General features: G+C 72.1%; 78 protein-coding genes, 1 other RNA gene, 3 pseudogenes and 1 riboswitch. Of the genes and pseudogenes, 39 read left to right on the top strand and 43 right to left on the bottom strand.

The window, feature by feature from the left end:
- Positions 1-51: 51 nt before the first annotated feature.
- The gene (locus ACGF2V_RS24070; RefSeq protein ID WP_362620442.1) at positions 52-183 is read right to left on the bottom strand and encodes a hypothetical protein; all 132 of its coding nucleotides are present in this window, start codon (positions 181-183) and stop codon (positions 52-54) included.
- Positions 184-385: 202 nt separating this feature from the next.
- On the opposite strand from ACGF2V_RS24070, the gene ACGF2V_RS24065 reads away from it, so the two are divergent.
- Positions 386-2,428: a bifunctional glycosyltransferase 87/phosphatase PAP2 family protein gene (locus ACGF2V_RS24065; protein WP_392913046.1), complete on the top strand. Its 2,043-nt coding sequence runs from the start codon at positions 386-388 to the stop codon at positions 2,426-2,428.
- A 291-nt stretch (positions 2,429-2,719) separates the two neighbouring features.
- On the opposite strand, the gene ACGF2V_RS24060 is transcribed toward ACGF2V_RS24065, so the two are convergent.
- Positions 2,720-4,048 (bottom strand): cytochrome P450, encoded by a 1,329-nt coding sequence (locus ACGF2V_RS24060; RefSeq protein WP_362620439.1) that lies wholly within the window; start codon positions 4,046-4,048, stop codon positions 2,720-2,722.
- Positions 4,049-4,327: 279 nt separating this feature from the next.
- Between ACGF2V_RS24060 and ACGF2V_RS24055 the strand changes: the two genes are divergently transcribed.
- Positions 4,328-5,497: a steroid 3-ketoacyl-CoA thiolase gene (locus tag ACGF2V_RS24055; RefSeq protein WP_362620438.1), complete on the top strand. Its 1,170-nt coding sequence runs from the start codon at positions 4,328-4,330 to the stop codon at positions 5,495-5,497.
- 300 nt (positions 5,498-5,797) lie between these two features.
- Here ACGF2V_RS24055 and ACGF2V_RS24050 read toward each other — a convergent pair whose 3' ends face one another.
- The 7 genes from ACGF2V_RS24050 to ACGF2V_RS24020 all read right to left on the bottom strand — a co-directional run bounded on the left by ACGF2V_RS24050 (position 5,798) and on the right by ACGF2V_RS24020 (position 14,322).
- Positions 5,798-6,520: a hypothetical protein gene (locus ACGF2V_RS24050; protein WP_362704118.1), complete on the bottom strand. Its 723-nt coding sequence runs from the start codon at positions 6,518-6,520 to the stop codon at positions 5,798-5,800.
- A 278-nt stretch (positions 6,521-6,798) separates the two neighbouring features.
- On the bottom strand, positions 6,799-7,593 hold the full coding sequence (locus ACGF2V_RS24045; RefSeq protein WP_362620455.1) for an ECF transporter S component: 795 nt from the start codon (positions 7,591-7,593) through the stop codon (positions 6,799-6,801).
- A gap of 110 nt (positions 7,594-7,703) precedes the next feature.
- Positions 7,704-9,422: an ATP-binding cassette domain-containing protein gene (locus ACGF2V_RS24040; RefSeq protein ID WP_362704115.1), complete on the bottom strand. Its 1,719-nt coding sequence runs from the start codon at positions 9,420-9,422 to the stop codon at positions 7,704-7,706.
- Positions 9,419-10,771, bottom strand: coding sequence for an energy-coupling factor transporter transmembrane protein EcfT (locus ACGF2V_RS24035; RefSeq protein ID WP_362704111.1), 1,353 nt, complete (start codon positions 10,769-10,771; stop codon positions 9,419-9,421). The genes ACGF2V_RS24040 and ACGF2V_RS24035 overlap by 4 nt, the downstream gene beginning before the upstream one ends.
- Entirely contained in the window at positions 10,768-11,394 is a 627-nt protein-coding gene (locus ACGF2V_RS24030; RefSeq protein ID WP_362620453.1) for an SCO2322 family protein, read from the bottom strand. The genes ACGF2V_RS24035 and ACGF2V_RS24030 overlap by 4 nt, the downstream gene beginning before the upstream one ends.
- A 56-nt stretch (positions 11,395-11,450) precedes the next feature.
- Positions 11,451-12,734: a prenyltransferase/squalene oxidase repeat-containing protein gene (locus ACGF2V_RS24025; protein WP_362704109.1), complete on the bottom strand. Its 1,284-nt coding sequence runs from the start codon at positions 12,732-12,734 to the stop codon at positions 11,451-11,453.
- A gap of 114 nt (positions 12,735-12,848) precedes the next feature.
- Positions 12,849-12,976: riboswitch (cobalamin riboswitch) on the bottom strand.
- Positions 12,977-13,281: 305 nt separating this feature from the next.
- A complete protein-coding gene (locus ACGF2V_RS24020) occupies positions 13,282-14,322 on the bottom strand; it encodes an MBL fold metallo-hydrolase (protein WP_362704107.1) in 1,041 nt (346 codons plus the stop codon).
- A 265-nt stretch (positions 14,323-14,587) separates the two neighbouring features.
- Here ACGF2V_RS24020 and ACGF2V_RS24015 point away from each other — a divergent pair, with 265 nt between their 5' ends.
- The 3 genes from ACGF2V_RS24015 (at position 14,588) to ACGF2V_RS24005 (ending at position 16,590) form a co-directional block, all read left to right on the top strand.
- Positions 14,588-15,061 carry a hypothetical protein gene (locus tag ACGF2V_RS24015; protein ID WP_389047028.1) on the top strand — a complete coding sequence of 158 codons (474 nt, stop codon included), beginning with the start codon at positions 14,588-14,590 and terminating at the stop codon, positions 15,059-15,061.
- A 330-nt stretch (positions 15,062-15,391) separates the two neighbouring features.
- Positions 15,392-15,901, top strand: coding sequence for a sigma-70 family RNA polymerase sigma factor (locus tag ACGF2V_RS24010; RefSeq protein WP_362620427.1), 510 nt, complete (start codon positions 15,392-15,394; stop codon positions 15,899-15,901).
- Positions 15,898-16,590 (top strand): hypothetical protein, encoded by a 693-nt coding sequence (locus ACGF2V_RS24005; protein WP_362704101.1) that lies wholly within the window; start codon positions 15,898-15,900, stop codon positions 16,588-16,590. Before ACGF2V_RS24010 ends, ACGF2V_RS24005 begins: the two co-directional genes overlap by 4 nt.
- Positions 16,591-16,672: 82 nt before the next feature.
- Here ACGF2V_RS24005 and ACGF2V_RS24000 read toward each other — a convergent pair whose 3' ends face one another.
- Positions 16,673-17,314, bottom strand: coding sequence for a hypothetical protein (locus tag ACGF2V_RS24000; protein ID WP_362620423.1), 642 nt, complete (start codon positions 17,312-17,314; stop codon positions 16,673-16,675).
- Positions 17,314-17,859, bottom strand: coding sequence for a hypothetical protein (locus ACGF2V_RS23995; protein WP_362620421.1), 546 nt, complete (start codon positions 17,857-17,859; stop codon positions 17,314-17,316). The genes ACGF2V_RS24000 and ACGF2V_RS23995 overlap by 1 nt, the downstream gene beginning before the upstream one ends.
- 474 nt (positions 17,860-18,333) lie before the next feature.
- Here ACGF2V_RS23995 and ACGF2V_RS23990 point away from each other — a divergent pair, with 474 nt between their 5' ends.
- Positions 18,334-19,815 (top strand): aldehyde dehydrogenase, encoded by a 1,482-nt coding sequence (locus ACGF2V_RS23990; RefSeq protein ID WP_362704098.1) that lies wholly within the window; start codon positions 18,334-18,336, stop codon positions 19,813-19,815.
- Complete coding sequence (locus ACGF2V_RS23985) at positions 19,815-20,048, top strand: ferredoxin (protein WP_362620418.1); 234 nt, start codon at positions 19,815-19,817, stop codon at positions 20,046-20,048. The genes ACGF2V_RS23990 and ACGF2V_RS23985 overlap by 1 nt, the downstream gene beginning before the upstream one ends.
- Before the next feature lie 245 nt (positions 20,049-20,293).
- Here ACGF2V_RS23985 and ACGF2V_RS23980 read toward each other — a convergent pair whose 3' ends face one another.
- Positions 20,294-21,784 carry a PHB depolymerase family esterase gene (locus tag ACGF2V_RS23980; RefSeq protein ID WP_362704095.1) on the bottom strand — a complete coding sequence of 497 codons (1,491 nt, stop codon included), beginning with the start codon at positions 21,782-21,784 and terminating at the stop codon, positions 20,294-20,296.
- A gap of 357 nt (positions 21,785-22,141) precedes the next feature.
- On the opposite strand from ACGF2V_RS23980, the gene ACGF2V_RS23975 reads away from it, so the two are divergent.
- Both ACGF2V_RS23975 and ACGF2V_RS23970 read left to right on the top strand, forming a co-directional pair.
- Positions 22,142-23,017 (top strand): 3-hydroxybutyrate dehydrogenase, encoded by an 876-nt coding sequence (locus ACGF2V_RS23975; protein WP_362620414.1) that lies wholly within the window; start codon positions 22,142-22,144, stop codon positions 23,015-23,017.
- A 29-nt stretch (positions 23,018-23,046) separates the two neighbouring features.
- A complete protein-coding gene (locus tag ACGF2V_RS23970) occupies positions 23,047-25,131 on the top strand; it encodes a GAF domain-containing protein (RefSeq protein ID WP_362620412.1) in 2,085 nt (694 codons plus the stop codon).
- A gap of 79 nt (positions 25,132-25,210) precedes the next feature.
- Here ACGF2V_RS23970 and ACGF2V_RS23965 read toward each other — a convergent pair whose 3' ends face one another.
- The 7 genes from ACGF2V_RS23965 to ACGF2V_RS23935 all read right to left on the bottom strand — a co-directional run bounded on the left by ACGF2V_RS23965 (position 25,211) and on the right by ACGF2V_RS23935 (position 31,938).
- Positions 25,211-26,098: an alpha/beta hydrolase gene (locus ACGF2V_RS23965; protein ID WP_362620410.1), complete on the bottom strand. Its 888-nt coding sequence runs from the start codon at positions 26,096-26,098 to the stop codon at positions 25,211-25,213.
- Complete coding sequence (locus tag ACGF2V_RS23960; RefSeq protein WP_362620408.1) at positions 26,095-27,246, bottom strand: branched-chain amino acid ABC transporter permease; 1,152 nt, start codon at positions 27,244-27,246, stop codon at positions 26,095-26,097. The genes ACGF2V_RS23965 and ACGF2V_RS23960 overlap by 4 nt, the downstream gene beginning before the upstream one ends.
- Positions 27,243-28,130, bottom strand: coding sequence for a branched-chain amino acid ABC transporter permease (locus tag ACGF2V_RS23955; RefSeq protein ID WP_362620406.1), 888 nt, complete (start codon positions 28,128-28,130; stop codon positions 27,243-27,245). The genes ACGF2V_RS23960 and ACGF2V_RS23955 overlap by 4 nt, the downstream gene beginning before the upstream one ends.
- Positions 28,130-28,939, bottom strand: a complete 810-nt coding sequence (locus tag ACGF2V_RS23950) for an ABC transporter ATP-binding protein (RefSeq protein ID WP_362620404.1) — start codon at positions 28,937-28,939, stop codon at positions 28,130-28,132. Before ACGF2V_RS23950 ends, ACGF2V_RS23955 begins: the two co-directional genes overlap by 1 nt.
- Positions 28,936-29,727, bottom strand: a complete 792-nt coding sequence (locus ACGF2V_RS23945; protein ID WP_362620402.1) for an ABC transporter ATP-binding protein — start codon at positions 29,725-29,727, stop codon at positions 28,936-28,938. Before ACGF2V_RS23945 ends, ACGF2V_RS23950 begins: the two co-directional genes overlap by 4 nt.
- 3 nt (positions 29,728-29,730) lie before the next feature.
- Entirely contained in the window at positions 29,731-30,981 is a 1,251-nt protein-coding gene (locus ACGF2V_RS23940) for a substrate-binding domain-containing protein (RefSeq protein WP_362620400.1), read from the bottom strand.
- A gap of 333 nt (positions 30,982-31,314) precedes the next feature.
- Positions 31,315-31,938 carry a TetR family transcriptional regulator gene (locus ACGF2V_RS23935; RefSeq protein ID WP_362620398.1) on the bottom strand — a complete coding sequence of 208 codons (624 nt, stop codon included), beginning with the start codon at positions 31,936-31,938 and terminating at the stop codon, positions 31,315-31,317.
- A 237-nt stretch (positions 31,939-32,175) separates the two neighbouring features.
- Here ACGF2V_RS23935 and ACGF2V_RS23930 point away from each other — a divergent pair, with 237 nt between their 5' ends.
- From ACGF2V_RS23930 to ACGF2V_RS23920, 3 genes are all read left to right on the top strand, one after another.
- Positions 32,176-33,510, top strand: a complete 1,335-nt coding sequence (locus ACGF2V_RS23930; RefSeq protein ID WP_362704092.1) for a glycosyltransferase family 4 protein — start codon at positions 32,176-32,178, stop codon at positions 33,508-33,510.
- 124 nt (positions 33,511-33,634) lie between these two features.
- The gene (locus ACGF2V_RS23925) at positions 33,635-34,438 is read left to right on the top strand and encodes a class I SAM-dependent methyltransferase (RefSeq protein WP_362620396.1); all 804 of its coding nucleotides are present in this window, start codon (positions 33,635-33,637) and stop codon (positions 34,436-34,438) included.
- Entirely contained in the window at positions 34,435-35,520 is a 1,086-nt protein-coding gene (locus ACGF2V_RS23920; protein ID WP_362620395.1) for a prenyltransferase, read from the top strand. Before ACGF2V_RS23925 ends, ACGF2V_RS23920 begins: the two co-directional genes overlap by 4 nt.
- A gap of 116 nt (positions 35,521-35,636) precedes the next feature.
- Here ACGF2V_RS23920 and ACGF2V_RS23915 read toward each other — a convergent pair whose 3' ends face one another.
- A complete protein-coding gene (locus tag ACGF2V_RS23915) occupies positions 35,637-35,834 on the bottom strand; it encodes a hypothetical protein (protein ID WP_362620394.1) in 198 nt (65 codons plus the stop codon).
- Positions 35,835-36,217: 383 nt separating this feature from the next.
- Here ACGF2V_RS23915 and ACGF2V_RS23910 point away from each other — a divergent pair, with 383 nt between their 5' ends.
- From ACGF2V_RS23910 to ACGF2V_RS23895, 4 genes and pseudogenes are all read left to right on the top strand, one after another.
- Entirely contained in the window at positions 36,218-39,229 is a 3,012-nt protein-coding gene (locus ACGF2V_RS23910; protein WP_362704089.1) for a BTAD domain-containing putative transcriptional regulator, read from the top strand.
- Between the two features lie 174 nt (positions 39,230-39,403).
- The gene (locus ACGF2V_RS23905; protein ID WP_362620391.1) at positions 39,404-40,183 is read left to right on the top strand and encodes a maleylpyruvate isomerase family mycothiol-dependent enzyme; all 780 of its coding nucleotides are present in this window, start codon (positions 39,404-39,406) and stop codon (positions 40,181-40,183) included.
- Between the two features lie 189 nt (positions 40,184-40,372).
- Positions 40,373-41,380, top strand: a pseudogene (locus ACGF2V_RS23900) (PHP domain-containing protein); the annotation flags it as partial.
- Positions 41,381-41,646: 266 nt separating this feature from the next.
- On the top strand, positions 41,647-42,354 hold the full coding sequence (locus tag ACGF2V_RS23895; RefSeq protein ID WP_389047041.1) for a VOC family protein: 708 nt from the start codon (positions 41,647-41,649) through the stop codon (positions 42,352-42,354).
- Here the strand turns inward: ACGF2V_RS23895 and ACGF2V_RS23890 are convergent.
- From ACGF2V_RS23890 to ACGF2V_RS23875, 4 genes are all read right to left on the bottom strand, one after another.
- Positions 42,347-43,354, bottom strand: coding sequence for an LLM class F420-dependent oxidoreductase (locus ACGF2V_RS23890; RefSeq protein WP_362620389.1), 1,008 nt, complete (start codon positions 43,352-43,354; stop codon positions 42,347-42,349). The genes ACGF2V_RS23895 and ACGF2V_RS23890 overlap by 8 nt on opposite strands.
- A 112-nt stretch (positions 43,355-43,466) precedes the next feature.
- A complete protein-coding gene (locus ACGF2V_RS23885) occupies positions 43,467-44,366 on the bottom strand; it encodes a hypothetical protein (RefSeq protein WP_362704086.1) in 900 nt (299 codons plus the stop codon).
- Between the two features lie 184 nt (positions 44,367-44,550).
- The gene (locus ACGF2V_RS23880; RefSeq protein ID WP_362704083.1) at positions 44,551-45,492 is read right to left on the bottom strand and encodes an N-acetylmuramoyl-L-alanine amidase; all 942 of its coding nucleotides are present in this window, start codon (positions 45,490-45,492) and stop codon (positions 44,551-44,553) included.
- A 184-nt stretch (positions 45,493-45,676) separates the two neighbouring features.
- Positions 45,677-46,333, bottom strand: a complete 657-nt coding sequence (locus ACGF2V_RS23875; RefSeq protein WP_362704081.1) for a class I SAM-dependent methyltransferase — start codon at positions 46,331-46,333, stop codon at positions 45,677-45,679.
- A gap of 507 nt (positions 46,334-46,840) precedes the next feature.
- Between ACGF2V_RS23875 and ACGF2V_RS23870 the strand changes: the two genes are divergently transcribed.
- On the top strand, positions 46,841-46,984 hold the full coding sequence (locus ACGF2V_RS23870; protein WP_362704146.1) for a hypothetical protein: 144 nt from the start codon (positions 46,841-46,843) through the stop codon (positions 46,982-46,984).
- Between the two features lie 41 nt (positions 46,985-47,025).
- On the opposite strand, the gene ACGF2V_RS23865 is transcribed toward ACGF2V_RS23870, so the two are convergent.
- The 5 genes from ACGF2V_RS23865 to ACGF2V_RS23845 form a co-directional block, all read right to left on the bottom strand.
- Entirely contained in the window at positions 47,026-47,484 is a 459-nt protein-coding gene (locus ACGF2V_RS23865) for a type II toxin-antitoxin system VapC family toxin (RefSeq protein ID WP_362620381.1), read from the bottom strand.
- Positions 47,474-47,743: a type II toxin-antitoxin system prevent-host-death family antitoxin gene (locus ACGF2V_RS23860; RefSeq protein WP_362620379.1), complete on the bottom strand. Its 270-nt coding sequence runs from the start codon at positions 47,741-47,743 to the stop codon at positions 47,474-47,476. Before ACGF2V_RS23860 ends, ACGF2V_RS23865 begins: the two co-directional genes overlap by 11 nt.
- Before the next feature lie 144 nt (positions 47,744-47,887).
- Positions 47,888-49,216: a M20/M25/M40 family metallo-hydrolase gene (locus ACGF2V_RS23855; protein ID WP_362704133.1), complete on the bottom strand. Its 1,329-nt coding sequence runs from the start codon at positions 49,214-49,216 to the stop codon at positions 47,888-47,890.
- A 131-nt stretch (positions 49,217-49,347) separates the two neighbouring features.
- Positions 49,348-50,778 carry a cytosine permease gene (locus tag ACGF2V_RS23850; RefSeq protein ID WP_362620378.1) on the bottom strand — a complete coding sequence of 477 codons (1,431 nt, stop codon included), beginning with the start codon at positions 50,776-50,778 and terminating at the stop codon, positions 49,348-49,350.
- Positions 50,778-51,731, bottom strand: coding sequence for a DUF1177 domain-containing protein (locus tag ACGF2V_RS23845; protein ID WP_362620376.1), 954 nt, complete (start codon positions 51,729-51,731; stop codon positions 50,778-50,780). The genes ACGF2V_RS23850 and ACGF2V_RS23845 overlap by 1 nt, the downstream gene beginning before the upstream one ends.
- Positions 51,732-51,947: 216 nt before the next feature.
- Here ACGF2V_RS23845 and ACGF2V_RS23840 point away from each other — a divergent pair, with 216 nt between their 5' ends.
- Both ACGF2V_RS23840 and pepE read left to right on the top strand, forming a co-directional pair.
- Positions 51,948-52,784 (top strand): IclR family transcriptional regulator, encoded by an 837-nt coding sequence (locus tag ACGF2V_RS23840; RefSeq protein WP_362620375.1) that lies wholly within the window; start codon positions 51,948-51,950, stop codon positions 52,782-52,784.
- A 253-nt stretch (positions 52,785-53,037) separates the two neighbouring features.
- Positions 53,038-53,766 (top strand): dipeptidase PepE, encoded by a 729-nt coding sequence (gene pepE, locus ACGF2V_RS23835; protein ID WP_362704078.1) that lies wholly within the window; start codon positions 53,038-53,040, stop codon positions 53,764-53,766.
- 102 nt (positions 53,767-53,868) lie between these two features.
- Here pepE and ACGF2V_RS23830 read toward each other — a convergent pair whose 3' ends face one another.
- Positions 53,869-55,710 (bottom strand): MFS transporter, encoded by a 1,842-nt coding sequence (locus ACGF2V_RS23830; RefSeq protein WP_362704075.1) that lies wholly within the window; start codon positions 55,708-55,710, stop codon positions 53,869-53,871.
- 325 nt (positions 55,711-56,035) lie between these two features.
- On the opposite strand from ACGF2V_RS23830, the gene ACGF2V_RS23825 reads away from it, so the two are divergent.
- The 3 genes from ACGF2V_RS23825 to ACGF2V_RS23815 all read left to right on the top strand — a co-directional run bounded on the left by ACGF2V_RS23825 (position 56,036) and on the right by ACGF2V_RS23815 (position 61,481).
- The gene (locus ACGF2V_RS23825; RefSeq protein WP_362704073.1) at positions 56,036-58,348 is read left to right on the top strand and encodes an acyl-CoA dehydrogenase; all 2,313 of its coding nucleotides are present in this window, start codon (positions 56,036-56,038) and stop codon (positions 58,346-58,348) included.
- 12 nt (positions 58,349-58,360) lie between these two features.
- Positions 58,361-59,554, top strand: a complete 1,194-nt coding sequence (locus ACGF2V_RS23820; protein WP_362704071.1) for a lipid-transfer protein — start codon at positions 58,361-58,363, stop codon at positions 59,552-59,554.
- Positions 59,555-60,062: 508 nt separating this feature from the next.
- Positions 60,063-61,481: a hypothetical protein gene (locus ACGF2V_RS23815; RefSeq protein ID WP_362704068.1), complete on the top strand. Its 1,419-nt coding sequence runs from the start codon at positions 60,063-60,065 to the stop codon at positions 61,479-61,481.
- Between the two features lie 130 nt (positions 61,482-61,611).
- Here the strand turns inward: ACGF2V_RS23815 and ACGF2V_RS23810 are convergent, their stop codons facing one another.
- Positions 61,612-62,964, bottom strand: coding sequence for an MFS transporter (locus ACGF2V_RS23810; protein ID WP_362620363.1), 1,353 nt, complete (start codon positions 62,962-62,964; stop codon positions 61,612-61,614).
- Positions 62,965-63,385: 421 nt separating this feature from the next.
- Here ACGF2V_RS23810 and ACGF2V_RS23805 point away from each other — a divergent pair, with 421 nt between their 5' ends.
- The 4 genes from ACGF2V_RS23805 (at position 63,386) to ACGF2V_RS23790 (ending at position 67,649) form a co-directional block, all read left to right on the top strand.
- The gene (locus tag ACGF2V_RS23805; protein WP_362704066.1) at positions 63,386-64,192 is read left to right on the top strand and encodes a hypothetical protein; all 807 of its coding nucleotides are present in this window, start codon (positions 63,386-63,388) and stop codon (positions 64,190-64,192) included.
- 274 nt (positions 64,193-64,466) lie between these two features.
- Positions 64,467-65,339: a MaoC/PaaZ C-terminal domain-containing protein gene (locus ACGF2V_RS23800; RefSeq protein WP_362704063.1), complete on the top strand. Its 873-nt coding sequence runs from the start codon at positions 64,467-64,469 to the stop codon at positions 65,337-65,339.
- Positions 65,340-65,422: 83 nt separating this feature from the next.
- On the top strand, positions 65,423-66,499 hold the full coding sequence (locus ACGF2V_RS23795) for a Zn-dependent alcohol dehydrogenase (protein ID WP_362704061.1): 1,077 nt from the start codon (positions 65,423-65,425) through the stop codon (positions 66,497-66,499).
- Positions 66,500-66,695: 196 nt separating this feature from the next.
- Entirely contained in the window at positions 66,696-67,649 is a 954-nt protein-coding gene (locus ACGF2V_RS23790) for a 3-oxoacyl-ACP reductase (RefSeq protein WP_362620355.1), read from the top strand.
- A gap of 528 nt (positions 67,650-68,177) precedes the next feature.
- Here the strand turns inward: ACGF2V_RS23790 and ACGF2V_RS23785 are convergent.
- Positions 68,178-69,458 (bottom strand): hypothetical protein, encoded by a 1,281-nt coding sequence (locus tag ACGF2V_RS23785; RefSeq protein WP_362704058.1) that lies wholly within the window; start codon positions 69,456-69,458, stop codon positions 68,178-68,180.
- A 209-nt stretch (positions 69,459-69,667) separates the two neighbouring features.
- Between ACGF2V_RS23785 and ACGF2V_RS23780 the strand changes: the two genes are divergently transcribed.
- The 4 genes from ACGF2V_RS23780 (at position 69,668) to ACGF2V_RS23765 (ending at position 74,125) form a co-directional block, all read left to right on the top strand.
- Positions 69,668-70,711, top strand: a complete 1,044-nt coding sequence (locus tag ACGF2V_RS23780) for an iron-siderophore ABC transporter substrate-binding protein (protein WP_362620351.1) — start codon at positions 69,668-69,670, stop codon at positions 70,709-70,711.
- Between the two features lie 440 nt (positions 70,712-71,151).
- Complete coding sequence (locus ACGF2V_RS23775) at positions 71,152-71,994, top strand: Nif3-like dinuclear metal center hexameric protein (RefSeq protein ID WP_362620350.1); 843 nt, start codon at positions 71,152-71,154, stop codon at positions 71,992-71,994.
- A complete protein-coding gene (locus ACGF2V_RS23770) occupies positions 71,991-72,734 on the top strand; it encodes a C4-type zinc ribbon domain-containing protein (RefSeq protein WP_362704131.1) in 744 nt (247 codons plus the stop codon). Before ACGF2V_RS23775 ends, ACGF2V_RS23770 begins: the two co-directional genes overlap by 4 nt.
- The gene (locus ACGF2V_RS23765; protein ID WP_362704055.1) at positions 72,734-74,125 is read left to right on the top strand and encodes a bifunctional RNase H/acid phosphatase; all 1,392 of its coding nucleotides are present in this window, start codon (positions 72,734-72,736) and stop codon (positions 74,123-74,125) included. The genes ACGF2V_RS23770 and ACGF2V_RS23765 overlap by 1 nt, the downstream gene beginning before the upstream one ends.
- Before the next feature lie 115 nt (positions 74,126-74,240).
- On the opposite strand, the gene eda is transcribed toward ACGF2V_RS23765, so the two are convergent.
- From eda to ACGF2V_RS23745, 4 genes and pseudogenes are all read right to left on the bottom strand, one after another.
- Positions 74,241-74,861, bottom strand: a complete 621-nt coding sequence (gene eda, locus ACGF2V_RS23760; RefSeq protein WP_362620346.1) for a bifunctional 4-hydroxy-2-oxoglutarate aldolase/2-dehydro-3-deoxy-phosphogluconate aldolase — start codon at positions 74,859-74,861, stop codon at positions 74,241-74,243.
- A 91-nt stretch (positions 74,862-74,952) separates the two neighbouring features.
- Positions 74,953-75,753, bottom strand: coding sequence for a peroxide stress protein YaaA (yaaA, locus tag ACGF2V_RS23755; protein WP_362620344.1), 801 nt, complete (start codon positions 75,751-75,753; stop codon positions 74,953-74,955).
- Positions 75,754-75,811: 58 nt separating this feature from the next.
- Positions 75,812-76,072, bottom strand: coding sequence for a hypothetical protein (locus ACGF2V_RS23750; RefSeq protein WP_362620457.1), 261 nt, complete (start codon positions 76,070-76,072; stop codon positions 75,812-75,814).
- A gap of 29 nt (positions 76,073-76,101) precedes the next feature.
- Positions 76,102-76,194: pseudogene (locus ACGF2V_RS23745) on the bottom strand (MerR family DNA-binding transcriptional regulator); the annotation flags it as partial.
- Between the two features lie 116 nt (positions 76,195-76,310).
- Here ACGF2V_RS23745 and rnpB point away from each other — a divergent pair.
- Together rnpB and ACGF2V_RS23735 are read left to right on the top strand one after the other, a co-directional pair.
- Positions 76,311-76,712: RNase P RNA component class A (gene rnpB, locus ACGF2V_RS23740), an RNA gene on the top strand.
- Positions 76,713-77,097: 385 nt separating this feature from the next.
- The gene (locus ACGF2V_RS23735; protein ID WP_362620341.1) at positions 77,098-77,967 is read left to right on the top strand and encodes a metallophosphoesterase; all 870 of its coding nucleotides are present in this window, start codon (positions 77,098-77,100) and stop codon (positions 77,965-77,967) included.
- A gap of 310 nt (positions 77,968-78,277) precedes the next feature.
- Here ACGF2V_RS23735 and ACGF2V_RS23730 read toward each other — a convergent pair whose 3' ends face one another.
- The gene (locus tag ACGF2V_RS23730) at positions 78,278-78,937 is read right to left on the bottom strand and encodes a ScbR family autoregulator-binding transcription factor (protein ID WP_362620339.1); all 660 of its coding nucleotides are present in this window, start codon (positions 78,935-78,937) and stop codon (positions 78,278-78,280) included.
- A gap of 129 nt (positions 78,938-79,066) precedes the next feature.
- Between ACGF2V_RS23730 and ACGF2V_RS23725 the strand changes: the two genes are divergently transcribed.
- From ACGF2V_RS23725 to ACGF2V_RS23710, 4 genes are all read left to right on the top strand, one after another.
- Positions 79,067-80,101, top strand: coding sequence for a ScbA/BarX family gamma-butyrolactone biosynthesis protein (locus tag ACGF2V_RS23725; RefSeq protein ID WP_362704052.1), 1,035 nt, complete (start codon positions 79,067-79,069; stop codon positions 80,099-80,101).
- Positions 80,098-81,105 (top strand): NAD-dependent epimerase/dehydratase family protein, encoded by a 1,008-nt coding sequence (locus tag ACGF2V_RS23720; RefSeq protein WP_362704049.1) that lies wholly within the window; start codon positions 80,098-80,100, stop codon positions 81,103-81,105. The genes ACGF2V_RS23725 and ACGF2V_RS23720 overlap by 4 nt, the downstream gene beginning before the upstream one ends.
- A gap of 484 nt (positions 81,106-81,589) precedes the next feature.
- Positions 81,590-83,218, top strand: coding sequence for an alkaline phosphatase D family protein (locus ACGF2V_RS23715; RefSeq protein ID WP_362620332.1), 1,629 nt, complete (start codon positions 81,590-81,592; stop codon positions 83,216-83,218).
- A gap of 323 nt (positions 83,219-83,541) precedes the next feature.
- Positions 83,542-84,852, top strand: coding sequence for a multidrug effflux MFS transporter (locus ACGF2V_RS23710; RefSeq protein WP_362704046.1), 1,311 nt, complete (start codon positions 83,542-83,544; stop codon positions 84,850-84,852).
- A gap of 177 nt (positions 84,853-85,029) precedes the next feature.
- Here ACGF2V_RS23710 and ACGF2V_RS23705 read toward each other — a convergent pair whose 3' ends face one another.
- The gene (locus ACGF2V_RS23705; RefSeq protein ID WP_362704043.1) at positions 85,030-86,337 is read right to left on the bottom strand and encodes a hypothetical protein; all 1,308 of its coding nucleotides are present in this window, start codon (positions 86,335-86,337) and stop codon (positions 85,030-85,032) included.
- Positions 86,338-86,691: 354 nt separating this feature from the next.
- Between ACGF2V_RS23705 and ACGF2V_RS23700 the strand changes: the two genes are divergently transcribed.
- Complete coding sequence (locus tag ACGF2V_RS23700) at positions 86,692-87,705, top strand: small ribosomal subunit Rsm22 family protein (RefSeq protein ID WP_362704040.1); 1,014 nt, start codon at positions 86,692-86,694, stop codon at positions 87,703-87,705.
- A 130-nt stretch (positions 87,706-87,835) separates the two neighbouring features.
- Here the strand turns inward: ACGF2V_RS23700 and ddaH are convergent, their stop codons facing one another.
- Positions 87,836-88,708, bottom strand: coding sequence for a dimethylargininase (gene ddaH, locus ACGF2V_RS23695; protein WP_362620326.1), 873 nt, complete (start codon positions 88,706-88,708; stop codon positions 87,836-87,838).
- A gap of 181 nt (positions 88,709-88,889) precedes the next feature.
- On the opposite strand from ddaH, the pseudogene ACGF2V_RS23690 reads away from it, so the two are divergent.
- Both ACGF2V_RS23690 and ACGF2V_RS23685 read left to right on the top strand, forming a co-directional pair.
- Positions 88,890-89,034 (top strand): annotated as a pseudogene (locus tag ACGF2V_RS23690) (TetR family transcriptional regulator); the annotation flags it as partial.
- Positions 89,035-89,242: 208 nt separating this feature from the next.
- Positions 89,243-89,989, top strand: coding sequence for a bifunctional DNA primase/polymerase (locus tag ACGF2V_RS23685; protein ID WP_362620325.1), 747 nt, complete (start codon positions 89,243-89,245; stop codon positions 89,987-89,989).
- A gap of 169 nt (positions 89,990-90,158) precedes the next feature.
- Here the strand turns inward: ACGF2V_RS23685 and ACGF2V_RS23680 are convergent, their stop codons facing one another.
- The 4 genes from ACGF2V_RS23680 to efeO all read right to left on the bottom strand — a co-directional run bounded on the left by ACGF2V_RS23680 (position 90,159) and on the right by efeO (position 94,541).
- Positions 90,159-91,091 (bottom strand): hypothetical protein, encoded by a 933-nt coding sequence (locus ACGF2V_RS23680; RefSeq protein ID WP_362704037.1) that lies wholly within the window; start codon positions 91,089-91,091, stop codon positions 90,159-90,161.
- Positions 91,024-91,998, bottom strand: a complete 975-nt coding sequence (gene efeU, locus ACGF2V_RS23675) for an iron uptake transporter permease EfeU (RefSeq protein WP_362620321.1) — start codon at positions 91,996-91,998, stop codon at positions 91,024-91,026. Before efeU ends, ACGF2V_RS23680 begins: the two co-directional genes overlap by 68 nt.
- 88 nt (positions 91,999-92,086) lie before the next feature.
- Positions 92,087-93,367, bottom strand: coding sequence for an iron uptake transporter deferrochelatase/peroxidase subunit (gene efeB, locus ACGF2V_RS23670; protein ID WP_362704034.1), 1,281 nt, complete (start codon positions 93,365-93,367; stop codon positions 92,087-92,089).
- 37 nt (positions 93,368-93,404) lie between these two features.
- Entirely contained in the window at positions 93,405-94,541 is a 1,137-nt protein-coding gene (efeO, locus tag ACGF2V_RS23665; RefSeq protein ID WP_362620316.1) for an iron uptake system protein EfeO, read from the bottom strand.
- Positions 94,542-94,664 lie beyond the last annotated feature (123 nt).

The raw sequence follows: 94,664 nt of genomic DNA, 5'->3' as shown, positions 1-94,664 counted from the left end.
GCTGAGGCCAACAGTGCAGACCCATGCACACAGCTGAGCTCAGAACAGTTCTCAGATTCGCTTCACCACCGGACTGAAGCCCGGTGCACTGCGAATAAACCCGGTAGCGCGGCCGTAGTAGCCGCGACGCAGCAGCGACGCGTCCGGGGAGCCGACGGGTTCGTGGGCCATGGTCCAGGTCATGCCGGTCATGGTGGCCGCGGCCGGGCGGGCGACCGAACGGATTCGTGACGAGCGGTCATTCGGTCGTTCTTTCGGACAAAGACAGGGCGGCAGTCGGGCGAAGAGGGCGTTGATCGGGTCTTCCCCATGGTGCAATGCGAAGGTTTCACAGCGCGCCCATGTCGAGGGAGGGGCGCGAAAACGGCGGGAGGGTCGGCGCGGCGTGGCGAACGCGGAACACGGTGTGCGCTCGGACGCGGCGACGGGGGCGGGAGCTGGGGCCGCCCGGGCTCTGCTCTGGCTGGTCGTGGCCGCATTGGCCGTGCGCCAGACGGCGGTGGTGCTACGGCGTCCGCCGGGTGAGCGGCTCACCGATCTGGAGACGTGGATCGGCGAGTACGGTGCCCTGCACATGACGGGCTCGCTGTACGACAGCGACCGGTTCACCGGCACCCCGTTCGCCGGGCTGGTCCTGAAACCACTGGCCCGGACGGCGGAGCAGAGCCTGGGGGTCGTCTGGACCCTCGGCTCGCTGCTGCTCGTCGTCGCCCTGGGGGTCGTGGCCGCGCGTGCGCTGCCGGACCCGGTCGCGCGCCGCACCTCGCTGCTGGGCGTGCCGGTGGCGATCAGCCTGCTGATGCTGTCCCTGCCGGTCCGCAACGCGTTCCACCTGGGGCAGACGAGCATCATCCCGGTGCTCCTGGTACTGCTGGCCTGCTTCGTGGTCCGCGGGGAACGTGCCCCGGGCCTCCTGATCGCAGTCGCGGCCGCGCTTCAGCCCACCGTCCTGCTCTTCGCGGTCCTGCTCCTGCTCACCGGACGCCGGAGGGCGGCGGTGACCGGCGGGGCCACGTTCGTCGCCTGCACGGCGCTGACCTGGGCCGCGATGCCGCGCGACTCGTGGACGTACTGGGTGCACCATGTCGCGGGCGCCGGACTCGGCGAGACCCCGGACAGCCTGGCCAACCAGTCCCTGCACGGCGCGCTCCTCAGGTTCGGCCTGACCGGTCCGCTGGAGATCGCGCTGTTCGTGGTGCTGTCGGCCGTCGTGTGCCGGCTCGGACTGCGCCGCGCCGTACGGTACGCGCACGACGGGCAGCTGCTGCTCGCCGTCGCCGTGACCGGCTGCGTCGCCGTCGCGGTCTCGCCGACCGCCTGGCAGCACCAGCTGCTGTGGGTGCTGCTCGCGGTCGTCGGCCGGGTCGGCAAGCGGGCCTCCGACCGGCTGATGTGGCCGACGGTCGTGGTGCTCGCGCTCACGCTGCCCGCGAAGATGCTGCTGCCGAACATGGCGGTGGTCATCCCGGTGCGTGACAACGTGCTGCTGATCACGGCGCTCTGTGCGGCCTGCGTCGTACCGTTCCTGCCGCGGACCTCGCCCTACTGGCGCGACCCGATCCCCACCGACTACACGACCCCGGCCGCCGCCCGCTGGAGCCGAATTCCGCTTCTGCCGTTCTGGCGCCGGGTGCTCAGCCGCCCCAACCTGTTGCTGGAACTGCTCCTGATCCGGGTCGTGTACTCCGCGTACTCGCAGGTCAGGCTGGCCGCCACGGCCGGGCGCGGCACGGCCGAACGCCATGGCGCGCAGATCCACTCCTTCGAACGGTTGCTGCACATCGACATCGAGCACCGGGTCAACCATGCCGTCGTCGAGATCGGCTGGCTGCGTGGCTTCTTCGACTTCTACTACACGACGTTCCATTTCATCGTGCCGCTGACGATCCTCGGTGTGCTGTACGTGCGGCGCCCCGCGGATTACCGCTGGGTGCGCAGCTCCATCGGCTTCGCCACGATTCTCGCGCTGGTCGGCTTCTGGCTGTACCCGCTGGCGCCGCCCCGGCTGATGCCGGGACTCGGCTTCATCGACACCGTCAACGGCGTCCAGGACTTCGCGAAGCCGGACTACGGAACGCTGACGTCGATGACCAACCAGTACGCGGCGATGCCCTCGCTGCACTTCGGGTGGTCGCTCTGGTGCGGTGTGGTCGTCGTGATGCTGGCCCCGAAGCCATGGATGAAGGCGCTGGGGCTGCTGCATCCGCTGTTCACGGTCTCCGCGATCATCGCCACGGCCAACCACTGGGTGTTGGACGCGGTGGGCGGTGCGACCGTCGTCGCGCTCGGCTTCGGCCTGACGTACGTGCTGGCGGGGCCCCGTGAGCTGCGGGCGCCGGCCGTACCCGCCGCGGCGAAACCGCTGGACGACCTGGCGGACGGGGCGCCGTCGAGACGGGTCGGCGACGGGGCTGCCCATCGTGGGTGAGGCCGTTGGGCCGTGTCTCCATACGGCCCAGTGGCTCCCGGGCGCCCGCCGCTCAAAGGTGCCGAAGGGGTGCCGGGACGAACGCCTCGTCCCGGCACCCCTTCGGCCTGGATCGCCGCTCGACCAGCATCCGCCCATCGGCTCCGGTCCGCCACTCGAACGGATCAGGAAGCCGTGCCCAGGGCCCACGCGGCGAGCGGCAGCGTGGCCGCCGACGCGACGGTCCGGAGCCCGCTGTGTCGGGCAGTCGGCATCTGCCCGACCCGCCGCCGGAACCGATCGGACGGGCCGTCAATGCCCTTCCGGGCCAGTACTCTCGATGCCTCGATCGGGGGCAGCCGTGCTGACCTGGAGCTGTTTGATCCCGTTGAGCCAGGCCGAGCGCAGCCGTCGCGGTTCACCGATCAGCCGCAGGTCCGGCATCATGTCGGCGACCGCGTTGAAGATCAGGTCGATCTCCATCACGGCGAGGGACTTGCCGAGGCAGAAGTGCGGGCCACCGCCCCCGAAGCCCAGGTGTGGATTGGGGTCGCGGGTGATGTCGAAGGTCTCCGGGTTCTCGAAGACCTCGGGATCGTTGTTGGCCGACGAGTAGAACATCCCGACCCGGTCGCCCTTCCTGATCCGCTGTCCGCCCAGTTCGACGTCCTGGGTGGCGGTCCGCTGGAAGGAGACCACCGGAGTGGCCCAGCGCACGATCTCCTCGGCGGTCGTCTTCGGGCGCTCGCGCTTGTAGAGCTCCCACTGGTCGGGATGGGTGAGGAAGGCGTGCATCCCGTGGCTGATGGCGTTGCGGGTGGTCTCGTTCCCGGCGACGGCCAGCAGGATCACGAAGAAGCCGAACTCGTCGGAAGAGAGGTTCCCCTGACCCTCCGCGGCGACCAGCTGACTCACGATGTCCTTCGCCGGGCACTCCTTGCGGGTCGCGGCGAGATTCATCGCGTACGAGATCAGTTCCATGGCCGCCTCGGTGCCGACCTCCTCGGTGATCGCGTACTCCGGATCGTCGTACGCGGCCATCTTGTTGGACCAGTCGAAGATCTTGGACCGGTCCTCCTGCGGTACGCCGATGAGTTCGGCGATGGCCTGGAGCGGCAGTTCGACGGCGACCCGGGTGACGAAGTCGAACGAACCATCGGCACCGGAGCCCCCGCCGGAGTCCGCATCGGAGTCGGTGCCGGGGTCGGCGGTGGCGAGCGCGGATTCGACGATCGATCGGGCCCGGCTGCGCAGGGCCTGTTCCAGGGAGCGCACGGCCCGGGGAGTGAAACCGCGCTGGACGATCTGGCGGACCCGGGTGTGCTCGGGCGGGTCCATGTTCAGCATGATCAGCTTCTGGACGTCGATCTGGTCCCGGCCGATGGACTCGTTGAAGCGGATGATCGCCGTGTTGGTGTGGGACGAGAACAGTTCCGGGTGGGTGGAGACGTACTTGACGTCCGCGTGCCGGGTGACGACCCAGTAACCCTCGTCGTCGAAACCGGAGATGCCGGCCGGCTGGGAACACCACCAGACCGGTGCGGTCTGCCGCATCTCGGCGAACTCCGGGTGCGGGACGCGGGCTTGGAGCAGGTCGGGATCGGTGAAGTCGAAGCCTTCGGGCAGATGGGGGCAGGACATCGGCGTCTCCAGGTCGGTCCGAGTGCCGTCCGACTGTCTGACGGCCCATCAGAAGTTGTGCGCAAGGTAGTAACGGGTTCTACAACTGGCAAGAGGGGTGGTCGGTTCTGTTGCGTGGAGAGTGGGTGGGACGTGCATGAAGTGGGCGCAAGGTACGTGCAGCAGTCTTGCGCACCGGCGGCGGGTCTCATAAGACTGCCCAAAGAACTAGAACGCGTACTAGTTTGCTTCCGTGGGCGCCGGGACGCCTCTGCGGAGGCGCGAGGAGAGGACGAGCTCATGGCCGCGGAACCCGTCATCGTCGAAGCCGTACGCACCCCCATCGGCAAGCGCGGAGGCGCGCTCGCCAATCTGCACCCCGCCTATCTGCTGGGCGAGACCTACCGGGAACTCCTCGGGCGCACCGGGATCCACGCCGACTGCGTCGAGCAGATCGTCGGCGGCACGGTCACCCACGCCGGCGAACAGTCCATGAACCCGGCCCGCAACGCATGGCTCGCCGTGGGTCTTCCGTACGAGACGGCCGCCACCACCGTGGACTGTCAGTGCGGCTCCTCGCAGCAGGCGTCCCACATGGTCGCCAACATGGTCGCGGCCGGGGTGATCGACATCGGGATCAGCTGCGGCGTCGAGGCGATGTCGCGGGTGCCGCTGGGCAGCGGTTCCAAGCACGGGCCGGGGAAGCCCTGGCCCGACGAGTGGAACGTCGACCTGCCCAACCAGTTCGAGGCGGCCGAACGCATCGCCCGCAAGCGCGGCCTGACCAGGGAGGACGTCGACCGGTTAGGGGTGCTTTCGCAGGAGCGGGCGGCCGTCGCGTGGGCCGAGGAGAGGTTCAAGCGCGAGACCTACGCGGTGCAGGTGCCGACCACCGAGGAGGAGCAGGCCGCCGGGCAGGGCATGTGGCGCCTGGTGGACCGCGACGAGGGGCTGCGGGACACCGGCATGGAGGCGCTGGCGGGCCTCAAACCGGTCATGCCCACCGCGATCCACACCGCGGGCAACTCCTCGCAGATCTCCGACGGAGCCTGCGCGATCATGTGGGCGTCCAAGCGCATGGCGCGCGCGCTCAAGCTCAGGCCGCGCGCCCGGATCGTCGCGCAGGCGCTCGCGGGCGCCGACCCGCACTACCACCTCGACGGGCCGGTCGACGCGACGCGCGCGGTGCTCGGCAAGGCCGGGATGTCGCTCAAGGACATCGACGTCGTGGAGATCAACGAGGCGTTCGCGTCCGTGGTGTTGAGCTGGGCCCAGGTCTTCGAACAGGACCTGGACAAGGTCAACGTCAACGGCGGGGCCATCGCGCTCGGCCACCCGGTCGGCGCCACCGGGGCCCGGCTGATCACCACCGCACTGCACGAACTGGAGCGCCGGGACAAGGAGTTCGCCCTGATCACCATGTGCGCGGGCGGCGCCCTGGCGACCGGCACGATCATCCAGCGGCTGTGACATCGGGCCATACGTCCATGGGGCGGGCCCCGGGTCGCAGTCGCATCCGACGGCGCCCCCGGCCGGGAACGCGCTCAGGTGTGTTCCCGGCCGGCCGGTCGGCCGTACAGCGTCGGAGGAATGAAGGCGAACAGCCGTACGGGCAAGGTGGCTTGGGAGCGCCTTCGCCTTCGCCGCACCGCCCGGCGCGACGGGGTACACGTTGCCGGGAGGGGCACTCGCCGGCCGCGCTCGGCACCGCCCCTGCCGGGCCGGGGGAACCGACCGGCTCCCGTCCGCCGCCGCCCCGGTGGTGGACGCTCAGTACGACAGGTGTGTGGGGAAGGTGGCGGTGGGGCTGAACAGTGCGGCGTACGCCTGCTCGTCGAAGTTCTGGCGGCGGTGGCGGCCCGACCGGGGGACCTCCGGGATGACCGGGCCGGCGAGCGTGAGCATCCCGTCGTCGGCGAGCTCCTGCACGCGCGTGAGCAACGCCCGTACGTCCAGGCCGAGTTCGGCCGCCACCGTCTGTACGTCGAGCCCGGACTCCCAGCTCCACAACAGCACGGAATCCATGCTGGGCGACCAGACGGCCGTGCTGTTCGCCTCGGCCGCAGACACTGTGGGTGCCAAAGACGCCGGGGGAGGAGTGGAGGGCGGCGGGGGTACGACCGGGGGCGTGTCCGGGACCGGCGGTACGGCCGGGGAAGGCGCGTTCATGCGTGCGTCGCCCGTGGTCCGCACCGTCATCTCCTGGCGCGGATGCGGCAGAGAGATCTCGGGAGCGGGAGCGGCGCCGGAAACGGGTGCGGCTTCGTCGGGCGCCGCCGCCTCGGGCGTCCGCTGCTTCCGCCTCAGCAACTCCTGGGCGAGCGAGCGCGCGTCACTGCGGCCCACCGTGCGTCGTGCCAATCGCACTTCGCGTTCGTTCAGGCCCATCAGATCCGCGATGGATCCGTCGTCGCCGACCGTGACGGCGAACGCGGCCAGCGTCCGGCTCCGTTCCGCCTGCGCCTCGTCCAACAAAGCCTGCGCTCGGCGCATACGTTCGTCACTGGCGCAGAAAGCTTCCGCCAAGACGGTGTTCCGATCCCAGAAATCACGAGGTTCCACGTAGGGGACAACGCTCTGGCCGCTGACGGGAACGGAGGATAGAGCAAAAAGCGCCTATATGGACCAACGGGTAATTAAGTCGTCCAAGTAAGAAGAAAGCGGGCCTTCATCGGGTGTTGACGCGGTGCGGGGCGTGCTGAAGGCCCTGAAATTCAAGGGAGACATCAGTCACCGTACTCGGCCGTGGGCGTCAAGGCGATGAGTGGACCTCACTCGTCGGGGGCGTCGAACGTGCCCCGCGCATCGAAGGCCGCGCGGCGTGTGGCCCGGCGCAGTGCCTTCAGCAGGGCCGAGCCGAGGACCAGGGTCAGCACCACGGTGAGGACGGCCCGGCCCAGGTCCCAGCCGAGCGAGGTCGCCGCGCAGTAGGCCAGGAAGCGGACCAGGTTCTCGGACAGGGGATCACCCGCCTGGTACGAGATCCCCGAACCGGCGCCCGGCACGATCGTCCATCCGTACAGGTTCATCACCGTGCCGTACGCGAACGCCGCCAGGAACCCGTACCCGGCGAGCATCAGCAGCTCGGCCCGCCCGCGCAGTCGGTCCGGGCCCGGCAGCAGGCCGGCGCCCATGGTGAACCAGCCCATCGCCAGCATCTGGAACGGCATCCACGGCCCCACCCCGCCGGTCAGCAGCGCCGACGCGAACATGGTCACCGAGCCGAGCACGAATCCGAAACCGGGACCGAGCACCCGGCCGCTCAGCACCATCAGGAAGAACATCGGCTCCAGCCCCGCCGTGCCCGCGCCGAGCGGGCGCAGCGCGGCGCCGACCGCGGCCAGCACCCCCAGCATCGCAACTGCCTTCGCGTCCAGTCCGGAGTCGGCGATCATCGCGACGACCACGCCGACCAGCAGCGGCAGCAGCGCGGCGAACAACCACGGCGCGTCCTGGGAGTGCGCGAGACCGGAGCCCGCGTCGGCCAGCAGCGGCCAGCCGAACGCGACCACGCCGATCGCGCTGATCAGCGCCAGCGCGGCGATCGCGCGCGGCCCCAGACGCACCGGCCGTGCCGGGTGCCCCGTGCGGGCCGGGCTGTCCGCTCGCGCCGCAGGGGCCGTGGAGGCGCCACGTCCGTCCGTCACCTTCACCGCCCGACCCTCGTGCCCGCTCGTCACCGGCCCTCCAGCGCATCACGGACCTGGGCCACGGTCAGCCACTCCTGCGGGGCGAGGATCTTCGCGGTCTGCGGGGCGAACGCCGGGGAGGAGACCACCACCTGCCGGGTCTCCCCGTCCGCGACGACCTCCCCGTCGGCGAGGATCACCACCCGGTGCGCGAGGTCGGCGGCGAGTTCCACGTCGTGCGTCGCCAGGACGATCGCGTGCCCGCCGGCGGCGAGTGCGCGCAGCACCCCGGTCAGCCGGGCCTTCGCCGCGTAGTCCAGACCGCGGGTCGGCTCGTCCAGGAGCAGCAGCGGCGGACGGGCGGTGAGCACCACCGCCAGGGCGAGCGCGAGCCGCTGGCCCTCGGAGAGATCGCGGGGGTGGGTGTCGTCCGGCACACCGGGCAGCAGTTCCGAGACCAGCGCCCGGCAACTGCCCGCGGCGGCGCCCGCGTCGGCGTCGGCGGCGGCGCACTCGGCGGCGACCGTGTCCGCGTACAGCAGATCGCGTGGTTCCTGCGGTACGAGCCCGACCCGGCGCACCATCTCGCGCGGCGGCGTGCCGTGCGGGGCCAGGCCACCGACGAGGACGGTGCCCGCGGTGGGTTCGACCATGCCGACGAGCGCGCCGAGCAGGGTGGACTTGCCCGCGCCGTTGCGCCCCATCAGGGCGACCGTCTCGCCCGGGGCGACGCCGAGCGTGACCCTGCGCAGCGCCTCGACGCGCCCGCGCCGCACGCCGAGGCCCTCGACCCGGGCCGGCACGTCGACGACGGGCCCGGGAGCGGCGGCGGCCGGGTGCGCGCCGCGCCCCAGCAGCCGGGCCAGGACGCCGCGCCGTACGGGGGCGGGCGCGGCGGACAGCGGGGTCACGGAGGCGCGGACCGGGGCGGGCGCGGTGGGCGGTCGCCGGTCCGCGAGCCGTTCGCGCAGGCCGGCCGCCCGGCGCCGGGCGTCACGGACCGACAGCGGCAGCGGCTCCCACCCCGCCAGCCGGCCCAGCCCGACGACCGGCGGATGGACCGGGGAGACGGCCATGACATCGGCGGGGGCGCCCATGACGGGAGCGGCGCCCGGCGACGGCAGCAGGACGACCTGGTCCGCGTACTGCACCACCCGTTCCAGCCGGTGCTCCGCCATCAGGACCGTCGTGCCCAGGTCGTGCACCAGCCGCTGCAGCACGGCCAGGACCTCTTCGGCCGCCGCCGGGTCCAGCGCGGACGTCGGCTCGTCGAGGACCAGGACCTTCGGATGCGGGGTGAGCACCGAACCGATCGCGACCCGCTGCTGCTGCCCTCCCGAGAGCGTGGCGATCGGCCGGTCCCGCAGCCCGGCCAGACCCAGCAGGTCCAGGGTCTCCTCGACCCGCCGCCGCATCACGTCCGGGGCGAGCCCCAGCGACTCCATCCCGTACGCCAGCTCGTCCTCGACCGTGTCGGTGACGAAGTGGGAGAGCGGGTCCTGGCCCACCGTGCCGACCACGTCGGCGAGTTCGCGCGGCTTGTGGGTACGGGTGTCGCGGCCCGCGACCGTGACCCGGCCGCTCAGCCTGCCACCGGTGAAGTGCGGCACGAGACCGGAGACGGCCCCCAGCAGTGTCGACTTGCCGACCCCGGACGGACCGACCAGCAGCACCAACTCGCCCTCGGGAACGGTCAGATCGACCCCGGACAGGGTGGGGCGCTCGGCCCCCTCGTACCGCACCGACACCTGCTCGAACCGGATCACTGGCCCTCCTCGGGACTCGGCCGCGTCTTCGAACCGGCGCCCACCGGCGGCGGAACGGGCGCCACCAGCGCGGGCAGCAGCCCCACCAGCACCGCCGCCGCGGGCCACAACGGAAGCACCGGCGCGGTCAGCGGTACGACCCCGGGGTGCAGCGCCTCCGGGTCCACACGGCCCGCCCAGATCATCGCCACCGCCACCACGATCCCCGAACCCGCCACCAGCCAGGCCCGCGCGCCCCACCGGTCGGGCCGGTAGCGGGTACGGACCGACCGGGCGCCGCCCAGGCGCAGCCCGGCCGCCGCCGCGACGAGCCCGGCGACCAGCAGCGGCAGCCCGTACACCGCGCCCTGCGCGGCCAGCAGCCCGTACGTGCCCGCGCACATCCCGAGCAGCCCGCCGAGCGTGAGCGCGTTCGTGGTGCGCCGGACGGCGGGCGGGACCTCGGCGCTGCGCCCGTACCCCCGCGCGTCCATCGACGCCGCCACCGCGACCGACCGCTCCAACGCGCCCTCCAGGACCGGCAGTCCGATCTGGAGGACCGCCCCGACACCGCCGGTCGGGCGGCCCCGCAGCCGCCGCGCGGTGCGCAGCCGCGCCACGTCGGCGACCATGTTCGGCGCGAACGTCATCGCGACGACGACGGCGACCCCCGCCTCGTACAGCGCGCCCGGCAGCGACTTCAGCAGCCGGGCCGGGTTCGCGAGCGAGTTGGCCGCGCCGACGCAGATCAGCAGGGCGGCCAGCTTCGCCCCGTCGTACAGCGAGAAGACCAACTGCTCGGCGGTGACCCGGCCACCGATCCGGACGCCCTGCGCCCAGTCGGGCAGCGGCACCTCGGGGAGCGTGAACAGCGGGTGCGCGCCGGGGATCGGTGAGCCGAGGAGGACGGAGAAGACCAGCCGCACGCCGATGACGAACAGCCCGATCCTGATGAACGCCCCGTACGAACGGGCCCAGGGCGCGTCCGTGCGGCGAGCGGCGACCACATAGCCCGCCACCCCGACCAGGAGTCCGAGCAGCAGCGGGTTGGTGGTGCGGGACGCGGCGGTGGCGAGGCCGAGCGCCCACAGCCACCACGCCCCGGCGGGCAGGGCGTTGCTCCGGTTCGCCTCCGGTGCACGCAGGGCGCGCAGCGCGCGGAGCGGCCGGGCGGCGGTGCGGGGAGCGCGAGTGGTACGGGTGCCACCCTCGGTGCGGGCGACACCTGTGGTACGGGTGACGCCAGCGGTGCGGGCGACACCGGTGGTGCGGGTCGTTCCGGTCGTGAGGCGGTCGATCGTCGGGCGGCCGGTCGTCGGGCCGTCGGGCGTCCCGTCCCCAGCCGTCGGGCCGCTGGTCGGAGCGGTCATCCTCGGCGGCGGCGGGCCTGCACGACCCCGGCTGCGCCGAGGGCGAGAACGGCGCCGGCCCCGACGAGCATCCCCGCAGACGGTCCGCCGCCGTCGGAACCGCCGCCGGACGTGGCGGACGTGGCGGAGGCGGACGCGTCAGGCTTCTTGTGCCCGTCGCCCGACACCTGCTCGCCGCAGCCGGAGGCCGGGTAGCCGGAGATGGCGCACAGCAGCGCGTTGCCGTCGTAACGCAGCGGCTTGGCCACCGAGGCGAGGGCCTCGGCGGTGCTCGCGTCCGGGGCGACCAGGGCGCACGCGGTCCGCAGCGGGGGCGGGGTCCGCCCGTCCGGGGCGTCCGCCGCCGTGCCCGGGTCGATGACGAGCGCGACCCGCTTGGATCCCTTCTCGGCCGGGGTGTCCGCGCAGATCTTCGCGAAGCCGGGCGCGTGGCGCGGCCGGGCCGCGTCCTGGGAGTCCTCGCTCACCGAAAACCGGAAGCCCTGCACGGAACCGTCGTCCGGCCGGACCAGGGCGGGGCCCTGGGTGGCGTACGTCCAGCTCTCGCCGGAGCCCTCCCAGAACGACCAGTACCGGTAGCCGGCCGCCTGGGCCTCTCCCGCGCCCAGCACGGCCAGCAGCATGGCCGTCACCACCGTGCCCAGGACCGTCAGCACCGCGGCGGCACCTCCCGTCCGCCTCACAGCTGCTGGTTCTTCCGGCGGCCGCTGATCAGGAAGCCGACGCCCGCACCGACGACGAGGCCGATGCCGACGAACCACCACACGCCGCCGATCACGTCGTCGCCGCTGTGGACCCGGTCCTTCTCCGTGGCCTCGTACCCGGTGTCGGCGGACGGATCGGGGGTCGTGATCGCCGCGGGCTTGGGACCGGTCGCGTTCAGCTTGTCGACCAGGTTCACGCCGCCGAAGTCCCGGGCGTCGTTCCCGGTCGCGTGCGCGGCCAGGATCAGCTGCGCGTAGGCGGCGGGGCCGTTCTGCTCGGCCCAGGCACCGGAGTTCTTCTTCAGCCAGGCCACGGCCTTGGCCGCCTTGTCCTGGTGGCCCGAGGCGGACAGCGCGACGACCGCGTCCGCGGTGTTGCCTATGTCGGGCTGCGGGCCGGAGTCCTCGGCGCCCGGCATCGGGGCCAGGTCGAGGTGGCCCTTCGCGGCGAGGGCACCGGCGAGGAAGTGGGCGCCGTTCTGGGCGGCCTGCTCGGGGGTGAGGGCGGAACCGGAGGCCGCGGGGCGGCAGTTCGTCCCCTTGGCGGCGGCGTTGTCGCCGGTGGCCAGGCCCTTGCCCATGCTGCCCAGCACGGCGGCGGCGGTGGCGTCCGCGTTGGCCACGAGCTTCCCCGCCTTGTCCGGCTGGTACGCGAACGCGCCGCCGTCCTTCTCACCGCACGGGATCGAGAGCGCGAGCAGCGGATCGTACGGGGACTTGCCCTTGGGCGTGACGATGTCCGCGAGCCGCTGGCCCTGCCGGGCGAGGGCGCCGATCACGAGGGAGGTGGAGTTGGCGTCGCTGGGCGCGCCGGCCACGTATCCCCAGCCGCCGTCCTCGTTCTGCACGGACTTCAGCCAGCGGACCGAGTCGTTCACGGTCTCCCCGTGTCCTCCGACCTCGGCGAGGGCCTGCACGGCGATCGCCGTGGCGTTGGTGTCCAGCACCGTCTTCTCGTCGCACGGCTTCGAGACGTCGGGCCGGTACGCGGCGTAGGCGCCGTTGGCGCACTGCTGGCCGATCAGCCAGTCCACGGACTTCGCGGCGGGCGTCACGCCTTCGACCCGCTGCGCGAGGAAGGCCAGCGACTGCCGCCAGACACCGTCGTAAGTGGGGTCCTTCGTGCCGTACAGCCCGGCGGGCAGGGCGACGGACGGCGTGGGCGACGGGGACGGCGCCGCGACCGCGACCGGGGCGGCCGCGCAAAGCACGGCGGCCGTGGTCGCGGCGAGCGTTGCCGCGCTGCGGCGTACGGTCATGGCGGGCGGGGCCTCTCCTGTGCGGGAAACCGAACCGGGCACAGGCACGCTCACGCACCAGGCTCCGACTCCGTATACCTCGACGGTGCCGACCACCGGGGTTCCGGTGGTCCGAGCCGGTCACAACCGCGTCCAGGGCATTCCGACTCACCGCCCACGGGACGGCTCACGGCTGCGTGGTCAGTGCCGGATTCGCACCGGCTTCCCCCTGTACGGGCATGATGACGACCCATTCACTCTACCGGGCGTACCGGAAGGGCCCCGGGGCGGGCGTTCCGGTCGGACGCGGGGTGCCCACGCGCGCTCGTACGGCGACGAGGACGAGGCGGTGCGCCATCGCGACGCAGGCCACCGTGAGGTGCATCACCGCGCGACGTACGCCACCGTGAGGTGCATCACCGCGCGACGTACGCCACCGTGACGTGCATCACCGCGACGCGGGCCGCCGCGACGCCCGCTGCCCCCACGCGACTCGTACGACGGTCGACGCCGCCCCCGCCGCCCACACGCGGCTCGTACGTACCACGGTGAACGCCACTCGCACCGCTCATACCGCGATGTACGTCACGGGATCGCTTCCCGCCACGGCTTCCGCGCGGCCCAGCTTCACCAGCCGCCGCAGATGCGCCTCGGCCTCCGAGACCGCGATGTTGCGCGAGCCGTGCGGAATCCGGTCCCACGGCCGGTTCCACTCCATGCGCTCGGCCAGCTCCCACGGGGTCAGCGGGGTGGACAGCAGCCCGAGGAGCCCAGCCAGCCGCTCCTCGTGGTGGTCGAGGAGCTCCCGTACGCGTCCGGCCGCGTCCGCGAACGCGTACTGGTGGGCGGGCAGCACCTCCGCCACCCCGAGCCGGCCCACGCGCTCCAGGGAACCGAGGTAGTCGCCGAGGGGATCGGTGACCGTGTCTGCGTCCGGGTCCTCGTAGAGCCCGATGTGCGGGCTGATCCCCGGCAGCAGATGGTCCCCGGAGAACAGCCGTCCCCGGCCGGGCAGACCGGTCGGGTGGTTCTCCTCCAGATGCAGGCAGACATGACCGGGGGTGTGGCCGGGCGTCCAGACCGCCCGCAGCCGCCGCCCCGCCAGGTCCAACAGCTCACCGGGCACGATCTCCCGGTCCGGCAGCGCGGCCCGCTCCCCGGGCAGGGTCCGCATACGCCCTCGGTCGGCCGCCGCGGCCCGCAACGGCGCGAGGTGCGCCTCGGGCGCACCGACCGCGGTGAGCTTGGCGACGAGGTAGTTCAGCCAGGTGCCGGGTTCCGCCTCCCGAGTGCGGCGCACGATCTCCGTGTCCGCCGCGTGCATGGCGATCCACGCACCGGACGCCTCGCGCACCTGGCCGGAGAGGCCGTGGTGATCGGGGTGGTGGTGGGTGATGACGATGCCGTGGATGTCGGCGACGGCTACGCCGACGGCGGTCAGCCCGGCGGTGAGCGTGTCCCACGCCTCCGGATCGTCCCACCCGGTGTCGATCAGGACCGGTCCGCGGTCGGTGTCGAGGACGTGAACGAGGGTGTGGCCGAGCGGGTTGTCCGGGATGGGCACCTCGATGCTGTGCACGCCCCCGCCGTGATCGGTCACCTGCGTCATGGGCTCCCCTTTTCCCCACTGCCCGGTCAGCTCACCGGACGTACGGCCGTGCGGCGCGGCACGGTGCGGTGTGCGCTGCGCGCCGCCACCTGACCACCCGACCACTTTAACGAGAACTTGTTCCAGTGGTAGCCCTGGTCGACCATCTCCCGGGCGTAGTTGACGCACACTCCCGAGGTCGGGGTCGGCTACGTTCTGGCCGTGCCGAAGTCCCAGCACATTCACGCGATGGGCCGCATCGACTTCGCCTTCTCCCGAGCCCCGGATGACGCCTGGGAGCGTCAGTCGTGCGGGGCCGGAGCGAAGGGGACCACGCGTCTACGACTGGGCCGCCGCGAGGCTCCCGCCGATCGACGACTTCGACGGTCCTGAACCTACCCACGGCCGGTGGGTGCTGGCCCGTCGCAGCCTGGCTCGCCCGGACGAGATCGCCTACTACCTCGCCTACGCACCAACCCGCACCACCGTCACGGAACTTGTGCGTGTCGCCGGGACGCGGTGGGCGATCGAGGAAGCCTTCCAAGCGGCAAAGAACGAGTGCGGCCTGGACCAGTACGAGGTACGCCGGTATCCGGGCTGGTACCGGCACATCACCCTGGCCATGCTCGCCCATGCCTTCCTCGCCGCCATGGCCGCCGCGGCAGCGCAAAAGGGGGCAGCAGAAACGGTTCCGGCGCGCTGGTCCCGCTCACCGTGGCAGAAATACGGCGGCTCCTGGCAGCTGGCCGCCCCGCAATGACGCGCCGTCGGCGCATCGACCACATACTGCACTGGTCCCGCTGGCGGCGCCGACACCAAGCAGTAGCCCGCCGCTGCCACTACCGCCGCCGTACCCGAGGTCACGAACTCACCCAACCTGACAACACGTCAGCCGAGCACGCTCAGATACATGCTCCTGACCAGCAGGAATAGCGAACTGCGACTGGAGTACTAGGCGTGCTCGGCCATGAGGTTGGGTACTTGCGTCGGTAGGCCGGGAAGGACGCGCGCGGATCGGGCCGGGGAAGAAAGGCGCGGAAAATCTTCTGGGCTCTGTAAGGATGCGCCCCGCGCATGACATGTACGGGGTGTGGAGAGCAACCAGACCGTGAGGGATTCGGGCCGGAGTGCGGGGTTCACCGCGTTGTACGCGCGGGAGTACCCCCGGGTGCGCGCCTTCGCGCACCGCAGAACGGGGGACCGGAGCGCGGCCGAGGAGATCGCCGCCGAGGTGTTCCGGATCGCGTGGGAGCACGTGCTCAAGGACGGTGAGGCGACGCCCGGGTGGCTGTTCGTCACCGCCCGGAACGTGCTCGGCAACCACTACCGGGCCACCGCCCGGCTGACCGAGCTGCACCGGCGGATCGGTGAGGAGATCGGCCGCGCCCCCGCGTGCGCGGAGGACTCGGCGGTCCTGGACACCCTCGACCGACTGGCCGACCACCACCGCGAGGTGCTGCTGCTCAGCTACTGGGACGGCCTCTCCGCGGCGGAGGCGGGCCGCCTGCTCGGCTGCGGTGCTCCCGCCGTCTGGGTCCGTCTGCACCGGGCGCGCAAGGCGTTCCGTGAGCTCTATATCTCGTCCCGGGAGTCGGTATGAAGCGTTCGCAGTCCAAGCAGGTCAAGAAGTCGGCGATGTCCGCCCAGGGCGTCGCCTCGCTGATCCGGCACGCCGATCCGCTGCCGACCGGCGCGTCGGAGGAGGGTCTGTCGTCGCGTGCCAGGGGAGAGTTGGGCGTCCTGGTGGGCGAGGCCCAGCCCGTCCCGCTCACTCGGCGCCCGCGTCGGCGCGGGGTGCTGATCGGGGCCGTCGCCTGCGGCGCGTCCGCGGTGGTGGCGGCCGTCGCCGTGCTCGCGGTCTCCGGTCCCGACGAGCCGAGCGGCGGACTCGTCGTCGACGAGCCCCACTACCCCTCGACGGCCCGGCTCGAGGGCGCGGCCGACCTCATCGTCCGGGCGAAGCTGGGCGAGGGCACGGAGCGGACCGTGGACGACATCACGTCCACGGAGGCGCCCGCCGAGGTGCTGGCGACGGCCAAGGGCACCGCGCCGGGCGGGCGGGTCACCGTCTCGTACACCCCGCCCGGTTCGGGCGGGCCCGAGACGGCCGCGCTCGAGGCAGGGGAGGAGTACGTGTTCTTGCTGGAGCGACAGGACGACGGCCGGTTCACGCTGGTGAACTCGGCCCAGGGATCCTACGGCGTCAGAGGCGACAGGGCCGTCCCGACCGGGGACAACGCGGTGAAGCTGAGCCCGGGGGTCCTGAAGGCGCTCCGGCTGACCGGCTGACCGGGGGCCTGGTAGCGCTCCGGCCAGTCGAGTCGGGCGCGGGCCGAAGGGGGCGCCGCCCGTTGGACGGCACCCCGTTCGGTCACTTGGCGTGGGCCGCGCGGTCCTTGAGACGCGGGACGGTGCCCGCGTCCCCGAAGCCGCCGTCCCCGGTGGGCTTGATCTGCCCGCCCGCGTCGACGGTGTACAGCGCCTGCTCGGGGTTGAGCAGGTCGTACGGCGCGGCGGCGTCGTGCTTGGCGAGCATCAGCACGTACTGCGTGCCGTTGTTCGCCAGGGTGGTGGTGTGCTTCTCCTTGTAGGTGACGTCGCCCAGCGTGCCGCCGAGCTGGCTCACCTCGACGGTGTCGCCAGGCTTCACGTCGCCGGACAGCACCTCGGAGACCTTGACCTTGGAGATGGTGACGACCACCGGCTCGGCTTTGGACGCCTCGTCCTCGCTGAGGCCGGCCTGCGGGTTGGTCAGCGGGTCGCCCTCGGTGGAGACCTCAGGCATCAGCTCCTTGACGGAGGAACCGATGACCGTGCCCCTCACGACGACATCGGCCTTCTCGACGACCGCGTCGAGCGAGTCGTAGGCCGGGTAGTCCGCTTCGTAGGTGATCACCTGAGGCTGTTCGGCGGCCTTGCTCCCGGTTCCTTCCCCGCCGCTGGAGCAGCCCGCGGCGGTGAGGGCGACGAGGAGGGCGGAACCGCCCGTGACGGCGTGGCGCAGTTTCATCATCAGTAGATCCTCTTGACTTCGGAGACGTCGTACGCCAGCGGCTTCTGCACGGTGGCCCTGTTCCTGCTGTGCTTCATCAGGGACGCCTTTTTGGTCTTGGGGTTGTCGTCGAGGCTCAGGGCGTGGCCCAGCTCGTGCGTGGTGGTGCTGCGGGACCACTCGGTCATCTTCGATCCGGCGTCCCGGGACAGGGTCCGGGCGTTCACTTTGATCGAGAAGATGCGGTTGATGGGACGCAGGCCGGACGGCGAGTAGAGGCCGTACCAGCTCTGGCTGTAGCGCCCGGCCGTGAAGGTGGCCTTGGCGCTGGACTTGCGGCCGATGCTGGCGCCCGCCTTGGCGTTGTTCCAGTTCTTGCGGCCGGTGTCGAGGAACCCGACCCAAGTCGGGTTGATGCCCACGTCCTTCACGTTGAACTTGGGGCTCGGCATGCCGCCGCTGTAGTAGTCGGCGTGGGCGTTGGAAGCCCCGCCGACTCCCGCGGCCAGTACGAGCGCGGTGACGGACGTGATCCTCGCGGTGGTGCGTATACGGGTACGCCTCAAGGAAATTCCCCCTGTTGTGCCCGCGGCGGTCGGAACCGTCGCGGACGGCGGCCAGTGAAGGCCGGGCAGGGGAGAGGTGCCCGAGATGCGAGAGCATGCAGGAGAAAGGTGGGAATCCCCCGTGTTTCGCCCGCGTCGCATCGACGGACCGTTCGGCCTCGTCCCCCGTGGATCGGCCTTCGGTCTGGCTTGATCCTAAGAATGTTGGCGGCGCCATTACAGAGGTTTTTCGTTGTTCAAGTTTGGTGTGGTGACGGAGCGTCAGATCTGGGGGTGTGGTGGTTGTTCCACGGGGCGTGGTCGAGCGCCCCGGATCCTCCGGGGCTCCCGGAGTGTTGCCGAGGCTTCCGGAACGGCTACGGCCGTGGACTCCTGGAACTGGAACTGGTATCAGTTTCGACGGTCCATCAGTCCTTGCCAGAAGATCCGTCCGTCAGAAGGTCTCTTAACGCCGGTTCGCGGGAGGCAGCAGCCATGACCGAGCTTGTCGAACACGGAAAACTGTTCATCGGCGGTGAGTTGGTCGATCCGCTGGGCCGGGAGGTCATCGAGGTCGTATCGCCCCACACCGAACAGGTCATCGGCCGGGTGCCGCACGCCTGCGAGGCGGACGTGGACCGGGCCGTCGCCGCCGCGCGGCGGGCGTTCGACGAGGGGCCCTGGCCGCGTATGAGCCTGGACGAGCGGATCGCGGTCGTGACCAGGGTCAAGGACGCGTTCGCCGCCCGGTACGAGGAGGTGGCCCGGGTCATCAGCTCGGAGAACGGCACCCCGTACACGTCCAGCGTGATGGTGCAGGCGCTCTCCGCGATGATGGTGTGGGACGCGGCGATCACCGTCGCCCGTACCTTCCCGTACGAGGAGCGGCGCGACGGGGCGCTCGGGCCGCTGCTGGTGCGCCGCGAGCCGGTGGGGGTGGTCGCGGCCGTGGTGCCGTGGAACGTCCCGCAGTTCACCGCCGCCGCCAAGCTCGCGCCCGCGCTTCTGGCCGGCTGCTCCGCCATCCTCAAGACGTCGCCCGAATCCCCGCTGGACGCCTACATCCTGGCCGAGATCGCCACCGAAGCCGGGCTTCCCGAGGGCGTGTTGTCGATCCTGCCGGCCGACCGCGAGGTCAGCGAGTACCTGGTCGGGCACCCCGGCGTCGACAAGGTGTCGTTCACCGGGTCGGTGGCCGCGGGGCGCCGGGTGATGGAGGTCGCCTCCCGCAACCTCACCCGGGTCACGCTCGAACTCGGCGGGAAGTCCGCGGCCGTGATCCTCCCGGACGCCGACCTGGACACGGCCGTCGCCGGGATCGTCCCGTTCGCCTGGATGATCAACGGCCAGGCATGCGTGGCCCAGACCCGCATCCTCGTGCCGCGTTCCCGTTACGGGGAGACCGCCGAGGCGTTCGCCGCCGCGGCGGCCGCGCTGAAGGTCGGCGACCCGCTCGACCCCGCCACCGAACTCGGCCCCCTGGTCGCCGAGCGCCAGCGGCGGCGTTCGCTCGACTACATCCGGATCGGCCAGGACGAGGGCGCGAAGATCCTCACCGGCGGCGGCCGTCCGGCCTCCCAGGAACGCGGTTGGTACGTCGAGCCGACGCTCTTCGGGGACGTCGACAACTCCATGCGCATCGCCCGTGAGGAGATCTTCGGCCCCGTCATCTGCCTGATCCCGTACGGCGACGAGGACGAGGCGGTGCGCATCGCCAACGACTCCGACTACGGCCTCAGCGGCAGCGTCTGGACCGCCGACACCGAGCACGGCATCGACATCGCCCGCCGAGTCAGGACGGGCACGTACAGTGTGAACACCTTCAGCCTGGACATGCTCGGCCCGTTCGGCGGTTACAAGAACTCCGGCCTGGGACGGGAGTTCGGGCCCGAGGGGTACGGCGAGTACTTCGAGCACAAGATGATCCACCTGCCGGCCGGCTACCGGGCCCGTGCCGCTGACGAGGGAGGCGCGTGATGGGGGACCGCTGGGCCGTGGAGGTCGACCGGAGGCTGTGCATCGGCTCCGCGCTGTGCGTGAACCACGCCCCGGGCGCCTTCGCGCTGGACTCCGCCCGCCAGTCGCGGCCCGCCTCCCCGGAGTCCGACGCGGACGAGCGGGTCCTCGCGGCGGCCGAGGGATGCCCGGTCGAGGCCATCCTGATCACGCTCGCAGGTTCGGGGGAAGTGGTGTTCCCGCCGGAGGAGTAGCCGGCCCGCTTCCCGTGTTCGCCACGAACCCGGATCGAGGGACGGTTCCGTCCGCACCGTCACGCCGAGGGCGCCCACCAGGACCTCGTTGGTACCGGATCACGGAAGCCGCGTCGCCGGGCCGCCCGCGGCCGACAGCGCCGGCCGAGCCGACGCCCGGGGCCGTTGGCGCGGACGGACGGCGGGGACCCGGGGTGGTCGTGCGGGGCTCGCACGGCCAACCCCGGTAGAGCGAAGGGCGCTGCTCAGGGCGTGCAGCCCGTGTCCGCGAGCACGAAGTGGCCCGCCGGTGACTCGCGCAGGGTGTGGGCGATGAAGATGTTGTACAGGCCCATGCTCTGGTTCGATCCGTTCGCGTAGACGAAGCCGAGCATGGTGTGGGCCCTTCCGGCCGCCACGTGCGCGTAGTTGCTCGCCGTGAAGCAGCGGGCGGGCGCGGAACCGGTCGTCGTCGCCGTCACCTGGGGCGAGGCCGTGCCGGGGGTGCCCGAAGCGTCGGCGGCGGTCACCGTGTAGCGGTAGGTCGTACCGGCGGTGAGGCCCCGGTCCGTGTACGTCGTCGAGGTGGTGGAGGCGACCTTCGCGCCGTCGCGGCGGACCGTGTACGAGTCGGCGCCCTCGACCGCGTTCCAGGAGAGCGAGACGCTGTCGGCCGTGACGCCGGTGACGCGCAGACCGGACGGGGCGGGGAGGTGGTCGCCGCCGCCGGGGGTGCCCTGGTCGAGGCCCCAGAAGACGCCCGTGTGGTACGTGGAGCAGATGGCGTTCAGGAAGTACGTGGCCGTCGAGCCGCACTGCTCCGTGCCGGAGCCGGGGTTCACCGCCAGGCCGTGGCCCATGCCGGAGACCGAGTACGTCTGGACGGCAGGCCGGCCGGAGGCGTCGTCGTAGGTGCTGCGCGTCGTGTTGCCGGGCAGGGTGTCCGTCGATGACGGGGTCTGGCCGATGCCCCAGACGTCGGTCCACTGGTCGCGCAGGGCGGTGGCGTTGGCCGGGTTGACCGTGTAGTCGGCCGTTCCCTGCCAGATCGCCACCCGGGGCCAGGGTCCCGAGTAGCCGGGGCGGGAGGCGCGGACCTTGTCGCCCCACTGCGCGGGCGTCAGCTTCACCGTGCCCGTCTGACAGGCGGACGCGCCCACCTGGCTCGTCGCGCACTGGGCGGGGAGGCCCGAGGCCACGGAGCCGCCCGCGAACACGTCCGGGTACGCGGCCAGGAGGTCGGCCGTCATGCCGCCGCCCGCCGACAGGCCGGTCACGTACACCCGCTGCCCGTCCGAGCCGTACTGCTGCTTCGCGTACGCCACCATCTGCGCGATGGACGCGGCCTCGCCCCTGCCCCGGCCGCTGTCGGCCTGGTCGAACCAGTTGAAGCAGGACAGTGCGTTGTTGGCGGCCGAGGTCTGCGGGAACACCACGGCGAAGCCCCACAGGTCGGCGTACTTCGGCCAGCCCGAGTTGGTGTAGTAGGCGTCGGCGCTCTGCGCGCAGCCGTGCAGGGCCACCACCAGGGGAGCGTTCGCGGGCAGGCCGTCCGGGACGTACGCGAACATCTGGAGGTTGCCGGGGTTGGTGCCGAAACCGGTGACCTGTTGCAGGCCGCCCGCGACCGCGGCCGTCGCGGGGGCGGCGCTCGCCGGTGGGGCGGTCGCCGCGGTGCTCAGCGTCGCCGCGACGAGGGCGAGCGCGGCGGTGGAGGCGACGCGCCGGAGCAGGCGTCGCAGGATCGATGGGCGCACGGATGCCTCCCTGTGCTCGGGGGTCCGGGGTCTTCTGGCCGTTCGGACGGTGCGAGTACGTCGTCTTGAATGAGTCGGGTGCGGGGCGGACGCTATGAGCCGGTGTCCGCCCCGCCCATGGGCCGGGCGGACATTCCCGGGTCCCGGCTGTGTGCGCGGGAGCTCTTGCGTCCGCTGTCACGGGGCGCGCTTCGGCGCGTGAAACCGTCTCCGGAGCGCGGATGCGATGTGCCCTGGGGTGAGGAGGGAGGAGCCGCCTGCGGCGCCGCGCCATGTACGCCGTCACCATGCCGGTGCACGAGGGTGTGTGTACCGGCCCCGTGTGACCCGGGCCCCGGTCTCCTTACGGTGACGGCCATGGAGACTCCTCAGAACCAGGACCGCGGGTCCGCAGGGAGCGCGGCCCCGCACGCCGCCCCGAACGTCGTTTTGCCCACCGTCCCGACCGGCGCGCCGTCCGCCGCGGACACGCCCCGGTCGGGGGACCGGCCGCCGCTCGCCGGGCGCACCGCTCTGGTGACGGGTGCCGCGAGCGGGATCGGGCGGGCCTGCGCCCAGGCCCTGGCCGCCGCGGGGGCCCACGTACACGTGGTGGACAGGGCCGCCGACGCCGCCCGGGACCTGGCCGAGGAGATCGGCGGGACGGTGTGGGTGGCCGACCTCTCCGTCCCGGACGAGGTGGACGCGCTGCCCGCCGACGCGGACATCGTCGTCAACAACGCCGGGCTCCAGCACGTCGCGCCCGTGCACGCGTTCCCGCCGGAGCGGTTCGCGCTGATCCAGCGCGTCATGGTGGAGGCGCCGTTCCGCATCTTGCGCCGCACCCTGCCGGGCATGTACGAACGCGGTTGGGGGCGCGTGGTCAACATCTCGTCCGTGCACGGTCTGCGGGCCAGCCCCTACAAGTCGGCCTATGTGGCGGCGAAGCACGCACTGGAGGGGCTCAGCAAGGTGGTGGCGCTCGAAGCGGCGGAGCACGGGGTGACGAGCAACTGCGTCAACCCCGGTTACGTACGCACACCGCTGGTCGAGAACCAGATCGCGGACCAGGCCCGTACACATGGCATCTCGGAGGAGGAAGTGGTGGGCCGGGTGATGCTGGAACGCAGCGCGATCAAGCGGCTGATCGAACCCGAGGACGTCGCCGAGGCCGTGCTGTGGCTCTGCGGACCGCGCACCGGGCACATCACCGGCACCTCGCTCCCCATGGACGGCGGCTGGACCGCCAACTGACCCACCGACCCCGATGAATTCCGGCCGCCATGTCTGATCCGTCCCAGCCCGCCGACTCCGCCGACTCCGCCGACTCCGCTGTCGGCACCCCCGCCGCCTCCGACGCCTCCGCCGCACCCCATCTGCGGCGCCTGCTCGACCTGCTGGCCGACAACGCCCCCGCCGAGGCGCTGGGGGCCGTCTCCTCGCAGGCACGGGCCGCCGGGGTGCGGGCCGGCGATCTGGCGGAGGTGGAACGGGCCACCGCCACCGCCCTGCGGATCAGGGGCGCGCTGCGCCAGCACCGCCGCCGTGAACTCCAGCTCACCGCGCTCTTCGACACGGCGGGCGACCTGGCGGCCTCCCGCGAACTGGACGACGTCCTCAAGGCGATCGTCCGCCGGGCGAGGATGCTGCTCGGCACGGACACCGCGTACCTCACACTCCCCGACGAGGAGGCGGGGGACACGTACATGCGGGTGACCGACGGTTCGGTGTCGGTGCTCTTCCAGCAACTGCGGCTGGAACTGGGCGAAGGGCTCGGCGGTCTGGTGGCGCAGACCGCCCGCCCGTACGCCACCCACGACTACCGCACCGACGACCGCTTCCGCCACACCCGCAACATCAACGCCGGGGTGCTGGACGAGGGGCTCGTCGCCATCCTGGGCGTCCCCCTGCTCCTTGGTTCCAGCCGCGGCGGCACGGGCAAGGTCATCGGCGTGCTGTTCGCCGCCGACCGCGCGCCCCGGGTGTTCAGCCCCGACGAGGTCGCCCTGCTGTGCTCGCTCGCCGCGCACGCCGCGATCGCCATCGACACCGCTCGCGCGCTCGCCGACACCCGTTCCGCCCTCGACGAACTGGCCGAGACGAACGCGGAGCTGGCCGAGGCCAACGCCGCCGTACGAGCGCACTCCGCGGCCATGCGGCGGGCCGAGGAGGCCCACGACCGGCTGACGGACCTGGTGCTGCGCGGCCGGGACGTCAAGGACGTCGCCGCCGCCGTCGCGGCGCTGCTCGACTCCCCGCTCACCATCCACGACCCGGGCGGCCGGCCCCTCGCGGCCGTCCGGCCCGGCGGCGAGGACTTCGCCGCCGACAGCATGGACGCCGGATGGCTGACCGAGACCGCGGAGGAGTCCCGTACGGGGGCCCGCGCCGTGCACCGGGACGGACGGTGGATCTGCGCCGTTCTCGCGGGGCGGGAGCGCATGGCCGGACTGGTCCTGCACCGGCGCGCTCCGCTCGACGACTCGGACCGGCGGCTGTTCGAGCGGGCCTCGGTCGTCACCGGGCTGCTCCTGCTGCTGCGGCGCACGGTGGCCGAGACCGAGAACCGGGTGCGCGGGGAACTGATCACCGACCTGCTGACGGACGCGGACCGCGACCCGGCCGGACTCGTCGAGCGCGGCCGGCGCCTCGGCATCGACCTCGACCGGCCGCATCTGCTGCTGCTGGCGGACGGAGGCGCGCGGGGGCGGCTGGCCCCGGCCGCGGTGCGCTGTCTCTTCGGCGGCGACATGCGCGGGGTGAGCGCCGAACACCACGGGCAGGTCGTGCTGTTGACCGCCGTCGACGACCTCGGGGCGGGCGCCGGCGACGGCCCGGGGGCGCGCGTGGGCGACGGTCCCGGGGCGGGTGCCGGCGACGCGGCACGGGCGGCGGCGGTCCAGCTCGGGCAACTGGTCCAGGCCCCGGTCACCGTGGCCGCCGCCGGGCCCGCCCGCGGGGTGCGGGAGCTGGTCGCCGCGTACGAGGAGGCCGCCCGCTGTCTGCGCGCCATGCGAGTCCTGGGGCGCACCGGCGAGGGCGCGTGCGTCGATGAACTCGGCTTTCTGGGCGTGGTATTGGGGAACGGTCAGAACGTCGACGGCTTCGTGGCGGCGACGTTGGGACCGCTGCTGGAGTACGACGAGCGGCGCGGCACCCACCTCGTGCGGACCCTGCGGGCCTACTTCGGGTCCGGGGGCAGCCTCGTCCGCGCCAAGGACGAACTCCACGTGCACGTCAATACGGTGGTTCAGCGACTGGACCGGGTGCAGGCGCTGCTGGGGCACGACTGGAACGAGCCCGGACGGGCCCTGGAAATACAACTCGCCCTCAGACTCCATGAGCTGACGAGCACCCGGGAGCGGTGACTCCGCCCCGGAGATCCGGCGCGGGCGGAGGCCGGCCGGTGGCGTGCGCCGCCCCGGCCGGACCCGCCCTCGTCCCGCGTCAGCGGGCCCCGCACAGCTCCAGCAGATGCCGCACGACCTCCCGTCCGCCCTTCTCACCGGTCAGCACCGTGTAGTGGTTGACGTCCGGGACCCGCACCGGCGTCACGCCCGTGCCGCCGAGATCGGCCGTCGCCAGGCGGGTCTCGTCGTACAGGCCCTGCTCCTCGTTCATCAGCCCGCGCGGTGCCCACAGCAGGGTCGCCGGGGCGGGCAGCCTCCGGACCGCCGTCAGCACCTCCTCGTCGAAGAGGCCGATGCCGTCGGTGCGTACCGCCTCGATCCGGCAGGTGGAACGCAGGGCCGGTTCCTCGCCGGTCAGATCGCGCTGGATGTACGCGTCCACCTCGTCCGACCAGTCGTCGGCGAACGCCGGGTGCGCCTGCCAGAACGCGCGGTACGCCGCCCGGTCCGGGAACGTCATCGACAACCGGTCCATGGCCGGGCCGATCACCGCGGTCATCAGCTCGTCCGGGGACAGATGCGTGGGCGCCGGGAAGCCGATCCCGCCGTCGACCAGCAGCAGCGGCCCGAACCGGTCCGGGTGCCGCACGGCTGCCAGCGCCGTCACGAACGCCCCCATCGAATGGCCCGCCAGCACCACCCGGTCCAGGCCGAGTGCCTCCGCCAGGGCCGCGACATCGTCGGCGTGCGTGGCGATGCCGTACGGCCCCGGCAGTCCGCAACTGGCGGCCCGGCCCCGCAGGTCCGGGGCGATCAGGGTGGCGCGCCCGTCCAGCAGCCGGGCCACCGCGGCCCAGGACAGGGCGTTGGAGGTGATGCCGTGCAGGGCGACGACGACCGGGGCGTCCGGTTCCCGGGCCGGCCACCGCAGGACCGCCAACTCGCCCCCGCTCACGGGGACTTGTATCTCTTCGTACGGCTTCACGACTGTCCGTTGTCCTTCCGGGCAGGGGTCGGGGACGGGGTTTTGGCCGGTTTGCGGCGCGCGGCGCCGAGCCGGGCGGGCAGCCGGGCCAGGCCGCCCGGCAGCAGGTGTACCACGGCGACGAACAGCGCACCGAGCAGGAACAGCGGCTGGGACAGCGGCACCCGCAGCACCGCGGGCAGGTCCGCGACCGCGCCCGATCCGGCCAGATCACCGAGCCGGTGATCGGCCCAGGTGTACAGGATGCCGCCGACCATCGGGCCCCAGCGGGTGCCCGATCCGCCGAGCACCACCATCACCAGGAGCGAGAGGGTGAAGTCGGAGGTGGTCGTCTGCGGGGTCGAGCCGCCGGTGAGCAGCAGATGCACCAGGCCGCCCAGCGCGGCCAGGGCCCCGGCCAGGACGAACGCCGTCAGCTTGAACCCGTACGGCTTCAGCCCCAGCACCTCCACCCGGCGCTCGTTCTCCTTGATGCCCTCCCAGACCCGTCCGGTGGGGGAGCGGACCGCCCAGTGGACGACGGCCAGGGTGAGGACGAGATAGCCGAGCGCCACCCAGTACAGGTTCGCGGTGTGGTCGATGCCCACCAGCCAGGACGGGAGCAGTTCGGCCGGGGCGGCCCGCCCCTCCTCGCCGCCCGTGAGACCGCCGGGGTTGCGGGAGACCAGGATCGAGCCCGCCTGGGCGAACGCCAGCGTCACCATCGAGAAACCGATGCCGGTGACCCGCAGGCTCACCGACCCCAGGACCAGCGCGAGCACGATTCCGGTGCAGAGGCCGAGCAGCGCGGAGACCGCGAACGGCAGACCCGCCTCCAGCAGGAACATGTTGGTGGCGTAGCTGCCCGTGGCGAAGTACAGCGCATGCCCGAAGGAGAGCAGCCCGGTGCGGCCGAGCAACAGGTCGTAGCCGGTCGCCAGGGCGCCGAACAGCAGGCAGGTCGCGAGGAGTTGGAGACTTCCCGGACTGCCCACCGGCCCGTCCAGGAGCCCCGGCAGCGGCAGCGCGCTGAACGGTGCGACGAGCAGCACCAGCAGCGCGGCGGCGGGCCACCAGCGGCGCAGCACCCGGGCCGTGTTCCCCGCCCCGGCCGGTGCGGCGGGGCGTCTGTCGGCGGTGCGGTCGTGTGTCTCGGTGACGGCGCTCACGCGAGCCTCCCGGTCAGTCCGCGCGGCCGGACGAGCAGCAGCGCGGCGAGCAGGACGACGACGGCCAGGTCGCCGAGGCCCGCTGCGGTGTAGTAGTTGGCGAACTGCTGGACCAGGCCGATGACGACGGACGCCACCGCGGCACCGGTCACCGAGCCCATGCCGCCGGTGACCACCACGACGAACGCGAAGATCAGCAGCGAGGTCCCCTGACGGGGGTCGACCGAGCCGAAGTACAGGCCGCCGAGCGCCCCGCCGAGCGCGGCGGCACAGCCGCCGATCGCGAAGACGAGGGTGAACGCCTTCCGGACGTCGATGCCGAGCGCGGTGACCATCGCCCGGTCCTCGACCCCGGCCCGCACCACCAGGCCGTGCCGGGTACGGCCGAGGAAGAGCCGCAGCGCCACCAGCACCACGACCGCCGCCGCGACCAGCACCAGCCGGTTGACCGGTATGTGGGCGCCGAGCAGTTCGAAGGTGCCCGACAGCGCCTTCGGCCCGGGAAAGGTCAGGGCGTCCGAGCCCCAGATCCCCGACAGCAGCGCGGGGATGGCGAGTCCCACCCCGACCGTGGCGAGCACCTGCTCGCGGGGCCGGGTGTAGAGCGGGCGGACGACGGCGAGTTCCAGCAGCACGGCGGCCGCGGTGCCCATCGCCGTACCGAACAGCACGGCGAGGACGAAGCCCGCTCCCTCGGGCCCGGCGCCGGGCAGGTTCCCGGACGCCGCCCACCAGGTGCCGTACGCGCCGACGGAGAGCAGCGCCCCGTGCGCGAAGTTGAGCACGTCCATCAGGCCGAAGATCAGCGAGAGGCCCGACGCGACGAGGAAGTAGAGCGCCCCCAGACCGAGTCCGGTCATGGTGAGCAGAACGACGGTGGACATCAGGAATCCGCCTCCACGGAAGGTGAATCCGCCTTCACGGACGGTGAATCGGCCCCCGCGGACGGTGAATCCGTCCTCGCGCAGGACGTGTGGGGGGCCGGACCGTGTCCCACGCCCAGCAGACGCCGCGCCGCCTCCGCGTCGGCGAGCAGTTCGGCCGCCGGGCCCTGGTGGGCCGTGCGGCCGTCGGCGAGCACCGCGCAGTGCGCGGCCAGACGCCGTACGACGGCGAGGTTCTGCTCCACCAGCAGCACCGGCACCGCCTCGGCGGCGCGCTCCAGCACCTCGGCGACCTCGGTCACCACCTTGGGCGCCAGGCCCTTGGTGGGCTCGTCGGCGATGATCAGCCGGTTGCCGTTCAGGAGCGTGCGCCCGATCGCCACCATCTGCTGCTGGCCTCCGGACAGCGTCCCGGCCAACTGCCGCTCCCGGAGCTTCAGTTCGGGGAACAGCTCATGGACGAGCGGGTACGCGGGCTCGCCCGCGCCGGGCCGCTCGGCCAGCCGCAGGTTCTCCGCCACGGTCAGCCCGGCGAAGATGCCCCGGTCCTCGGGGGCGTAGCCGATGCCCAGCCGCACCACGGTGTGGGTGGGCATCGACACCGTCTCCGTCCCGTCCAGCCGCACACTGCCGGTGCGCGGGACGAGACCGAGGACGCCGCGCACGGTCGTGGTCTTCCCGGCGCCGTTGCGGCCGAGGAGCGCGGTCACGCCGTGCCGGGCGACGTCCAGGTCCACGCCGTGCAGGATGTGCCGGCCGCCGATCAGAACCCGCAGGTCCCGTACGGCGAGCAGGGGTCCGGTCGTCACAGTCCCTCCCCGAGGTAGGCCCGCTGCACGGTCGGGTCGGCGGTCACGGCCTCGGGGGTGTCCAGGGCCAGCAGACTGCCGTGGTGCATCACGGCGAGCCGGTCGGCCAGGCCCAGCAGGACGTCCATGTGGTGCTCCACCATCAGGACGGTGCGGCCCTCGTCCCGGTGCAGGGTGCGGATGAGTTCGGTGAGCGGGGGGACCTCCTCCGCGCTCACCCCCGCCATCGGCTCGTCCAGCAGCATCAGCCGCGGTTCGCCGACCAGCAGCACCGCCAGCTCCAGCTTCCGCTTCTCGCCGTGCGACAACTCGGACGCCAGCGCCCGTGCCCGGTGGCCGAGACCGGTGCGCTCCAGCACGTCGGCCACCTCGGCGGTGTACGCGCAGGCGCGCCGCCACAGCCGGTACGAGCCGCCGCGGGCCGCCTGCGCGGCCAGCCGCACATGGTCGGCGACGGACATCCCCGGCCAGAGGCTCGACGTCTGGAAGGTGCGGCCGATGCCGCGCCTCGCCCGTTCGTGCGCGGGACGGCCCGTCACGTCCGCGCCGTCCAGCTCGATGGTGCCCGCGGTGGCCGCGGTCAGCCCGCTGATCAGGTTGAACAGGGAGGTCTTGCCCGCCCCGTTGGGACCGATGAAGGCCAGGAACTCGCCCTCGCGGACGTCCAGGGAGACGTCCTCGACGATCGTCGCCCCGCCGACGCGCCAGCCGAGGCCGCTCAGCCGGAGCACGGGGGCGCAGGCCGCGGCCTCGCCCGGGCGCTGCGCGGTGGTGTGGGGTACGGGCATCGGTCAGCCCGCCGACGGCTTCGCGGGCGGAGCCACCTCGTCCATCGGCTCGGTGGTCACCAGCCGCGGCTTCGCGGCGGCGCCCTTCCCGTCGAGCTTCGCGACGAACATCGGCTGGAGCAGGGCGTGGTCCTCGGCACGGACCCGCACCTTCCCCTTCACCCCGTCGAAGGTCCAGTCCTCCAGGGCCTTCACCATGGCGGCGGTGTCGGTGGCGCCACCCTTCTCGACGGCCCGCACCACCATCTGCGCGGCGGTGAACCCGTCGGGGGTGAACAGGTCCGGGGTGCCGCCCGCCTTGCCGACCGCGTCGAGCATGGCCTTCTCCACGGCGTTGCCGCCGCCCGCGCCGGGGAAGTAGTGCGCCAGGAACGACACCTTGGTGCCGGCGTCACCGAAGACCGGGTACGAGGCGGTCCCGGCGAGGCCCGTCACGACCTTGCTCGCTTCCGGTACGCCCTGCTGGTCCAGCGCGGTCCACAGCGCCGGTGCCGTGGAGCCCGCCCAGGCGACGAAGACCAGGTCGGGCGAGCCCGCCTTCACCTGCCGGGCGAACGGGGTCAGGTCGGTGGCGCTGGGCGGGGCCAGCACGGATCCCACCTTCGCGCCCCGGGCGCCGAGGACGGCCTTCACGGCGGCCACGTTGGCCTGCCCGAAGGTGGAGTCCTGGGCCAGCACCGTGACCTTCTTGCCCTTGGCCCCGCCGAGCATCTCCCCGGCGGTGAGGATGTCCTGGTAGGACTGCCGGCCCGAGCGGAAGGTGTAGTCGTTGACCCCGGTCAGGGCGTCGGTGGCCGCCGGTCCGTTGATGTAGAGCACCTTGTTCTGGGCGGCGAGCGGCGCCATCTGGAGGGCCACCCCGGAATCGGTGGTGCCGGCCAGCACCTTGTGGCCCTTGCCGATCAGGTTCTTGGCCGCCGAGACCGCCTTGCCGGGGTCGCCCGCGTCGTCCTGCTCGGTGACCTCGATCTTGTGCCCGGCGACCTTCCCGGTGCCCTTGGTCGCGTAGTCCAGGCCCGCCATGAACCCGTCGCGGTACTGCTTCCCGTAGTCGGCGAGCAGCCCGGTACGGGAGTACACCAGACCGACCTTCACGCTCTGGTCCTTCGCGTCCCCGCCGGAACCGTCCTCACCCGCCTTCCCCGCGGCGGTGCACCCGGCCAGCAGGAGACCGGCCGAGGCCAGTACGGCGACGGTGGACAGGGATCTGGGACGGCGGTGGACGGTGTCCGTGCCTGTGGCTCTGCGACGCATGGTGACCGGCTCCTCGGGGGGTTTCGGGGGATGTCGCCGAACCGTATGAACACCGCGCCGCCGTCGACATGGTGCAGGGCACCCCACCTGACGCGGCGCACATGTGGCAGCCGCACATGGGGTGGCCCGCGGCCCGCCCACGCCCCGGCGCGCCGCCGCGCTGCGGTACCACCGGTCCTCGGACTGTCGGACGGTCGGGGCGTCTGCTCCCGGCCACGCACGCCTGTCGGGTCGCCGGGCTTCAGGACCGCCGGGCCGTCAGGCGTCGCGCCCGCGCTCCGGTGCCGTTTCGGGTCCTGTCCCCGTCGGCCCCATGCCCGCACTCCGGTGCCGTCAGACCCCGTCCCCGCGCCCGCGCTCCGGTGCCGTCAGCTCGATCAGCCGGCACACCGTCTCGATGTCTATCTTCACCTGGGCGATCGACGCCCGCCCCGACAGCCACGTGATCAGCGCCGAGTGCCAGGTGTGCTCGATGACCCGGACCGCGGACAGCTGCTCCGGCGTCGGGTCCTTCAGTCCCATGGCGTCCAGGATGATCGCCGTCGTGATCCGCGAGACGGTGTCCACCTCCGGGCTGACGCTGCGGTCCGCGAAGGTCAGCGCCCGCACCATGGCATCCGCCAGGTGCGGTTCGCGCTGGAGCGCACGGAAGGCCCGCATCAGGGTGTCGGCCACCCGCTGCGCGGGATCGTCCCCGGACGGCGGGCGTTTGTGCAGCGTCGTGTGCATCTGCTGGAGTTGGTCCTGCATCGTGGCGACCAGCAGGTGGATCTTGGAGGGGAAGTAGCGGTACAGCGTGCCGAGGGCGACCTCGGCGGCCTCCGCGACCTCGCGCATCTGCACCGCCTCGAACCCGCCCCGGACGGCGAGCCGGGCACTGGCGTCCAGGATGCGGCGGCGGCGTGCCTCCTGGCGCTCGGTCAGGGGCGGCGATGCCGGTCTGGCTTCGGCTGTCATGTGTTCCCCATCCATGGCTTTCGTTCAGCGCCGGAAAGAGGTGCTCGGTCTCCCGGCGGCGCACAGCATGCACACGGCCCTGGGCCGGTCGTGGCGCGAATCACCCGGTCCGGCCGTTGCACCGACGCTACCTGCCGGTAGATTCGTAGCTCATTGAACGTTCCAGTCTGAAACTTGTTCTAGATTAACGCGAGCGGTTACGCTCCGGCGAAAACGCAGTGAGAAGAGGGGGGCCGAGTGACCGCCGAGGCCATAGACACCGGCCCCCGCGCCAGCGGCGACCCGTCGGGCAGTACCGACGAACGGCCGTTGCGCATCGCACTCCTCACCTACAAGGGCAATCCTTTCTGCGGCGGCCAGGGCGTCTACGTGCGCCACCTCAGCCGCGAACTCGCCCGCCTCGGCCACAGCGTCGAAGTGATCGGCGCGCAGCCGTACCCCGTGCTCGACGAGGGTGTACCGCTCACCGAACTGCCGAGCCTCGACCTCTACCGCCAGCCCGACCCGTTCCGCACCCCGAAGCGCGACGAGTACCGGGACTGGATCGACGCCGCCGAGGTCGCCACCATGTGGACCGGCGGCTTCCCGGAGCCGCTCACCTTCAGCCTGCGTGCCCGCCGCCATCTCGCGGCAAGGCGCGGCGCGTTCGACGTCATCCACGACAACCAGACCCTGGGCTATGGGCTGTTGGCCGACCTCGGCGCCCCGCTCGTCACGACGATCCATCACCCCATAACCGTCGACCGCCAGTTGGAGCTGGACGCCGCCGAGACCCGCCGTCGGCGCGCCTCCGTACGCCGCTGGTACGGCTTCACCCGCATGCAGAAGCGGGTCGCGCGCCGGCTGCCGTCCGTCCTCACCGTCTCCGGCTCCTCCAAGCAGGAGATCGTCGACCACCTCGGGGTGCGCGAGAACCGCATCCACGTCGTCCACATCGGCGCGGACACCGACCTGTGGTCGCCCGACCCGTCCGTCCCCGAGGTCCCCGGCCGGATCGTCACCACCTCCAGCGCCGACGTCCCCCTGAAGGGCCTCGTCCACCTCGTCGAGGCGCTCGCCAAGGTCCGCACCGGGAACCCGGCGGCGCATCTCGTGGTCGTCGGCAGGCGGGCCGAGGACGGGCCGGTCGCGCAGGCCATCGAACGGCACGGGCTCCGGAGCGCCGTGGAGTTCGTCAAGGGCGTCAGCGACGCCGAACTCGTCGACCTGGTGCGCGGCGCCCAGGTGGCCTGTGTTCCCTCGCTGTACGAAGGCTTCTCGCTGCCGGCCGCCGAGGCCATGGCCACCGGCACGCCCCTCGTCGCCACCACCGGCGGCGCGATCCCCGAGGTCGCCGGGCCGGACGGAGAGACCTGTCTGGCCGTTGCGCCCGCCGACGCGGGGGCACTGGCCGACGCGCTCGTCCGGCTGCTCGGCGACCCGGAACTGCGGGCCCGGCTCGGCGCGGCGGGCCGTGCCCGGGTGCTGTCCCGGTTCACGTGGAAGCAGGCCGCCATCGGCACCGCGGCCCGCTACCGCGAGGCGATCGCGGCGGCCCGTGCCGGTACCGCGCGTACCGGCGGCGGCCGTTGACCCCGCCGCCCCCACACGCGGCCGTCCCGGCCCCCTGCCCCGTGGCGCCGCCCGCTGATCCCGGGAACCTCCCGACCCCTCCGAACGCCACCCGACCGTCCCCCGACCGCGAAAGCAGGCATCCGTGCTGACCGTGGACTTCACCCGCTTCCCGCTCGCCGCAGGTGATCGAGTGCTCGACCTGGGCTGCGGCGCCGGACGCCACGCCTTCGAGTGCTACCGGCGCGGCGCCCGGGTCGTGGCCCTCGACCGGAACGGTGAGGAGATCCGCGAGGTCGCGAAGTGGTTCGCCGCGATGAAGGAGGCGGGGGAGGCCCCCGAGGGAGCCACCGCCGCCGCGATGGAGGGCGACGCGCTCCACCTGCCCTTCCCCGACGAGTCGTTCGACGTCGTGATCATCTCCGAGGTCATGGAGCACATCCCCGACGACAAGGGCGTGCTCGCCGAGATGGTCCGGGTCCTCAAGCCGGGCGGCCGGATCGCGGTCACCGTTCCGCGCTACGGCCCCGAGAAGGTCTGCTGGGCGCTCTCCGACGCCTACCACGAGGTCGAGGGCGGCCACATCCGCATCTACAAGGCCGACGAACTGCTCGCCAGGATGCGCGGCGCCGGTCTCAAGCCGTACGGCACCCACCACGCCCACGCCCTGCACGCCCCGTACTGGTGGCTCAAGTGCGCGTTCGGTGTCGACAACGACAAGGCGCTGCCGGTCCGCGCGTACCACAAGCTGCTGGTCTGGGACATCATGAAGAAGCCCGCCCTCACCCGGGTCACCGAGCAACTGCTCAACCCGGTGGTCGGCAAGAGCTTCGTGGCGTACGCGACCAAGCCGCACCTGCCCGCGGCCGGGAACGCCGCCGACGCCGGCCCGGTCGCCGCGACCGGCTCCGCCGTCGCCGCCGAGGATCTGTCCAGGGCCGAGCCGTGACCATACCCGAGCGGACCGAACACCTCGTCCTGCCCGGGGTCCTCACCACCGAGCAGGCCGCCGAGACCGTCGCCGCCCTGCTCGCCGTGCAGCGCGAGGACGGCGCGCTGCCCTGGTTCCGGGGGCACCACCTCGACCCGTGGGACCACGTCGAGGCCGCCATGGCCCTCGACGCCGCGGGCGAGCACGCCGCCGCGGAACGCGCGTACACCTGGCTGGCCCGGCACCAGAACGGTGACGGCTCCTGGTACGCCGCCTACCACGACGGGGACCCGGCGCGGCCGACCGACCGCGGCCTGGAGACCAACTTCTGCGCGTACGTGGCCGTCGGCGTCTGGCACCACTACCTGGCCACCGGCGACGACGCGTTCGTCGACCGGATGTGGCCGACCGTCCACGCCGCCGTCGAGTTCGTGCTGCGGCTGCAGCGGCCCGGCGGCCAGATCGGCTGGAAGCGCGAGGCCGACGGAACGCCCGTCCACGACGCGCTGCTGACCGGCTGCTCCTCCATCCACCAGGCCCTGCGCTGCGCGCTCGCCATCGCCGAACGGCGCGAGGAGCCGCAGCCCGACTGGGAGTTGGCGGCCGGGGCCCTCGGCCACGCGATCCGCGAGCACCCCGAGCGCTTCCTGGACAAGAGCCGCTACTCGATGGACTGGTACTACCCGGTCCTCGGCGGGGCGGTCGCCGGGGCGGCGGCCAGGGAACGGATCGAGGAGGGCTGGGACCGTTTCGTCGTGCCCGGCCTCGGGGTGCGCTGTGTGCTCCCCAACCCGTGGGTGACCGGCGGCGAGAGCTGCGAACTCGCCCTGGCGCTCTGGGTGATGGGCGAGTCGGACCGGGCGCTGGAGATCCTCCAGTCCATCGGACACCTGCGCGCCGACGGCGGCCTGTACTGGACGGGGTACGTCTTCGAGGGCAACCGGGCGTTCTGGCCGCAGGAACTCACCACCTGGACCGCCGGTTCGCTGCTGCTCGCGGTCGCCGCGCTCGGTGGCGACGAGGCCACCACCGCCGTGTTCGGCGGCGAACGCCTGCCGCACGGGCTGGAACCGGACTGCTGCCGCGCCCCTTCGGCGTAGTGGCGCCCGGTCCCGCCCGTGTCGCGGCGCCCGAGCCTGCGCCCGAGCCGCGAAGCGTGCGCATCGCCCGTGTCGCGGCGCCGCGCGGGCCGCTCCGCGATACGGGCGGGTGCCTGCTACATCAACGTGCCGAGCGCGGAATACAGGGCGTAGAGCACCATGGGAAGCGCGCCCACGAGCCCCGTCACGGCCGCTATCACCGTGGGCAGCCGCTTGTTGGACTTCAACGACCTGACGACATACCCGACGAGGAGGAAATAGGCCAGGGTCACCACGACCCCGGCCAGCAGCACGGGTGGACTGATTGATTGCATGACGACGCTCGTTCTCCCTATGACTTTTGCCCAGTCCGGATCTGCGGCGCGCACCGGCAGGCGGGACCGTCAGCGGCCCTTGGCAGGGGCCTGGTCCGCCAGCGGCACGGCGCATTGGCATGACGGTAGCTCAAAGGGCCATGAGTGAGCCAGACTTGGGAAAAGCGAGGAAGCCCCCCGCGGATCCCGGCCGAACGGCCGGTGAACGAATGAGCGGGCGAGCGGCCGGGGGCCCGGGATGCCACTCCCGGGGGCCCCGACTCGGCGCAGCCCCGGACTGGGCAAGTCACAGAGTGCGGTTGGTCAATGGTCGCAGGCCGCGATAAATGATCGATATACGTCCGCTAAACGAGTTGCTACGCTGGCGGAAGGGGAGGGCGGTCATGGGCGGCGCATCACGGGAACCGGAGCGGCGGTCCGTCACGTCTCCCGACGGGGCGGTGGCCTTGCGGTTCAGCGTACTCGGTCCGGTGCGGGCCTGGCGCGGGGACGCGCTTCTTCCGCTCGGATCGCCCCAGCAGCGCGGCCTGTTGGCCGCTCTGCTGCTGCGCGAGGGCCGCACGGCGACCGCCGCCGAGCTGATCGACGCGCTGTGGGGCGACGATCCCCCCTCGCAGGGGCTGGCCGCGGTCCGGACGTACGCCTCCCGCCTGCGCAAGGTCCTCGACCCGGGCGTCCTGGTGAGCGAGTCGGGCGGCTACGCGATCCGGGGCCTGGGTGACGGAGCCCTGGACCTGACCGGGGCGCGGGACCTGGCGCGACGGGCGGAGACGGCCAGGCGCGACGGGGACCTGGGCCGCGCGCGGGACCTGGTCGGCAGGGCGCTGGCCCTGTGGGAGGGCGAGTCGCTGTCCGGGGTGCCGGGGCCCTTCGCGGACAACCAGCGCATGCGCATCGAGGAGTGGCGCCTCCAACTGCTGGAAACCCGCCTGGAGATGGCGCTGGAGCAGGGGCACCACGCGGAGACCGTCTCGGAGCTCACGGCCCTGACGGCGGCGCATCCGCTACGGGAGCGGCTGAGGGAACTGCTGATGCTGGCGCTGTACCGCAGCGGACGCCAGGCGGAGGCCCTGGCGGTGTACGTGGACACCAGACAGCTTCTGGCGGAGGAGCTGGGCATCGATCCGGCCCCCGCCCTGACGGAGCTGCGGCGTCGCATCCTGGTGGCGGACCCGGCCCTGGCGGACCCCTCGCCCGCGGAGCCCGAGCCGTCCGTCGAGCCCGTACGCCCAGCCCAACTCCCGGCCGACATACCTGACTTCACCGGGCACTCGGATCAGGTGGCGGCGCTGGACGAGGCGCTGACGTCGGCGAACGGCCGGGTGATGGCGGTGGCGGCACTGGCGGGCATCGGCGGCGTGGGCAAGACGACGCTGGCGCTGCACGTCGCACACCGGGCGCGCCCGGCCTTTCCCGACGGCCAGTTGTACGCCGACCTCCACGGCGCGAGCACGAAGGGGCTGGAACCGGCGGCGGCCCTCGCCTCCTTCCTGCGCGCCCTGGGCATGGCGGACAACGCGATCCCGGACTCCCTGGAGGACCGCGCGGCCCTCTACCGGTCCGTCCTGGACGGCCGACGGGTACTCGTACTCCTGGACAACGCGCGCGACGCGGCCCAGGTGAGACCGCTGCTGCCGGGCACGGAGGGCTGTGCCGTGCTGATCACGTCCAGGGCCCGCATGGGCGACCTGGCGGGCGCCCGGCTCGTGGACGTGGACGTGCTGAGCCCGGAGGAGGCCCTGGACCTGTTCACCCGGATCGTCGGCGCGGGACGCGTCGCCGCCGAGCGCGAGGCGGCGCTCGACGTCGTCGCCGCGTGCGGCCGTCTGCCGCTGGCGATCAGGATCGCGGCGGCGCGGCTGGCGGTGCGGCGGACCTGGACGGTGTCGGTACTGGCCGCGAAGCTGGCGGACGAGCGGCGGCGGCTGGACGAACTGCGGTCGGGGGACCTGGCGGTGAAGGCCACCTTCGAGCTGGCCTACGGGCAGTTGGAGCCCGCGCAGGCGCGCGCCTTTTGCCTGCTGGGCCTGGCCGACGGGCCGGACATCTCCCTGCCGGCGGCGGCGTCCCTGCTCGGCCTTCCCCCGGAGGAAGCAGAGGAACTCCTCGAATCCGTCGTCGACACGTCCCTGCTGGAGTCGGGAGCGCCGGGCCGGTACCGGTACCACGAACTGCTGCGCCTGTTCGCACGCGCGTGCGCGGAGCGGGACGAGGCGGTGCCGGGCGAGCGGACGGCGGCCCTTTCACGGCTGCTGGACTTCTACCTGGCGACGGCGGCGGGCATCCACGCACTGGAGCGGCCCGGAGACCGGCTGCTCGACCGGCTGGAACCGACGACGGGCGACGGGCTGCGCTTCACCGACCGCCGGGAGGCCCGGGACTGGCTGTTCGATGAGGCGGGGGCACTGCTCTGCGCCGCCCAACAGGCGGTCATGTCGGGCGAGTTGCGCAAGGGAGCCGATCTGCTGCTCGTGGTGCGGGACCTCGCCGAGGCCGGCAGCGAGTCCGGGCGCTACGAGTCCGCGGCGACCGCTCTGCGGGACGCCGCCGCGGAGACGGGCGACGCATGGGCCGAGGCGCGGGCCCGAGTGAGCGTCGCCCACCTGCACTTCCTCATGGGCCGCTTCGAGGAGGCGGAGCACGAGGCGCGGGAGGCGGCCCGGCTCGGCGGCTCGACCGGTGACTCCTGGGCCACGGCCGACGCGCTCAATGCCGCGGGCGTCGTCGCCCTCTACCGGAACCGGCACGGGGAGGCGGAGGAGCACCTCACCCGGGCCGTCGAGCACTTCCGCACCCTCGGTGACCGTCCTGGAGAGGCCGCCGCCCTGTGCAACCTGTCGCGCGTCCACCTCGCGACCGGACGGACGGCGAGCGCCGTCGCGCTGGCACGGCGGGGCACCGGGATCTACGACACCATGGGCAACTTCCTGCGCGGAGCCAACGGCCGTTACGCGCTCGCCCTGGCCCTCGCACAGAGCGGTGAACTCGACTCCGCGACCGACTGCCTCGAAGCGGCCCTGAAGGTGTTCCGCGACAGTCGTCAGCCGCTGTGGGAGGGCATGACCCTGTTCCGCCTGGCCGAGGTCGAACTCGCCGCCCGGCGCCCGGCACAGGCCGCCGCCCTCGCCGAGTTCGCACTGACCGCGCTGCGCGGCATCGGAGGAGAGTGGCGCCGCGGCAACGTGCTGACGCTTCTGGGGCGAGCGCTCTCGGAACTGGGCCAGAACGGCCGTGCCGCCGCCTCGTGGAGGCAAGCGCTGGGCATCTACGAGCGGTTGCGCGCCCCGGAGGCCGATGAGGCGCGCGCACTGCTCGACGGGGCGCGGCCCGGCAGCGAGCCGGGACCGGTCGCGGCCGGCCCGGCGCGTACCGCCGGTCACGGCAGTACCTCCTGACGCAGGGCTTCAGCGGCGCCGGCACCTTCGACGACGTCATCGGCCCTGTCGAGGGCGCGGGCCGCAGCGCCGGGGCCGAGGGCAAGGACAAGGACAGGGAAGAGATGCCCAGCGCGTCCCAACCCGACGGATGACGCGCGGGGTTGGCTGTGGCCCTTTCGTTAGGGTCGGGGCATGGGAACACTTCCGCATGACCTCTACTGTGACGAGATCATCAGCCGCACCGACGCGCTGAGGTCCGTGCTCCGCGGAGCGGACCTTTCGGCGACCGTTCCGACCTGCCCCGACTGGACCCTGCGGGACCTCGCCGTGCACGTGGGCGGAGCCCACCGCTGGGTCGGCGAGATCGTACGCACCCGGACCACCGAGGCGATCCCGCCGGACCGCGTACCGGAATCCTCGCCCGAGGGCGACGACCCCGCTGCCCTCGACGCCTGGCTGGCGCAGGGCGCGGCGAAGACCGTCGAGGCGCTGCGGGCGGCCGGACCGGACCAGGAGGTGTGGTCGTGGGCATGGGAGCCGAGCACGGGCTTCTGGGCGCGCCGCATGGCGCACGAGACCATCGTCCACCAGGCCGACGCGGCGCTCACCACGAGGGCCGACTACACGGTGGCTCCGGAACTCGCCGCCGACACGATCGACGAGTGGCTGGAGATCATCGCCTTCGTCCGTTCCACGGGATACAAGAAGGAGGCCCTGGAACTGACCGGCCCCGGGCGCTCGGTCCATCTGCACGCCACGGACGTCCCGGGCGCCGAGTGGCTGATCGAGTTCGGTGAGGACGGCTTCGCCTGGCGGCACGCCCACGAGAAGGCGTCCGTGGCGCTGCGCGGCCCGCTCACCGACGTGATGCTGGTCTTCAACCGGCGCCTTCCGGCCGACAGCGACCGGGTCGAGGTGCTGGGGGACGCCGCGCTGCTGGACTTCTGGCTGGAGCGCACCACGTTCGGCTGAGTCCCGGACACGGACACGGGTACGGGAGCCGGGGCGGGGGCGCCAGGACACCGGCACGGTACGGCTCCGGCGGCTCTCCGCCGCTGTGCGGGCGGGACCCGGCTGGGCCAAGCTGGAAGGGACAGCCCGGGGTGCCGGGTGCCGCGCGGCGCCCGGCCCCTCGTGCCCGGCGGCCCTGTGGAGGTGCCGATGGAGCCCGTCCGCGCCCTGAAACGGATCGCCTTCCTGCTCGAACGCGGCGGCGCCGAGACCTACCGCGTACAGGCGTTCCGTACGGCTGCCGCGGTGGTGGGCGCCATGGCGGACGGAGAGGCGGCGCGGCGCGGCGCGGACGGCTCGCTGGAGTCGGTCAGGGGCATCGGACCGAGGACCGCCCAGGTGATCCGCGAGGCGCTGGCCGGGAACGTGCCCGGCTACCTGGCGCGGCTGGAGGAGTCCGCCGCCGGCCCGAGCCCCGAGGGCGGCACCGCCCTGCTGGCCCTCCAGCGCGGCGACTGCCATCTGCACTCCGACTGGTCGGACGGCGGCAGCCCCATCGAGGAGATGGGCCGCACGGCCGCGGAACTGGGCCATGAGTGGGCGGTCCTCACCGACCACTCGCCCCGGCTGACCATCGCGAACGGACTCTCCCCGCAGCGGTTGCGCAGGCAGTTGGACGAGATCGCCGAGCTCAACACCCGGTGGGCGCCGTTCCGGCTGCTCACCGGCATCGAGTGCGACATCCTCCCCGACGGATCCCTCGACCAGGACGACGACCTGCTGGAGCGGCTGGACGTCGTGGTGGTCTCCGTCCATTCCCAGTTGAGGATGGACGCCGCGCCGATGACCAGGCGCCTGATCGCCGCCGTCACCCACCCGCGCGCGAACATCCTCGGTCACTGCACCGGTCGGCTGCTCACCGGCCGTGGCCGCCCGGAGTCACGGTTCGACGCGGACCGGGTCTTCGCCGCCTGCGCGGAGGCGGGAACGGCCGTGGAGATCAACAGCAGGCCGGAGCGGCTCGACCCGCCCCGCCGACTGCTGCGCCGCGCCGTCGACTCCGGCGTTCTGTTCGCCATCGACACCGACGCGCACGCGCCGGGACAGCTCGACTGGCAGATCCACGGCTGCGCCCGCGCCGAGGAGTGCGGCGTCCCGGCGGAACGCGTCGTCACCACATGGCCGGTCGGCGAACTGCTGGCCTGGTCGCGCGACGGTACGAGCCGGACGCGTACGAGCCGGACGCGTACGAGCCGGACGCGTACGAGCCCGAGGCATACGGATGCCGAGAAGAGTCGCGCGCAGGCGGCGGAGGCGGAAGGGATGGAAGCAGCGGCGAAAGACGGCGGGGGCAGGGCGCCGGACGGGCAGGGAGGCGGTCGGCGTGGTCGGCGCGGGGCCAGGACGGCGACGGGACACGGGAACGCCCGCGCGGCGACGGGACGGGAACGTCCGCGCGGCGCCGGGACAGGAACGGTGAACCCATGACGGCCACAAGCGTGCGAGGCATCGACCACATCGGGGTCACGGTCCCCGACCTGGAGACCGCCACCCTCTTCCTCGTCAGGGCGTTCGGCGCCGTGGTGCTCTACGACACCCTGCGCCGCCACGACGGGCCACGGGGCGGCCGGGACGTCGAGCAGCGGCTCGGGGTCCCGGCCGGCACCCAGCAGTTGGCGGTCAGGATGCTGGCCCTCCCCGGCGCGGGCCCGGCCGTCGAGGGGCCGGGCATCGAGCTGTTCGAGTTCGAGGGCCCGCGCCGCGAACCCCCGGTGCGGCCTTGCGACTTCGGCTGGCAGCACGTGGCGCTCTACGCCGACGACCTGGACGCCGCCGTAAGGGACTGCGTGGCCGCCGGAGCCACCCTCCTCGCCGCGCCCCAGCCGCTGCCCGGACCCGAGGCGGGGGAGCGCAACCGGTTCGCGTATCTGCGCACCCCCTGGGGCAGCACCCTGGAGCTTGTGACGTACCCGGACCCGCAGCCCTGGGAGCGCGCCGCCACCCGGTCGCGTTCCCGGCCCGCGCCACCCGCACCACCCGCGGGGTCCGTACCGGCGGGCGTCACCGGTGCCTGGCCCACGGACCCGGACCGCCCGGACCCCACGCGTTCCGCGCGCCGGGTGCGCGTACCGGCCGAGCCCGCCGCGTCGTGGCCCACGGACCCGGACCGGCCGCCCGGAACCGTCAGTTGAGATCCGCGAGCACCCGCAGCGTGTGCGGGTCCGGTGCCGTCACCAGCAGGTCGGTCACCGGCCCCGCGCGCCACGACTCCAGGCGCTCCGCGATGCGCCGCCGCGGACCGACCAGCGAGATCTCGTCGGCGAACGCGTCCGGCACGGCCAGCACCGCCTCCTCCTTGCGCCCTTCGAGGAAGAGCCGCTGGATGCGCCGGGCCTCCTCCTCGAACCCCATCCGTGCCATCAGGTCGGCGTGGAAGTTGCGGGCCGCGTGCCCCATCCCGCCGATGTAGAAGCCGAGCATCGCCTTCACCGGCAACAACCCCTCGGCGACGTCGTCGCAGACCCGCGCGCGGACCAGCGGCGCGATCACGAACCCCTCGGGCAGGCCGGTGAGCGACGCCTCGTACACCTCGGGACGCATCGGCGACCAGTACAACGGCAGCCAGCCGTCGGCGATCCGGGTGGTCTGCGCGATGTTCTTCGGTCCTTCCGCCCCGAGCAGCAGGGGGAGCCGGGCGCGCAGCGGGTGGGTGATGGACTTCAGCGGCTTGCCCAGACCGGTGCCGTCCGGGCCGCCGTACGGGTGGGAGTGGAAGCGTCCGTCCAGCACGACGGGGGCCTCGCGGGCGAGGACCTGCCGGACGACGTCGACGTACTCGCGGGTCGCGGTCAACGGGCTGCCAGGGAACGGCCGTCCGTACCAGCCCTCCACCACCTGCGGCCCGGAGAGCCCCAGCCCCAGCATCATCCGGCCACCGGAGAGATGGTCGAGGGTGAGCGCCTGCATGGCGGTCGCGGTCGGGGTGCGCGCCGCCATCTGCGCGATGGCGGTTCCCAGCCGGATACGGGAGGTGTGCGCGGCGATCCAGGTCAGCGGGGTGAACGCGTCGGAACCCCATGCCTCCGCCGTCCACACCGAGGCGTATCCCAGCCGCTCCGCCTCCTGGGCGAGCCCCAGATGGCCGGGGTCCGGGCCGCGGCCCCAGTAGCCGAGCGCGAGTCCGAGCCGCATCCCGCCGCCTCCCACTTGTCTGACGTTTCATCAGTTCGCTGGCGCAGGACGGAGGGTACGACAGTGGCCCCCCGCCCGGAAGGGCGAGGGGCCACCGTTCGTCACGCGCGACTCAGCCGCGCTGGATGCCCGTGGTGTCCTGGAGCACGCCGCGACGGCCGTCCTGGGTCTGGGCGACGAGCGCCGAACCGCGCTGCTCGACCGCGAGGTACCAGGTGCCCGGCGCCAGTTCGGCGATCGGCGACGGCGAACCGTCCTCGCCGTACAGCGGGCGTGCCACCGGCACCGCGAACCAGAACGGTGCGAAGTCACCGGCCGGCGCACCGCCCTGCGACGGCCCGGCCTGCGCGTCCGCCTGACCGGGCTGGGCCTGGCCGGGCTGGGGCTGACTGCCCTGCGACTGGCCCCCCTGCGACTGGCCCGCCTGAGGCTGACCGGCGTGCGGCTGCGCGCCGTACGCCTGCGGCTGACCCGGCTGCGCCCCGTACGGCTGCTGCTGGGCACCGGGGTAGCCGTACCCCTGGCCGGCGGCCTGCGGCTGACCGCCGTACGGCGACTGCGCGACCTGCGGGTTCGGGCTCGGCGCACCCATCAGCGGCGCCTTGAAGGCGGGGATCAGCGGCGTGCCGACCGCTCCGACCGCGAGCAGGATCGCACCCAGCAGACCGACGATCAGGCAAGCGCCTGCGTTGCTGGCGTCGATCAGCGTCCAGAACGACGTCCACAGCACGAAGACGCTGAACGCGGCACCGAACTGGCCGAGTTCGAAGCCGAGCACCTTGCGGCTCGGCATGGTGCGGCCCACCACGACGAGCGCCGCGGCGATGAGGCCGCCCAGGAAGACGCTCATGAGCAACGAAAGCGCGTCCCAGGCATTCGGGGCCGAGTAATCGGAGCAGTTGATGCCCGGGGGACACTCGTAACTGCTGAGCGGGAGGAAAGAGGCGATGAACAGCACCACCGCTGCTCCGATCACCACGCCGTCGCCTCTAGTGAGGGAGCGCATATTCACGTGAAGGTCCTTCGTCGGTCGTCTCGTCGGGGTGGTCGCCGTCGCCGCCGGCGGGCGGTCGCGGCGCGAAGCTCGGGGGTGGCTCCCCATGGTACGGATGAATCTATCGTCTGCCCGGCCGGGTTGTGCGTCGGCAGGAGGCCGTGACGCACTTCCCCCGGTTTCGCCTCGGAACGTCCTCTTGTTACCTGTTCAGATAGCCGCTGATGCCATCGGTGATGCCCTGCGCCGCCTTCTGGCGCCATCCCGCACTGCTGAGCAGGGCCGCGTCCTTCGGGTCACGCATATTGCCGCATTCGATGAACACTTTGGGTACGGTCGACAAATTCAGTCCGCCCAGATCCTTGCGGACGTCCAAACCGGTCTTGCCGCCGACGTAATTGGAGGGTGCGCTGCCGGTGGCGCGCAGGAAGAGACCGGCGACGCGGGCGCCGAGGTCGCGGGACGGGCCGACGATCTTCGAGGTGTCCGCCTTTCCGGCACGCACCAGCCCGGGGAGGATCACGTGGAACCCCCGGTTGCCGACGGCGGAACCGTCCGCGTGCACCGACACCACCGCGTCGGCCCCCGCCTCGTTGCCGATCCGGGCCCGCTCGTCGATGCACGGCCCGTACGGGCGGTCGCCGTCCTGCGTCAGCACGACCTTCGCCCCCTGCGCCCGCAGGAGGTCGCGCACCCGGCGTGACACGTCCAGGGTGAACCGGGCCTCCGCGTAACCGGATTCGGTCGCCGTGCCGGTGGTGTCGCACGCCTTGCGCCCGGTGCCGATGTCCACGTGACGGTTGATCTCACGGGTGTGCAGGCGGTTGTCGGGGTTGTGCCCGGGGTCGATGACGACGGTCTTCCCGGACAACGGCCCGGACACCGTACGGTCCACGGCCCTCGGTGACGGACCGGACGGACCGGAAGAGGCGGCGGACGTCCGGTCCGGCTTCGGGGCCGAGGGCGCGGCGGCGGGGGTGCCGTCACCGCCGGGCCGGGGCTCGGCCGCCCGCCCGGGGAGCCCGTCGTCGTCGGCCGCGCCGCAACCGGCAGCGGTCAGGCACAGGGATATGACTGCGAGCGCGGCAGCGGCACGCGGGGGCCGGCGGCGCGGGGTGGGGGGAACGCTCTCGTCGTACGGCACCACGCGATGCTATCCGGGGGGTGCCCCCGGCCGCCCGTCGTGCACGCCCCGGGCCCGACGCCCGCGCCTGCGTACCGGGCCCGACGCCCGGGTCCGCACCGGCCTGTACGCGGGCTGCCCGTACCGCGGTCGACGGCTGCCGCCGCCGTCCCCGGCCCGGATCCCCGGCCTCGGAACGTCGGGCTCAGATCCCCGCCCCCGTGCGCCGCAGCACCCGCAGCGAGTCGGTGACCGATACCTCGGTGAACGCGCCGGATTCCAGCGCCCGCAGATAGATGCGGTAAGGGGCCTGCCCGCCGTGCGCGGGGTCCGGGAACACGTCGTGGATCACCAGCAGCCCGCCCTCGACGACATGCGGCGCCCAGCCCTCGTAGTCCCCGTTCGCGTGCTCGTCGGTGTGCCCGCCGTCGATGAAGACGAAGCCCAGCTCCCCGTTCCAGACGGCCGCCACCTGCGGGGACCGTCCGACCATGGCCACGACGTGGTCCTCAAGACCCGCCGCGTACAGCGTCCGGCGGAACGTCGGCAGGGTGTCCATCCGCCCCACCTCCGGGTCCACCACGGTCGGGTCGTGGTACTCCCAGCCCGGCTGCTGCTCCTCGCTGCCCCGGTGGTGGTCCACGGTCAGCGCCGTCACCCCGGCCGCCCGGGCGACATCGGCGAGCAGGATGGTGGAGCGCCCGCAGTACGTGCCCACTTCGAGAAGCGGCAGCCCCAGCGCGGCGCCCTCCACGGCGGCCCGGTACAGCGCGAGCCCCTCCACCACTGGCATGAAGCCCTTGGCGGCCTGGAAGGCGGCGAGAATCTCCGGCGACGGCTCGGCGACGGACTCGGCGGTCACGGGTTCCTCCTGGTGGGCGCGGTGATGCGGGTACGCGTTCGACGGCGCCCCATCGTGCCGTACGCGCCCGGCGCGGGCGCGGGCGGGGGCGACTCGCCGATGTGATGCCCGTCCCGCCTGTTTCCCGGCCGCCGCCTGGCACGCGTTCGTCGACGGGATCAAGGACGGCGGCACCGTCGTCTGACCGAGCCTGAACGAAGTGAACGAGGGTTCCTGCCAGCGGTTGGCCGGGACCTTCGTCGCAGCGGGCGGAACCGGTGACGCGCGCGGCGGGCGGCGTCCGCCGGGAAATCACCTTCGACATGCCGCTCGCCGCTCCGGCACCCTGCCCGGCATGACGGCGCCCGCCTTCCTGCCCGGCCTGGAGCTCTGCCACCGCTTCTACCGCGAAGCGGTACGGCCCGTACTCGAGGAGGCGGTTCCCGGACTGGCGCACTCGGCCACCCGGATCGGCAGCGGTTCGAACGTTTCGCCGCCGCGCTGCGCCTCCGCATCACCGACCCGGCCGTGCGCGCACTGCCAGTGCCCGGTGCCCTCGACCAGTTCGTCGACAGTACCGAGGCACTCGGCCGGCCGGAACCGGCCCGCGCCGTCCTCGCCGCCGCGCGGGGGTGTACAGGAGGCGAGCCCGAGAACGAGGACCGGGGCTGAATGCGGAAGTGAGACAGGCCGAGACCGAGAGGCGCCGGGAGCTATCGGTCGTGGAGCACCCGTGGCCGTGTGACGGGGACGACCGTGAGGAGGCCGTCCAGCCCCTTGAAGTCATCCGGATTCGTGGTGAAGAGCGGAAGCTGCTCGGCGACGGCGATGGACGCGATCATCAAGTCGGCCACCCGGCGCCGGGGTTTGCGGCCGTAGCCGATGACGGCGGCGCAGATCCTGCCGTAGACGCGAGCGGCCTCCGCGTCGAAGGGAATCGGGTCGAACTCGTTCTCGGCGCGCTGGAGCACGTCCAGCCGACGGGCCCGCTCGGCGTATTCGTCGTAGTCGTCCTGCTCCTCGTTCCGCCGCACCTCGTGAGGGCCGGTGGAGAGCTCTGCCAGGGTGATGGCGGTGATCGCCACCTCGGCGGGCAGTTCCTCGGGCTCCACCCACCTGCGGAGAATGAGGATATTGGTGTCGAGCAGCCCCTGGTCGTACTCAGCGGGCATAGGGGTCGTCCGGTGTCTGTTCGGCGGTGGCGTCCTGGTCGGCCCGGAAGGCGTCCAGCGAGATGTCGGGAGCAGTGCGGGACATCGCGGAGAACTCGCCGCGCGGGACGAACCGCCTGCGTCGGCGCAGCGGGATCAGCTCGCCGATGTGATGCCCGTCCCGGGTGACGGTGAACGCCTGCCCGTTCTGGACGGCGTCCATGATCTCTTTGGACCTGTTGCGCAGGTCGCGTTGGGTGATCTCCTGCTGTGCTGCCATGCCTTCCAGAGTAGCGCCGCGTGCTACGACGTGCCACTGGGTGCCACCCCGTGTGCGTACGCCCCCGCCGGACGGGGGTGTCCGGTGGGGGCGTACGAGGGGTGAGCCCGGGTCGGGCCGTCCGGCGGGGCCGCGATGTAGTGGTCAGCAGCTCTGCCAGAGTCGGGTCATGACGCGGACGCCGAAGCGCAGGCCCTCCAGGGGCACGCGTTCGTCCACGCCGTGGAAGAGGCGGCCGTAGTCCAGGTCGTGCGGGAGCTTGAGTCCCTTGAAGCCGAAGCAGCGGATGCCGAGGCGGGTGAATGCCTTGGCGTCGGTGCCGCCCGGGTTGCAGTAAGGGACGGGGTGGCCGTCCGGGTCCTCGGCACGTACCGCCTCGCACATGGCGTCGACCAGCGGGCCGTCGAACGTCGTCTCCATCGCGATGTCGTGGTTGACCCACTCGCGGGTGACCGAGGGCAGGAGGAGCCGGTCGATGGTGTCGATCAGCTCCTGCTCGTGGCCGGGCAGGAAGCGGCCGTCCACGCGGGCGGTCGCCTTTCCGGGGATGACGTTGGTCTGGTAACCCGCGTTGAACATGGTGGGGTTCGCGGAGTTGCGGAGCACCACCTGCATGAAGTCGGAGACCGGGCCCAGCCGTTCGAGGCTGCCCTCGATGTCGTTCTCGTCGAACTCGACCCCGTAGAGGCGGGCGGCCTCTTCGAGGAGGGCGCGGACCGGTTCGATCAGGCGGACCGGGAAGGTCTCGCGGCCGATGCGGGCCAGCGACTCGGCGAGGTCGGTGACCGCGTTCTCGTCGTTGGGGGAGGAGCCGTGGCCGGCCCGGCCGGTGGCGGTCAGCTCCATCCAGGCCATGCCGCGCTGGGCGTTCTCGATCGGGTAGAGGCGGCGGGTGTCGTCGATGGCGAAGGAGAAGCCGCCGCCCTCGCCGATCGCCTCGGTGACCCCGGCGAACAGGTCCGGGCGGTGTTCGACCAGCCAGTGGGCGCCGAACTGCCCGCCCGCCTCCTCGTCGGCGAGGAAGGCGAGGACCAGGTCACGGGAGGGCCGGGTGCCGGTGCGGGCGAAGTGACGGGCGGTGGCCAGCATGACGGCCACCGTGTCCTTCATGTCGATCGCGCCCCGCCCCCAGAGGTATCCGTCGCGGATCTCGCCGGAGAACGGCGGGACCTGCCACTCGGAGGCGTCGGCCGGTACGACGTCCAGGTGGCCGTGGACCAGCAGGGCGCCGCGCTCCGGGTCGGCGCCCGCGATCCGGGCGATCACATTGGCACGGCCCGGGGCCGATTCGACCAGTTCGGATTCGATGCCCGCCTCGGCGAGGCGGCCCACCACCCAGTCGGCGCAGGCGCGCTCGTCGCTGGTGGGGTTCGAGGTGTCGAACCTGATCAGTTCGGCGCAGAGGGTGACGACCTCGTCCTGGGACAGGTCGGAGGCCGGGACGAGAGGGGCGACGGGGTCGGGGATGGTCATGCCGCTCCTACGGTCACTGGTGGTCATGTCGCTCCCACGGTGACTGGTGGTCATGTCGCTCCCACGGTCGGAGGTGGTCATGTCGCTCCCACGGTCGTTGGTGGTCATGCCGCTCCCACGGTCGCTGGTGGTCATGCCGCTCCCACCGGGGTCGTGTCACGGGCGGCCGGGGCGTCGGCGTCCGCGTCGTCCAGGGCGGAGGTGCCGTACGGCCTCACCCAGCCCAGCAGGCCGAGGACGCTGTACAGGACGAAGGCGGTGGCCAGCGAGTTCAGGGCCGGGATGCCCCCGTCGTAGAACTTGCCGACGCAGAACGCCACGATCCAGATGACGAGGGACATCGGCACCCAGGTCGGCGAGGTCTTCGGCAGGGTCTCGGACTCCCGCGTGTCGTCCAGCGGCTTGCGCATCCGCTTCACCACCCAGTACTCGGCCACGATGATGCCGCCGATCGGCGGGATCGCGACGCCGAGCACGGACAGGAAGTCGGTGAAGTGGGTCATGATCCCGACGGCGGACAGGACGGTGCCCGCGACACCCAGGACGATCGTGATGAACCCGCGGTGCAGCCGCTTGCCGAAGACGACCTGGAAGAAGTTGACGACGCCGAGCGACGAGCCGTACAGGTTCCAGTCGTTGATCTTCGCGGTGGACATCAGGACCACCATGACACCGAAGACACCGGAGGTGGACAGCACGATGTGCGAGACTTCGCTGCTCTTGACCAGATGGCCCAGGAGCACACCGGTCATGCCGACGATGTACTCGGAGAGGATCATCGACGAGGCGCTCTGCAGGAAGACGTGCGAGCCCTTCTTGTTGTACCGGGTCATCTCCGGGGCCACGATCGCGCCCGTCATGTAGCCGCCCGCGATGGCGGTGGCGGCGACGGCGAGCGGGATCGTCTGGCCGGGGGCCGGCGAGTCGATCAGGTCGCTGATGGAGTGGTCCTTCAGCGTCGAGACGACCGACCAGGCGACCATCGCGAAGAAGAGCGGTGTCACGATCTTCGCGAAGACGGCCATGTAACGGAAGCCGAAGATCACCAGTGCGGTGATGGCGATGCCCGCCAGAACGCACCACAGCCAGGACGGCCCGCCGACCAGCGCCGAGACGCTGTTGCCGAAGATCGTGTTCTGGACGCCGAACCAGCCGACCAGGCTGACCGCGATGACGAAGCTGACCAGCGCGGAACCGTTGCGGCCGAAGCCCACCCAACGGGTCAGCATCGGAGTCGCCAGGCCCTCGCGCATGCCGGCCATCCCGATCGCGAAGATCACGACCTCAAGGATCACCGCCCCGAGCGTGAACGCGAGGAAGGCGTCCCCGAACGTCATGCCGACGCCGATGGTGGCGCCGAGGGTGAACTGAGAGATCGAACCGGACTGGGCCAGCCACTGGAGCAGCATCGACCAGAAACCGAACCGCTTGTCGCGCGGGACGCGGGAGAGCGAGTAGTCGTCGCTGCCGATGCTCTTGACCTCGTGGGTGCCCTTCGCGGCGTGGGCGTCGCCGCTTCTCGTCGCGCGGGTCGCGGCACCGGCCTTCGGGGTGGCTGCCATCAGGACTCCTGGGGGGTACGGCCGAGGGTCTGGAGGTGAGCCAGCGACCCGTAGCGGCTGACGAGGTTGTCGAACTCCACCGCGTCGTGGAAGTCCAGGTGGCCGCCGCCGTAGGACTTGGCGACCTCCACGGCGTAGCGGGCGGCGGACGCGATGTCCGCCTCGTGGCTCGCACCCGTGGCGCAGCCCGGCACCGCGGCGGCCGAGGTGATGGCCAGTCCGACGACCGGGGCGGCCGTCGCGGTGGCGGGCTGCAGGATCGAATTGATGTGGTGTGCACCGTTACCGTACGGGGTGATGTCCTGCGTGGTCACGGGATACGTGACCAACGGCTCACCGGTCACCACGGCCAGCAGTTCGCCCAGCGCCTCGCTGACCCGCAGTACCCAGCCCTCCTTGACGGTGGGGGACAGGGCGAGGCCCTTGTGGTTGATGATGCGGTTGCCCTTGGTGGTGTCGATGGAGAGCACGGCCTCCATCTCCTCGGTCACCTCGTGGCGGTTCATGGTCGTGATGTCCACGGGCGAGCCCATGAACGGCACCGGGTCGTGCGGCTCGGTCGGCGCGTTCGGGCAGACGTGGGTGGCGACGACCACGTCGCCGGGCAGTACGTCCCCGCGGCGGCGCATGTCCAGAAGCTTGGCGGCGGTGGCGAGCGCGGCGACCGCCCCGTCGGCGTCGGAGACCATGCCGGTCACCTCGGGCCGGGCACCGATGCCGCCGAGCCGGCCCACCACGCCCAGCGTCCGGGCGTCGCCGCCGGACGCGCGCCCTCGCGCACCCGGGACGCGGACCAGTACGAAGTCCGTCGAGCCCTGCTCGCCGGTCACCGTGGTGACCTGCACGGACGGCGCATCGGCCCCGCTCACGGAGTCGAGATACCCGGCTACCGCCTCGCCATCGACCTGGGGATCGTCCAGTAGATCGACGATGTCCAGCACGTACTTCAACATGGGGGCCTTTCTCACTCGTCCGAACACCCGGGCCTCACGCATCCGGGCATTCGGGTCCCACCTCATCCGGACGCCCAGGACGGCGCGATCCGGGCACCCGGGCCCGCGCCCGACGGGGTCAAGGGAACGGGGCGGGGTGCTGAGGCAACATTCGGGATCAGATAGCGTTGAACGCAATGCTTTCCCGTTATTTGCAATTCACGTCTGAATGGTGAGATGACGATGGCGGACTTCGATCTCGACCGGCGCACCCCCGCCGGTGCGCTGCAAACCGTCGACCGGGCGCTCCTCGTGCTGCTCGCCTTCGAACGGACCCGGCCCGACTGGGGCGTCACGGAGGTCGCCACGGAGTTCGGCTGGGACACCTCCGTCGCCCAGCGGCTGCTCGCCACCCTCGCCGGGCGCGGCTTCCTCGTCTCCGACCCCACCACCCGCCGCTACCGCATCGGCCCCGCCGTGCTGCGCCTGGGCCGGCTCTGGGAGCGCTCCGGATCACTGGAGCTGCTGGCCGGGCCCGTACTGGAGGAGCTGCGCCGGGTCACCGGCGACACCGTGCTGTTCTGCCTGCCCGACAGCTTCCACATGCGATGCGTCGCCGCCGAAGAGGGCGTGGCCGGACCGCTGCGCTACTACCCGCTGGTCGGCGAGCTCTACCCGGCGCACGCCGGGGCGACCAGCAAGTCGTACTACGCGTACCTGCCCGACGAGCAGCGTCACCGGCTCTTCCGGGGCCGCCCCATGGCCCGCTTCACCGACCGGACGGTCACCGACCCCGACCGGCTGGAGGAGGAGTTCATCAAGATCCGCTCCCAGGGGTACGCCTGGACGGTAGGCGAGTACGACACCGGCATCGCGACCGTCGCCGTCCCCGTCTTCCTCGGCCGCGAACCGTACGGGAGCCTCAGCCTCGGCGGCGCCGAGGAACTCTTCGGCGGGGCGCCCGAGGACCGGCTCGAACCCCTGCGCCACGCCGCCCAACTGCTGGAGAAGCGGCTCACCCAGCCCCCGCAACGCGCCAAGCCGCGTGCCCGGCGTCCCCGTACCGCCCGATGATCCCGAAGCGAACCGGACCGGCGGAGAAATGTGATCCGGAGGACAAGAGACCGGAGGACAAGAGACCGGAGCACAGGACGCCGGAGGACAAGAGACCGGAGAGCAGGACGCCGGAGGACAAGAGACCGGAGAGCAGGACGCCGGAGGTCAGGACGCCGCAAGCAAAGTGAGTACGAGAGAAGCGACCGCAAGAGAAGCGACCACAAGAGAAGCAACCGGAAGACCGGAAGAGAAGAACACCGAGAGGAAACCCGTGAATCTGCTCCTGCTCTCCAACTCCACCCAGTACGGCCGCGGTTACCTGGAACACGCCCTCGACACCGTCACCGCGTTCCTGCCCTCCGACGCCCGGCTGGCCTTCGTGCCGTACGCGCTCGCCGACTACACCGCGTACACCGCACGCGTCCGCGACGCCCTCGCCCCGTCCGGCATCACCGTGCGCGGCGTGCACGAGAACGCCGACCCGGCCGCCGAACTCGCCGCGTCCGACGCCGTTTTCATCGGCGGCGGCAACTCCTTCCGGCTGCTGAGCGCCCTGTACCGGACCGGGCTGCGGGACGCCGTGACCGAGGCGGTGCGCGACGGGCTGCCTTACATGGGCGCCAGCGCCGGTACGAACATGGCGGCGCCCACTCTGCGCACCACCAACGACATGCCCATCGTGCAGCCGCCGTCCTTCGAGACCCTCGGGCTGGTCCCGTTCCAGATCAACCCGCACTACCTCGACCCGGACCCGGAGAGCACCCACAAGGGCGAGACGCGCGAGGAGCGGATCACCGAGTTCCTGGAGGAGAACGACGTGCCGGTGCTCGGCCTGCGCGAGGGCTCGTGGCTGCGCGTCGACGGGCGCCAGGCCCGGGTGCAGGGAGCCCGTCCCGCTCGGCTGTTCGCCCGCGGCGCGGAGCCGCAGGAGCTGCCGGCCGGGTCGGACGTCTCCTACCTGCTTGCGACGGCACCGCGGTTCGACGTCCCGGTGCGCTGACGGCCCCTGGTCCGTCGTCGGCCCCTGGTGCGTTGACGGCCCCTGCTCCGTTGTCGGCCCCTGGTACGCCGACGGCCGGCCTGTCGGCGGTCTCCGCCGCGCTCACGACCGCCGGGACGGGCCGGCCGCCAGTGCCGGGAGGGGCACCAGCACCAGATCGGCGTCGACCGGCCGCCCGTTGCCCGGGTAGGAGGCCGAGCGGGCGTGCGGCGCGTACCCGGTGGCCGAGCCGGCCAGGACATAGGTGCAGCCGGACGGGGCGGACAGCGTGTAGCGGCCGTCCTCGTCCGTCACGGTGAGACCGGCCTGCCGCCCCCGGTGGTCGATCAGCGTGACGTTGGCGCGGACCACCGGGGCGCCGTCCTCGTCCAGCACCCGGCCGCAGAAACCGCCCGAGCCCGCGACGGTGCCGAACGGCGACGGCGACGGCGCCGAAGTCCGTGCCGGGACCGACGCCTCGTCGTCCGCGCTGCTCGTCGGCAGCGTCGGCAGCGCCGGCCGCACCGCGTCGCGCTGCGACGGCAGGAACGCGGCCAGCACGAGCCCGACCACCACTGCTCCCGTAGCGATCAGGAACGAGATCCGGAACCCCTCCATCGACGGCACCGCCATCCCGCCGGCCCGTACCGAGGTGTGCGCGAGCACCATCCCGATCACGGCGCTCGACACCGACGTACCGATCGACCGCATGAGGCTGTTCAGACCGTTGGCCGCACCCGTCTCGGACGGGTCGACGGCCCCGTTGATCAGCGCGGGCAGCGAGGAGTACGCGAGTCCGATACCGGCCCCGATCACCACCGTGACCACCACCGTCTGCCAGGCGGCGCCCATGAGTCCGAGCCCCGCCCCGTAACCGACCCCGATGACCAGCAACCCGAGCATCAGCGTCGCCTTGGGGCCGCGGCGGGCGGACAGCCGGGCGTACAGCGGGGCCACGAACATCATCGTCAGACCGAGCGGTGCCACGCACAGCCCGGCGGCCACCATCGACTGCCCGAGGCCGTAGCCCGTGGCCGTCGGGAGCTGGAGCAACTGCGGCATGACCAGCGACACCGCGTAGAAGGCGACCCCCACCATGATCGAGGCGAGATTGGTCAGCAGCACCTCGCGCCGGACCGTGGTACGCAGGTCGACGAGTGGCGCGGGGCTGCGCAGTTCGAAGAGCCCCCACAGCCCGAGGACCAGCAGAGCGGCGGCGATCAGACCGAGCGTGGTGCCCGAGGTCCAGCCCCAGTCGCTGCCCTTGGTGACGGGCAGCAGCAGACAGACCAGGCCGAGCGAGAGACCGAGCGCGCCGACGAGGTCGAACCGCCCGGGGGCGCGCAGCGCCGTCTCCGGTACGGCGAGGACGGTGAGCGTCATCGCCAGCACCCCGAGACCGGCCGCGCCGAAGAACAGGGTGTGCCAGTCGAAGTGCTGGGCGACCAGCGCGGAGGCGGGCAGCGCGAGTCCGCCGCCCACCCCGATCGAGGAACTCATCAGCGCCAGCGCCGACCCGAGCCGCTCACGGGGCAGTTCGTCGCGCATGATGCCGATGCCCAGCGGTATGGCGCCCATGGCGAAGCCCTGGAGCGCGCGCCCCACGATCATCACCATGAGGTCGTCGCCGAAGCCGCATATCAACGAGCCGGTCACCATCACGGCGAGGCTGGCGAGCATCATCTTCCGCTTGCCGTGGAGGTCGCCCAGCCGCCCCATGATCGGGGTGGCCACGGCCCCCGCGAGCAGGGTCGCGGTCATCACCCAGGTGGCGTTGGACGGGGTGGTGCGCAGGAAGGCGGGCAGGTCCTTGATGACGGGGACGAGCAGGGTCTGCATCACGGCGACGGTGATGCCCGCGAAGGCGAGCACGGGGACGACTCCGCCGCTCGCGCCGCGCGTCCGGGGGTCGGGGAGTTCCTTGGTGTCGGTACGGGGGTGCTGTCCGCTGGACGTCTCTGGCATGCGTGCGGCCTCCGGGTGGCATGGTCGGGCGCGGTGATCGAGGAGCGGCGCGCGGGCACGGCGACGGAAGGCGTCGGCCGCCACGTACGTGCACGATGCAACTTGCCGTGGATGCTCGGTATTCCGGTGAACGCGGCGCGAACGGGGTACGGACGCCCGCTTGGCCTGAACTGAGCGTTCGACAGGGAAGCGGGCGCGCGGCCGGCCGACCGCGCGCCCCTTCCGCCGCTCCGGGTCATCCGACCCTTCTCCTGACCTTCCGTCGGAATGGAACGTGTTCTACTCTTGCGCCCCGTTCCAGTGGCTGCGACCGGCGAGGATCCGCATGGGCATCGGAATCACCGAAGAGCAGAGGGAGTTGGCGCAGGCCGTACGGGGGTGGCTGGCCCGCGCCGTACCACCGGAGGAGATACGCAAGCTCCTCGACGCGGACGTCGCGGACGCCTCCGCCGTCTCCGTGGCGCGCCCCGGGTACTGGGAGGGGCTCGCGGAACAGGGCCTGCTCTCCGTCCACCTGCCCGAGAAGTACGGCGGCGGTGGCGGCCGGCTCCTCGATCTGGCCGTGGTCCTGGAGGAGGCGGGGCGGGGTGTGCTTCCCGGGCCGTACCTGGCGAGCGTGCTCGCCTCCGCCGTCCTGCAATCCGCCGTCGCATCGGACTCCTCCGCCGTCGCATCGGACTCCGCTGGCGTGCCGGACTCCGCCGCCGCGCCGGGCTCCTCCGACGTCCCGCGCTCCGCCGCGGCGGGTGCGGCGGGTGCGGCGGGTGCCGGTGAACCGGTGCTGCGCGACCTCGCGTCGGGGCGGCGCGTCGGCGCCGTAGCCCTCGGGACCGGCACCCTCACCGCCGTGGAGCACGGGGACGGCCACCTGCTCGACGGCACGGCCCCACCCGTCCTCTCCGGGGCCGACGCCGACCTTCTCCTGCTCCCTGCCGAATCGGCCACCGGTACCCTCTGGTTCGCCGTCGACGCCACCGCCGAGGGGCTGGCCGTCCGCCCGCACCGCGGCGTCGACCCGACCCGCCCCACGGCCGAGGTCCGCGCGGACGGCGTCCTCGTTCCGGCGGAGCGCCTCGTACGGACGGACACCGCGCACGTCCGCGACCTCGCCGCCGTACTCCTGAGCGCCGAGGCATGCGGGATCGCATCCCGGGCGCTCGACACCGCCGCCGAATACGCCAAGGTGCGCGAACAGTTCGGCCGTCCCATCGGGCAGTTCCAGGCCGTCAAGCACCTCTGCGCCGACATGCTCGTCCGGGTCGAGCGGGCCCGCGCCCTGGTGTGGGACGCGGCGCGCGCCGCCGAGGAACCGGAGACGGGGCCGGACGCGCGTTCCCTGGCCGCCGCCCTCGCGGCCTCGGAAGCCCTCGACGCCGCGTACGGCTGTGCCAAGGACTGCATCCAGATCCTCGGCGGCATCGGCTTCACCTGGGAGCACGACGCCCACCTGTATCTGCGCCGGGCCGTGGTTGCCCGGCAACTGCTGGGCCCCGGCGACGCGCACCGCCTGCGGGCGCTCCGGCTCGCGGAGGGCGGGGCGCGCCGCGAACTCGTGCTCGAACTCCCCGCCGAGGCCGCCGACCACCGCGCCGAGGCGCGTGAGACCGTCGCCGCCGCCCGCGGCCTCGACCTGAAGGCCGCTCGTCGCGTCCTCGCTCCCACCGGCTACGCCGCGCCGCACCTCCCCGCCCCGCACGGGCTGGGCGCGAGCCCCGTACAACAGCTCGCGATTCAAAAGGAGTTGAGGGAACAAGGTGTGCGGCTGAGCGATCTCGGGATCGCCACCTGGGTCGTCCCTTCGCTCATCGCCCACGGGACGGCACAGCAGCAGGACCGCTACCTGCTGCCCACTCTGCGCGGCGAACTCCAGTGGTGCCAGCTGTTCTCCGAGCCCGGCGCGGGCTCCGACCTCGCCTCGCTCCGCACGAGGGCCGAGCGGACGGCCGAGGGCTGGCGGATCAACGGTCAGAAGGTGTGGACGAGCGCCGCCCGCTCGGCCGACCACGGGATCCTGCTGGCGCGGACCGACCCGGACGCTCCCAAGCACCAAGGGCTCAGCTACTTCCTCGTCGACATGAAGAACACCGAGGGCATCGACATCCGCCCGCTGAAGGAGATCACCGGCGACTCCCTCTTCAACGAGGTGTACTTCGACAACGCCCTGCTGCCCGCCGACGCCGTCGTCGGCGAGATCGGCGACGGCTGGAGGGTCGCCCGCAACACCCTCGGCAACGAACGCGTCCACATGGCCGACCAGATGACCTTCGACACCGGCCTTGAGGCGCTGATCGACCGCTCCGGTGAACTCGACGGAACCTACCGCGCCCGGATCGGGGCCCTCGCCGCCGAGGCTCACGCACTCGCGTGCATCGGCCTGCGGACCACCCTGCGGCAGGTGTCCGGACTCGAACCGGGCGCGGGGGCATCCGTCCGCAAACTCGTCCAGACCACCCACCAGCAGAAGGTCGCCGAGCTGGCCCTCGAACTCCTCGGCCCGGCCGGGGCGACCGCCGAGGGAGCGGCGGAGCGGGCCGTGCACGGCTTCTTGATGTCCCGCTGTCTGACCATCGCGGGCGGCACCACCCAGGTTCAGCTCAATGTCGTCGCCGAGCGCATCCTCGGCCTCCCGCGCGATTGAAGGGACTTGCTCATGAAGGCGTACATCGTCGGTGTCGGAATGACGAAGTTCGAGAAGCCCGAGACACGCGACTGGCAGTACTGGGACATGGCGAAGGAGGCCGGGTCGGCGGCCCTCGCCGATGCCGGGATCGACTACGCGCAGGTGCAACAGGTGCCCGTCGGCTACTGCTTCCAGCCGTCCACCGCCGGGCAGCGGGCCGTGTACGAGCTGGGACTGACCGGAGTGCCGGTCTACAACGTCAACAACAACTGCGCCACCGGCTCCACCGCCCTCATGATGGCCCGGCAGTTCGTCGAGGGCGGCAGCGACTGCGTCCTCGCGCTCGGCTTCGAGAAGATGGCGCGCGGCTCGCTCGGCGGGGGAGGTGCCGACGGCGGCGCGTCGGACTTCAAGACATCGCCCGTCGCCCGCCACTACGGGGTCATGGCCGCCGCGCACGGCTTCGAGATGAGCCCGCCCACCGCCCAGATCTTCGGCAACGCGGCCCGCGAGCACATGGAGCGGTACGGAACGACCGAGGCGCAGCTCGCCGCGGTCGGCGCCAAGAACCACCGGCACTCGGTGAACAACCCGTACGCCCAGTTCCAGGACCCGTGCACGGTCGAGGAGATCCTCGCCGCGAAGACCATCCACCGCCCCCTCACCAAGCTCCAGTGCTCACCCACCTCCGACGGATCGGCCGCAGCCGTGGTCGTCTCGGAGCGGTTCGTCGAGAGCCACGGCCTGGGCGACCGGGCGGTCGAGATCGTCGCCCAGGCCATGACCACCGACACCGAGGAGTCCTTCGCCTCCGGCACCTGCGTCGACGCCGTGGGACAGCCGATGTCCCGGGCCGCCGCGCAGCAGGTGTACGAGGCGTCCGGGCTCTCGGCCGCCGACCTCGACGTGATCGAGCTGCACGACTGCTTCTCCATCAACGAACTCCTCACCTACGAGGCGCTCGGGCTGTGCGACGAGGGCGAGTCCGGGAAGCTCGTCGAGTCCGGGGCCACCACGTACGGCGGCCGATGGGTGGTCAACCCGTCCGGCGGGCTGATCTCCAAGGGCCACCCGCTCGGCGCCACCGGACTCGCCCAGGCCGCCGAACTGACCTGGCAGCTCAGGGGCGAGGCCGGGGCCAGGCAGGTGGCGGGCGCGCGGACCGGCCTCGCCCACAACATCGGGCTCGGCGGGGCGGCGGTGGTGACGCTGCTGCGACGGTAGCGGGGCGATCAGTGGACGTCAGTGGACGTCAGCGGGTGATCGGCGAGGTTGGCGGGCTGATCGGCAGAGGCTTGCGGGCTGATCGGTGGAGGCCGCGGGGCGACCGCGGCGGCCAAGGGCGGCGACACAGGGGATGGCCGCTCGCCCGGACTCTCCCACACCCGCGTGTCCACTGACGTGCAGTCCGTGAGGAGTTCGACACCATCTCTCTCCGACACCTCCGCACTTCCCCAAGGGCTGTCCCGTAATCCCTGGCGGGCGCACGACGACAGCTACGGCGCCTCGCCGCGTTGTCGGAACGCCCACATACATCCAGTATGCGGGCGCCCCTCCGCCTTGCGATGCACCGCATCCGACGCCGCGCGCTGCTCCACCAGGATTACGGGACAGCCCTTAGCACGTAAACCGCTGCTCGGAAAGCTGCTGTATCTTCTGAGTCTTTGTTGATCTTGCGTGTGGCGCGGGGGTGCCGGTCTGTTCGCTCCCCCGCGCCAGAAGGAGGGGCGCGTTGAAGACCGTGAGGAGAGCAGTCGCCGCCGCGGTGGCGGCCGGACTGCTGGCGGCCTGCGGCAGCGGCGGTGCCGATGACAAGGCTGGGAACGGGGCCTCGGGCGGTTCCTCGCCGAGTGCGGGGGCGTCCCCGAAGCCGTCGGTGAAGGCACCGGAGGGCTTCGACACCACCAAGGGCTGGTACGCGTCCCTCGACTGGCTCCCGGAGGAGCAGGTGTCCTCGCGCCCGCCGGTGGAGGCCGTGCCCAAGGCGGGTGTCGTCGCCTTCCTCCAGCGAAAGGGCGAGAGGTACGTCGTCGAGGCACGCGACGCGGTCACCGGCAAGCTCCGCTGGAGCAGCGCGCAGTGGCAGCCGCCTGCCCCGGAGGACAGCGAGGACGAGGACGTGGTGCCTCGGCTCCTCGTCGTGAACGAGGACGGCCGCGAGTACGTCGCCCTCTGGGCCTATGGCCAGGGCAAGGGCGAGGCCGCGTCCGGTGCGGAGACCTCCGGTGAGGATGCCGCCGGTGACGAGGAGTCGAAGGCGGTCTCCTTCGTCTTCTACCCGGCCGACTCCTCGGGGAAGGACGTCGCTCCCGTCCGCACCTTCGCCATTCCGGCGGACGCCGACCAGAGCGGTGTGACGGTCGATGCCGGCGGGAACGGGGTCGCGGTCCGCTGGCTCCGCCCGATGCATGCCGCCCCGGATTCCGCGACGATCGACATTTCGGGAAATCGCGTCCAGACGTATCCGGAGGGAAAGGTGGAACTGCCTCCGGTCTGCGCGGGCGAGGGGCGCGACAGTTGCAGCAGCGGCGAAGTGGCCGGGCTGTCCCCGGACGGCCCGGTGGTAGCGCTCGACACAGGCGGCTTCGGTGTCGGCGGGGTCTGGGTGTCGCGTGACGCCGTTCCGCCGGGCACCAACTCGGCCGCTCCTGGGGACCGCGTGTGGCAGATCCTCGGTGGCCACGTCATCGCCTCCTGGAACCCGCCCAATGGCGTGGCGGGCTGGGGCGCGACGGCGGTGATGGCCGTGCACGACCTGAAGTCCGGGAAGCTGAAGACGTCCCTGAGGTGCGACACGGAAGCGGGGCCGGCGTACGGCCTCTTCAAACCCGTCCTGTCGCCGAACGGCCGCTACGCCGTCGCCGGTACGCTCGCCGTGGACTTCGAGCGGGACCAGGCGCATTGTCTTGACGACCAGGCGGCGGCGCCGGTCCAACTGCTGTCCGTGGGCGACGACGGCATCGCCTACGGCTACCAGAAGGCCGACTCGCCGTCCGGGCACGTGCCCGTCGCCGTCCCGCTCGATACCGGGAAGGCCCGGGCGCTGCCCAAGGACGCCGAGGTCCCGTTCCTGTCGCTGGAGGAGGCCGGAGGATTCGAACTGCCCGGTGACGGCCCCGGCAAGCAGTTCGTCTTCCACCCGCGCCGCTGAACGCCCCGGGCAGACGCACGGTGGGCCCGACAGGTCTTCCCCGTCGGGCCCGGCCCGAAGCCCTGCCTGCGATCGGGCGATGTGGTGGAACCGCCCGGTCGACGTCTGCGACGGGTGCTTCGTACCCGCTCTATGTCCCGGGCGTGGCGGAACGGGTCAGGTCACGGCCGCGGGTCTCCTTGATCACCGCGACGGTGATGGTGGTGATCACCGCGGCGGCGCAGAGGTACAGGGCGATCGGCGTCCCGGAGTTGTAGTCCTTCAGCAGTTCGACCGCGATGATCGGTGCGAGCGCGCCCGCGACGATCGAGGCGAGCTGCGATCCCATGGAGGCGCCCGAGTAGCGGACCTTGGTGTCGAACATCTCGGAGATGAAGGCGGCTTGGGGCCCGTACATGGCGCCGTGCAGCAGGAGTCCGATGGTGACCGCCGAGGTGATCACGGCGAACGACTTCGAGTCGACCAGGGCGAAGAATGCGAAGGCCCACAGAGCCATGCCGGTCGAGCCGATCAGAGTGACGGGCTTGCGGCCCAGCCGGTCGGAGAGGGCGCCCCACAGCGGGATGGTGACGAAGTGGACGGCCGAGCCGATCAGCACGGCGTTCAGGGCGGTGCTCTTGGGCAGTCCCAGGTGAGTGGTGACGTAGACCAGGATGAAGGAGGTGAGGATGTAGTAGGAGATGTTCTCGCCGAAGCGGGTGCCGATGGCGCCGAGCACCTCGCGCCAGCTGTGTCGGAACACTTCGACGACCGGCGGCTTCTCCTTGGCCCCTTGTGCGGCGTCCGTTTCGGCCTTGGCCTGGGCGGCGAGGAAGACCGGGGACTCGGACACCGAGGTGCGGATCCACAGCCCGATCACGACCAGGACGCCGGAGAGCAGGAAGGGAATGCGCCAGCCCCAGGACAGGAACGCTTCCTCGGACTGTACGGCGGCCAGCAGTGCGAGGACGCCCGTGGCGAGCAGGTTGCCGCCGGGTGCGCCGGCCTGTGGCCAGGAGGCCCAGAATCCGCGGTGCTTGTCACCGCCGTGCTCGGAGACGATGAGCACGGCGCCGCCCCATTCGCCACCCAGCGCGAAGCCCTGGATCAGGCGTAGCACGGTGAGAAGGATCGGGGCGCCGATGCCGATGGTGTCGTACGTGGGCAACAGCCCCATGGCGCAGGTGGCACCGCCCATCATCAGCAGGCTGACCACGAGCAGCTTCTTGCGGCCTATCTTGTCGCCGAAGTGTCCGAAGACCACACCGCCGAGCGGCCGAGCGGCGAACCCGATCGCATACGTGACGAAGGCGAGCAGGGTTCCCACCAGCGGGTCGCTGGATGGGAAGAACAAGGTGTTGAACACCAGTGCGGCAGCGGAGCCGTAGAGGAAGAAGTCGTACCACTCGATGGTGGTGCCGATCAGACTCGCACTGACGATCCGGGCGATGCCGCTGGAACGGCGCGCGTCGGACGGGGCTGGGGCGGTCTCGGTCTGGGGCATGAGGTCAGTCACCGGCTTCTCGTGTGCGGAGGGGAACGGGGAGTGAAGTGCGGGAAGGGGTGGTCGGTCGGTTCCCCGGCCGCTCGTCCAGGGGCAGCGAGGCGCCGGTGATGGAGCTCGCCCGGTCCGAGCACAACGACATTGCGGCTACGGCGACTTGGTCCGTCTCGCTTATCATGGCCGGAAACAGTAGGGACCCCGCCCTGTTACACCTATGTATGTGGCAGCCATAAAGAGCGTTGGCCTTATTGCGAAGGCGACTACTCGGCTGGCCCCGATCACGCGACGTTCGCCCTGTTCACGACCTCTCGGAGGCGTTCGTCGGCGACAGGAGAGGGAGCCGTGAGGGTGGGCGATGGCGCTGCAGCGGCCACCGGTGCCCCGTGGTCGGCGCATCCGCAAGTGAAGGTGGGTAACCGAAATGAGTGTGCGCCTCTATCTGGACAGCGTCCGGCAGCCCCGTATGCCGGACGGGTCGGCGGGCGAATGGGGCGACTTCTTCGACGGTGCGATGGAGCTGGAGGCCAAGAACTGGCCGCCGCTGCTGTGGTGGGCGATGTTCAGCCGCGGAGACGTGGTGGAGGCGAGGATCGCCGACACCGAGGACGTCGGTACCGATGAGCACGCGGAGTTGCTGAGCGAGTGGGGCGAGGCCACCTACCCGTACCTGGTGGTCGACCAGCCGACGGCGCTGTCGCGACTGCACGCCCGGCGGCACGGATTGACCAGTCGGCTCGGCGCGCGGTTCTCGCCCCTCTACGATGAGTTCGTCGCGCTCATCGACGCCCGGTTCGGCCCCTACGTGCTGCTGCGGACCGAGGCGTTGGCCGATGGCGGCGAAGGCGGCATCCGCCTGCGGTTCGAGGACACCCTGGCCGACTTGGAGCGCCTCGACGGCGGTCACGCCACGGCGGCCGACGGGCCGGTGGACAACCTGATCTCCTATTTTCACCGGTGGCAGCACACGGATCCGGTCTGGCTGCTGTCAGGTGTCGGCGACGGATGGCCGAGCGTCGCGCTGCGGGAGCGCTTCGCCGCCACTGCGGTCGGGCGGTCATCCAGCCGGACTGCCGCGCGGTCCACCGCTGTGGACTGGGTGTGGGGCGTTCTCGTCGTAGTCTGCGGCATCGGTGGGTACTGGCTCACCGGGAGTGCCTGGCCGATCGTCGTCGCGTCCGGCGTGGTCCTGGCCGTGCTGGTGGCAGGTTTCGTCCGGCGGCGGGGGTGAGCGGGCAGGTCGGCACGACGTCAATCCGACCCGAGACGGCAGCCGGCCGCCTCACGGCCGGGCAGGCGCACGCCTGAGGGGAGGCGACCGAGACCGGATCTGACGTAGCGTCAGAAAAGTCTTCACATCGCCTGGGTGCTGCGTTATACATGGGAGTCACCGGGCTGGAACACGTTCTAGAACGGGTGTGAAGGCCGGTCCCGCGCGGCCTCGGTGCGGTCGACGGTGCGGACGGCCGCGCCGAGGTCTCCCACCGTCAAGGAGCAGCATTCCCATGCCGATTGATGCCGAAAAGGCTGTCGCCGCCGAACCCCGTTCCAGCCGGATCAGCTGGGACCACAAGGACGTCCAGCTTTACCACCTGGGCATCGGTGCGGGCTCCGGTCCCGCCGGGGCCGACGCCACCACCGACCCCGGCGAACTGCGCTACACCCTGGAGTCCCGGCTCCAGGTGCTGCCGTCCTTCGCCACGGTGGCGGGTGGGGGCATGGTCGGCTTCGGCGGGCTCTCCTCGCCCGGCGTCGACATCGACCTGGCCGCCGTCCTGCACGGCGGACAGAGCGTCCGGGTGCACCGGCCGATCCCCGTCAAGGGCGGCGCCGTGCAGACCTCGAAGGTCGCCGCGGTGTACGACAAGGGCAAGGCGGCCGTCCTGGTGCTGCGTACCGAAGCCGCTGACGACGAGGGTCCGTTGTGGACCAACGACGCGCAGATCTTCGTACGGGGCGAGGGCGGTTTCGGCGGTGAACGCGGCCCGTCCGGGAGGTCGGACCCGCCCACCGGTGACCCCGACCACGTCGTGGAGCGGCCCGTCCGCCCGGACCAGGCACTGCTCTACCGCCTGTCCGGTGACTGGAACCCGCTCCACGCCGATCCCGAGTTCGCCCGGCGGGCCGGTTTCGACCGGCCGATCCTGCACGGACTGTGCACCTACGGCATGACGCTCAAGGCCGTCACCGACACGGTGCTCGGCGGCGACGTGACCCGTATCCGCTCCTACCGCACCCGATTCGCCGGGATCGTCTTCCCCGGCGAGACCCTCCGCATCCGGATGTGGACCGGCGAGGACCATGTCCGGGTCGAGGTGAGTTCCGTCGAGCGGGACGACGCCCCGGTGCTCGGCGACACCTTCGTCGAACACTCCTGATCCGATTCCGAGAGGTCCGTGGGCCCGCGGCACGGGCCCGCGGGGACGCGTACACGACCCGGGCCCACGAGGGGAGCCGCACCATGCGCGCAGCCGTACTGCACGAGATAGGCCAGGACGAACTGGAGGTCCTCGACGACGTCGAGGCGGTGGGCTTCGGTCCGGGGAAGGTCCGGATCCGCGTCCGCGCCACCGGGCTGTGCCACTCCGACCTCTCCGCGATGAGCGGCGTGCTGCCCCAGCCGGCCCCCTTCGTCCCGGGCCACGAGGGAGCGGGCGAGGTCGTCGACGTCGGCGACGGCGTCACCGGGCTGAAGGCGGGAGACCGGGTGCTGGTCTGCTGGCTGCCCGCGTGCGGGGCGTGCCCGTCCTGCAGGCGCGGCCAGGGCCACCTCTGCCTGGCCGGCTTCATGAACGCGGGCACCCCCAACTTCAAGCGCCCCGGCGGAGACGTGTTCGGTTTCGCGGGCACCGGCACCTTCACCGAGGAGGTCGTCGTCGGCGCGGGCTGCGCGGTGCCGATCCCCGACGACGTCCCGTTCGAGATCGCCGCGCTGATCGGCTGCGGGGTGACCACGGGGCTGGGTGCGGCGATCAACACCGCACGGGTGGAGGCCGGTTCGTCGGTGGCCGTGATCGGCTGCGGCGGCGTCGGGATCTCGACCGTCCAGGGGGCCAGGGTGCAGGGCGCCGCCCAGATCGTCGCCGTGGACCCGGTCGAGTCCCGGCGCGAGGCGGCGCTGCGGTTCGGTGCGACCGAGGCCGTGTCCCCCGAGGCGTTTGCCGACGCCAGGCAGCGGATCACCGCGGGCGAGGGCTTCGATTACGTCTTCGAGGTCGTCGGCAAGTCGGCCACCGCCCGCACGGCGTACGAGAACACCCGGCGCGGCGGCACCCTCTGCGTCGTCGGCGCGGGCGCGCTGGACGACCACTTCCAGGTCAACATGTTCGAGCTGTTCTTCGACGAGAAGCGCATCCTGCCCTCCATGTACGGCGGGGGCGACGTGCTCCGCTCCTACGGACGTGCCATCGAGTTGTGGCGGGCCGGCCGGATCGACCTCGAATCGATGATCACCCACCGGGTGCGCCTGGACGGCATCAACGACGCACTCGACCAGATGCGGACCGGGGCGTCGTTGCGCACCTGCGTCGAGCTCTGAACTGCTCGGCGCCGCTTGTGCCACCCGCCCCGCCAGCCGCCGTCCGGACTGTTCCGCACGGGCTGTTCCGCGCGGGCTGTTCCATCCGGCCCGTTCCCACCCGGGCCGGGTCCCTCGACGCGGCCCCGGTGGCGGCCCCGTGCCCGTACCCCCGCTCCCGTCCCCCCGCTCCCTCCTGAGAGGTTCCGAGAAGCCGATGTCACATCCCCTGTCACTTCCTCTGGACGGCCTGAGCGCGATCGTCACGGGCGCGGGCCGCGGCCTCGGACGTGCCGAAGCGCTGGAGCTGGCCCGGCTCGGCGCGTCCGTCGTCGTCAACGACTACGGGCAAGCCGGACGCGACGGCTCCGGCGAGGCGTCGGCGACCCCGGCGCAGGAGGTCGTCGAGGAGATCCGCGCGGCGGGCGGCCGGGCGGTCGCGCACCTCGGCGACGTCTCCGACCACGACCAGGCCCGCTCCCTGGTGGAACTGGCCGTCGACACCTACGGAAAGCTCGACATCCTGGTCAACAACGCGGGCATCCTCCGCGACCGGATGATCTTCTCGATGACCGAGGACGAATGGGACTCCGTCATCAGGGTCCACCTCAAGGGCCACTTCAACACCACGCACTTCGCGGCGGCGCACTGGCGCGCCCGTTCCAAGGAGTCCGGCGGTCCGGTGTACGGACGGATCGTCAACACGTCCTCGGAGGCGTTCCTGGCCGGCTCGGCCGGGCAGCCGAACTACGCGGCGGCCAAGGGCGGCATCGTCGGCCTGACCACGTCCACGGCCCTCGCCCTGGCCAAGTACGGCGTCACCGCCAACGTCATCTGCCCGCGCGCCCGCACCCGGATGACCGAGGACGTCTTCGCGGGTTTCCAGGAACCGGAGGGCGGCAGGCTCGACCCGCTCGCCCCCGAGCATGTCTCGCCCCTGGTCGGTTACCTGGCCTCCCCGGCCTCGGCCCGGGTCAACGGGCAGCTACTGGTCGTGCACGGCGCGATGGTCGCGATCGTCGAACGCCCCAGGGTGGCCGCGAAGTTCGACTCGTCGAAGGAGACGTTCTCCTTCGACGAGCTGGACGAGCTGATCTCGCCGTACTACGCCGACCGCCCGCCCAACGAGACCTTCGCGGCGGCGGAGGTGCTCGGCCTGAAACGGGGCTGAGCCGGTCGCGCACGTACCGGTACGGGAGCGTTCCCGCCGCGCACCGGCACGGGAGGCCCGCGTACCGCGCGGGAAGGGGCCAGCCGCGCCGGGAGCCCGAAACGGGTGGGCCGGGAACGAAACCGGTGTGCGCGGGAACCGGGAACGGGTGGGCCCCGGAAGCCGAGAACGGCTCCCGGGGCCCACCCGTCCCTCGTCGATGATGTCGATGTTCCGCGCGGATCAGGCCGCCCGGCTGTCTCCCTCGGAGGGGCGGCGGTGGCGGCCGTGCGGCTGTACTGCCGTGTCGTCCGTCGACACACCCCCTCGGTGCTTTCCGGAGCCGCCGGCTTCGGCCCGTTCCGCGTCCGCCCCCTGCGGGCGCGTCTGGGGCGTGTCGGTTCGGGCTTCAGACATGTGGGAAGTCACCCCGTCGTGATCGCTTACGTGCTTGCGTGTGAGTGTCACCAGGGCCGATCACGCCACCGCGACATGACACGGCCGCCTCCGGCGACCGCCGATACGGCTGCGTGGCCCAGGCCCGAAATCTTAACCAGGCACCACGCGTCCCACGAGTGGTGCCTGCCCCAGTGGAACCGGTCTGCACACGGGAAGAGGCACGCCGGTGGCGGACGGTTGCATACCGCTTTCCGCGCCCCTTCCGGCCCCCCGCCCCGTCCCGGCGACGACACCCGCCGCGTCCGCCGGAAGGTCCACCGACGCGTCCACCGACGCCACCCCGCACGCCACGTCCGCGTCGGCGTACGGCAGCCTCAGCACGCCGTCACGGGTCCACACCCCGCGGCCGGCCTGCCATCCCTCGGGCGCGGCCATCTGGAACAGCCGACGACCCGTCGGACGCCACAGCCCCAGCCAACTGGCCCCCGCCCCGTCGACGCGCAGCGCCACCGCACAGTCCTCCGGCGTCAGCATCTGCCCCGGCTGCACGGCGAACGGCGTCACCGCCACGTCCGCCGGGCACAGGCACTCCGGGAAGCGCACCGGCAGACAACTCCCCAACACCCCCCAGCCGAGCCGGTCGTGCCCCGGCGCGTTCGAACGGATCAGCAGCAGTCCGCTGTCCGGGTCGGCGAGCAGCAGCCGGTCGTCGCTGTCCGGCCCGATCTGGAGCAGCGGCGTCACCTCGCCGCCCCGCCCCAGGTCCACGGCCACCGCCTTGACCGGGCCGCCGCCCGGCAACTCCCGGTCCAGGGCCAGCATCCGCCCGGCCCGGTCGAGCCAGACCCCTCCGGTGCAGCGGCCCGGCACCTGTGCGACCGGCTCGGGTCCGAGGACGCCGCCCGTGACCAGCCAGACGGTGGTGGAGCGTGCGCCGGGTGACAGGGCGTACGCGCTGGCGCCGTCCGGGCACGGCGGCAGCAGCGTCAGCTCCTCGCATCCGATGGCGCCGAGCGGCAGTTCACCGGTGCCGGGGCCGGTCGGGTAGAGCAGCGAGAACGCGTGCCGGTCCGCGACCCGGCGCCGGACCAGTACCCGCCCGTCGGCCAACGGAAGTACGTCCGAGTCCGGTTCCTCCGGCTGGTCGAGGGGGAGCGGCACCGCGTACGGCTCGTGCCCGTCGAGCGTCCAGCGCTCCACGCACCACGCCTGCGCGGCGGGGCCGGACGGTTCCCCGGCCGCGTGGCACGGATCCCCGGGGACCTCGCGCGGGGCGAGCCGGGCCGCGTACGAGCCGTCCGCCGCGATCGTGAACGCGGGCCGCGCCACCGGTGCGTGCGGCGGGTCGTCGTCCCGCGGTACCGCGTCTCCGGCGCCTCCGGCCGTTCCTGTGGCCCCTGTGGCCCCGCCCTCGATGGCACAGACAGTCACGGTCTGATCACCTCCAGCGACAGACGGTAGTTATCGCACTTCCAGCCGAACAACGCGAGACTCTCCGCTTCACACATAAGGGTGGCGATGTCCGTAATTCCCTGACGAGAGGGGGGTGGTTGTGGTCCCCCCTGGGTGAGTGGCTAAGGTTAGGCATTCCTAAGCAGCGCCTGCTTGACCTACGGCTTGATCGACAACTGGAGCAAGACATGTCCCTTCGTCGCCGCGGCACCGCCGCAGTCGGCCTTGCGGTGGCCGCCGCCCTCACCCTCTCGGCCTGCGGGAGCGACGACGGGGGCTCCGCAGGCTCCGCCAAGCAGGAGAACGGCGACGACAAGAAGGCGGCCGTCGCGGTGGGCGGCAAGGACTTCGCCGACGCCGCGAAGAAGACGGCCGGGTACGGGACGGACGCCAAGGCGGGCGAGTTCCCCCGTACGATCACCCACGCCATGGGCAAGACCGAGATCAAGGCGGCCCCCAAGCGCGTCGTCGTGCTGGACGTCGGCGAGTTCGACAACGTCGTCTCGCTGGGCGTGAAGCCGGTCGGCTACGCCCCCTCCGAGGGGAGCGCGGCCATCCCCTCGTACCTGAAGAAGGACGCGGGCGACCCGAAGAACATCGGCACCATCAACAACCTCAACCTCGAGGCGATCGCCAATCTGAAGCCCGACCTCATCCTCGGCAGCCAACTGCGCGCAGCCGACAAGTACGACGCGCTCTCCAAGATCGCGCCGACCGTGTTCTCCATCCGTCCGGGCTTCACCTGGAAGGAGAACTACCTCCTCAACGCCGCGGCGCTGGACAAGACCGCCAAGGCGAAGACCGAACTCGGCGCCTACGAGGCGAAGGCGAAGAAGCTCGGCGACGACATCGGCGCGGACAAGCCGACCGTCTCCATGGTCCGCTACATGCCGGACCGCATCCGCCTCTACGCCAAGGCGTCCTTCATCGGCACCATCCTCGAGGACGTCGGCCTGCCCCGGCCCGAGAACCAGCAGATCGACGACCTCGCGGTGGAGATCAGCCCGGAGAAGATCGACGAGGCCGACGCCGACTGGATCTTCACCGGCGTCTACGGGGACGTGAAGGCGACCAAGCGCGACACCACCCAGTCCAACCCGCTGTGGAAGAACCTCGACGCGGTCAAGGAGGGCCGGGCCAAGGACGTTCCCGACGAGACCTGGTACCTCGGTCTCGGCGTCACCGCCGCCGACCTGGTCCTCGACGACCTCCGCGCCGACCTCGTGAAGTGAACCCGCCTGAGTGACCGGCCTTGTGCGGCAACCGGCGTGCGGCAACCGGCCTCACGAAGGGGCCGGCTTCACGAAGGGGCCGGCCTCACGAAGGGTCCGGCTTCACGAAGGGAAAGTCCCCGAAGGACAAGGGCCTCGTGAAGTGGCCGGCCTCTGAAGGGGCGTCCTAGCGAAGGGGGCGGCGTCACGGGGCGGCCGTCTCCGCGTGGGGCGGTCGGTCCCTTCCGCGCCGCGGTCGGTCCCTTCCGCGCCGCGGCCGGCCCTTTCCGCGGCGCCGTCGGTCCGGTGGGGGCGGACCGGCGGTCGCGGCCGGCGGGAGGCCCGCGGTCGTGACCGGTCGCGGCCGGAAAGAGTCTCGCGGTCGTGACCGGTCGCGGCGTCGACGGCGATGACCGGCAGCCCTGGTCGACGGCGCGCGGCGGGCAGGTAGCCTTTTCCTTGTGCCCCGTCTGTCTGAAGTCCTCGCCGAGATCGACGCGCTCTGGCCGCCCGAGCGGGCCGAGAGCTGGGACGCGGTCGGCACCGTCTGCGGCGATCCCGCCTCGCACGTGGACCGGGTGCTCTTCGCCGTCGATCCCGTCCAGGAGATCGTCGACGAGGCGCTCCGGCTCGGTGCCCAGCTGATCGTCACCCACCACCCGCTCTACCTGCGGGGTACGACGACGGTCGCCGCCTCCACCTTCAAGGGCCGGGTCGTGCACACCCTGATCAAGCACGACGTCGCGCTGCACGTCGCCCACACCAACGCCGACACCGCCGACCCGGGCGTCTCGGACGCCCTCGCCGGTGCCCTCGACCTGCGCGTCGAACGGCCCCTCGTACCGGATCCCACCGATCCCGCGGGCCGTCGCGGCCTCGGCCGGATCTGCGTGCTCGACCACCCCGAGAGCCTGGCCGACTTCGCGGCCCGCGCCGCCGCCCGGCTGCCCGCCACCGCGCAGGGCATCCGGCTCGCCGGAGACCCGGCGGCCACGGTGCGCACCGTGGCGGTCAGCGGAGGATCCGGCGACAGCCTCTTCGACGCGGTGCGCGCCGCGGGCGTCGACGCGTTCCTCACCGCCGACCTGCGCCACCACCCGGCGTCCGAGGCCATTCAGCACTCCCCGCTCGGCCTGGTCGACGCCGCGCACTGGGCCACCGAATGGCCCTGGTGCGAACAGGCCGCCGCGCAGCTCGACGCGATTTCCGACCGCCACGGATGGGACCTGCGGGTCCACGTCTCGAAGCGGGTCACCGACCCCTGGACCACCACCACCCACCACACTTCTGGAGCCCCCAACTGAACGCCGCGCCCGCCGACCAGATCCGACTTCTCGACGTCCAGGCCCTCGATGTCCGCCTGTCGCAGCTCGCCCACCGGCGCAAGTCGCTGCCCGAGCATGCCGAGATCGAGTCGCTCACCAGCGACCTCGCGCAACTGCGCGACCTGCTGATCGCCTCGCAGACCGAGGAGAGCGACACCGCCCGCGAGCAGACCAAGGCGGAGCAGGACGTCGACCAGGTGCGCCAGCGGGCCGCCCGCGACCAGCAGCGCCTCGACTCGGGCGCGGTCACCTCGCCCAAGGATCTGGAGAGCCTCCAGCGCGAGATCACCTCGCTGGCCAAGCGTCAGGGCGACCTGGAAGACGTCGTCCTGGAAGTGATGGAGCGCCGCGAGGCCGCCCAGGAGCGCGTCGCCGAGCTGTCCGACCGGGTCTCCGCCGTCCAGGCCAAGGCGGACGACGCCACCGCCCGCCGTGACGCCGCGACCAAGGAACTCGACGAGGAGGCCGCGGCGGTCGCCAAGGAGCGCGAGGTCATCGCCGCCTCCGTCCCCGCCGACCTGCTGAAGCTGTACGACAAGCTTCGCGAGCAGCAGGGCGGGATCGGCGCCGCCCGTCTCTACCAGCGCCGCTGCGAGGGATGCCGCCTCGAACTGAACATCACCGAGATCAACGAGATGAAGGCGGCCTCTGCGGACACCGTGCTGCGCTGCGAGAACTGCCGTCGCATCCTGGTCCGCACGGCGGAGTCGGGCCTGTAATGACCCAGCCGCGCCAGCTCGTCGTCGAGGCCGACGGAGGCTCCCGGGGCAACCCCGGGCCCGCCGGTTACGGGGCCGTCGTCATCGACCCGGTGACGGGGGAGACCCTCGCCGAGGCCGCCGAGTACATCGGCGTCGCGACGAACAACGTCGCCGAGTACAAGGGCCTGATCGCGGGCCTGAAGGCGGCGAGGGCCCTGGCGCCGGACGCGTCGGCGGACGACGCGCTCCGGGTGCGGGTCCGGATGGACTCCAAGCTGGTCGTGGAACAGATGTCGGGCCGCTGGAAGATCAAGCATCCCGACATGAAGCCGCTCGCGGCCGAGGCGGCGCGCGTCCTGCCGCCCGCCGCCGTCACGTACGAGTGGATCCCCCGCGAGGAGAACAAGCACGCGGACCGGCTCGCCAACGAGGCGATGGACGCGGGCCGGCGCGGTGAGCAGTGGGATCCGTCGGCGTCGACGGCCGCCCTCGACACGGCCCGGCCGTCGGTGACCGACGCTCTGCCCCCGGTCTCCGGCCCGCCCGGCGACGCGACGGCGGGCGCGGCGAGAGCACGCGCGGCCCTCGCTTCCCGGCCGTCGGTGAGCCCGGCCCCCTCGCCGTCTGCGACGGGCACGGCCCTGACGACGGCCGCTACGGCTACGGCTACAGCTCCGGCAACGGCGGGTAGCGCAACGGCGAGTACGGCTACGGCCCCGACGACGGCGGCCACGGCTTCGACGGCGCCCGCACCCCAGGTGGGCTGGAGCGCGGCACCCGACCTCGGCGCGCCCGCCACCTTCGTCCTGCTCCGGCACGGCGAGACGGCCCTCACCCCCGAGAAGCGGTTCTCGGGCAGCGGCGGCACCGACCCCGCACTCTCGGAGGCCGGCCGCCGCCAGGCCGAGGCCGTCGCCCGCTCATTGGCCGCCCGGGGCACGATCGAGGAGATCGTCAGCTCACCGCTGCGCCGCTGCCGCGAGACGGCCGGTACGGTGGCGGCCCGGCTCGGTCTGGGGGTCCGGATCGACGAGGAGCTGCGCGAGACGGACTTCGGCGCCTGGGAGGGGCTGACGTTCGCCGAGGTGCGCGAACGCTACGGCTCCGACCTGGACGCCTGGCTCGCGTCCGACGAGGCCGCCCCCACCGGGGGAGGCGAGAGCTTCGCCGATGTCACCCGCCGGGTGGCGGCCGCCCGGGACCGCCTCGTCGCCCGCCACGCGGGCCGCACGGTCCTCCTGGTCACCCACGTGACGCCGATCAAGACCCTGGTCCGGCTGGCCCTCGGCGCCCCTCCGGAAGCCCTGTTCCGCATGGAGCTCTCGGCGGCGTCGGTGTCCGTGGTGGCGTACTACGCGGACGGGAACGCGTCACTCCGGCTGCTGAACGACACCTCGCATCTGAGGTAGCTCGCCTGCGGACGGCCCACGCCCCCGGGGCCCGGGGCTGGGCACAGGGCCCGGGACGAACGGGGTTTTTGGCCGCCTCGGGCGATGGCGCCCGGTCCCCGGGTGTCCGCCCCGGTCAGCCGCGCAGCGCCGCGGCCTCGCGCGCCAGCCGTTCCACCCGTGCCCAGTCCTTCGCCGCCACGGCATCCGCCGGAACCATCCAACTGCCGCCGACGCTACCGACGTTGGAGAGCGCCAGGTAGGACGGGGCGGACGCCGCCGAGATGCCGCCCGTCGGGCAGAACCGGGCCTGCGGCAGCGGCGAGGACAGGGCCGTGAGGTACGCGGTGCCACCCGCCGCCTCGGCCGGGAAGAACTTCATCTCCGTCACCCCGCGCTCCAGCAGCGCGACCACCTCGGACGTCGTCGAGACCCCTGGCAGGAACGGCGCCCCCGACGCCCGCATCGCGTCCAGCAGCGGGTCCGTCCAGCCCGGGCTGACCAGGAACCGGGCCCCCGCGGCGACCGCGTCGGCGACGTTCCGTGCCGAGATCACCGTGCCCGCGCCGACCACCGCGTCCGAAACCCCGTCGGCGATCGCCGCGATCGCGTCCAGGGCGGCGGGCGTCCGTAACGTGACCTCGATGGCCGGGAGCCCCCCGGCGACCAGGGCGCGGGCGAGCGGCACCGCGTCGGCGGCGTCCGCCAGGGCGACTACGGGGAGGACGGGGGCGAGGTCCAGTACGGAGGAGGTCATGCGGCAGATCCTGCCGCGCTCGCGCAACATGCACAACGCGCGTTGCGCATGTTGCAACGCGCCTCGCTGGGGCCGGTCCGGCCGACCCGATTCAGTGGATCTCGGTCACCACGACGTCCAGCGACCACGCCCGCCCGGACCGTGCCGGGGCCTCGGCCTCCACCACGTACCCGAGGTCCCGCAACGTCCCGACCAGCTCCGCGGGCCCCTTCGGCCGTGCGCCCGACACCAGCAGGTCGCGTACCAGACGGCCCTTCGTCGCCTTGTTGAAGTGGCTGACCACGGACCGCTTCTCGACCCCGTCCACCCTCTGGGAGTGCAGCACCCGCACGCTCGCCGTGCGCTCCGCCACCTCTCCCTTCGGCTTCCAGGCGGCGGCGTAGGCGGAGGACCGCAGGTCCAGGACGAGCCCGTCCCCGGCCGCCTCCGGCATGACTCCGGCCAGCGGGCCGCGCCAGTACGCCCCGAGGGCGCCCAGGCCGGGCAGCTTCACCCCCATCGAGCAGCGGTACGACGGAATACGGTCGCCCACCCGCACGGCGCCCCACAGTCCGGAGAAGACCAGCAACGACTTCCCGGCCCGCCGCCTGGCCGCGGCGTCCAGCGAGGCCAGGTCCAGGGCGTCGTACAGCACCCCGGTGTAGATCTCCCCGGCCGGCCGCGTTCCCGCTGTCCGCAGTTCCGCGTTCTTCGCGATCTCGCCGCGCAGCCCCTCGCTCAGACCGAGGACGTCACGGGCCTTCTCCTCGTCCGCCACGCACAGCTCGACCAGTGCGTCGAGCACCGCCGCCCGCGCCGCGGCCAGCCCCGGAAACGCCAGCGACTGCGGCTTCAGCGGCGCGCCCCGCCCCGACGCGGCCTTGCCCTCCGACGGCGGCAACAGCACCAGCACCGCGTTTCCCTTCGTACGTACGCACAGGTGAACGGCCCGCGAAGGGCCTCGCACCAGCCTACGGGGACTTCCGTGGCCCCCGTGCGAGAGCGGTCACGACGGCCCCCGGATCGTCCGCGTGGAACCGCACCGTCCGCGCCGTGCCGCGCCTGCCCAGCGGTCGCACGAACGCCACCGGACCGGCCAGCTCCACCGTCACCGTCGTCTGGCCGCCCACGGCGAGATCGAGCACCCCGTCGGCGCCCACCCGCGTCGATCCGCCCTCGGGGCAGCGCCGTTCGACCCGCGCGGACGCCACCGTCCCCGCCGGAACCCGCACGTCGAACAGGGCGCCGTAACGGATCCGCAGCGCCCGGGCTCGGGCAGCAGACCGATGTGGTGGTAATGCCGGACCGCCCGCGAGGTGACCCCGGCGAGCGCGGCGATCTCTCCTATCCGCATGAGGCCAGTAGAAACGTTGACGCAACGGCAGGGTCAAGCGCTGAACGCCCGCTCCCGTCCGGGCCCTGCCTCGTCCGGGGCTCCCGCCGGACGGGTAGCATGGTCGGTACGGCAGACGAGCCGGGCGGACGGCCGCGTGGTGATCTTCGGATCCCCCCGAGGAACGTCCGGGCTCCACAGGGCAGGGTGATGGCTAACGGCCACCCGGGGTGACCCGCGGGACAGTGCCACAGAAAACAGACCGCCGGGGACCTCGGTCCTCGGTAAGGGTGAAACGGTGGTGTAAGAGACCACCAGCGCCTGGGGTGACCCAGGCGGCTAGGTAAACCCCACCCGGAGCAAGGTCAAGAGGGGCCGTCGCGAGACGGCCCTGCGCGAATGATCGAGGGCGGCCCGCCCGAGTTCGCGGGTAGACCGCAGGAGGCCGGCAGCAATGCCGGTCCTAGATGGATGGCCGTCTCCCCGGCCGCCGCGAGGCGACCGGGTGACAGAACCCGGCGTACAGCCCGACTCGTCTGCCGTCCTGCATGTCCGCGGGTCAGGGCGAGTCTTCTCCATGTCGGCGTTCTCGCCAGGCCGAATCCGGGGCCTCCGGCACCATCAGACGTTCTTCATGGCCTGCCCCACCGCAACGGATCAGCCCGCGCCCCTCGGCGGCGCGGCGGAGGACGGGACCCTCGCCCGCGCCGGGCGGTCACGGCCCGCACTGGTCCGCGCCCGGACGCACGCGGCCGGATGGCAGACGCCGCCGGGCCGGGCCACGGGCCACGGCTGCCCGGGGCCCGGCCCGCCCGGGCGGACCCGGCGGCGCATCCGGGTGGACGGGCCCCCGTGAACTGCTGGGCGCAGACCCGGACGTGAGGCACGATCGTGTCGAGCTGACTCCTCGGGAAAGGTTCGCACGTGTCCGATCACGCCTCCGGAAGCCGCGGTTCCCTGTTCGCGGTGAGCGACCTGCACATCGGGATCGCGGACAACCGCCCCCTCACCGAGTCCCTGCGGCCGGAATCGGACGAGGACTGGCTGATCGTCGCGGGTGACGTCGCGGAACGGGCCGAGGACGTGGAGTGGGCGCTGCGGTTGCTGGCGGAACGGTTCTCCCGGGTGCTGTGGACCCCCGGCAACCACGAGCTGTGGACGGTCAACCGGGACCCGGTCCAGTTGCGGGGGCGGGAGCGGTACGAGCACCTGGTCGAGGTGTGCCGGAGCCTCGGGGTGTCGACGCCGCAGGACCCCTACCCGCTGTGGCCGGGGCCCGGAGGACCGGTGGCCGTGGCGCCCGTGTTCCTGCTGTACGACTACAGCTTCCGGGCGCCGGGGACCGCGACCAAGGAGGAGTCGTTGGCGTACGCGCACGAGACGGGGGTGGTGTGCACCGACGAGTACCTGCTCCACCCCGACCCCTACCCGGGCCGGGACGACTGGTGTCGGGCCCGGGTGGCGGAGACGGAACGGCGGCTCGCCGCGCACGATCCGGGGATCCCGCTGGTCATCGCCGGTCACTGGCCGTTGGTGCGGGACCCCATGAGCGTACTGAAGTACCCCGAGTTCGCGCAGTGGTGCGGCACCGAGCTCACCGCCGACTGGCACCGGCGGTTCAACGTGGCGGCCGTGGTCTACGGTCATCTGCACATCCCGCGCACGACCTGGTACGACGGGGTGCGCTTCGAGGAGGTCTCCATCGGCTACCCGAGGGAATGGCGCGAGCGCGGTCACCCCAGGGGGCTGCTGCGGCGGATCCTTCCGTACGACGGCGGCGCGCCGGTGGCGTGAGGGACATCGGCGACTCCTGTCTCGGGCCCCGACCCGGGGCCGCCCTGGGATCGGTACCCGCCCGACGGCCCGACGGCCCGACGGCCCGACAGCCGACGGGGCGATGCGGACGGGCGGCGGGAACGGGCGCGGCGGGGACCGGCCGGTAACAGACCGGTCGGTCGGTGTCGGCCCCTCCAGCCTTGCCCTCCGACGCCCCGCGTGCCACCGCACGGGCCGACATCGCCTGCGCGGCACCGGGGAATTCAAGCCACGGTCGTGGTGGGCCGGTCGCGGTGGCCGACCGTACCGGCCCGGGCCGGAGCGCCCGTCAGTCGGCCGCGCCGGCCTGGCGGGGCACCGATTCGAGAGCCTCGAACAGCCGCTCGCCGCGGTCCTCGGCCATGTCGAGCGTGGCCAGCACCGCCGGTGTCGAAATGCTCGGCAGCACGAAGTGCAGAAGTACCGAGATGCGATGCCCCAAATCCTCGCGCCTGCAGAGCGCTTGGGACATCACTTGAATGCCGGAGAATGAACCGGCGAGCATTTCCGCGGTCTCGCGGGGGGCGACGTGCGGCAGCAATTCGCCCTGCTCCTTCGCCGCGTTCAGCAGGTGTTCCAGCCTGTCTATCCAGGCACGGAACGGGGTGGCGCGGTCGAGTCCCTCCACCGCCTGGTCCATGGCCAGCCCGACGCTGGCGCGCACCAGCGGTTCATGGCGAAGTCGGTAGGAGAGCAACATGCCCTGGTCAACGAGTTCCTGAAGCTTCGTCAATTGCGGCAGCGGACTGCTGTCCAGCTGCACGTCCATCACCCCGAGCGCCAGGTCTTCCTTCGAGGAGAAGTGGAAGTAAAGTGCGCCTTTGGTGACTCCGGCCCGGGCGAGAATCTCGCTGATGGTGGCGCTGCTGTAGCCGCGTTCATCGAATACGGCGGCGGCCGCCACCAGGATCGACCGTCGAGTCTGGATCGCGCGCGCCTGCTGTGCCATCAGCTACAAGTCTCTCTCCGCCGTGGCGTGGTCAGCACCAAGTATGGCTGGTTAGGAAAACCGGACTGTCAGTATCTTACTGCGGAGGCGGTCGGCCCTCCCGGTATGGATCCTCTGGGAGGAAGACTCATGGTTCAGCTCACCTCGCACAGCGCCTCGGTCCATACCGAGGGCGCCGGGGCCCGCACCACCACCGGAGTCCCGGGCGCCGACGGGGCGGCACCCGGGCGCAGGAAGGCGGACACGGACCTGTTGGGGCGTCTGGTCCACCGGCACGACCCGCAGGACATCTTCCCCACCGGGTGGACTCCGCAGACCGGCACCCAGTTCTCGGTGTCGGCCCGATGGCCGCGCGCGCACCGGTTCTTCGCGCCCGTGGCGGGCCGCCACCAGGACCCGCTGCTGATCGCGGAGACGATGCGCCAGACGACGATGCTCCTGGGGCACGCGGAGTTCGGAGTCCCGGACGGGGACCAGTTCGTGATGTGGGAGCTGGCGTACGTCTCCGAGCCCGGTCGGCTGCTGCTGGACAACGAGCCCTGGGACATCACCGTGGACGTGACCTGTTCCCGCGTCAGGCGTCTGCGCGGGAGCATCGGATCCATGCACGTGGAACTGCTCCTGCACCGCCTGGGCACCGCCCTCGCCCGGGGCGGCGGGCACATCAGCTGCACCTCGGCCAAGGCGTACGGCAGGCTGCGGGGCGACCGCAGACATGTCGTGGGCGCGCCGATACCCCTGCTGCCCGCCGTCTCCCCGGCCGAGGTCGGCAAGGTGGACGAACGCGATGTCGTCCTGGCGCCCGCCGCGCGGAGAAACGTTTGGCGGCTGCGGCTCGATGCCGGGCACCCCACCCTGTTCGCCCGGCCCAACGACCATGTGCCGGGCATTCTGCTGTTGGAGGCGGCCCGCCAGGCCGCCGTCGCGGCCACTCCCGGCCACGACTTCCTCCCCGTGTCGGCGCGGACCGACTTCCTTCGGTACGTGGAACTCGACCGCCCCTGCTGGATCGAGGCGCGGCGCCTCCCGGCCGACGACCCGGCGGTGACCCGGGTGCACGTCACGGCGACCCAGGACGACCGCCCGGCCTTCGCCTGCACCCTCGAATCGCCCGTCCAGGGCTCCCGGTACCGCGCCGTCGTGCCCCGGGGCAGGCAGTCGTGACACCTCGTGGGCCCGAGATCTCGCGTGTGCTCATCACCGGTGCCACCGGCTTCGTCGGCGGCCATGTGGTGGCCGCGGCCCGCGCCGTCCCCGGTCTCCGGCTGCGGCTGATGACCCACCGGACCGCGCTCCCGCCGTCGGCCGGCGCGGACGCCGGACCCCGACCCGGGACCGGGGGAGGAGGCGGGGTGGAGACGGTGTACGGGGATCTCGGCGCCCCGGACACGTTGCGCGGCAGCTGCGAAGGGGTCGACGCGGTGATCCACTGCGCCTCGGCGATCGGCAGTAGCGAACCGACCGCCCGGTCCGTCAATGATCAAGGGACTCGGGCTCTGGTCGAGGAGGCCGTCCGCTGCGGGGTCCCCCGGATCGTCCAGCTGAGCACGGCATCCGTCTACGGGCGTGGTCCGTTCACCCGGCTCCGGCCCGGTGGGGCCGAACCCGCCCCGGCGTCCGTGACGAGCCGGACCCGCGCCGCCGCCGAGCGGCACGTCCTCGCGGCCGGTGGCGTCGTCGTACGCCCGCACATCGTCTACGGGACCGGCGACCGGTGGGCCGTGCCCGGACTGGTCGCGCTGCTCGCACGGCTCTGTGCGGTTCCGGCCGGATGCGTGGCGCGGCACTCGATGATCGAGGCGGGGGAGCTGGGCCGGGCGCTGCTGGGAGCGGCCCTGTCCCCGGAGGGCCCGGCCGGGGTCTACCACGTCAACCACCCCGAACCGGTGAGCTGTTCGCGGCTGCTGGCCACGGTCGTCGACGAACTGCGGCTGCCCTGGGCGGCCGAGGGGATCGACGTGGCGAAGGCCCGCGTGCGGCTCGCCGACGCGCCGTACGCACTGCACCATCTCGGCATGCTCGCCGTGGACCACTGGTTCGCCGACGATCGGGTCGGCCGGGACTTCGGCTGGGAGCCGGGCGAAGGCTTCACGGCCGCGTTCGCCCGGCACGCACCCTGGTACCGGCAACACCTCGAATCCGTGCGGCGGTCAGCCCCCGGGCGGTGAGCGCGGGGGTCGACGTCCGGAGAGATCCGCGGACGGGGCCCGGACTCCGGGGTGTGCGGTGTCCAGGGCGTGTGGTGTCCGGGGCGTGTGGTGTCCGGGCCGGACGGTGGCGGGGCGCGGCTCCTGGCGCGTCGCCAGTCCGTGAGGCGGGTGCCGGTTCCGCCGACCCGGACCAGGGCGTCGCCCATGTCGTCCATGGCGCCGCAGCGTGCGCCCTCGCGCTGCGCGGGGCGCGCGCCGTCGCCCCGGGCGGCCCGGCGGATCCCACGCCAGGTCAAGAACGGATGTGGGACGGTGGGTTCGTCGCGCCGACGGGTCTTCGGCGCAGAGCGCCCCCTCGATGCGTATGCGCGCTTTGCCCCGTGAATCCGTTCCCGCCGCTTTCCTCATCCGCCGGACGCCCCAACGACGCGAACACGACAACAGTTGGACGGGCTGCGCCGGTGCACTGTTCCCAGCACACCACCAGCCAGGGGAGGGACAGATGACGCTCTCATCGCACCCGCAGGAAATGCGTGACGCAGCCCGGCGCTTCGGCCGCCGCCGCTTCCTCACCGTCACGGGTGCCGCCGCGGCGCTCGCGTTCTCGGTCAACCTGCCCGCCGCGGGCACCGCGAGCGCCGCCGAACTGGACGCGCGGAAGATCAAGGAGGATCCGTTCACCCTCGGCGTCGCCTCCGGCGACCCGCTGCCCGCCTCGGTCCTGTTGTGGACGCGACTCGCGCCCCGCCCGTACGAGGCCGGCAGCGGACTGCCCCGGGCCCGGGTCGAGGTGAGCTGGGAGATCGCCCGCGACGCGCGCTTCTCCCGCATCGTCCGGCGGGGCAGGACCACCGCGCACCCGGAGTTCGACCACAGCGTGCACGTCGAGGTCAAGGGCCTTCAAGCCGACCGCGTCCTCTACTACCGCTTCCGCGCCGGGAGCTGGACCAGCCCCGTCGGCCGCACGCGCACCGCACCCGCCCGGGGCGCCCGCAACAGTGAGCTGCGCCTCGCCGCCGTCTCCTGCCAGGCGTACCACGACGGCTACTTCACCGCGTACAAGCACCTCGCCGACGAGGACGTCGCCGCCGTCTTCCACCTCGGCGACTACCTCTACGAGTACGCCGTCACCGCGACCGGCGGCGCCCGCAACTACACCGACCGCACGCTGCCCGCCCACTTCAACCGCGAGACGATCACGCTGGAGGACTACCGGCTGCGGTACGGCCTCTACAAGTCCGACGCCGATCTGCGCGCCGCCCACGCCGCGCACCCCTTCGTCGTCACCTGGGACGACCACGAGACCGAGAACAACTACGCGGGCGGCACCCCCGAGAACGGCGTGCCGCCGGAGGAGTTCCTGCTGCGCCGCGCCGCCGCCTACCGCGCGTACTGGGAGAACCAGCCGCTGCGCGCCCCGCAGCGCCCCACCGGCCCGGACATGAGGCTCTACCGACGCCTGCACTTCGGCGGCCTCGCCCAGTTCGACATCCTCGACACCCGCCAGTACCGCAGCGACCAGGCGTACGGCGACGGCTGGCAGAAGCCCGGACCGGAGTCCGAGGATCCCTCGCGCACCATGACCGGCGCCGCCCAGGAGCGCTGGCTGCTGGACGGCTGGCGCGCCTCGAACGCCACCTGGAACGTCGTCCCGCAGCAGGTCGTCATGGCCCGGCGCAAGGACGTCCCCACCGATGCCTTCAAGCTGTCGATGGACGCGTGGGACGGCTACCCCGCCTCCCGGGCACGGATCCTGAACGGGGCCGAGGCCGCCGGGATCGACAACCTGATGGTGCTGACCGGCGACGTGCACGTGAACTACGGCTTCGACCTGAAGAAGGACTTCGACGACCCGTCCTCCCGCACCCTCGGCACGGAGATCGTCGCCACGTCCCTCACCAGCGGCAAGAACGGTTCGGACAAGCCCGCCAGTTGGGACAACCTGATGCGCGCCAACCCGCACTTGAAGTACTTCAACGGCCGGCGCGGATACGCCCTCGTCACCCTGGGCCGCGAGCGGGCGCGTGCCGACTACCGCACGGTGTCCGCCGTCACCACGCCCGGCGCGCCCGTGACGACCGCCGCATCGTTCGTCACGGAGGTCGGCAACCAGGGACTCACGCCCGCGTAGGCCGGTCACGGCGCGTCGTGGCGGGCGCCGATGCGGTCCCGTACCGCGTCGAGCGTCCGCGTCACGCGAGCCGTCGAGCGGCACCAGCGGCGACTTCGTCTCGCCCGCCCTCCGCCGAGGCGTCCGTACGGGAGCCCACGGCCGCCACCTCGCGCCCGGCAGCCCCGCAGGTCCTCGGTGAACGTCGCCGCGACACCGCCGTTGCCAGTACGCCCCGGCGCACGGCCTCGCCCATGTCCGTCATGCCCGCTCTCCCCGGGAGGTCTCGACCAGTGCGGCCGGGCTGAGAGCATAGATGCAGATTCAACGACATGGAGACGAGAATGGCGAAGAGCGGAGCCCGGCAGGACGACGCCCACATACCGGCCACCGGGGGCCGCGACCGGTCCCACGACGAGGCCGCGGTCCCCGGGAAACCGGTCGCGGCCGAGGCGGTGCGTCGTACCGGGTTGCTCGTCACTCTGGTTCTCGGCGGTCTCACCGCGCTGCCGCCACTCTCCATGGACATGTATCTGCCGGCGCTGCCGGCGGTCACCGAGTCTCTGCACGCCCCCGCCGCGACCGTCCAGCTCACCCTCACCGCCTGCCTCACCGGGATGGCGCTCGGGCAGATCGTCGTCGGGCCGATGAGCGACCGCTGGGGAAGGCGCGGGCCGTTGCTCATCGGCATGATCGTCTATGTCGCCGCCACCGTGATCTGTGTCTTCGCCCCCACCGCGGAACTCCTCATCGGCTTCCGCCTCATCCAGGGGCTGGCCGGCGCGGCGGGCATCGTCATCGCCCGTGCCGTGGTGCGCGATCTCTACGACGGCGTGGAGATGGCCAGGTTCTTCTCCACCCTGATGCTGATCTCGGGCGTCGCCCCCGTGGTCGCGCCCTTGATCGGCGGGCAGGTGCTGCGGTTCACCGACTGGCGGGGCATCTTCGCCGTCCTCGCCGTCGTCGGCCTGCTGCTCACCGTGGTCGTCTGGAAGTGGCTGCACGAGACGCTGCCGCCGCGCGACCGGCACACCGGCGGCTTCGGCGACGCGCTGCGCACCATGCGCGGGCTGCTCACCGACCGGGTCTTCACCGGCTACATGATCGCCGGCAGCCTGGCCTTCGCGGCCCTCTTCTCGTACGTGAGCGCCTCGCCGTTCGTCGTGCAGGAGATCTACGGGGCGTCGCCGCAGACGTTCAGCCTGCTCTTCGGCGTCAACTCGGTCGGCCTGGTCGTGGTCGGGCAGATCAACGGCAAGCTGCTGGTCGGCCGGGTCAGCCTCGACAAGGCGCTCGCCTTCGGCCTCTCGGTCATCGTGCTGGCCGCGACCGCGCTGCTGGTCATGACGTCCGGGATCGTCGGGGAGGTGGGCCTGGTCCCGGTCGCGACCGCGCTCTTCGTGCTGATGTCGGCGATGGGGCTCGCGATGCCGAACACCAACGCACAGGCGCTGATGCGCACGAAGCACGCGGCCGGATCCGCCTCCGCGCTGCTCGGCACGTCGTCGTTCCTGGTCGGTGCCGTGGCCTCGCCGCTCGTGGGTGTTGCGGGCGAGGACACGGCCGTTCCGATGGCGGTCGTGCAACTGGTGTGCGGGCTGGGTGCGCTGGCCTGCTTCCTGGGGATGTGCCGGCCCTGGCGGCGGACGTCGTAACGGACCGGTCCGCACCCGGACCGGGGACGCGGGGGCCTGCGGGCCCGGCAGGTACCGCCCGGGCCCCGGGTGCCTGCCGCCCCGCCCGGACCCGTGTGCCCCTGAGCGGGACGGCCGGGACCGTACGGCCCGGAGCGGGGCGGGAGTCCGGGACGGTACGGCTCAGGACCGTACGGTTCAGCGCGTGCCCGGGTAGCCGATCAGATGCGGGCGGTCCTTCTCGTCGGTCCAGCGGAACAGCCCCACACCGTCCGACGTCACCGCGCCCGGCACCCGTACGTTCGACGGCAGGGCGCCGGTGGAGCCGCTCCTGACCGCGACCGCGACGGGGGCGCCGCCCCCCGCCAGCACGTCCCCCGCGTTGCGCGCGCTCGCCGCGCCGTACGCGATGCCCTCGTCGTTCACCGACACCAGCGTCAGCGGCTTCGAGCCGTCCGTGCCCTCGAAGCAGAAACCCCGGTTCGTCAGGAGGTCGAAGGCAAGCGGTCCGGCCACCACGAAACCGCCCGAGGGCGCGGCGACGAGCTGGGGGTACTGGCCCGGCTTTATCGCGGGCTTGCTGCACTCCACCGAGGCGAGCGCCTTGCCCGTCTCCAGGTCGTGGACCGTCCACAGGTCGTGGGTGGCGGCGCGCTTCGCCCCCTTCGCGAGCTGCCACTTCGCCAGCACCCGGCCCCGGATCACCGACGTGGGGATTCCGCTGCGGCGGTCGGTGCCCTTGGGCGCGACATTGCGGCTGAACCAGCCGTCCTGCACCCAGAACTCCTTGGAGCCGCTGACCAGCAGGCCCTTCTGGGCCAACCCCCGCACCTCCGTGAGCTGCTTGCAGGCGGGGCAGTCCTTCGGGTACTTCAGCTGCGCGGCGGAGAGCTGCGCCACCCGGCCGGTCGCCGGGTCGACCACCACGCTGTTCGTCCGGCCGTCGCCGATGAGGACGCCGGGGCCGGTCGAGGAGACCGTGGGGACGGAGCCCCACGGCACCTCGACGCGCCGCCGGGAGCCGTCCTGCGCGTCGTAGACGTCCATCGAGACGATCGTGTCGGCGGGGGTCAGCGCATTCTCGCCGACCTTTCCGTACGACCACGTGACGAAGTACTCCCGGTCGTCCACGACGGCCGTCAGGAGCCTCGGGAAGCGGTGCGGGGACGGCGGCCGCCAGCTCTCGCCCTGCCAGCCGGACTCCCCGGTCTCCGAGTCGATGGTCCGCAGCTGGTACTTGGTGTCCGAGACCCGCACGACGTAGGCGAGACGGCCCGTCTCCTGGGAGATCGCGTAGTCGGGCGAGGTACCGACCAGCTCCCAGCCGTGCTTCGTCTCGAACGCGGAGGGGACGGTGAGCTGAGTCACCGGCGTCGCGCTCGTCCTGACGCGTTTCTCCGCCTTGCCGGGCTTCTTCCCGCCGCTGCCGCATGTGGCCAGCAGAAGAAGCATGGCCAGCACGAGCACTCCGCCGACCAGAACCAAGCGCACGATCTTCTGTCTCATGGTGTCCCTCTATGGGCAATCCCGACCTCGCGGCCGTCAGCGTAGCAACACGCGTAGCGCTCGCGGCAGTTCATGAGGGCCACTGTTCCCCGCCGTTTCCGGGCCGTAGGCCCTGCCGTCACGCCGCCGCCCGCCCCCCGCCGCTTGCCGCCTGCCGTGCGACGCCCGGCGCCCACGCTTGCGGCGTCGTCGGAGCCGTCCGCGTACCGTCCCTGTACGAGGACGGTCGTCCGCCTCGTCGTCGCACCTGCCGGACGCGGCACGGCCAGGTCCCGGGGCCCGGCCTCCGGCCTGACGACGGCAGCGTGACGACAGGACCTGGGCCGGTTCGTCACCTCCGCCTACAATTCGTCGGTGAACGCCACCCTCTCCACCGCGGAAGTCCTGCGCACCGCACTGGCCGGACTGCTCGACGGACTGCCGCCCAAGCAGGCCGCCCAGGCCGTCGACCGGCTCATCGCCAACTACCGGGGGACCACTCCCACCCACGCCCCGGTGCTCCGCGACCGTTCCGACGTGGCCGCCTACGCCGCGTACCGGATGCCCGCGACCTTCGAGGCGGTGCGGTCCGCCCTCGACGCGCTCCGGGTGGCAGCCCCGGACTGGGCGCCCGCCACGCACACCGACATCGGGGGCGGCACCGGAGCGGCGAGCTGGGCAGTGGCCGGGACCTGGGACGAGGCGCGGACGACCGTACTGGACTGGGCCGAGCCCGCCCTCGCCCTCGGCCGTGAGCTGGCCGCGGCCTCCGGCATCCCCGCCCTGCGCGCGGCCGAGTGGCGCCGGGAGCGGATCGGCCCCGACCTCGAACTCGCCCCCACGGACCTCGTCACCGTCTCGTACGTGCTCAACGAGCTGACGGCACAGGTCCGGTCCGCTCTGGTCGAATCCGTCGCCGCCGCGGCGCGGGCGGTCGTGATCGTCGAGCCGGGCACCCCCGACGGGTACGCCCGGATCATCGAGGCCCGGGACCGGCTGATCGCCGCCGGACTGACGGTCGCCGCGCCCTGCCCGCACAGCGACGCCTGTCCCATCGAGCCGGGCACCGACTGGTGCCACTTCTCGGCCCGGGTCAGCCGCTCCTCGCTGCACCGGCAGGTCAAGGGCGGTTCGCTGCCGTACGAGGACGAGAAGTTCAGCTATGTCGTCGCGACCCGGTTCGAGGTGACGCCCGCCCCCTCGCGCGTCACCCGCAGGCCACAGATCCGCAAGGGGCAGGTTCTGCTGGACCTGTGCACCCGTGACGAGGCGCTGCGGCGGGCCACGGTCACCAAGCGGCACGGCGAGCTGTACCGGTCCGCCCGTGATGCCGCGTGGGGCGACACGTGGCCGCCGGACGGACGGGACGAGCGACAGCGGCGCGGATAACGGCGGCGGACGGGACGGTCGGGAGCCGCGCGGATGACGGGCGACGGGCGGGACGGCCCGGAGGGCGCGGATGACGGGCGGCCGGATCGCCCGGCCGCCCGGCCGCCCGCCGCCCGCGCGGCTGCCCGGGCTATTCGCGCAGCTCCTGGGTGCAGCACTTCACGCTGCCGCCGCCCTTCAGCAGCTCGCTCAGATCCATCGGCACCGGCTCGAAGCCGCGCTGCCGCAAGGGCTGGAAGAGTCCCGCCGCGGCCTGTGGCAGCAGGACGTGCAGCCCGTCGCTCACCGCGTTCAGACCGAGCGCCGCCGCGTCCGCCTCCTCGGCGATCAGCGCATCGGGGAAGAGCCGCGCCAGCACCGCCCGGCTGCCGGGCGAGAAGGCGCCCGGGTAGTACATGATCTCGTCGCCCGCCTCGTCCAGCACGGACAGGGCCGTGTCCAGGTGGTAGTAGCGCGGATCCACCAGATCGAGACCGATCACCGGGCGGCCGAAGAACTCCTGCGCCTCGTCGTGCGACAGCGGACTGGACCGGAAACCCCGCCCGGCCAGCAGGTATGACGCGGTGACCGCGAAGTCGCCCTCGCCCTCGTTCACGTGCGCCGGCTCGTGGATCTCGGTGAAGCCGGCCGCCCGGAACCACGCACGGTGCGCGGCGGCCTCCCCGTACCGCTCCCGGTACGCGAACCGCGCCCCCAGCACCCGGCCGTCGACGACGGTGGCGCCATTGGCGGCGAACACCATGTCGGGGAGGCCGGGGCGGGGCGTGAGCAGTTCCACCGTGTGCCCGAGAGCGCGGTAGCGGTCCCGCAGGTCCTCCCACTGTGTCTGCGCCAGCCGGAGGTCCACGGGCTTGCCGGGGTCCATCCAGGGGTTGATGGAGTACGTCACCTCGAAGTGGGCCGGAGGGCACATCAGGTAACGGCGGGGCGTGGCCCGACGGCCGGGGGCGCGGCGCGGGGCACCCCGGTGAGGGGTGGTGGTGTCCGGGTGGTTCGTGGGCAATGAAGGCTCCTCACGAAACGCAGGGTTCGCCTGCCGGGAACGTCGCACGGGTGCGTGCGTGAGCCCATGGTCCGCTTTCCGGGGGCGGTGCGCAGTGATCCGATCGGGTGGTTCCGCACGGTCGCCCGGAGAGGCGATGCGACGATACGTCTCGACTCGTACCCTCGTCAGATCGGGTGCCATGACAGACAAGCGTTCCCCCGACTTCGCCCGTCGCAGCGAGCGCTCGCGCCGTGCGATCCACGATGCGGCGCTCGCCCTGGTGGGCGAGGTCGGCTACCGGGCCACCACCATCGAAGGCCATCGCCGCACGGGCGGGCGTCGGCCCCTCCCGCTGACGCACGCGTACGCGGTCGTCGACCACGCCCTGCGCGGCCTGGAGGAGCCCTGAGACGCATATCTCATTTCATAACAAAAGCTGTCGTAGTGACCGTCTCGTCGCGGTGCCTTCCGCACCCCGCTTCGGAACTCCGGCCACCTGAGGCGCAGGATGGTGGGACGATGGGCAGAGGCAATACCGAGGTGAGGGGATAGATGGGCGCCGATTTCGGCCGTGGTCGCGGCTCAGCGAGCAAGATTTCCCAATGGCTCCGCCGCCGACCCAAACCGCAGCAGAGCGAGGTCGACGACACCGCCCGGGAGGGGCTGCTTCTGGCCGTCGCCGAGGCAGGAATGCCGATCGCGCCCGCGGCCCACCCGGTCGGCTACCGGTGTTCGTGCGAACGCATCGGCTGCCCCACCCCCGCCCGGCACCCCGTCTCCTTCGCCTGGCAGACCCAGGCCACCACCGACCGCGCCCAGATCGAGCGCTGGGCGCGCAACCAGCCGCAGGCCAACTTCATCACCGCGACCGGCATGATCCACGATGTCCTCGACGTGCCGCTGTCCGCGGGGGAACAGGCTCTGGAGCGGCTGCTCGCCGCGGACGTCGAGGTCGGTCCCGTCGCCCGGTCCGGTGACGACCGGATGCTGTTCTTCACCGCCACCCGGGGCACCCCCGAGGACGAGGACGAGTGGTGGCCCTGCGAGCTGGACTGCCACCCCGAGACCATGGACGAGCATCCGGGACTGCGCTGGCACTGCCGGGGCAGCTACGTCCTCCTGCCGCCGGCCACGCTCCCCGGGGAGCTGGACGTGCGATGGGTGCGCGGACCGGAGCATCCGCTGCCCGATCCGCTCACGCTGCTGGAAACGCTCACCGACGCCTGCGCGCAGTACGCGGATGCGGCGGACGAGAACGAACTCGATCACGGCTCGGTGGCCTGGCCACTGAGCCGTTAGCGTTCCCGGACACCGGACACCGGACACCGGACACCGGGCACCGGGCACCGGGGTCGGGGTCGGCCACCGGGCCCGGCCACCGGGCCCCGTATCCCGCCGCCGCGCCCCGGGACGCCGTACCGCGACGGGCGCGTGCGACGAGCCGCGTGCGGCGGGTGCGCCGGGACCGTCAGGAACCCTTCGCCGACGTCAGACCCGGCAGCCGGTTCAGCACGACCACCTTGCCGTCGCCCGCGCCCTTCTTCGGTACGTACACCAACTGACTGGACACCCGCTCCTTGGTGAGGGTCGACTTCACCTCGCCTGTCAGCAGCGCCTCCACGTCCGCGTTGAGCGGCGGGCGCAGCCCCTTCGCGGCGGTCTGCCGTTCGAAGTGCTTGCTGCTGAAGAAGACGAGCGCCCCGCCGTCGTCGGTCTCCAGGCCCAGCGGGGCGAACGTGCCGGTGTCCAGCGGCTGGTCGACGTACTGGTACGAGAAGCCGGGGCGCCGGGTGGTGCGGCGCGCCTCGCGCCAGCCGGAGGTGGATTCTCCGGGGGCGAAGATGTCCGGGGTGCCCTTCTGGAGGTACTCCGTGTACCGGGTGCCCAAGTCCTCTGGCGCCACCGCCAGTTCGGCGCTGTCCGGGGCCACCGGTCTGGCCCGGCCCTCGTCGTCCTTCGCGAAGCGGGGCAGCCGCGACGACGCGACCACCGACAGATAGGAGGTCCGCCATCCCGCGTCGGGGCCGGACTTGACGAAGACGAGCAGCCAGCGGGTGTCCAGCTTCCCGTCGTCCTCGTCGCGGTTGGAGTCCGTGTCGGCGACGAACCAGCGCGGCCAGCCGGCCTTCTTCGGGACGAGGTAGGTGGCGTCGGTCAGTTCCAGCGGCCTGTGACGGGCGTTGCCGTCCGGATGGTTCTTCTGGCGTGCCTTCAGACCGGCCTGGTTGATCGCGCCGAGCGGGCCGGCGACCCGGTCCGCGTCGAGGGCCGGGTCGTACGCCTTGTCCGCCGCGTTGTACGCGTCGGTGAAGTCCTTCAGGGCCTGTGCGGCCTCAGCCCTGGTTGCCGCCGGCACCACTTCCAGCTCGCCGTGCACCGTCACGCACCCGCTCGCCGTCACGCACAGCACCGTCGCCGCCGCCGTGAGACCCGTCGTCCGCCGAATCGGCCCCAGACTTCTCATCCGCTGCTTTCCGCGCCTTCTGATCCGTCGCCCGCCCTGACCGTCCGAACCCTACCGGGGCGAGGAACAGGACGAGAGTGGGGATCAGGTACAACGCCCAGACGGTGACCTGGAGAACGGTCGGATCCGGCTGGAAGTTGAACGTCCCCTTCAGCAGCGTGCCGTACCAGCTGTCCGGCGGGATCGTGCTGCTGATGTCGAACGCGAGGTTGTGCAGGCCCCCGATGAACTCGGCCTCCTGGAGGTCGTGGACGCCGTACGCGAGGACGCCCGCGGCAACCACCACCAGCATGCCGCCGGTCCAGGTGAAGAACTTCGACAGGTTGATCCTGAGCGCGCCCCGGTAGAACAGCCAGCCCAGCACGACGGCCGTCGCGATCCCGAGGAACGCGCCGATCATCGGGTGCCAGCCGTCGTCCGCCGCGTGCACCGCGCGCCACACGAACAGCGAGGTCTCCAGGCCCTCGCGGCCCACGGCGAGGAGCGCCGTGGCGACCAGGGCGCCGGTCCCCATCGAGAGCGCCGCGTCCAGCTTGCCGTGCAGCTCCGTCTTCAGGTGCCGGGCGGTGCGCCGCATCCAGAACACCATCCAGGTGACCAGGCCGACCGAGAGGATCGACAGCGCGCCGCCGAGCGCCTCCTGCGCCTTGAACGTCATCTCCTGCGAGCCGAATTCGAGGCCCGCGCCGAACGCCAGGCTGACGAAGACCGCGATGCCGACGCCGATCCAGATCGGCGCCAACTTGTCCCTGTTGCCGGTCTTCACCAGATAGGCGATGAGGATGCAGACGACCAGGCTGGCCTCGAGACCCTCACGCAGGCCGATCAGAAAGTTGCTGAACACGTCTCGGTTCTCCTGTTCCGCTGTTCCGCTTCGGATCCCGTCACGAGATCCGCTTCGAGTCCCGTGACGGGACCCGCTCCGGGTCCCGTCACGAGAACAGCGCCCGGCCCCACCAGTCGTCCTTGTCGCGGACACCCGGCGGGACGGCGAAGTGCGCCGAACCCACGTGCTGGATGTACTCGTTGAGCGCGTCGTGCGCCGCCAGGCGGCGCTGCATCGGGATGAACGCCTTGCGGGAGTCGCGCTGGTAGGCGATGAAGAACAGTCCGGCGTCGAGCCGGCCGAGGCCGTCCGTGCCGTCAGTGAACGAGTAGCCGCGGCGCAGGATCGTCGCACCGTCGTTGCTGTCCGGGTGGGCGAGCCGCACATGGGCGGTCGGCAGCATCGCCTTCAGGAACGGCTCGTCGTGCTCCTTGGACTTCCCTACCGCGGCGCCCTCGCCCTTGTCGCGGCCGAAGATGTCCTCCTGCTCCTGGAGCGGGGCCCGGTCCCAGGTCTCGATGTGCATGCGGATGCGCCGGGCCACCAGGTACGAACCCCCGGCCATCCAGCCCACGCCGTCGTCCTTCTCGCCGACCCAGACGTGCTTGTCCAGGGCGGCGGTGTCGGTGCCGGAGATGTTCCGGGTGCCGTCCTTGAAGCCGAACATGTTGCGCGGGGTCTGGGCGTCCGGCGTGGTCGAGGACGTCTTGCCGAAGCCGAGCTGGGACCAGCGGATCGCGATGCGGCCCATGCCGATCCTGGCCAGATTACGGATGGCGTGGACCGCGACCTGCGGGTCGTCCGCGCACGCCTGGACGCAGATGTCGCCGCCGCTGCGGGCCGTGTCGAGGTTGTCGCCGGAGAACTTCGGCAGGTCGACGAGCGCCTCGGGGCGCTTGTCCTCCAAACCGAACCGGCCCTTGGCGAAGAGCGAGGGGCCGAAGCCGATGGTGAGGGTGAGCCGGGACGGCTTGAGCCCCAGGGCCTCACCGGTGTCGTCCGGTGGGGCCTCTGCCGGGCCGCCGTACGCGCCGTCGCCCACCGCGTGACCGGCGGCCATCCGCTCGGCCGCCCGGGTCCACTCCTTGAGCAGCGCGACCAGTTCGGCGCGGTCCTTCGTCGTCACGTCGAACGCGGCGAAGTGCAGCCGGTCCTGCACGGCGGTGGCGATGCCCGCCTGGTGCGCCCCGTGGAACGGCACGGCCGCGCCGCTGTCGGCGGCCGGCACCGCGTCGTCCTCCGGCCGGATCGCGGCCATCGCGCCACCGGCGGCGACCGCGCCGAGTGCCAGTCCGGCGCCGCCCCAGCCGAGCAGGGCCCGGCGGGACGGTGCGGGGCCGGCGGGGGCCGCCCCGGTGTCGTCGCCGCTCCGCTTCTGATCGGACATCCCGCTCACTCCCGTCAGCTCTCGCTTCCGTCCGTCGTTACTTCGTCACCGCGGCGGCCAGTTGGGACAGCGGCTCGGCCAGCGCGTTCACCGCGTCCGACAGCTCCTTGCGGTCCGCCTTGCCGACCTTCTCGTACGAGGTGAACACGTAGGAGTTCTTGTCCTCGCGGTACTTGTCCAGCAGCGTGTTCAGCTCGGCGAACCGCTTGTCCAGTGCGGCGGTCAGCTTGGGGTCGTTCTTCGAGGCGATCGGCTTCAGCAGCTCGTAGGACTTCTCCGCGCCCTCGACGTTGCCCTTGAAGTCGACCAGGTCGGTGTGGCTGTAGCGCTCCTCCTCACCGGTGACCTTGCCGGTGGCGACCTCGTCGAGGAGTTCCTTGGCGCCGTTGGCCATCGAGGTCGGGGTGATGTCCGCGGTGCCGACCCGCTTCTGCCAGTCGACCAGGTCCTTGTAGAGGACCGGGGCCAGGGCCTTCTCCTCGGCGCCCAGCTTCTTGTCCTGCCACAGCGCCTTCTCCAGGCGGTGCCAGCCGGTCCACTTCTGCCCGGCCTCCAGGCCGTCCTCGCGGATGTCGACCTTCGGGTCGATGTCGCCGAACGACTCGGCGACCGGTTCGGTGCGCTCCCAGCCCAGGCGCGAGTCGGCGTAGAGCTTCTTGGCGGTCTCGATGTCACCTGCGGCGACGGCGTCCGTGAACTTCTTGGCCTTCGGCAGCGTCTCGTCGGCCTGGGTCTGGACGTAGGTGCGGTACTCGGCGACGGCCTTGTCCATCTCGGGGCTGCGCTTGGCCGCGTTGGCGCCGGTGACTTCGAACTTCTGCCGGATACCGTGGCCCTTCATGCCCGGCTTGCAGGCGATCTCGTACGAACCGGCCTTGATCTCGGCCGTGATGTTCGCCTTGGTGCCGGGGCCGATGTTCTCGCGCTCGGCGACGATGCGGTCGTCGGGGAACAGGACGTAGACCTCGGTGACCTTGGAGCCCTTGTTCTCCACGGCCAGTTCGACGTGACCGGCCGGCACCTTCGTCTTCGACACCTCGCAGGCGTCGTCCTTCGCGACGACCTGCACGGCGCCGTCGCCCTTGCCGTCGCTCTTCTGCGCGCAGCCCGTGACGGCGGTCAGGGCCGCCACGCCGGCGGCAGCGGTGACGACGGAGAGACGAACGGCTCGCATACGGGGCTCCACAGGAGGACGAAGGGGATGCGTGAGAAGAACGGACGAAGAAGAGAGGTGAGGCGGACCTAACTTAGCTGAGGCTTGCCTGCCTGCCACCCGCTGGAGCCGTGATTCACCTCT

It is taken from the genome of Streptomyces sp. NPDC047982 (assembly GCF_043204165.1).
Classification (GTDB): domain Bacteria; phylum Actinomycetota; class Actinomycetes; order Streptomycetales; family Streptomycetaceae; genus Streptomyces.
Note: the sequence above shows the minus strand (reverse complement) of the source record. Positions and strands in the feature narration are given on the sequence as shown.

Coding starts and splice junctions, on each gene's coding strand:
- ACGF2V_RS24025 (WP_362704109.1), bottom strand. CDS start 12,734: ATGACCGTACGCCGCAGCGCGGCAACGCTCGCCGCGACCACGGCCGCC.
- ACGF2V_RS24000 (WP_362620423.1), bottom strand. CDS start 17,314: ATGATGAAACTGCGCCACGCCGTCACGGGCGGTTCCGCCCTCCTCGTC.
- ACGF2V_RS23910 (WP_362704089.1), top strand. CDS start 36,218: ATGGGCGGCGCATCACGGGAACCGGAGCGGCGGTCCGTCACGTCTCCC.
- ACGF2V_RS23795 (WP_362704061.1), top strand. CDS start 65,423: ATGCGCGCAGCCGTACTGCACGAGATAGGCCAGGACGAACTGGAGGTC.
- efeB (WP_362704034.1), bottom strand. CDS start 93,367: ATGTCCGATCAGAAGCGGAGCGGCGACGACACCGGGGCGGCCCCCGCC.
- ACGF2V_RS23830 (WP_362704075.1), bottom strand. CDS start 55,710: ATGCCAGAGACGTCCAGCGGACAGCACCCCCGTACCGACACCAAGGAA.
- ACGF2V_RS23860 (WP_362620379.1), bottom strand. CDS start 47,743: ATGGCAGCACAGCAGGAGATCACCCAACGCGACCTGCGCAACAGGTCC.
- ACGF2V_RS23850 (WP_362620378.1), bottom strand. CDS start 50,778: ATGGCAGCCACCCCGAAGGCCGGTGCCGCGACCCGCGCGACGAGAAGC.
- ACGF2V_RS24050 (WP_362704118.1), bottom strand. CDS start 6,520: ATGCGCCGAGCGCAGGCTTTGTTGGACGAGGCGCAGGCGGAACGGAGC.
- ACGF2V_RS23685 (WP_362620325.1), top strand. CDS start 89,243: ATGGGCGCCGATTTCGGCCGTGGTCGCGGCTCAGCGAGCAAGATTTCC.
- ACGF2V_RS24070 (WP_362620442.1), bottom strand. CDS start 183: ATGACCTGGACCATGGCCCACGAACCCGTCGGCTCCCCGGACGCGTCG.
- ACGF2V_RS23955 (WP_362620406.1), bottom strand. CDS start 28,130: ATGTCCACCGTCGTTCTGCTCACCATGACCGGACTCGGTCTGGGGGCG.
- ACGF2V_RS24030 (WP_362620453.1), bottom strand. CDS start 11,394: ATGCTGCTGGCCGTGCTGGGCGCGGGAGAGGCCCAGGCGGCCGGCTAC.
- ACGF2V_RS24005 (WP_362704101.1), top strand. CDS start 15,898: ATGAAGCGTTCGCAGTCCAAGCAGGTCAAGAAGTCGGCGATGTCCGCC.
- ACGF2V_RS23705 (WP_362704043.1), bottom strand. CDS start 86,337: ATGAGACAGAAGATCGTGCGCTTGGTTCTGGTCGGCGGAGTGCTCGTG.
- ACGF2V_RS23970 (WP_362620412.1), top strand. CDS start 23,047: ATGTCTGATCCGTCCCAGCCCGCCGACTCCGCCGACTCCGCCGACTCC.
- ACGF2V_RS23985 (WP_362620418.1), top strand. CDS start 19,815: ATGGGGGACCGCTGGGCCGTGGAGGTCGACCGGAGGCTGTGCATCGGC.
- ACGF2V_RS24060 (WP_362620439.1), bottom strand. CDS start 4,048: ATGTCCTGCCCCCATCTGCCCGAAGGCTTCGACTTCACCGATCCCGAC.
- ACGF2V_RS23890 (WP_362620389.1), bottom strand. CDS start 43,354: ATGCGGCTCGGACTCGCGCTCGGCTACTGGGGCCGCGGCCCGGACCCC.
- ACGF2V_RS23730 (WP_362620339.1), bottom strand. CDS start 78,937: ATGGCACAGCAGGCGCGCGCGATCCAGACTCGACGGTCGATCCTGGTG.
- ACGF2V_RS23725 (WP_362704052.1), top strand. CDS start 79,067: ATGGTTCAGCTCACCTCGCACAGCGCCTCGGTCCATACCGAGGGCGCC.
- efeO (WP_362620316.1), bottom strand. CDS start 94,541: ATGCGAGCCGTTCGTCTCTCCGTCGTCACCGCTGCCGCCGGCGTGGCG.
- ACGF2V_RS24020 (WP_362704107.1), bottom strand. CDS start 14,322: ATGACGCAGGTGACCGATCACGGCGGGGGCGTGCACAGCATCGAGGTG.
- ACGF2V_RS23905 (WP_362620391.1), top strand. CDS start 39,404: ATGGGAACACTTCCGCATGACCTCTACTGTGACGAGATCATCAGCCGC.
- ACGF2V_RS23800 (WP_362704063.1), top strand. CDS start 64,467: ATGCCGATTGATGCCGAAAAGGCTGTCGCCGCCGAACCCCGTTCCAGC.
- ACGF2V_RS23990 (WP_362704098.1), top strand. CDS start 18,334: ATGACCGAGCTTGTCGAACACGGAAAACTGTTCATCGGCGGTGAGTTG.
- ACGF2V_RS23945 (WP_362620402.1), bottom strand. CDS start 29,727: ATGCCCGTACCCCACACCACCGCGCAGCGCCCGGGCGAGGCCGCGGCC.
- ACGF2V_RS23855 (WP_362704133.1), bottom strand. CDS start 49,216: ATGACCATCCCCGACCCCGTCGCCCCTCTCGTCCCGGCCTCCGACCTG.
- ACGF2V_RS23865 (WP_362620381.1), bottom strand. CDS start 47,484: ATGCCCGCTGAGTACGACCAGGGGCTGCTCGACACCAATATCCTCATT.
- ACGF2V_RS23895 (WP_389047041.1), top strand. CDS start 41,647: ATGACGGCCACAAGCGTGCGAGGCATCGACCACATCGGGGTCACGGTC.
- ACGF2V_RS23975 (WP_362620414.1), top strand. CDS start 22,142: ATGGAGACTCCTCAGAACCAGGACCGCGGGTCCGCAGGGAGCGCGGCC.
- ACGF2V_RS23825 (WP_362704073.1), top strand. CDS start 56,036: ATGGGCATCGGAATCACCGAAGAGCAGAGGGAGTTGGCGCAGGCCGTA.
- ACGF2V_RS23765 (WP_362704055.1), top strand. CDS start 72,734: ATGACCCAGCCGCGCCAGCTCGTCGTCGAGGCCGACGGAGGCTCCCGG.
- ACGF2V_RS23840 (WP_362620375.1), top strand. CDS start 51,948: ATGACGATGGCGGACTTCGATCTCGACCGGCGCACCCCCGCCGGTGCG.
- ACGF2V_RS23935 (WP_362620398.1), bottom strand. CDS start 31,938: ATGACAGCCGAAGCCAGACCGGCATCGCCGCCCCTGACCGAGCGCCAG.
- eda (WP_362620346.1), bottom strand. CDS start 74,861: ATGACCTCCTCCGTACTGGACCTCGCCCCCGTCCTCCCCGTAGTCGCC.
- ACGF2V_RS24035 (WP_362704111.1), bottom strand. CDS start 10,771: ATGACCGCTCCGACCAGCGGCCCGACGGCTGGGGACGGGACGCCCGAC.
- ACGF2V_RS23805 (WP_362704066.1), top strand. CDS start 63,386: ATGAGTGTGCGCCTCTATCTGGACAGCGTCCGGCAGCCCCGTATGCCG.
- ACGF2V_RS23845 (WP_362620376.1), bottom strand. CDS start 51,731: ATGTTGAAGTACGTGCTGGACATCGTCGATCTACTGGACGATCCCCAG.
- ACGF2V_RS24015 (WP_389047028.1), top strand. CDS start 14,588: ATGACGCCTGGGAGCGTCAGTCGTGCGGGGCCGGAGCGAAGGGGACCA.
- ACGF2V_RS23790 (WP_362620355.1), top strand. CDS start 66,696: ATGTCACATCCCCTGTCACTTCCTCTGGACGGCCTGAGCGCGATCGTC.
- ACGF2V_RS23820 (WP_362704071.1), top strand. CDS start 58,361: ATGAAGGCGTACATCGTCGGTGTCGGAATGACGAAGTTCGAGAAGCCC.
- ACGF2V_RS23710 (WP_362704046.1), top strand. CDS start 83,542: ATGGCGAAGAGCGGAGCCCGGCAGGACGACGCCCACATACCGGCCACC.
- ACGF2V_RS24055 (WP_362620438.1), top strand. CDS start 4,328: ATGGCCGCGGAACCCGTCATCGTCGAAGCCGTACGCACCCCCATCGGC.
- ACGF2V_RS23715 (WP_362620332.1), top strand. CDS start 81,590: ATGACGCTCTCATCGCACCCGCAGGAAATGCGTGACGCAGCCCGGCGC.
- ACGF2V_RS23780 (WP_362620351.1), top strand. CDS start 69,668: ATGTCCCTTCGTCGCCGCGGCACCGCCGCAGTCGGCCTTGCGGTGGCC.
- ACGF2V_RS23940 (WP_362620400.1), bottom strand. CDS start 30,981: ATGCGTCGCAGAGCCACAGGCACGGACACCGTCCACCGCCGTCCCAGA.
- ACGF2V_RS23915 (WP_362620394.1), bottom strand. CDS start 35,834: ATGCAATCAATCAGTCCACCCGTGCTGCTGGCCGGGGTCGTGGTGACC.
- ACGF2V_RS23810 (WP_362620363.1), bottom strand. CDS start 62,964: ATGCCCCAGACCGAGACCGCCCCAGCCCCGTCCGACGCGCGCCGTTCC.